This window comes from Paenibacillus sophorae (assembly GCF_018966525.1).
GTDB classification, from domain to species: Bacteria; Bacillota; Bacilli; order Paenibacillales; family Paenibacillaceae; genus Paenibacillus_AQ; species Paenibacillus_AQ sophorae.
Genome location: NZ_CP076607.1, coordinates 2,412,697 through 2,528,039, shown reverse-complemented (window position 1 = coordinate 2,528,039; position 115,343 = coordinate 2,412,697). Strand labels below are relative to the sequence as shown.

Below are 115,343 nucleotides of genomic sequence, written 5' to 3'. Positions count from 1 at the left end.
GTGACCACGACCGACTTGTTGGGCTGCACCACCGTAATGCTTGTCGCCAGCACCCCGGAAGCCACGAACAAAATAGCAGGCACTACATCATAGCCCTGGACAGCTCCGTAAATTCCACCGGCGAGGCAAATGACAATCACAGCGATAATCCAAAAACCGTTAATGGGACGAAGCATTTTTTCTTGCATAAGGCACCTCCAAAAAAGGATATGTATTTGATATTTATATGATATCACTATTGGATATTGATGTAAATTATTATTTTCCGGTACATGATGCTGTCAGAAAAAAGTCACAGATGTGTACCCGAATCTTCCTATACTATAAATCTGGTAAAGAATTCTTTGTTTAAGCGATTACATTTGCGAGGAGGTGGATAAAGCAATGAGCGTGAAGGAACAGGTGCTGGACACGATTAAATCTGCTGGCAAACCCGTCAGCGCGGGCGAGGTGGAGAAACTCTCCGGTCTGGACCGCAAGGAGATCGACAAGGCCTTTAATGAGCTTAAAAAAGAAAAAGCGATCATCTCCCCGGTCCGCTGCAAATGGGAAGCCGCCGAATAGGATCACGGAATCCGCTGGAAATCCCGGCGGGTGCCCTTTACCATTATGCACCATGGGGCATTTACCCGGTTATGACCTCGGCTCAAGGGCCGTCCCAAAAGGGCAGATCCAAGTGAGCGAATCCCATCAATATGCAAAAGAACCTTCAGAACCACTATAACAGCGGAACTGAAGGTTCTTTGTTAATCGAATATGACTCTACAGCCGCATCCATTTAATTCTGCATCACAAAATCGCGCCGAACTCCCGAGGAAGCGTCGTCGAACACTTTCAGAATATCGTACTGCGTGTTGCGCTGCGCCGGGATTTTGCCAGCCTCGCGGATAATTTGCAGGATTGACTCGATGTTGACCTTGTAGGTCGCGCCCGCCGAGGAAACGACGTTCTCCTCGATCATCGTGCTACCGAAATCGTTGCAGCCGTATTGCAGCGACAGCTTGCCCACCTCTGGCCCCATCGTTACCCAAGAGGATTGGAAGTTCTCGATATTGTCGAGCACAAGCCGGCTGATCGCCACCGTCTTAAGGTATTCTTCCGGGGTCTGGCGGTCCAGCTTCAGGTTCGTATTGTCCGGCTGGAACGTCCAAGAGATGAATGCCAGAAAGCCCTCCGAGTTATAATTCTTCGCAATGCATTCGTCCTGAGCTTCACGGATACGCAGAAGATGCAGCGCCCGCTCCTCCATGCTCTCTCCGAGTCCGATAACCATCGTCGCCGTCGTATTCATGCCGATTTGGTGCGCCGTCTGCATAACCTCCATCCAGTCACGCCACGGGCCCTTGAGCCGGCTGATTTTTTTTCGGGTACGGTTGTCCAGGATTTCCGCTCCGCCCCCAGGAAGCGAATCAAGACCCGCCGCATGAATCTGGCGCAGCGTCTCTTCCAGGGTCAGCCCGGAAATCTCCTTCATTTTCATAATCTCCGCCGGAGAGAAGGAATGCATCGTGATGCCGGGGAATCGTTCCTTGATGTTCCGCAACAGATTCGTATAATAACTGAACGGCAAATCGGGATTGGTGCCCCCTTGCATCAGTATCTCCGTTCCGTTCACGGCGATCGTCTCTCTTATTTTTTCGAAAATCGTCTCATCCGGCAGGACATAGCCTTCCTCTGAACCGGGTCTGCGGTAAAAAGCGCAAAATCGGCAGTACACATCGCATACATTCGTATAATTTATATTGCGGCCGATAACGAACGTAGTCACCGGCTCGGGATGCCATCTTTTCATAATGATATCCGCCGCAGCGCCCATTTTCTCAATCTCATTGCTCTCAAACAATCTGACCGTATCCTCAAGCCCAAGGCGTTCGCCCTGCAGCGCTTTGTTCAAAATTTGATCGATTGCGCCCATCGTTTGCAGCCTCCTTTTACAACCATGCATAATCAATCCATAAAATTTGTATGACAAAGGAATATGTCCGTTAACTCATCGTATCACAATCCGCCGCGCTTAAAAACAGTCTTTTTCATTCCCCACTCTGTAAACAGCACAAAATAACCCCGCAATGCGGGGTCAATTCGAAGCATATCTGGTACATTGCGAATTAAAAAGACGGCGCCGCCTGCGTATGGCGATGCCGTCATGTTCGATTGATGCCGCTACTGTATGGCCTTGCCCCTACAGCGAATCCGCCGATTCCCGTACCGGCTGGCCGGCCCCGGCGCTATCTGCCTCAAGCTCCGTCCGCGCCGCTTCCAGCGCTTGCTGCAAATCGACGACAAGATCGTCGATATGCTCGATGCCGACTGAGAAACGCAGCAGCCGGTCATCCACGCCGACCGCATGGCGGATTTCAGCCGGTATATCGGCATGTGTCTGCACCGCGGGGTAAGTCATCAGCGACTCGACTCCGCCGAGACTTTCGGCGAACGCAATCAGCTTGATATGACGCAGGAGGGGCTCCACATATCTCGCGTCCTTGACTTTGAAGGAGAAAATACCAGTGTTGCCGCTCGACTGGCGCTTTTGGATGTCAAACCCCGGATGCCCTTGAAGACCCGGATGGAATACTTCCGCAATCGCCGGATGTTCTTTCAGGAAATGGGCGATCGCCAGGGAGTTGCTCTCATGCCGCTCCATACGAAGCGCCAGCGTCTTCATGCCTCTCATTAACTGATAGCTGTCGCTCGGGCTGAGCACGGCGCCGATTGAGTTATGCAGGATGGCCATCTCCTCCGACAGTTCCTTGCCTTTTGTTACAATCAGCCCAGCCAGCACGTCGTTATGCCCGCCCAAATATTTGGTCGCGCTGTGGACGACAATATCCGCGCCAAGCTCCAAAGGACGCTGGAAATATGGCGTCAGCAGCGTATTGTCCACGACCGTCAGCATTCCGTAGCGGCGGGCCCAGGTACACACGGCCTCGATATCGGTAATCATCATCAGCGGGTTGGTCGGCGTCTCGATGAAGACCGCTTTCGTGTTATCCCGGCGGGCCGATTCCAGCGCGTCAAAATCATTCGTGTCCACATAGGAAGCGGAAACGCCGAATTTGGACATAATCCGTTCCAGCATCCGGTACGTGCCACCGTACAAATCCAGTGAGACGATTAGATGGTCGCCCTGCCCAAACAAGGTGAAAATGGTTTGCAGAGCGGCCATGCCGGAGCTGCACGCGAATCCGGCGTCGCCGGATTCCAGTTCAGCTGCCGCTTGTTCCAACACGGTGCGTGTCGGGTTTTTGGTCCGGATGTAGTCGAAGCCCGTGCTTTGTCCCAGCCGAGGATGCCGGAATGCGGTGGACTGGTATATCGGATAATTCACTGCGCCCGTCGCCGGGTCTTCCTGCGAGCCGATTTGGGCCAGCCTGCTTTCAATTCTGAGTTTGTCGTTCATAATTAACCCCCCAAAGTTAGTACCTATAATTTTTAATATAATATGGCTTGCCTTAAAGGTACAGCATTCATATTACAGGTCCGATATCGTATGGCGTTTCCTGGTAGACGTAATAGTTAAGCCAGTTGGTGAACAACAGATTCGCGTGGGCGCGCCATACGGCGGGCGGCGTGCGCTCCGGATCATCGTTCGGGAAGTAATGCTTCGGCAGCGCTATATCCATCCCTTTCGCGATATCGCGTTCATACTCCCCTTTCAGGGAGAACGGATCGTACTCGGAGTGTCCGGTCACAAAAATCTGCCGGCCGTCATGGGTAGCGACGATATAAACACCGGCCTCCTCCGATTCCGCCAGTATTTGCAAATCCGGCGTATTCAAGACATCCTCACGGGAGATGTCCGTATGCCGGGAGTGGGGCACATAGAACAGCTCGTCAAAGCCGCGCAGCAGCTTGGTATTCGGCGCAGTGGTCCAGTGTGGGAATACGCCGAAGCATTTCTCGGAAAGACCGACCTTACGGACGCCGTAATGATAGTTGAGTCCCGCCTGAGCCGCCCAACAGATATGCATCGTCGAGGTGACGTTATCCTTGCTCCATTCGAAAATCTCTTTCATCTCTTCCCAGTAGTTCACATCCTCAAAATCCATCTGTTCCACGGGGGCGCCCGTGACGATTAGACCGTCAAAACGGCGGTGGCTAATCTCTTCGAAGGTCTTATAGAAGCTCTCTAAATGCTCCGCCGATGTATTTTTCGAGGTATGGGAGCTCGGATGGAGCAGTGTAACATCCACTTGCAAAGGCGAGTTGCCGATCAGACGCAGTAGCTGCGTTTCGGTAGTTTCTTTAGTGGGCATCAGATTTAAGATAGCGATCCGCAGAGGGCGGATATCCTGGTGAAAGGCCTGGCTTTCATCCATAACGAAAATATTTTCCCCAGATAGGATCTCCTTGGCGGGTAGACTGTCGGGAATCTTGATCGGCATTGAAGCTCACTCCTTCTATTAATGGAACCGCACGCAGCGGTTAAAATCATGAAACAAATAAAAACCTTTCCCGAAATAAACGAGAAAGGTCATATTTATACACATATGATACTCTCTCATCTGTCAGACAACGCCCCAAAACTGCCTACAATCGGCCTGCGTCTCTGCAAGAATTAGCACCGTGCGTTTCACGCCGGTTGCCGGGTTTCATCGGGCCAGTCCCTCCACCTGCTCTTGATAAGATTTTTACATATTCAATTAAAATTCTTATTAATCACTTTAAATCATGAACCTGTCTTTCGTCAAGTCCATACACTGTTCTTAGAGTCTTTAAGATAACAACAATTTTTCTTGAAAGAGGCATTACCCGGCGTTATACTAGACAAGTGTTTCAGAGATCGCCCCACTAAGTGAAGCCTTGGCTTTCGAAACCTATCCAGCTACTTTACGGGGACCCCGAAACTATAAATCTTTATTAATAAAAGAGGTGAGATGAAGAATGGAAGGCGACCCGAGTACGCAGCACAGCGCTGATCAGGAACAACCGTACAGGATGAATATCAGCTTGCCGGCGGCGGGAGCGCTTCTTCTTCATGCCTTCGGAATATAAAGCGGCCCATTTAGTTGCAGACGCCGGTCAAGCTGATTTTTCCCTGTGCTTTCATAAGCATATCCCTGGGCAAGCTAGGGAGAGAAGGAGTGAATCAGATGAAGATCCGACTGGTTAATGCAGGCATTTTTACGCCTATAGATGATATTGAACTGACCCTTAACCCTCCGACAGAAGGGTTCTACTGGATTGACGCCGATGTGGAGGATTTGCAGCTGCTGCAGCCTTTATTCAATCTTCACGATCTGGCTGTGGAAGACTGTCTCAGCGACGAGGAGCAGCGTCCCAAAATTGAAATTTACGAGAGTCATTATTTTATTGTGGTAAACAGCATCCGTTTTGACGACGAGGAAATTTTCCTGCGTGCCCTTAATATTTTTCTCGGGCGGCACTTTATTATTACCGTCACGAAGCAGAAGATTAACGAGCTGCGCGTACTCAAGCCCATTTTGTGGGAGCAGGAGGTCGGCGCCCCTGACCGGTTCCTCTATCTCCTGATCGACCTTGTCGTGGACAATTATTTTGCCGTCGGCGACCGGATCGAGGTGCGGATCGAGAAGCTGGAAGAGGATATTCTGATGCATACCAAGAAATCGCACTTAAGTGAAATTATCGGTCTGCGAAGCGAAATTCTATGGTTGAAGAAAATGCTCGGTCCGCAGAAAGAAGTCGTCAACACTCTTAACAAAAAGGATCTCCGGCTGATCGACGACCAGCTGCAGAAATATTTCAGCGACATCTACGAGAACGCGGTCAAAATATCTGAGACATTCGATACGTACCGCGATCTGATGGGCAACTTGCGAGAAGCCTATCAATCCAGTATCGCGAACCGCGCCAATGAAATCATGCGGGTGTTTACGGCTATTACGACCATATTCATGCCGCTGACCGTGATTACAGGCATATACGGGATGAACTTTGATAATATTCCCGAAACTCATACGACATACGGCTACTATGGCGTCATTGGCGTCATGGTGACGCTTGGCTGCGGCATGCTGTACCTATTCCGCAAAAAAGAATGGCTATGACTGCAGACCAAGGTTCCCATAGACGAAGGTCTCCTTACGCGCAGGCACAGCGCCAGGGAGACCTTCATTTGTGTTACCGGGCTTAGAATTGCTTCTACGAATGTTCTACTACTGCGCCCGCGCCCGTGCTCTCTCTCCGGAAACGAATCCGGATCAGCCGGAGCCGCTCGTAATACATTTCCAGACCGCCTTCGGGAGCGGCATCTTCGCCGTATACTTTGTGCAGCACCGGCTTCAGGAATAAGTCTCCGAGCTCCCTGTAAGCGTTCCAGACCGCTTCCTGCTCGCCGGGCGGCATGTCCATAAGCTCCCGCTGAATCAGCGGATCGACAATGTAGCCGTCCTTCTCAAGCTCCTCCACAACCTCCAGAATTTCTCTGCGGGAGTATTGGCTGCGCTCTTTAAGCTCCTCCAGTCCGCAGCCGTCCGCGATCCCCTCTAGAAGCTGCCGCCGCAGACGAAGGCGGTCCAATTGCTTCTTGTATTTGATCTCCCTCTGCTTGTACAGCCAGGAGGTGAAAGACTCCTCTTCGATCTCCTTGCCAACCCATCTTAGCGGGAAGGAATGGCTGCGCTCCGCCGCGGAAGTGACGGACAATATTTCCGGACCGTACTGCTCAGCCTTGGCTTCACCTACGCCCGGAATTTGCAGCAGTTCTTCCAGCGACTGCGGCAGATAGGCGCTCAGCAGCCGCAGCAGCCGGTTGCTCGCCAGCAGATATGGCGCTTTACGCTCCGAGGACGCTCTCTTCCGTCTCCATGCGCACAGCTCTTCATATACCGCCTCATTCCCATGCTGCTCGCTGTAATACTGAAGCTTCATCTGCTCCTGGTTCCGTCCGGTCACAGCCGTCTCTTCATGAAAGACGCCATCAATCAGCGGGCGGTAGCCTTCTCCCATTTTGACCGCCAGCTCATGCCTGTATACCCCCAGCATCTCATTCCATGAGCTTCCTTCATACCAAATGGAATCAGCACTTTCCGGATTCTGGCCAAAATCGCGCCATCCCAGGTGCCAGACACCCTCCTCCTCGCCGATCCACAGCTGGGCGAAATCCCCTGCGGACTCACCTGAATTTTTGGACAATTGGTTCATGAATACGATTTGCATGTTCTTTCCCTGCCTTTTCATTTTGGTAATGTTCAGTATGCCGGCTCCAAGCTGAAGCTTCCGGGAGATTCAACGCAAAAAAAGCGCCTCTCTCACGGCTAACGTGAAAGAGGCGCTTCCTCTACCATACGGCTATACTGTTAATCCATACAATACCATATTTTAACGAACAGTCAATCCCCTTTACGCAAAAGGCAGCTTATCGGCGGAATCCCGGCGATTACTTCCCGGCAAGGGCAATGCTGGCCAAAGCGATCGAACCGGCCAGCCCGGCATTATCGCCAAGCTGCGGAGGAACAATATAGCTGTCGATATCAGCAGCCAGCGAAGCATGCTGTACATAGCCCTTAAGCAGGTCCTGCAGCTTCGTGCGAATCATCGGGAAGAGGTGGCTCTGCTTCATGACGCCGCCGCCCATGACAATTTTCTGCGGAGACAGAATCAGAACATAGCTCATCAGAGCGTGAGCCAGATAATGAGCCTCCATCTCCCATGCCAGATCATCCGGTGCAAGCTCAACCGCCGGACGGCCCCACCGGCTTCCGATGGCAGGACCTGCCGCGAGTCCTTCTAAGCAATCTCCGTGAAAAGGGCAGGTTCCCGCGAAGGTATCTTGCTCATGGCGGCGGACATAGATATGTCCCATTTCCGGATGGGACAGGCCATGAATCAGCGTGCCGCCCACAACGGCTCCGGCTCCGATTCCCGTTCCCACGGTTATGTACAGACAGCTGTCCAAGCCCTGGGCCGCACCCCATTTATACTCGCCAAGAGCCGCGCCGTTGACATCGGTATCAAAGCCGATCGGCACATCTATTTTTTCACGGACCGCACCTACCAGATTATACTGGCTCCAAAAAGGCTTCGGCGTGGTCGTAACATAACCGTATGTCGGACTTCCAATCACCGGATCAATCGGCCCGAACGAGCCAATGCCGATCGCTTCAACATTTTTACCTTCAAAATATTGGAATACTTGCGCCATCGTCTCTTCCGGATGGGTCGTAGGAAAGCTCACTCGGTCGATAATGCTTCCGTCCTCATGCCCGATTCCACATACAAACTTCGTTCCTCCCGCTTCAATCGCACCCAATAATTTCACTTGCGCGTTTCCCCCTTTATTAGTGCATACGCTTACAGTACGTAAACAATGTCCGCTACCTATTATACTTTGTCCGCCGAATGAATGACAAGCGCTTGGCATGGATAATGGTCAGCCTGCTGCCTGCCAATCCCATCCAACTAGTGGCTCTCCCTCTCTATACTATCATTACGCGCTTTATAGCGAAGGATTAGGGCTGACCCCAGACCAGCTCAAACTTCCCGATGATACGCCGTACCTGGGCACCTACTGCACATGATTGGAATATACTGGGTGAAAAACCGTTTCAGAGAGGACTTATTATGAATCCACAAATTCCGTATTACGGGTCGGAGATGCAGTGTAAGCAGGTACCCTTGACTTTCCCGCCGCAGCATCAATACAGACAGCCGGGTCTGGAATTTTTGATGGTGCCAAGGCCCATTTACGATAATCCGAACTACAAAGGCAGCGGCAAACTCCAGGGCAAGGCGGCTCTGATCAGCGGAGGAGACAGCGGCATCGGCCGCGCAGTCGCGGTAGCCTTCGCCAAAGAGGGCGCGGATGTGGCAATCGCTTATCTCTGCGAGCATCAGGACGCCGTGGAGACGAGAGAAGCCGTAAAACGGCTGGGCCGCCGCTGTCTGCTGATTCCCGGGGATTTAAGACAGAAGGAAGCCTGCCAGAGGGCCGTTAGCATGACGCTGGAATGTTATGGGCGGCTTGATATACTGGTAAACAATTTGGGTGTCCAGTTTGTCCAGGAAAATTATTTAGATATCACAGATGAGCAGCTGCATATGACGTTCGATACGAATATCATTTCTTTTTTTCATATGACAACGGCCGCTCTGCCGCATATGCCCGCAGGAAGCAGCATTGTGAACACAGCTTCAGTCAACGCCTATATTGGCAGGAAAAATCTGATCGATTACTCCTCCACCAAAGGAGCTATCGTCAGCTTCACCCGCGCCCTTGCCAATAATTTGGCGGATAAGGGCATCCGGGTCAACGCCGTTGCCCCCGGTCCGTTCTGGACGCCGCTCAATGTGGCGACGCAGCCTCCGGAGGCCGTCAAAACGCTCGGAGCCGACACACCGATGAAGCGTGCGGGACAGCCTTACGAGCTGGCTCCGGTCTATATTCTGCTCGCTTCGGACGACGGCTCCTATATTACGGGCCAGACGATCCACGTCAATGGCGGACAGATGACGACGAGTTGACCGGGCCCGACCTTATGCTCTCCCGCTCGGCCCGATGCGGGCATATGAGGCTTTGGACCGCATCAACATGTCGGCACGTCTGACTGACGTAATGTCCGAACGGTTTCCCGTCTGTCCGCCCACAGCAAAAAGACTGTTCCACGGACGCTTGCGCCCTCTGGAACAGTCTTCTTCGCTTATGAATCCGATTATGCAAACGGATCGGCTTTAATGGAGCCCGCTCCGGATCGGCTGTCCTGCCAGTCCGGCAGCTCAATCTCCACAATTCCGTCTTCCCGCTCTTCTTCCTTCGCCGCCGCTATCAGGTACATCAGGCTTCCGAACTCCAGTTCCTTGAACTTGCGGGATGCCGATTCCCGCCGCACTTCCCACAGACACTCGGCCAGGGTACAGGCCAGCGGGACGTCGCAGCGGATCTCCGCCAGCTCCCGAGACAGGTGAAGCATATCTAGATCGGCTTCGATTTTGGTCCGAACTCCCTTGGGCAGCAGGTGCAGATTTTCGATTACGCCCTCCACCGTCCGGTATTCGGCCAGCAGCTTAAGCGCCGTTTTCTCGCCGATTCCCCGGACGCCGGGATAATTGTCGCTCGTATCGCCCATAAACCCTTTCAGGTCGATGACCTGGGAAGGGGTCAGCCCTTTCTCCTCCAGCAGAGTTGCCGGATCGTACACTTTATAGTTGGACCGGCCTTTTTTCATGATAATGACACTGACCTGGTCGCCCACCAATTGAAGCATATCGTGATCTCCAGTCAAAATGCGTACCTCGGACTCCTCGCTGAAGCAGGAAGCCAGTGTGCCAATGCAGTCATCAGCCTCGTAGCCCGGAATGCCCACGTTCGGTACGCCCAGCTCCGCGACCACCTCTTTTACCAGATCGAATTGCGGAATCAGCTCCAGCGGAGGCTCTGCACGGTTCGATTTGTAGCTGCCAAATTTTTCGGTACGGAACGTACTCTTGCCCATATCCCAGCAGCATACAACATGGGAAGGCTCAAAGGTAGCGACGGCGTCGAAGAAATACTGCAAAAAGCCGTATACGGCATTGGTCGGCAGACCGGTGCTCGTCTTGCGAATATAGCCTCCGTAGGCGGTGGCGTAGTAGGCCCTGAACAGCAGCGCCATGCCATCCACAATCATCACGCGGCCTCTAGCTTCTGTACTCATGCGCGTTTACCTCCATTTCAAGAACTTACTCGGTTCCCCAGATCCGGCGGAAATCCTCTTCCTTGAATCCCACTGTAACCTTGTTTCCCGATATGACAATCGGCCGCTTGATCAGCATCCCGTTCCCGGCCAGCAACTCCAGTTGTTCGCGCTCGCTGAGGTTCGGCAGCTTCTCCTTCAGATTTTCCCGCTTGTAGACTTCGCCACTCGTATTGAAGAACTTTTTAAGCGGAAGGTCGCTAGCAGCGACCAATTCACTTAATTCATCAACCTCCGGAGTCTGCTCTACGATATGGCGCAGTTCCAGGTCATGTCCCTGATCTTTCAGCCATTTCACCGCACTCCGGCATGTTCCGCACTTCGGATAATGATATACGATCAATTGACTCATGAATCGATTCTCCTTAGATCAAGTCTGTTATTTTAAATTGGGCTTCGTCTCTTGCGACTTCTTGAGCTGCGCTTCCAGTTCTTCCATATCCGCAGGAAGCGGCGCTTCAAACGTCATTTCGCGGCGGAGTATCGGATGGGCGAAGGCCAACTGCGCCGCGTGCAGCGCCTGACGGCCGATCGCGGCGTCCAGCGCCGATACGTTCACAAGCTCCGCAGCCGCGGCGGGCCCTGCCGCATCGTATACCGGATGCCGGTACATCCGGTCCCCGATCAGGGGCGTGCCGATGGACGTCATATGCACACGGATCTGATGCGTGCGGCCGGTAAGCAGCTTCAGCTCAACCTTTGAGGCAGAAGGATACCGTTCCTTCACCTCGTACCGGGTCAGCGACGGATAACCGTCCGGCGTTACGATCCGCCGATGCGGCTCGAGCGGATCGCGGTCGATCGGGCCGTCAATGTCTCCGCGTTCCGGCACGGGAATCCCATGAACAAGCGCGATATAACGCTTGTCGACGGCACCGCTTAACATCTGCTCCGATATATGCTGATGGCTGTACGGATTTTTCGCGATAGCGAGCACGCCGGACGTTTCCTGATCCAGCCGGTGAACGGGCCGGAAGCGGTAGCGCTCTTTTTTTTGCGCCCAATAATGCACGACTCCGTTAGCCAGCGTATCGGTATAATGGCCATGGGTGGGATGAACGATCATCCCTGCCGGCTTGTTAACCACGAGCAGATGCTCGTCTTCATAGAGGATATCGAACGGGATCGGCTGCGGCAAAATATCCTCCGAAGTCTCCGTCTCCATCCGAATCTCTACGAGATCGCCGGCGCTGACATGCACACTGATATAGACTCTCTCCCCGTTCAGGGTAATTCCCCGCTCGGTCAGTTTAAGGCGGGACAGAAGCTTGCGTGACACGTCCATCCGTTTTTGCAGAATGGTCTTGAGCAGCATGCCCTCTTCTTCAGCAGGAACGGTGTAGGAGATGGGCGGATAGTACGTTGTCATCTTAAGTCCCGGAACACCTTGGCGCCGCGGATATATTCCACATCGGCTACTCCCAGCCGTGTATTGGCCGTGCGTGCGAGTGCGAAGAAATAATCTGAAAGCCTGTTCAAGTAAGCCACCGTCTCCCCGTTGATATCCGTGCTGCGGCCAAGCGATACGGTCCGGCGTTCGGCGCGGCGGCACACGGTCCGGCACACATGCAATACAGAGGCAAGTCCGCTTCCTCCCGGCAAAATAAACCGCTCAATCGGCGGATTCTCCGCCTGCAGAAGATCGATCCACCGCTCCAGCCGCTCCGCCATCCCGCCGGTTACCTTGTAATTCCCTTCGTCCTGCCTTACATAAGCCAGATCGGAGCCGCAGTCGAACAGCTCATGCTGAATCTCCAGCAGCTGCTGCCGCACATCGGCAAATTGTTCGTCATCCATCATGCTGCGCGCCTGCCCGACAAAGCCGTTCAGCTCGTCAATCGTTCCGTAGGCTTCGATCCGGAGATCATCCTTGAAGACCCGGCCGCCGATGACCGAGGTCTCGCCCCTGTCGCCCGTCCGCGTATAAATCGCCATCTGCATCCCTCCATTTTATTTCATCATCGCATTTATAACTTGAACGCTCCGCTCCACATTTCCGGCGGAAGCCGGTATGGTAACGAACAGGTCCTCCGGCGTATACCCGGCGTCCTTGAACAGCTTCAGCTTCGAGACAGGGATACCATATAAATGCGTCTCCTGCTTCAGCTCTATCTGTTTATCTCCGGATTTGCTCTCTACGCCTCCCTCAAACACCCCTTCAGGGAAATCCTCTTTATTAATATGGGCATCAAGCGGAACATTGGAGCCCTGCTTGCCGTAGTCCAGCATTTCCTGCTTGGGCAAAATAATAAGATCATTCGTTGCCCCCGCATATTCCAGCAGCAGTTTCTGACTGTTATAGATAGGCGACACATTAAATTCCACCTTCAGGTCCTGTCCCAGACTCGCTTCCAGCTTGTCCTTCAGCTTATCGGCTGTGCCATCCGGCGTCCCATTCTGGCCCATCAAAAATACCGTTACCGTATTGGCGTCTTTGCCCCCGCAGCCCGCAAGCAGCGCGACCACCACAATCAGCACCGCCAGCACGGCGTAACCTCGCATCTTCCGTCCTCCGCTCAACCAACGTCCCTCCCGGCTTCTAACATTTCATGTATTACTACTGTACCATATTCGCTTCGGCTTGTAAGGGTCGTGTTCTTTCAAGCGCTCAAGTCTATGATACTGCGGCTAAAACAAAAAGAGGGTCCAAAGGACCCTCGCGGCCGATTCCCGTTATTTATTGCGGGAACGTCTCTTCATATATTCGTTAATCTTCAAATCCAGCTTACTGCTGATCTCCACTACGTTATCCGAGGTGAGTGAATTCTCCTGCATAAACAACTGCTCCATTCGTCTCCGGAGTATGTGGATCTCCTCTTCGAGGGATAGGCTGCACGAGACAGCATCATCCCTGGCGGAAGCTTTTCCGCTTTCCGGGAAACGCTTCGCGCCAAACCACATATAGTAATCGGTACAAAGCACCAACATCCCCCCAAAAAGTTATATGGAGCGGAGCTTCACTAATATTTCCGCCCTGGCAATATCGCTCCTAAATTATATGACCCGGTTATCGAAGCTCAAAGTTATATAAATAAACTGTATTGAGAGTAATATTATACCATATGACAAAAATATTAGCTATCGTTTTCATAGATATTTTCATTGAATAGCAATATTTTCATACATTTTTTCACATAATCTGGCCTAATTTTCTCTTTCTTTCTTCAAAATCGCCACAAACGCGCCGATCCGTTCGAGCGCTTCGTTCAATTGGCTAACGGAAGTGGCGTAGGAGCAGCGCAAATAGCCTTCGCCGCCAAGTCCGAATACGCTTCCCGGTACGGCCGCCACCCTGAATTCACGGAGCAAGCGTTGGGCGAATTCGTCTGAAGTCAGTCCGGTTCCGGCGATGCTCGGAAATGCGTAGAACGCACCCTGAGGCTCATGGCATTCCAGTCCGGCCTCACGCAAGCCCTTGACGATTAGTCTGCGCCGCTGGTTGTAGGAATCAACCATTCGGTCTTTTTCCTCCATGCCGTTCGTCAACGCCTCAAGCGCCGCTACCTGGCCCATGGAAGGCGCGCACATTACGGTGTACTGGTGAATTTTGAGCATAGCCGAGATCAACTCGGGATGTCCGCAGGCATAGCCCATCCGCCAGCCCGTCATCGCGAACGCCTTGGAAAAACCGCTGACGAGAATCGTGCGGTCCATCATTCCGGGCAGAGAGGAAAAGCTTACGTGATTGCTGCCGTAGGTCAGCTCGGCATAAATTTCGTCGGATATGACGATTAGGTCATGTTTCTCGACCACCTTGGCAATAGGCTCCCAGTCTTCCCGGCTCATGATCGCTCCCGTCGGATTGCTCGGATAGCACAGGATCAGGATTTTGGACCGCGGCGTAATTTTGGCTTCCAGCCCTTCGGCCGTCAGCTTGAACCGGTCCTTGCCGAACGTCTCGATGCCGACAGGAATCCCACCGCCGATCGAGGTGATCGGTGAATAAGAAATATAGCAGGGCTCCGGAATCAGAATTTCGTCTCCCGGCGCTATCAGCGCCCGAAGCGCCAAGTCGATCGCTTCGCTGCCGCCTACGGTCGCGATAATCTGCTTCTCAGGATCATAATTCAGGTCAAAGCGGCTATCCAGATAGCTGGCAATTCCCTCGCGCAGTTCCGGCATTCCCGCGTTGGAGGTATATCCGGTAAATCCCCGTTCCAGCGAATAGACGCAGGCTTCCCTGACATGCCACGGCGTCTTAAAATCTGGCTCGCCCACCCCTAAAGAGATGATATCCTTGCTCCCTGCGGCCAAGTCGAAAAATCTGCGGATGCCCGATGGCTGAATCTGCTGAACCAGCGGGGACAGATAGGAAGACATCGATTTGCTCTGTTCCCCGGACGGTTGGGTTTTATTCGTAATCATATATTCTCATCTCTTCCTTTACGGGGAGATCATCAGACGGTTGTCTTCTTCGTGATCTTCGAAAATAATCCCGTCCTGTTTGTATTTTTTAAGGGTGAAATTCGTCTTGGTCGACAGTACGGAGTCAATGGGAGACAGCTTCTCGGAGACGAAGTTCGCGACCTCGCGCAAATTGCGGCCCTCCACTTCCACCAGCAGGTCATAGGCGCCGGACATCAGATACACCGACTTCACCTGGGGATACAGATAAATCCGTTCGGCGATGCCCTCAAATCCGCGTCCGCGCTCAGGGGTAATCTGCACCTCAATCAGAGCCGTAACCCGCTCGTCGTCCACTTTATCCCAATTGACCACGGTCGCGTATTTAACGATAACGTGATCCTTCTCCATCTGCTCGATCGCAGTCTTCACTTCTTCTTCTTCCGCTCCAAGCAGCGTCGCCAAAAGCTCCGGGGTTCTTCTGGCATCCTCTTTGAGCAGCTCCAGCACTTTTCTCTTCAGCTCATTCACTTGTTCCATGACTTCCCTCCGGGATCTTCGCCGGGAACGCGCCCTCTGCTGCCGGCGCTCCGGCGAAAGAATTGGTTTCATAAGAGTTTAATATTAATATGACATGAAAAGGTCATATCTGCAAACAAAAATAACCCCGCCAATCAGCGGGGAAGTAATGGATCAGATTTGAACCGGAGACGGACTGAACATAAGCCTCTTATCTCTAACATAGCAATAAAGCATCCGGTCATTCGCTGAAAGCCGCAAAGAATAAACGTTTTCTTCGTCAAAACGGATGGGCCTGCAGCCGCTCAACTACGCCGCTCAAACGTCGTGCGGCAAAGTTACATATAGTAAGGGTTTTGCACGTTAGCCTGATGCTGCGATACATTCGGTGCTTGGGCATAGGCGCCTTGGCCGCCGGTTTTTTGCTGAACGAACTGCTGGGATTTTTGCTGGGTCTGATGCGCGTTCTGAATCTCTTTATCCAGCTCCTGGCGCAGCGCCTTGGAAGGAGCCTGGTACATATTCAGCTGCGACATCTGCGTGAAAAGCTCGCCATGAAGACGAAGCGTATCCATGGTCAGATCATTGAAGGTGCGGCGAACGGACGGACATGCGGATTCGGTGGTGGCTGTCGTATATTCCCCGACCGTCCGTTTCAAATCTGCCAGGATTATATTCAGCAAATCCTCGTCCTGCATAAATGCATTTCCAGTTTGTGAGTACACGTCATTTGACCTCCTAAAAGTTTTGTGATGATCGGCTTTCGAGGGCAGGCTTCAGCAAAACTGGCTTCGGAAGCATATACTTAAGTTTGGTGATGATTCGCTTCGGAAGCATGTGCTTAAGTTGTGCGGAGCGGTTCCTTATTGCGGCTGGGTGGGTGCGTACTGCTGATGCTGCTGAAGCAGTTGAATCAGCGCCCCCATGTGATGGCTGTGGTTTTGAATTTGCTGCTCACAAATTTGGCGGACCGTTTGATTTTGCGTAGTTCCGGCAGTAGCCGCATACTGCTTGATCAGCAGGTCTTCGTTGGAAATGGAGTCGGAAATATACTCCAGTTCTTTACTGCTCAAAGGTTGCGTTTGCGTAGATTGCATTGTATTCATTCCTTTCTTGGAATAGTTCAACCACACTTAGTATGCCGCTTCGTTTTTCGGTTTATGTGCTAAATTTCGCAAGCGGTTCCCAAACTTCTAGTATTGATGCTTCCCTTCATGTTTGTCATAATGGAGCAAACGGTTATCCAACCAAGAAGGAGAGATTACCCTACAATGTGGAAAGAGTTCAAAAGCTTTGCGCTGAAAGGAAATGTGCTTGATCTCGCTTTCGCCGTTGTGATCGGGGCTGCCTTCGGCAAAATCGTGTCTTCGCTTGTGGACGACGTTATCATGCCGGTAGTTGGACTGCTGATCGGCGGTATTGATCTTAAAAGTCTGCAATATACATACGGAGACGCAGAGCTGAAATACGGCGTCTTCCTCCAAAGCGTTCTCGACTTTTTTATCATCGCTTTCTCGCTGTTTCTGCTCGTCAAGCTTGCCGGGAGGTTCAAACGTAAACGGGAGCAAGAGGCCAAAGCCGATCCCTCCCCGACGCGTGAGGAGCTGCTGCTAACCGAAATCCGCGACCTTTTGAAGAACAGGTAGGCACTTTAGTCTGACGTAAGCTATATAAAATTCAAACAGCCGTCTCTCCTGCCGAGTTGCCCAGGAAGACGGCTGTTCGTTCATGCTGATGAATCGGCTATGGCATTAACCGGAAGCCATCATGAACGTTCCGGCAAAGATTCCCTGCGCAGCATCCGGCGCAGAAACAGCCAGCTTCCAAGCGGCGCGGCTCCAAGGCCCAGCAGCAGCAAAGTAACGGTGCGCGGTGCGGCGCTGACCGACAGAATGCCGATAAAAATAAACGTTCCCGCCAGCCGTCCGGTCATCAGACACAGCTCGCGCAGCACAACCAGTTCGACGCGCTTGCCGGCGCTCTCCTCGCTTTCGCCCATCAGATCAAAGCTGGTGGAGACCATCGGCAGCATATACAGCGGGATGAACAGCGATGTCCCTATGCCCATAACGAGCAGCATGCCGTAATTTACCGCCCACAGCATAGGCGCTATCACCGCCACGAGTAGAAGCGCTCCGCAGAGCATACCGGCCGACCGGAATTTGGGCCTCAGCCATTTGCCGGCCGCCCAGTAGCTGACGAGCGACACCGCAGAGGTAATCAGCGTGAACTGTCCCAGCTTACTCTCCTCTCGTGCCGCTATATATACCAAGAGCCCGATCAGAAATGAAAATACACCTTCGCGCAGGCCTTGAAAAAACAGCGCAGTCCCCGTCACGCGCCAATCCCCATCTCCGGAACGCAGCTGATGCCAAGGCTCCAGCCATTCGTAGCTGCCGGAGGTTTTGCGCTTTTTCAGAAAAAAGCTCAGCACTGCCGCCGCACCATAAATACAAAGCGAAATAATAAAAACTAGCCGGTAGCCCCGGTTTCCATGCAGCGCGGAGATCAGCCAACCGGAAAGCCACGGCCCGACGATGCCGGTCAGCGAACCAAGGAGACCTACCCATCCGTTAAATGCATCGCGGTTCTCACGTTCCGTAATTTCAAAATAAACGATGTTGAAGGCCAGCCAGAATAGGCCGGAAGCAATGCCAAGTACAATGCCAAGCGGCCAGACATATTGAACCACCTTGCTCTCCAGCCACAGCACCAGAAGATAAAAAAGGCCCGAAACGGCGATGCCAAGCCGCAGGGCGTTCATTTTATTATGTTCCTTCACCCACTTGCCGCCCAGCCAAAAGCTGAGACCCAGAGCAAGCTGCTGGGCTACAGTAAACCAGCCGATCATAGCGTAATCCTGACGGCTTTTCCACAAATAGACATTCAGAAAAGTTCCCGCGAGCGCGCCCGAAAGCACGAATAACCCGTTAACCGCCAGCAGCAGCGCCGCCTGTCCCCGCAGCGAGACCTTCATGGTATTCCCCCTAACCTTTGAGACATGCTGCTGTTTAACATGCCCCAAACCGGAGGATCTTAGCGGGGGAAATTATTTATTTGCGAAGACCCCCGATATTGCGGACCCACTGCTCCCGATCCTCTTCGGCCAGGCTGTGCTGAACTTGAAAGCATGATGGGCAGACATACACATTCAGGGAGAACGGCGCGTTCAGCAGCGGTGCGCCAAGAAAGGCCGGCGCAGCCGATTTGAAATCACTTACCCCTACCGTACCGGCCAGCAGCATATATTCATGACATTGCGGACATTCCGGAACTTCGGCCTGCTCATCAAGAACAGCGGCCACGGCGCTGTCATAACGCTCCAGATCGTAAGTGTCCCGGTAAGCATCGAGCGAGTTGAATACGGGAACGACTCCGTCATGCTCGTCTTCTTCCCATAAATCATCGCCATGTTCATGCTCATGCTCGTCATCGTCTTCCTCATCTTCCAATTCGTCATTCAGGTCTTCCCTGCTGATGTTTACCGTACGGTAAGCGCTAAGTTCGTTGCCGCAATGAGGGCAGGCTTCCTCCGGTCCGAGTTCTTCGTCCCATACAATTTCCGTATGGCACCAAGGGCAGATGGTTGTATCCATTTCTTCAGTCTCCTTCGTTAATTCATCATTAAATAGATAATTCCGGCCGCCATAAACAAGACCGCCGCAACAAACAGCACACGCACCAAAATTTTCATTCGGCTTCAGCGTCTCCTTTTGCGCCGTTCGATTTTTTCGCTACAGAATAGAAGCCCCGATCACATAGGACAATGACACGGAAATCAGCATCGCCGTCAGTCCGACCGCCCGATTATCCGCAGCAATCTCCTTGTCGATCGAAAAGACGGGCGTCAGAAACTCAAACATAAAGTAAGCAATTAGCAGTAGAGCAAAGCCGATCACCGACCATTTCATGGTTTCGTAAATCGAAGCCTCGGCCTGAATACTGAAGCGCAGCACGTTGCAGATGCCGAATATTTTGCCGCCGGTCGCCATTGAAGCCGCCACGTTGCCTCTGCGAATTTCATCCCAGCAGTTGTATTTCGTTACCATTTCGAATATGGACAGAAAGACAACCAGCTCCAAAATGGCAACCGCAAAGTAGCCGAGCAGGCTTCCCAGCGGATGGCTCAGCCAAGCATCGATTACGTGTTCCATAGGTTTTCTCCTTCTTTCCGCCGGAAAAGCCCGTTATTTCAGCTCCGCAACCGTAACGCCCGCGCCGCCTTCGTTGTAGTTGCCGAGACGGTAGTTCTTGACATGCTTATGCTTACGCAAGTATTCCTGAATTCCCGAGCGCAGGACACCGGTTCCTTTGCCATGGATAATATAAATCTGGCCAAGATTGCCGAGAAACGCTTCATCGATAAAACGGTCCGTCTCCATCAGCGCCTCTTCCAGATTCGCCCCCCGCAAATCCAGCTCGCTGCGGGTATTCTCGTCCCGTGTGCGCTTCACGGTCGTGGCCTGGCGCAGCGGCTGCGGCGCAGCCGGCTTAGCGGGCGACAGCAGCTCCAGATCGTCCAGCCGCACCTTCATTTTCATGATGCCGAGCTGTACGATGGCTTCCTTGGCTCCGCTCAGCTCGACGACATGGCCTTTCTGATTCAGGCTGTGTACAGCCACTTCATCACCGGGCCCGATTTGACGCGTCTGCTTATTCGTCGCCCCTCGTGCGGGCTCTTTCTTGCGGGGCGAAGGCTGCGCTTCATCGAGCCGCCGGCGGGCCTCGATCAGCTTATGCTCCTTGACCGACGCCCCTTCCTCCAGAGCCAGACGACGAAGATCACTGATAATCTGCTCGGCCTCCTTGCGGGCCTTGTCGACAATCGAGGCGGCATCCTTCTCCGCCTTCTCAAGCCATCTGTCGCGCTGGTTCTCCAGCTTCTCTAGTTCCTGGCGCTGCTTGCCGCGCAGTTCCTCCGCCTCGCGCCGCAGATTCTCCGCCCGCTCGCGCTCATTCTCCGCGCCAAGGCGGTTCTCTTCCAGCGAAGCGATCATATGCTCGACGCGCAGATCCTCTTCCTTCACCTCGCCGCGCGCATGCTCCAGAACGGCGGCCGGCAGTCCCAGCCGCTCGGCGATCGCAAAGGCGTTGCTTCGGCCCGGAACGCCGACCAGGAGGCGGTATGTCGGCCGCAGGCTCTGTACATCGAATTCCATGCTGGCGTTGATAACACCCTTGCGTTCATAGGCATAAGCCTTAAGCTCGCTGTAATGTGTCGTTGCCACCATCCGGCATCCCGTCCGGTGGATATGCTCCAGAATGGCGATTGCCAATGCCGAGCCTTCCGCCGGGTCCGTTCCCGCTCCGACTTCGTCGAGCAGGACCAGGCTTTTGGGAGTCATACGCTTCAGAATGGAGATAATATTGGTCATATGGCTGGAAAATGTGCTCAGGCTCTGCTCAATGCTCTGTTCATCTCCGATGTCGGCATAAATAGCGTCGAACACGCACATTTGGCTGCCTTCCTCGGCCGGAATAAAAAGACCGGACATCGACATCAGGCTGAGCAGCCCGATTGTCTTCAGCGTAACGGTCTTCCCCCCCGTATTCGGGCCTGTCACGATAATGGAGCTGTACTGGTTGCCGAGTTCCACATCCAGCGGAACGACGGACTCCGCGGCAATAAGCGGATGTCTCCCTTTGCGCAGCTTCAGATAGCCGCGGTCGTTCATCCGTGGACGGGCGGCTTTCATTTCCCGCGCCAAGCGGGCCTTGGCGAATATAAAATCAAGCTGGCCCAGAATATCGACGTCATACGCCGTCTCCTCGGCAATTTCACCGACAAGTGCGGTCAGCTTCCGCAGGATGATCTCAATTTCCCGCTCTTCGCGCAGCCGTGTTTCCCGGAGCTTGTTGTTCATTGCGACAATCGATTCCGGTTCGATGAACAGCGTTGCTCCCGAACCCGACTGGTCGTGAACGATACCGCCGAAGTGGGACCGGTATTCCGCCTTTACCGGAATCACGAACCGGTCGCCGCGGATGGTGACCAGCTGATCCTGCAGCATCTTCGACACTGAAGAGGAACGAATCATCGAATCCAGCTTCTCGCGGATTCTCGTCTCGCCGTTTCTCAGCTCCCTGCGGATAGAGGACAGCTCGGCGCTGGCGGTATCGAGCACCTCCGCATTCTCGTCGATGGCAGAGCGAATGGCGTCCTCAACAGGCTTCTGCTCCGAGACCAGATCGCTTAGATCGAAGAGCATCTGAATCGGCTCTTCTTCATGCATAGCGGCCAAAAAGCGCTTGACCCGCCGTCCGCCGCCAATGGTATTTCCTACAGCCAGCAGCTCATGTGGGCCGAGCATTCCGCCGATGGAGGCCCGCTTCAACGAAGATTTGATATCGGTTATGCCGCCGAAGGACGGTACTCCTTTCAAACGGTCAACCGTCGCCGCCTCGTCCGTCGCCTGCAGCAGCAGCTTGACGCCTTCGAAATCACCGGATGGCTTCAGGTTCTCGGCCAACACCAGTCCCATCGGAGTTTGTATATATTGCATCAATTTATTTATTATCTTTTGATACTCAAGCGTATGCAAAATCTTGTCGTCCAATTACGGTCACAGCTCCCTTCATATAGAAATCATTATACCGAATGTGGCTCATTTTCGCTATTTGGGTACGTTTTACCAACATAACGGGGAATGTTTCTGTGTACAATAACCCTTGCACGTATCCTTAAGGCTAAAAGCAAAGGAGGCTTGTACAGTGAGATTTTTGGGTCATGTTGTCCGCTTCATCGTGTCCGCGCTTGTCCTTCTTGTGGTTGGCTGGATTGTTCCAAATTTCAGCGTCGGCGGCTTTTGGAGCGCCCTTATGCTTGCTCTGGTGATCGCACTGCTGGGGTGGATCGCCGAAGGCATTTTCGGCCGCAAAACAACGCCGTTCGGACGTGGTATCGTAGGGTTTCTGGTAAGCGCGCTGGTCATCTGGTTGGCACAGTTCATTGTCGCGGGCGTTAGCGTATCTATTATTGGCGCTATCCTCGCGGCTCTGGTCATCGGGATTATTGACCTGTTCCTGCCTGTGTCTACCCCGTTTGAAGCCGCTAAATAACCAGACTTACGAAACCAGAAAAGAAGCCGTCCCTGACACGATGAGTGAAAGGGCGGCTTCTTTTGTAGATCAAACCGGTACAGGCTTTTTGTCCCCAGAGGTAACGACCTGGTTTTTACCGCTGTGTTTGGCCAGATATAGGGCTTCGTCCGTTTTACGGAACAACAGTTCCTTTCCGTCGCCAGTATAATAGCGGTATAAACCGATGCTGACGGTAATCCGTCTCCCCCCCGCATAGGGATGTTCCATTCCGGCTATGTCGGACCGGAGCTCTTCGGCCAGCGCAAAGGCTTCCTCCGGATCTTTATCCGTAAAAATAATCGCGAACTCCTCTCCTCCATACCTTGCGGCAAAATCGTTCGGACCGATCATTCCGCCGATCTTCCCCGCGACCTCCTTCAGCACAATGTCTCCAATCCAATGGCCGTATGTATCGTTCACCTGCTTAAAATTGTCTATATCAAACAAGGCGAGCTGCAGCCGCAGCCCGTTCGTCTCGCACTGCTCCAGCAGCGAATCCAGATATTCGTGGAAGGTCTTGTGGTTGTAAAGTCCGGTAAGCGCATCGATCTTGAGCAGCTTGTCGGCAATTGCCCGTTCAACCAGCAGGCCCTGCTCCGATTGGGTCAGCTGCTCTAAATATTCGCTCGTTTCACGTGCACGCACGATAACCCCATGCGCCAAGACCACAAATACGATAAAAATACATTCCATCATCAAGAATTCAGACAGCGGTTTATTCAGCAGTCCCCGCTCCAACATGTAATAAATGACGGCGTATTCGAAGATGCTGAGCAATCCGAGAACGTAAAGCATTCTTCGGTCAAAATAAACAAGCGAAGTCATTGCAGGCATCATCAGCGCAATCTGCACGCCGTCGACATAGGGCACGCTAACAAAGTACAACAGGCAAGAGATGACAAACCCGCAGCCGACTACCATTTGCTTTTGAAATCTAAAGTCGGAGCGCAGCCAGATCTCCGCCACGATTACACTCAGCAAAATGAGGAGATTGCAGAAAAATAATAGATATCCGATCTGCGCTGAAATGGCGCGAAAAGGTTCCGGATTCAAGCCGATCAGCGCGCAAAAAACCTGCCCGATAAGAGCAATCGCGGCCAATGTCCAGTATACATTCAATATTCTTCGGTGCCAGACTTCGTTATTCAGTAAAACAGCTGCTCCACTAATGAGAATCCCCTACTTTTAACCTATGTATTTTGAACACTTCCGCCAACCTGTAAGGTGGGGAGTCTGAAGTGACTGAAATTTCCCTTTATAATAGCACATATGTTCGGTTTTGAACATATAAAAAGCGTTTCATCCCCCCTCCTATGGAGGTGGAAGTCTTCTTGCTAATGATGATAAAATATTCCGTAGTATATTGATTTTCATTATAATAAATTTGAATCGCTTTTGCATCCTTAAACTTAAGGAGGACAAAATGAAGAGCACGCCTTTGTTTTTGTTATCCATCGCCTTATTGCTCGTTCTTGCCGCTTGCGGCGGGAATTCGGGGAACGGCGGAAATGCGGCAGACAGCGGTAAAGAGATTTCGGTTAGCTCGGCAGCCGCGCAGGAAGAGATTGTCATCAAAGCCACCAATTTCAGCTTCGACAAAAAAGAATACCATTTGAAAAAAGGAGTTCCCGTCAAAATCGTATTTGAGAACGAGAGCGGCAATCACGGCGTACTGGTTCCCGAGCTTAATCTTCAATTAGACGGAAAAAATAACTCCCAAGTCATTGTCCCTGAACAAACAGGCACGTTTCGAATGACCTGCGCCATTTTTTGCGGGTCTGGCCACAGTCAAATGAGCGCCGACATCATCGTTGAATGATATTCACGTATTTACCCGTTTAAAAGGGCAGCCACCGGATTTCTCCGTGAGTCTGCCCTTTTATTCGCCGCCATTCAACTATCCTGTTCGATAAGTTGAATCCATTCATTATATTCATTTTGCAGCTTGGCATATTCCGCCTGCAGCTTCTGATGCTCCTGCGTAACGCGTTCCAGTTCGCTATGCCGCATTTCGAATTCGGCTTGGAGCAGCCGAAGCTGCCCCTGGACCAACTCGTAGCTTTCTCCAATCTCGCCAAGCTTCTGGAGAGCGTCGCTGCGCTCCTGGCTCAGCGAATCGCGCACCCGCTCACCCTCTTCGGCCTCCTGCTGCCACAGGTCGATTTCCTCGCGCAGCTTAGCTTCCGTCTCTGCCCAGCGCTGCTGTGCCTCTTTCAGATCTTCATAACTCGCTCTCCACGATTCGCCGTAACTCTGCGCTTCGCTCAATTGCTCCCGCTGCAGTTCTGCGGCAGCCGCGGCCTCTCTGCCCGCTTCGGACAATTCTTCCAGGCGAAGCGAGGTCTGCTCGGCTTCTTCCTCGAGCAGACGGCAGCGCTCCTGCTGCCGTTCTCCATCCTGCAGCACTTCATCGTACTGGACAATCAATTCCTCATACCGTTCACGCAAGCCGGCCAGAGCAGTTTCCAGCTCCGTTTCTTTGACCTTCAGCGCCTCTTCGGCGCTTTCGGCTTTCTGCCGGAGAACCCGTTCCCGCTCCAATGATGCCGACAGCCCTTCGGTTTCACCTCGCAGTCCGTGAAGCTCTCCTTTCACGGCTTCGAGCTTCTCCTCGGCTAACAGCAAGCTAACCTCCAGTTCGCCGATTTCCTCCTGGCGCTTGCCTGCCGCCGCCTTCCACTCAGCATGCTCAGCCGTCATCCTCGCTAGCTCGTCCAGGGTACGGGCAAGGTCTTCGGACGTCTCGCCAAAAGACTTCCGAAGCTCATCCGCCTGACTCTTCGACAGCTCGTAGACCTGCCGCAGCTCGGCCAGCTCCTGCTGCAGCAGATCGCCGAGACTTGAAGCAGCCTGCAGCTCACCTTCAAGCTGCTTTTCACGCATAAGGGCCTCACTATGCTGATTTTGCAGAGCGGACCGGGCTTCTCGTTCCGTCTTCAAGCCTGCTTCCTCAGCGCGCAGCTTCGCTTGCAGCTGGCTGATTGTGCCACGCAGCTCGCCAATCTGCTTCTCGAGCTCCTGCGTGCTTTGCTTGTGCCGATGCTCCTGGTTGCCCAAGGTCTGCCGGAGATCCTTGTTCTTCGCCAGCTCATGCTGCAGCAGTTCCCGTTCCCGGCTCAGTTCCTTGTTCAGCGCCGAAACCGCCTCTTCCCGCTCAAGGGTCATCATACTTTTCGTTTCCGAGAGTTCTCTGCTTAGCGCGGCTTTCGTCTCCTCAAGCTCCTGTTGCAGCCGCACTTTAACTTCAGTCAGTTCCGCCAGGTGTGAAGCCCGAAGTTCATCAAGCTCCAAACGGTGCGCCGCCGTCAATTCATCCACTTGCTTCAGGCGAAGCGCATCGGCCTGTCCCAGCTCCCGCAGATTGCTTTCCCGGCTCTCCGCCAGTTCGCGTTCATGTCTTTCTCGCAGATCCTGCTGCTCCAGGTCCCGCCGTTTCAGCTCTTCCTCAAGTCCCAGCCGAACCGCTGCGGCCGTCTCCTTCGCCTTCTGCAGCAGCTCTTCATGCGTCCTGCGCTCCAGCTCTTCAGCCTCCTGATGCCGCTTACGCTCCTCCTCAGCCTCGGAAATCAGCCTGCTCGATTCCTGCCGGGCCTCGGAAACCACCCTTTCCAGTTCTTCCTGATGCTGCTGCTGCGCTTCCAGCAGCCGGGCGACTTCGGTGCGCAGCGAGCTGCGCTCTCCGGTCAACACATTCAATTCATTCTTGAGATCCTGTGCCTGGATTGCCTGCTCTGCCATATGCACAGCGGCAAGCACCGCTATGCGCGGCGTATCCAGCCGGTTATGGGATTTGGAAATCGCCTGCATATGCTCGTCCACATATTGGGCGACCTGCTTCATATATTCAATACTGCTTCCAACCAGTCTATAGGAAGTACCATAAATTTCCACGGCGACACGGGTCCGGTCCATTGCCACAGTTGTGCCCTCCTTTATGTGTATGCGGATTCTAAGCTGTTTCTCTTTTCTATTGTAACTTTACCCACAAGCGTTTGGCAAAAAAGCTTCTATTCCCTGGTTCCCGCCTCAGGCCGTATTCTCAAAAAGGAAAAACCGCAGCGATTCCAGGTTTCTAAATGGATTCGCTGCGGCTTTACAAATTCCTGCTATTTTCTTAAGTTCGCGCCAAAACTTTGCTGAAGCACGGCCAGCACCTTCTCGTGAACCTCCGAGACTTCCTCGTCGGTCAACGTATGTTCCGTATGGCGGTACAGCAGCGAGATGGCGATACTCTTCTTGCCGCTCTCCAGCTTGCCGCCGGTATATACGTCAAATACCTGCGCCGATTGCAGCAGGCTTCCGCCCTGCTCGCGAATGGCATTCAGCAGCCGGCTCGCCGGAACTTCCGAATCCACGACGAGCGCAATATCCCGCTCCATGCCCGGGAAACGGGGAAGCTCGCTGTACTGCAGCGATGTCCGCGCCGCTTCATAGAGCGGCGACAGCAAAATCTCAGCCGCATACGTATCCTCCAGATCCTGCTTGCGCTGCAAGTCGGGATGAATCTGACCTATGGTGCCGAGCTTAATCCGCCCTTTTTCTCCGTTCAGATACAGGGAAGCCGAGCGGCCGGGATGATAACCTTGCGGAGAATCGCCCTCAAAAACAACGGCGTGCTCCAAACCGAGGTATGCGAATACGGATTCCAGCGCTCCCTTCAGATCGAAGAAGTCGACAGGCTCGGCAGCGACATTCCACTGCTTCGCCGCCTTGCTGCCCGTCAGCAGCAGGCCCAGCGTCTGGAACTCGCGCGGCTGGCGGGTCAGCTGTTCCTCATCGGTCACGAATACGGTGCCGATTTCGAACAGCGCCAGGTCGCTCTGCCGGCGGTTAATGTTATACTGGGCGATATCCAGCAGCTGTGGCAAAAGACTTGTCCGCAGCACGCTTCGGTCCTCGCTCATCGGCATGGCCAGCTTGACCGCAAGCCCACCCTCGGTCAATGCAGGGAACAGCGTGGTTTGCCCGGGCTGAATGAAGGAATAACCGAGCACCTCCTGATAGCCGCCGTCTGCTAGCAATTTGCGCAGTGCGCGGCGCAGCGCCTGCGGTCCGGTCAATCCTCCCGGTGTAGTCGGACCTTCAATCGGCGTAGTCGGAATGTTGTCATAACCGTACAGGCGGGCGATCTCCTCAAAGAGATCCACGTCCCGGCTGATATCGCCGCGTCTGGTAGGCACGCTAACCTCGATCATTCCCTGCTCTGCATCCCCACATGAAAAATGCAGCCGTGCAAACAGCGTCTTCACTTCCAGCAGCGAAAGGTCCGTGCCGAGACGGCGGTTCACCTTGTCAAGCGACAGCTTAATTACTCTTTCCTGCACTTCGTCGGTTCCGGCTTGAATAATTCCTTCATGCACAGAGCCTCCAGCATAAGTGCTAAGAAGCGAAGCCGCGCGGTTCAGCGCGGGAATAACAGAGCGCGGGTCCACTTCCTTCTCGAACCGCAGCGAAGCTTCCGAGCGGAGACCGAGCTGGCGTGACGTCTTGCGGATCGTTCCGCCGTCGAATCTGGCCGACTCCAGCACGATATTCACCGTCTGATCAGTCACTTCCGAATTCAGACCGCCCATCACTCCGGCGAGCCCCACCGCTTTTGCTCCATCCGCAATCACCAGCATATGCGGCTCCAGCTTGCGCTCCTGGCCGTCCAGCGTGGTCAGGGTTTCGCCTTCACGGGCAAGGCGGACGCCGAGCGTGCCCCCCTCCAGCCGGTCGGCATCGAATGCATGCAGCGGCTGGCCGTATTCCAGCATGACGTAGTTTGTAATGTCCACAATATTGTTGATTGGACGCACACCCGCCGCCATGAGTCGGTTCTGCATCCACAATGGAGAAGGAGCAGGCTTCACGCCGGCAATGTAGCGGACCGCGTAATGCTTGCAGTGCTCTTCGTTCTCAATACTGACGGATATAGCGTCCGATGCGGGAACGGCGACTTCAATAATATCCCGGCCGGGGTTCGGCAGCGACAGCTCGCGTCCCAAAATGGCGCTAGTCTCATAAGCCGCGCCGATCATGCTAAGACAGTCGGACCGGTTCGGGGTCAGATCGAATTCCAGAATTTCATCGTTCAGGCCGAGCACCTTCGTAATGTCTTGTCCGATTTCCGTGTCATCGGGCAGCACCAGAATACCTTCCTGAAGCTCCTTCGGGAGCAGTTTGTCATTCAGCCCCAGCTCTTTGGCGGAACAGATCATGCCCTGGGACAATACGCCGCGAAGCTTCGCCTTCTTGATCTCAAGACCCGGCAGCTTCGCGCCGACAAGCGCCACGGGAACCTTTTGGCCGGCGGCCACATTCTTGGCGCCGCAGACGATCTGCAGGTCCTCTTCCTGACCGGCGTCGACAATGCACACATTCAGCTTGTCCGCGTCAGGATGCTTCTCCTTGGATTTAACATATCCGGTGACGATCCCGGACAGCCCTTTATTGCGGCGCTCCACGCTGTCGATTTCAATGCCCGCGTCCGTAATTTTATCCGCCAGTTCCTCGGCGGTCACGCCCTCCAGCGTTATATAATCAGCCAACCAGCCGGTTGATACTTTCATGTCCGCTCACTTCCTTATTTAATGTTGATTTTCACGCAGGTTTATACACCTCTGAACTGCTTGACAAAGGCGATATCGTTGAAATAGAAATTACGAATGTCATCAATGCCGTATTTCAACATCGCGATCCGCTCCGCGCCCATGCCAAAGGCGAATCCGCTGTATTTTTCAGGGTCGTAACCGCCCATTTCAAGCACCTTTGGATGCACCATGCCGGCGCCCAGAATTTCCAGCCAGCCCGATTGCTTGCACAATCTGCAGCCATGTCCGCCGCATTTGAAGCAGCTCACGTCGACCTCCACACTCGGTTCGGTGAACGGGAAGAAGCTCGGACGAAGGCGAATGCCTGTGTTCGGTCCGAACATTTCCTTAACGAACTGCTGAAGCGTGCCCTTCAGATCGCTCATGCGGATGTTCGGCCCGATGACAAGTCCTTCAATTTGATGGAACTGGAAAGAGTGGGTCGCGTCGTCGTCATCGCGCCGGAATACTTTGCCCGGGCAGATGATTTTAACCGGAACCTCGCCTCCCATCGACTGCATGGTGCGGACCTGCACCGGAGATGTCTGGGTACGCATCAGCAGTTCCTCAGTCAGATAAAAAGAATCCTGCATGTCGCGTGCCGGATGGTTCTTGGGCAGATTCAGCGCCTCGAAATTATAATAATCCGTCTCCACCTCGGGACCTTCAGCCACACGGTAGCCCATGCCAATGAAGATATCCTCAATTTCCTGAATCACTCTGTTCAGCGGATGAATGCCGCCCTGAGGCAGACGGCGTCCCGGCAGCGTAACGTCTACCTTCTCCGCCTGCAGACGGTTCAGCGTTTCCTGCTCTTGAAAAGCTTCCTGCTTCGCGCCGATAATCTCCTCAATCGCGCTGCGCACCGCATTCGCCACCTGTCCGATGACCGGACGCTCCTCCGCGCTGAGTGAACCCATGCCGCGCAGAACCTCCGTAAGCTCGCCTTTTTTACCCAGATATTTTACCCGCAAGTCATTTAACGTCTGGGGATCCTGCACCTCCTGCAGCTTCGCCAACGCTTCAACCTTCAATGCCTCCAACTTTTCCTTCATTGCCTTAAGCAGCCTCCTTCACTTCAGGTATCAATGCACAAAAAAAGCCTTTTCTCCCGGTAAGGGACGAAAAGACCGTGGTACCACCCTTGTTAGGCGCTATAAGCCAGCTGCTTCCCCAACGAAACGGGACAACCGCCCTATAAACTGCCTCACTTTATACAGAAATAACGGTCTGCGGCCGGTATCCTCTACTGACTGTCCCGCCTTTAAATAGCGGGCAAAGTTCAAGGAACTGCTCCGGAGCGAACTTCGACAGCCCTGTTTCCCGGTCACGCTCTCAATCTCCGGCGTTTCCTCCCTGTGGGTCAGATGCTGTGTACTCTTCTCCATCGTTGCGTTGTTTATAATCAACAAAGTAACATTAATTTATTATAGGCAATGCGGGCGCCTTTGGCAAGCCGTAAGATTCCGGCAAGGATTCAGCTTCCGCAGGAAACATACTTGGAAATATCGGCCCTAAGCCTTACTCTGGGCAGTCTGAATCTCCGACTGAGACAAGTCCCGGTCGTATTCGATTATTGAAACGTCTGCGTCTTCGGCCAATTTGTGGGATTCACTAACAGATAAGCAACGAACAAAAGCCGGATTAGGGCCAAGAATGTATCGAATGGGCCTAAGCTGGGTAATAAGTCTCAACGGTTTGTTCCGGTATAAGTAAAAGCTCCGGCTATTACGCAATGAACTATCCATCCATAGTCTAAAAAGATTTAAGGAACATTGGACGAACATTCCGCATCCCCCCCCCTGTTGAAAGCATGATCTTTAATACATAATCAATAACGTTCTTGGTTTCATAGATTACATCTATACTTAAAATGCATAATTCCGCCCGTCTTTTGGGCAAATACATAGGCATATTTTCAATATGTTTTTGCGAGGAGAGGAAGACAGTGGCTGGGCTTACCGAAGCAAAAAAGACTCGTAAACTAATTGTATTATTCGCTGCTATAACGGTTCTCTTGATTACGATCAGTATCGGTTCCCTGCTGTATTTGAACCATACCATCAACCGGTTCTCCGATACCCTGTACAAGGACATTTACCGGAATACGAATCTCATTTTGAGAGCAGACCGCGATTTGTATCAATCTTCGCTGCTCCTTCAGAACGCCCTTAATCCTTCTTTAACCGTATTGCAGCGCTCTGATTTCCAGCAAGAGTTCAGGGACAGCTTGGCCGAAACCGAGAAGAACATTAATACCATTGCGCGAAATCTGGCCAACATGGAGTCTTATCAGAACCTCGGCAGCAGCAAGGCGGTGCTGGGCGAAATCCGGCAGGAGCTTGCCAAATTTGACGGTCCCTTTGGTAAGTGGCGGACAGCCGCGGGATTGGTACTCTCGGCAGGTTCGCTGAACGACGGCGAAATTCCAGGCTCTTCCTCTCCCGAGGTTTACAGCGAACAATTAAACGATGCGCACCGGAGTCTGGATCAGGCAGCGCAATTGATCGGCATCTATGCAGAACGGGTAACCGCCGATTTTCAAAACCAGAAAAGCACGATATTCGCACTTTACTCTCTTCTGCTGTTCATGCTTGTTCTGGTTATCATTTATCTCGTCCAAAGAATTGTTTGGCTCCAAAGCGAGATGCGGGAGGACCAGGCGCTGTACCAGCTTATCGGAGAGACCATGTCCGATTTTATTCTATTAACCGATGCGAACGGCCAGATTTTATACGCGTCTCCGTCGCATTCAACTGCGCTTGGGTACATCCCCAAGAAAGGCGATCCACTATCGTCATACATCCGAGAATCGGAAATAGCCTGGGCCAAGCTGAAGAGCGTTGTCCAAGCCACACCGCGAATGGCGGAACTGAGAATGAAAAGCGCCGACGGGCACTGGATTTGGCTTGAGACTAGGGTGTCTCCCGTAAGAGGCAACCTGTCTTTTCCAGCGCAGTTCATGCTTGTTTCCCGGGAAATAACGCAGCGCAAGCAGTATGAGGAGCGGCTTCATAAACTGGCGTTCTACGACCATTTGACGTCGATACCCAATCGTGCGCATTTTAAAATGTATATGGAAAACCTGCTCACCAATCCCGATGACCGCCGACAAAAGTTCGCTCTCGCTCTGCTGGATTGCGACAGGTTCAAGCAGCTTAACGACACATTAGGCCACCTGGCCGGTGATGAATTTCTGCAGCTGCTGTCCAGTGAGCTTCAGCAGAGCGTTAAAGGCTTAGGACAGGCATTTCGAATCGGAGGCGATGAATTCGCCGTCATCCTTCACCTTGGCTTCGCTCACGAAGTACTCGATGATATTCTGGACCGGCTGCTTCAGCTGTTCAACAAGCAATGGTCGGCAAACAATGGATCAAGCTTCTGTACGTCGGCCAGTATCGGAGTCGCGCTGCATCCCCAGCACGGAAGTACGATTAATGAACTTCTGCGCGCAGCCGATTTGGCCATGTACCGTTCCAAAAGCCATGGCGGAAATGAATTCAATCTGTATGACGAGGAAATGGATGAGGACTATCCGGAACAAGAAAACTCCAGAAATTGAAATGGATATGTAAAAAGCTGCTCGGCGCCGCGGAATAAAAGCGGACAGAGCAGCCTTTTTTATACGGTTTATTGAATCATTTAACTTGTCATCGAGAATTTCTGTGCAACGACGGTGTTGTCATCACTGTCCTTAATCAACACCTTGATCACTTCTTCATTTACCGAACAATCGATGAAGCGGTCTGTGCTTCCGTCCCTGGCCTCCCAATCATTCACCCGCAGAATATAACCAAAGGAACGCGTCTCAGGCAGCACCTCGACTGTGGCAACGGCCCGGCCGTCTTCCATATACCGAAAATCACATTGACCATCCTGTATCCCGGTACCCCATACCCATAAATTCCAGCCTCTGTAATCCCCGTCGGAACGCTCATAATGCACCTCGACCGTCTTGGCGCGCGGAGGCGGCGTTCCGCATTCGTCGTAAAGCACCATCAGCGACAGTCCTTCCAACTGGACCTCTGTACCTTCCACTTTCCGAAAAGGCGCCACTTCCGCCCGCGTATGATCGACAACCACATTCCATTGTTCCGAACAGACAGGCAGGCCCGTCGTGACCTCCCAAGGATTGGCGTTAATAAGAACGACGATATTCTTCCAGGAGTCGCCGCCGGCATGATTTTTCAGGACATAGGACACCACGCCGCCATCGCAGCGGAAAATCTCCAAGGAGCGCTCAATTTCCTGACGTCCGTGCAGCCGAAAAGCCGGGTGGTTTCTGCGCAGTGCGATCAAATTCTTATAATACTGGAACACAGGAAGGAATCTAGCCTTGTTGCTCCAACGGATCGCGTTGATGGCATCGCCGCTCCGATAGCTGTTATGATCGCCATATTTACTGCGAAGCAGCTCGTCTCCCGCATGCAAGAAAGGAATGCCCTGAGAGGTCAGCACAATCCCGACTGCCAGCAGTGATCGCCGGACCGTTTCATTTTCCAAAAGGATTTCTTCCGTAATGCCGACATACGGATCAGCGTTCGCCACAGCCTCTTCCAGGCTGCCTCCGTTTTTCAGCCTTCCATTATCCAGATCCGGAAGCCGCGCATCCTGGCGAAGACCCTGCGTCGCAAGAAGCTTATCCCATAGATTAAGGTTATCATGAGCAGTGACATAATTAACCGTCTCTGCCGGAGAATCTGTGAAATCGTGAACGGCGCCTATAATGCCTGCAGCGACCGCCCCTTCCTTGCCGAGTTCTCCCGTAACAAAGCCTCTGCCCCAGCCGTCGCTGTCCCCTTTGATGGCGGATCGGAAGTTATCGTTGAAGACGGCATAGCCTTTTCCGCGCTGAGCACCTTTCAGCGTCTTGGAAACCAGCGGAGAATCGCCGCCGGTCCATGGCTCCCCGTAAAAGATCAGGTTCGAATTGACCTCCAGGCGCAGTTCCTCGACAACTTCACGCATAGTTACCGTATCGATAAGACCCATAAGGTCAAACCGGAATCCGTCAATATGGTACTCTGCCGCCCAATGACGAAGTGAATCCTTGATGAACTTGCGCACCATTGGCCGTTCTGTAGCCAGCTCATTGCCGACGCCGGAACCGTTGGAGAGGCGGCCGGCATAATCATGTCTATAGAAGTATCCAGGCACAAATGCTTCAAAGGGTCCCCCGTCCACAGAGTACGTATGATTGTATACCACATCCATAACGACCGAAATTCCCCGCTGATGCAGCGCCTGAACCATCTCTTTAAACTCCCGGACACGTGCGGCGGGATCGGCTGCATTTGTGCTGTAAGAACCTTCTGGAGCGTTATAATGCTGAGGGTCGTACCCCCAATTATAATTGCTTTCTCCCGGGAACCCATCCTTTATCTGCAGTTCATCCACCGTCTGAAAATCAAAAACGGGCAGCAAATGGACATGTGTGATACCCAGCTCGCTTAAATGATCGATTCCAAGCGTATTGCCTTCCGAATCCCGCAGGTCGGTCTCGGTGAACGCTTTATATTTTCCTTTCCCGCTGATGCCCGAGCTTTCGTGAATCGAGAAATCGCGAACATGGAGCTCGTAGAGCACTGCATCCACAGGATGCTGCAGGGTCGGAGAAACATCCTGGTCCCAGCCATCGGGATCGGTATCCCGCATATCAATAATAGCCGAACGAAGTCCATTCGCGGAGACGGCCCTCGAATACGGATCGGCTGCTTCACGGATCATCCCATCTGCGTAAACAACCCGGTACATGTAAAATTTACCCTTCAGGTCACCCGCGACTTTCACCTGCCACACTCCTCCGTCACGGCGAAGCATATAACTCAAACGGGCATCCTCCGAGCCTTCAGCATTTCCAATCTCTTCTCCTCCGGAATTGTACAGGACAAGCGATACGGCAAATGCCGTTGGCGCCCAAACCTTGAATATGCTGCTCTCCGGCGTGTAACTTAATCCTAAATCCATGCCATTGTATATTTCCGATGCGGGTTCCGCATTTATATAGTTACTTTTCATTAAATCCACCATCCTTACGCTTCCGTACAAATGCTCCGCCGGAAGTTTTTAGATCCATATATACCCTGTTCTTAGGAGTCTTATACATTGGCAATGAACAAGGATAAGGCTCATTGCTAATATATAATATGTAACAATATGTTCACAGGCTTGGGTTTTTTTCGGTTTCACAAAACCACTTACTTATTATCGGCCGAAGATAGCTTTTCCTAAATATTAATATTCAAATTACTTTTAATTTTAAAGATTATAACCCGCATTAGCGCGTATTTCACTAACAATTATATCCAAATGACACTAATTAATGGCAAATTCATGAACATCGTCGCCATTTTGCCACGAATTTCGTCGATTAAATTAAAAAGCCGATCCTAAAAGGACCGGCCAAGTAATTTTTTTGGAAAAGTGATCAAAGATAAAACGAAGTTATTTCCCGGCAAAAAACGGGCTTAGTTGCCGATGGCGCGCACCAAAGCGACTACTTCTTCCGCCGTGCCAAGATCCAGAGCTTTTGCAGCCAGAGTCTTCATTTCTTCCGCTGACAGCTTGGAGATTTGGCTGCGAGCCGGCAAAATCGAAGTTGCGCTCATGCTGAACTCGTCAAGCCCAAGACCAAGCAGCAGCGGAATAGCTGTTGCGTCCCCGGCCATCTCACCGCACATGCCTGTCCATTTACCTTGGGCGTGGGCAGCGTCGATAACGTTCTTGATCAAGCGCAGGATAGCGGGATTGTACGGCTGATACAAATAGGATACCCGTTCATTCATTCGATCGGCAGCCATTGTATATTGAATAAGGTCATTCGTACCGATACTGAAGAAATCAACTTCTTTGGCGAACTGATCCGCAAGCACGGCCGTGGATGGAATCTCCACCATAATGCCGAGCTGGATGCTGTCCGACACTTCCTGGCCTTCCTCCTGCAGCTTGGCTTTCTCTTCAAGCAGCAGATCGCGGGCGGCGCGGAATTCCGTAAGTGTCGCGATCATTGGGAACATGATGCGCAGGTTGCCATGAACGCTTGCTCTCAGCAAAGCGCGCAGCTGCGTACGGAAAATGTCCTGGCGTTCCAAACAGAGACGAATCGCACGGAAGCCCAAGAATGGGTTCATTTCCTTCGGCAAATCCAGGTAAGGCAGTTCTTTGTCGCCGCCAATGTCCAGCGTACGGACGACGACTGGCTTGCCGTTCATATTTTCCAAAACGGTCCGGTAGGCGTTGTACTGGATTTCCTCGGAAGGCAGTTTGTCTCTGCCCATATACAGGAACTCGGTGCGGTACAGGCCGACACCTTCGCCCCCGTTCTCGATGACGCCCGTAACGTCGTTAGGCGTACCGATGTTGGCTGCCAGTTCCACATGCTTGCCGTCCACGGATACCGTCGGCTCGTCGCGAAGCTTTCTCCACTCTGCAATTTGCTTAGCGTAGGCTTCGCTCTTGGCGCTGTACTCCGCCACTTCGGCGTCGCTCGGGTTAATGAGCACGTCTCCGCTCAAGCCGTCGACAATGACGAGATCGCCCGATTTGACTTGGGTAAGCACATTCTTGGTGCCAACCACCGCCGGAATCTCCAGTGAACGGGCCATGATTGCCGAGTGGGACGTACGGCCGCCGATGTTGGTTGTAAAGCCTTTTACATACTGCCGGTTGAGCTGAGCCGTATCGGACGGAGTCAAGTCTTCTGCAATAACGACAACCTCTTCGCTGATTTCAGCAGGGCTCACATAGTGAATGCCGAGCAGATGGTTCAGCACGCGCTTGGTTACGTCGCGCATATCGGCAGCGCGCTCTTGAAGGTATGCGCTCTTCATATTCTCAAACATGGCGATGAACTGAGTCGCCACTTCATTCAATGCATAGTCTGCATTTACGACGTCCTCACGGATTTTATCCTTAACGGGACTAATCAGTTCCGGATCGTCCAAGATGAGCAAGTGAGATTCGAAAATCTCCGCTTTCTTCTCGCCGAGTTCCGCCAAAGTGCGTTCTTTAATCTTCTGCAGTTCCGCTTTCGATTTATCGAGCGCTTCTTCCAGCTTAACAACTTCCGCTTCTACATCCGTTACCGCAGTCTTCTTGATGGTGTAGTCGGGGTGTTCCAGGATAAAGGCTCGTGCTATCGCAATCCCTGCCGAAGCCGCGATTCCTGAAATTTTAGTCATTCAGTTCTCCCAGCCCTTCCTTAATCATCACGTCCTGAAGCGCGCTCAGCGCTTCGGTTTCTTCGCTGCCGTCCGTAATCAACGTCAGAGTGTCTCCAGGTTCCAGTCCCAGGGACAGAACGCCGAGGATGGATTTCAAGGTTACTTTTTTACCTTTGGCTTCTGCAAATGCTTCAGTGCCCTTGAATTTAGTTGCCGTGTTAACCAAGGCTGTAGCCGGGCGTGCGTGAATTCCGTCTTCATCGATAATTTTGAATGTTTTTTGCATAATAATCCAACTCGCTTTCTATTATTTGTAGGTTTAGTTTAACAGCTTGCGCTTCCATTTATTATAAAGGAAGCGCAGCCAGTTTGCACTTTTACTGAATGCTGACAATATCTTTGTCGCCGATGGATACCTTGCCCGGCTTCTTTAGGGTGACCGTAGAGCCTTCAGGCAGATTCGAGAAAATAACCGGCGAAATGACCGAAGGCGCATGGGCCTTCACATATTCCAGATCAACTTCCATAATCGGTTGTCCGGCGGCGACGAGATCGCCTTCTTCCACCAATACTGTGAAGCCTTGACCTTTCAGCTTAACCGTGTTGACGCCGATATGCACCAGCACTTCTTTGCCGCCGTCGGACATAATGCCGACTGCATGCTTGCTCGGGAATACATTAAATACTTTACCGTAGACCGGAGAAGCAATTTTGCCGTCGGAGGATAGGAACGCGAATCCGTCGCCCGTCATTTTTTGCGAGAATACCGCATCCGGAACCTCTGTGATATCCAGCAGTTCCCCGTTTACCGGTGATACGATATCTTCGGGAATAATCGCCTCGCCTGCTTCACCCGCCTGCTGCTCTAATTCAGGCTGCGGAGCTGCATCCACTGGAGCGGCCGCCGGAGTTCTGCCAGCGATAACGTCCTGCATTTGCGATTTGATCGTATCGGATCGGGTACCGAAAATTGCCTGTACATTATTACCCACTTCCAGTACGCCGGAAGCGCCGAGCTTCTTCAGCCGATTCTTGTCGACATTCGCTTTCTCTTTAACCTCTACCCGCAGGCGGGTAATGCAGGCGTCCAGATGAACGATGTTCTGCTGACCGCCAAGAGCGGCAAGAATATTGCGCGGAAGGTCGTCCCCTGCAGTGGATACCGCCGCCGCATTTGAGTCCGTACCATCAGCGTCATTGTCAACTACATCTTCGCGTCCCGGCGTCTTCAGATTGAACTTGCGGATAACGAAACGGAATCCGAAGTAGTAGATGACGGCCATGGCAAGACCGACCGGAATAACGAGCCACCAGGAGGTGCGGTTCGGGATGATGCCGAACAGTGTATAGTCAATGAAACCTCCGGAGAAGGTCATACCGATCTTTACACCGAGAATTTGCATGGTCATGAAGGACAGACCCGCGAAAACGACATGAACAGCGAATAGCAGCGGAGCTACGAACAGGAACGAGAATTCCAGCGGCTCGGTAATACCCGTAAGGAACGAAGTCAGAGCCGCGGATACCATCAGAGAGCCGACAACCTTCCTGTTCTCCGGTCTGGACTCATGATAGATGGCCAGAGCGGCGGCAGGCAGTCCAAACATCATGAACGGATACTTACCGGTTGTAAAGGTTCCCGCTGTAAACGGAACGCCGTCGCGAAGCTGCTGCATAAAGATGCGCTGGTCTCCCCGGACCAGATCGCCCGCCTTATCGACGTAACTGCCGAACTCGTACCAGAACGGCGAATAAAAGATATGATGCAGACCGAACGGAATCAGCGAACGCTCGATCAGGCCGAAGATGAACGCCGACAACGTCAGGTTCGTATTAATCATATTCTCGGATAAGTAGTTCAGTCCGTGCTGGATTGGAGGCCAGATCACAGTCAGAGCCAAGCCCAAAATCAGGGAAGTAACGGCTGTCATAATTGGCACAAAGCGTTTGCCGGCGAAGAAGCCAAGATAGGAAGGAAGCTCGATTTTGAAGTAGCGCTTGTACATGGACGATGCGAGTATACCGACGAGAATACCGCCGAACACCCCGGTTTGCAGCGTTGGAATCCCGAGCACGCTGGAGTAGGCGAAATCTCCCTTACTCAGCACGTAGCTGTTGATTCCGAGCACCGTTCCCATCGTCACGTTCATGACGAGAAAACCGATGATGGCCGCAAGGCCTGCAACGCCCTCGCCTCCGGCAAGCCCGATAGCTACACCTACAGCGAACAGCAGTGACAGGTTGCTGAACACGATTTGGCCCGAGTTCATCAATACGTTGGCGATGGCCTGAACCGTATCGTTCTCCAGAGCCGGAACGTATTGCAGGAAGTCCGGGTTGACCAACATGTTGCCGATACCCAGCAGCAAACCTGCTGCCGGAAGAATGGCAACCGGAAGCATTAGCGCTTTACCGACTCTTTGTAAGACGCCGAAAAGCTTTTTAAACATAAAGTTTCACTTCCTTTGGACGATTATGGACTACAAGCAAAACAGAGAACAAAAAAGGCATGAGCATATACAGCACACCCGTTGTTCTCTAACCCTAAAGTTAGATTACCCCGACTAAGGGGAATACAACCAAGATACTGTAAATCACTCATGCCTGATCGAATCAGTTACACGTAAGTATTCTGTTTTGCTTATTGACAGTTTTTATTCTAGCATCAATTATTTCATCTTGCAATATATGCCTTAAAAATGCCACATTCGGCCAAACGTGTGAAGGATGCCGGGACAGGCGCTTCCCTTAAGACTGTTCATCCGGCTTCGTCCTCTTTTTTCTGGGCAAGACGCTGTAAATGAACGGTCAGATAACTGACTTCCGCCGGATATACAGACAGGTGCATGCGCCGCTCCATCACCTTCGTCAGCTTCCAAGCGAGCGCATACATTTCCGGATATTCGCGTTTCATCAAGCTGTCAAGCGAAGAGGTCTCCTTGACCGCCTCGCCGCGGCGGAGCCGTTCAAGCACAAACCGCAGGTGAGTAACAAGCCTTGAGTAATCCAAGGAATCTCTGGGAACACGGTACTCGAGACTGATCTCGACAAGGTTGACCAAGTCTCCGATCAGTTGGGAATGCTGCTTGAGCTCCGATATACTGCTGTTGCTAAGCGCACTATGAATGTGCAGAGCGACAAACCCAATCTCGTCGACAGGCATCGTTACACCCATCGTCTTGTTAATTCTGGCGATAGCGTATTCAGCCATGGCATATTCCTCGGGATAAATCTCTTTGGTCTCATACAAAAAAGGATTATGAAGGGCTACATCCTGCTCGTACCGCCGAATGGCAAAGGAGATATGATCTGTAAGCGCAATATGGATATGCTCGTTGACCGGCTGCCGGCTCCGCTGCATAATGTACAGCACGATTTCCTGAATGATTTCAATCAGCTTCTCATCGACCTGTGGCACAAGCTCTTTATATTGTTCCTGCTCTTGTTGGTTTCTTAGAATGAACATCTTTTCCACAGCCGATAAGTCGATCTGATCGCGGCTCTTGCGATTAAACCCGATTCCCTTGCCAATAACGACCACTTCGGCATATTGGGGATGGTCGGCGATGATAACATTATTATTCAGCACCTTGGCCACAGTTATGCTGCTCACGTGTACACCTCTTTATTATCCAAATCCTTATTTCTGACAGCAGCCAAAATGGAAACGGCACGGTTAAATTATACTTGCGCCGTCCCCCAACATCAAGGAATCTATACATAAAGAGATCAAATTATGAAGCAGATGTGTCCATTCATCATCACACCCGAACACACCGGCAGGCACCCAGATTGCTTCCGTCTAAAAAACGCCGGTTTACAGCTTGTTCAAATGCTCAAAGTAAGCTTGTCCCAGCAGCTTTACGCCGCGCTTAATTTCCGATTCGCCGCAATAGCTGAAGCATAATCGGATAAAGGGAGAATTTCCTCCGGCCGCATAGAACGGGTTGCCCGGAACAACGCTGACCCCCCTGTCCTCGGCCAGCCGATGCAGCTGCCCCGCATCCGTCTCACGAGGGAAGGCCAGCCACAGGAAAAATCCGCCTTCAGGGCGCGTGTACGCAGCGGCATCTCCAAACTCCGACCGGACCGCATCCGTCATCGCGTCCCGCCGGGCTCTGTAGCGGCTGTTCAGACGCTCGATCTGCGCATCATAATCGTAATTGTACAGGAGCCACCCCAATATTTCCTGGGTGACGGGACTTGGAGGACTGTCCAGCGTCAGGCAGCGCATTCTCCGAATCACTTCATTCGGAGCGATGACGCTTCCCAGACGCAGGCCCGGTCCGAGCGTCTTCGAAAAAGTGCCGAGATAAATTACTCTTTCAGGAGCGAAAGAGTATACGGACGGCAGGTGTGCTCCTTCAAATCGAAGCTCGCCGTAGGCGTCATCCTCCAAGATAAATATATTATAATATTTCGCCAGCTCGGCCAGACGGCGTCTTCTCTCAAGCGGCATTGAAGCACCTGTAGGATTTTGAAAATTAGGCATCACATAAATGAATTTAGGCAGCGCTCCGCCGCTTTGAACCGCTTGTTTCAGCGCGCTTTCCACCCGGTCAACGTCAAGACCGTCATGATCGACGGGAAAGCCCTCAATCTCCGCTCCGGCATACCGAAACATATGAAGCGCGTTGAAATAGGTTGAAGCCTCAACCCAAACCGTCTCCCCCGGATTTAGAAGCACCCGTGCGGCAAGCTCAATACCCTGGTTAGCTCCGTAAACAGCAAGATAGCAGTCTTCGTCCGCTTCGATTCCGAACTTGCGCAGCCGCTGCAGCATCCACCTTTTCACAAGCTCGGGACCCTTGCCGCCGGTATAATGCAGAGCGTCCACGTTGTCACGGATAAGCGCAGCCGAAGCCGCATGGTTTAGAGCCTCAATGGGAAGCAGGTCCGGCGCCGGAAATCCGAAAGACAGATTAACACTATCGGGATTGGCGATCTTGGTACGTCCGACATGCTGCAAGATAATACTCTCGTTAAAAGAATAGTCCGATTTCGTTCCATTCATGATGCGCGCTCCTCCCTGTTATTATTTATGATTCTCATCTTGATCAGATAGAGTATTGGAACTCCTTCGTTTTAGGATAGACCGTATCATCCGTCACGTTCATAACGCGCTTCAAAATCACATTCTCGTAATGCGCAAACCCGGAATCTCTGAGTCTCGGACGGCCCAGCGCGATTCGCTCATCCATCGTAATCCGCCCGTCTTCAACCAGAATGACACGGTCCGCCAGCGCCACAGCTTCGCTAACATCATGCGTCACAAGCAGGACGGTAAAATGCTGTTCCGCCCATAGACGTTCGATCAGCTTCTGCATGTCCAGCCTGGTTAAAGCATCCAACGCGCCGAACGGCTCGTCCAGCAGCAGCAATCGCGGTTGGCCCGCGATCGCCCGCGCAAGAGCGACCCTTTGCTGCTGTCCGCCCGACAGCACGCCGGGCCAGTCCTGCGCGCGAGCCTCCAGCCCGACAAGCCGCAGCGCTTCCAGCGCCCTGTCCCGGTCTCTGCCCGTTGCGCCAAGCCGGACATTTTCGATAACCCTCTTCCACGGGAGCAGACGGGATTCCTGGAACAGCACCCGCGCCTGCGGGTCGATTCCGCTAACCGGCTTGCCGTCCAGCCGGGCCGTCCCGGAGGTCGGCCTTTCCAGCCCGGCAATCAGACGGAGCAGCGTACTTTTGCCGCATCCGCTTTTTCCCACAACGGCGATGAATTCACCCGGCTCCACCGTCAGCTCCATTCCTTTGAGCACGGATACGTCCCCGAACTTTTTCTCCAGCCCTTCTGTCTGCAAAGAAGCTCCTTGAACCGTTCTCTCCACGCTCCCATGCCTCCTATCCTTTTCTGGTAAAGTTCGGATGCCACCTAAGCCAGCTTTTTTCCAGCCATTTGGCCAGACTGTCCGACAGCTTTCCGAGCAGAGCGTATAACAAAATGCTGAGCACAATAATATCCATCCTCATAAATTCACGCGCATTCATCGCCATATAGCCGATTCCCGAATCCGCGGCTACGGTTTCCGCCACAATAAGCGTAAGCCACATAATGCCAAGCGACTGGCGGACACCGACCAGAATGGACGGCAGCGCTCCAGGCAAAATGACATGAAGATGCCCATCTCGACCAGCTTCGGATCAAGGGAACGGATGCCATGAAACGTATTTAAGTAAATCGGGAAGAACACCCCCAGCGATACGAGCAGCAGCTTCGTTTGTTCGCCGATTCCAAACCACAAAATGACAATGGGAATCAAGGCCAGATGGGGGATGTTGCGGATCATTTGAATCGTAGTGTCCAGCAGATGCTCCGCCTTGAACCACACACCGTTGATAAGTCCCAGCAGAAATCCGATTGACCCGCCAATCAAAAATCCGAGGACCGCTCTTTGGGTGCTGATGCCGACATTTCGCGCCAGTTCGCCGTTCTCAAGAAGATGAATGAAGGCTCGGACCACTTCAAGCGGAGGCGGCAGGATATTTCCCGCCACAATGCCGGTCGTTGTGGAAATATGCCAGAAGACAATAACCAGGACTGGCACAATCCACGGAACCGCCGCCCGCAGGCCCTGCCTCCTTTTCCTTTTGTCCATATTCGCCGCCTCCTTGACCGTTTACTTCGCAGCCAGAATGCTGGCAATATCCGAATCAAAATCATGGCTCCATACACCCGACACTTCGATTTTACCCGGCAGTTGTCCAAGGGAAGTCAGCGTATCAGCGATATCCTGCTGTGAAGCAATCGCACCTTCCGATATGGCCTCCAGAGCAAGCGGACGCTGTTTATCCCCATTGATGAGCGTACCTAGAACATCCTCTTTTTTCTGATGGGTCTTCTCTGCCGTGATTTCGGCCCACTTCTCCTGATTGGCTCGGGTCCATGCATAGTACTTGGTCAACCGCTGCAGAAAATCAGCCACCGCCGCATGTTTGGCCGGATCGTTAATCGCGTTCACATTGACATTAATCGGAAAGTTACCGGAGAGAATATCCTTCGCGCTTGCCAACGTAGTAGCTCCATTCTGGTGCGCAGCCGTAATCGAGTTGCTGTAGCTGGCGAGCGCATCCACCTTGCCTCCAACCAGCGCAGTCAATCCTTCGGCCGTTGTCAGCTTGACCGGTACGATATCCTTCCAGGTCAGCCCCGCGGATTCCAGCATTTTGGCCAAGAAATATTGAGAAGTCGTATTTTGAACGTAGGCCACCTTTTTCCCCTTCAACTCCGCCACCGATTTAATCGGCGAGTCTTTTGGAATGACCAGCTCCTGGAGCAACGTATTCCATTTTTGCACGCCAACAATTTTGAAATTGCCCTGATTAGTCGCCTGTGAAGCGAAAATCGGCGGAATTTCACTGGTTATTGCGAAGTCGAGCTGGTCGGCCGCTATGGCTTCAAGCTCCAGATTCCCGCCCTGAAACACGCTGAATTCCAGCTTATAAGGAGTTTCAAGCAGGCCTGCCGCTTTAAAGCCTTCCTCCCATTCAGGCCAGCCAACCTGACCGATTCTCAGTGTTACATTGCTCAGATCGACGGTGGAACCAGTAGCAGACGCCGTTGCCTGACTCTCTTCGGCGGTACTCTCAGCACCCGAACCGGCTGTTCCGTTATTTTCGGAAGATGCGGTATTGGAGGAGCATCCGGTCAAAGCTGCCATTAGAGCGACGATAACAAGCATAACGATAAAGAATTGACTCTTTGCATATTGGATCTTGTTCATTTTCAAGGAAACCACCTTCTATTAATATGGATAATATGGAAATAACGTCCTATCTGGCACTATCTTATTGGCGGATATTGTCCCATTGGGCAATGCCGCACGGCCTGCCGCATCCGCGGCCCAAATCGCTTGGGTCAACCTGCCGCTGTCCGTAGGAAATGCAAATCCTTCGGCGGAAGGAATAATTTGCGTCGATTCGGCCACCTTGCGGATCTTGTCATCGACATGTTCATGTACTCCAAGTTCCGCCAGCGTGGCTGGCAGATTGTAGCGCCGAAGCGCCGCAGTCAGCTCTTTGATATCGCTTCGTCCTTCAAGAATCGATTGAACAATGAGGCAAAATCCTACCTTCTCCCCGTGCAGCGTATCATGCGTATCGGGCAGATGGGTGAAGCTGTCGTGAATGGCGTGCGCCACCAGCGCGCGTCCCGCTTTCCCGTTTATCGTACCGGCCAGCCCGGTCAGCATAACAATGGCATCGGTTACTTCCCGGAATGCCTTTCCGGCTTTGCCGCTGCCCGCCTGCGAATAAGCCTCGGGGCCGAAACGCTCGATAATATCCAGCGCCAGCTTGGCGGGCGCAAGGCTAAGCAATATGTCCGGATGACCCGCCCCTTCTTTTAAATTCAGGGCAACTTCATACCATTTCGCCAGCGTGTCGCCAATTCCTGAGGCAAAATATCGCTTCGGCGCTTCGGCCAGCACATCGGAATCGGCGATGACAACAGCGGGTGAACGCGTCAGAAAAAGAGCGCCGTCAGCTCTTCCTTCATCGTCGTGCAGGATACTCAGAGCGGACCAAGCCGCGCAGGTAGCCGCTATAGTCGGTACAGCAACTACGGGAATTCCCGTACGATCCCCTACCGCTTTTACAAGGTCCAGAACCAGCCCTCCGCCCGTGGCAATCAGAACATCCGGACCGATCTCGGACGTCTTCCAGGCGTAATCTTCGATATTAAAACGGCTAACCTCCCCCTGGTTAACTTCCGTAACGGTTTCTATTCCGGCCGAATGCAAGCTGGCAAGCAGCGGGCCTTGTACTCTGCGCAGAGCGGTGTCGCCGCCAATCAGGTACGCCTTCTGTCCCAGTTCTGCGACAAGAGCTCCCGCCTTCGCCAATGCTCCCGATTCATTCATATATACGTAAGGAGCCTTTAAAGTTATCACCTTCAGGACTCCTTTCCCTGTCCGCGGCCATGCGGCTCGTTCCATACTGATAAGTCCGGGCCTTTGGGCAAAATCCGGTAGGGATTGGACCCTTCAGCAGCGATAAGAGCGGACAGATGGTAGTGCTTCTTGATCGCTTCAAAATCGGTCGTATCCCCGAACCCGGGAGTCTGATACAAATCTCTTGCATACGCCCACAAATGCGCGTAATCGGCAAGCCGCTGACGGTTGCAGCGGAATGCGGTATAGTAGGCGGCGTCAAACCGGACCAGGGTCGTATACAGCCGTACATCCGAATCCGTTAGGGCATCCCCGAACAGGTAACGCTGCGTGGAGAGATGCTTCTCCAGTTCATCAAGACGGTGAAACAGGGCGGTGTAGGCTTTTTCATACGCTTCCTGCGAGCGGGCAAAGCCAGCCTTGTATACGCCATTGTTCACTTCGTGGAAGATCGTATCGTTCAGCGTATCGATTTCCCCGCGCAAATGCTCGGGATACAGATTCGGCGCTTCTTCCTTATGCAGCGGTGCCCACGTCGTCTCCAAATGATTCGTCAACCGGAAGTAATCGTTGTTGACCACTTTCCCCGATTCAATCTCCACAATAGCCGGAACGGTGGGACGTCCCGTGTAGCCGGGATCGGCCTTCAAGTAGGCTTCGCTCAAATAGCGGATGCCAAGTACGGGATCGACGCCGCCCTCATCCAGCGTAAAAGCCCAATCCGTATGCGGCAGATTCGGACGAATCGGGTCCACAGTGCCAAGACCGATGGCGTCCTCCAGTCCGAGAAGCCGGCGAACGATTACTGCGCGATGCGCCCAGGGACAAGCGGCGGACCAGATCAGCCGGTAGCGTCCGGCCTGAACTGCAAGCTCTCCCGGACCTTCGCCGAAAACGCTGGTAAATCGGTTCTGCTGCCGGATAAAGGAACCGTCACGCACGATTTCTGCCGGATTCTCTTTCACCTGTTTCGTCATCGTATTCACCCTTTGCTTAATTTTTCCCGCCCGTGCGGGGTATTCCAGAGACGATCATCCGGTCCTTTGGGGTAAATACCGCTGGGGTTGCCAGCGAATCCCCTGAGATGCGGCGAAGCGTGATAGCTGTTCCGGATCGCGGCAAAATCCGTCGTGTCCCCAAAACCCGGAGTTTGGTACAAATCGCGGGCATAGCCCCATAAGTTCGGGAAATCGATGAGACGGTTCCGATTCGTATTGAATACAGAATAATAAGCGGCGTCGAACCGGGCGAGTGTAGTATACAAACGCACATCCGAGTCCGTAAGCCGATTGCCGAAGAGGTAACGGTTGGTCTGAAGATGCCGTTCCAGCTCGTCCAGACGGGCAAACAGCGTATCATAGGCCCGCTCGTAGGCTTCCTGGGAATGGGCAAAGCCCGCTTTGTACACTCCGCTGTTGACATCCCTGAAAATCACATCGTTCAAAGCGTCGATATCTCCGCGCGATTCCTCCGGATACAGATCCGGCGCCCCTTCCATGTGAAAATCCGACCAGACCGTTTCAAGATAATTGGTGAGTCTGAAATAGTCGCTGTTGGCACCTTGTCCGGTGATGATATCAACCACAATAGGGACCGTAGGACGGCCTTTATAATGCGGATCGGCCCGGTCGTAAATTTCCTTAATGTAGCGGATGCCCAGCACCGGATCGACGCCGCCCTCGTCCAATGAAAATTCCCACCCGTACTCCGTACGGAAATGACTTGCCGTGCCGAGACTGATCACCTTATCCAGACCGAGCAGCTTACGGACAATGACCGCCCGGTGGGCGTATGGACATGCCTTCATCCAGAGCAATCGATAGCGCCCCGCTTCCGGCCGGTGTTCGCCGGGACCATAGCCGAAAGGGACGGTGAACAGATTCGATTGAGGGACAAAAGAACCGTCGGCGCGCAGCTCATTTGCGAATACCGGATGCTTACTGATCGCGTTCATTTAATAGCCTCCTTTTTTAAAGCCACCTTTCCCAAGACTCTCTACTCGATAAACTCCATTTCCTCTTTCTTGCCCTCCTCCAGATACAGCGCCATGCCGGTTCTCATTCTCCGGAAGCCAAGATGGGTATAGAAGCTCACTTTGTCGGGATGGGTATACAAAATAACGTCGCAGTGTCCGACAGCCTTCAATAAATCCTCGATGATCTTACGTCCCAGCCCATTCCCGTGATAATCGGGGTCCACAACGATGTTATACAGAACCGCCTGTGAAACACCATCCGAGACAGCCCGTCCGAACCCGATCAAGCGCTCCTGATCATAGACAAAAGTAACGGCATAGCTGTGTTCAAAAGCTTTCTTATGGGTCTCGGGAGGAGCCTCCGATATTCCAAAATGGGCTATCAGTCCGGCAACCCTCTCCCAATCCGTATTCAGACAATGATTTTGAATGTTGTAGTTCATCCGTTTCCCAGCCTTTCCTTTTATGCCAACTGCTCGCGATTATGAGGGGTTAACCATACGGATAAATCTGGGCCTTTCGGCAGCAGCAGATAAGGATTGTTTGATATATCCCCCAGATGGTAGCCTCGCTTGATCGCCTCAAAATCCGTCGTATCCCCAAAACCGGGAGTCTGATATAAGTCGCGGGCATAGCCCCATAAATGAGGAAAGTCGACAAGCCGGTTCCGGTTCGTCCGAAAGACGGAATAATAGGCAATATCAAACCGGGCAAGCGTAACATACAGCCGAACATCAGAGTCCGTGATAAAGCTGCCAAACAGGTACCGGCTTGAAGCCAGCCGCTTCTCCAGCTCATCCAGCCGGGCGAACAAAGTGTCGTAGGCCTGTTCATAAGCTTCCTGCGTACGGGCGAAGCCCGCTTTGTATACGCCATTGTTTACCTCGTGAAAAAGAATATCGTTTAAAGCGTCGATCTCCCCGCGAAGCTTCTCTGGATATAAATCCGGGGCTCCTTCCTTATGCAAAGCCGACCAGGCGGTTTCCAGATCATTGGTCAGTCTGAAATAATCGTTGTTAACGACTTTCCGTGTCTTAATATCGACTACCGTCGGAACGGTTGCGCGGCCCTGATAGTCAGGGTCTGTCTCTTTATAAATATCAGGCAGGTAGCGGATTCCAAGTACCGGGTCCACCCCTCCCTCGTCCAGCGAGAATTCCCATCCTTGTTCCGTCCGAACCGGATTGGCGGTTCCTACGCTAATTGCTTCTTCAAGCCCCAACAGCTTTCTGACGATAATGGCGCGATGTGCCCAGGGGCAAATTGGAGCCCATAACAGGCGGTAGCGGCCGGTCTCAACCGGAAGCTTGTCCGGACCATCGCCGAAAGGTGTGACAAAACGATTGGTCTGACGAATAAAATTACCGCCGCCGCCGATCTCACGCGTAAATTCGGATGCTGTACTCTGGACCTTTGTCATATAAACCTCCCCTTAATACCAAGTAAACTCATATGTTTTACTAGATTGTATTAGGCTTATTGGCAAAATTATAGTAAAAATCAGAACAAGGAGGCGATTGTTGCCGAAAAATAGATTATTGACAACAAATAAACAAAGCGATTTAATTAAATTTATCTTATTGAAAAAGTCGGATTAATGTTGAAAGTGGTGAATTATCCATGAGCTTGACCGAACGACGCAATTTGAAGTACCGGCCACGTCAGCCTTCCTTCGAGAAGTCGCTGTCCACTTACACGGAATTTATTGAGCCGGTCCCTTCCTTTTTGAGCGGAGGCATTCAGTATTATGGATATCATCTCGATGCCTTGAATATCAACCGAATATTCGTCCTGCCAGACGGCTGCGTAGATATCGTCATCTGCTGCTACCCGAACAGACCCTCCGGAAATATATGCGGAAGTATCGTCCGAAGACGACAGGGGATATTCGTCAGATCCGATTGCGATTATTTTACGATCCGGTTTCTGCCGGGTTATGCGGAGCAATTTCTCAAATTCCCGGTCAGCGAGTTCACCGAAAACGAAATTCCCGTTCAGAACGTACTGCCTCATGCAGCCGAGCTGCTTGAAATGATTGCTTCTCAGCTCACTTTCAAGGATCGTATTCACGCTTTTGAGAACTTCTGCCGCCAGTATTACCGCGAACAGCTGGAAGTCCCGAATCTGGTTCAATATTTAACGGATAAAATCCTTGCCAGCCAGGGAACGGTGCAAATCGGCGAGCTTTCCGCGGAAACGGGATACTCCACAAGGTACATGCACAAAACCTTCGAGCGGTATGTCGGAGTCTCGCCAAAGCTGTTCAGCCGCATTATCCGGTTTCAGCATGTGCTGAAAGCTCTGGAAGATCCGAGCAAAGAGAAGACGTTCGGACGCATTCTTGAACTCGGATATTTCGATCAAAATCATTTTATTAAGGAGTTCAAGGAATTCAGCGCCGTTACGCCTAAAAAATACATTCAGCAATCCTCGGGCCAGCTGCTGTTCTGAGTCGAAGTCTGTGCTATAGAACTACTATTTGTGAATTCGTATATTCAGTAAAAAGAGCTGTTCCGGCAAGATCCAACGCGGACCTTGCGGAACAGCTCTGATATGAAATATATGAAATTGCTGCCGGCTACTCTTGCGGTTTCACTGGGGTAGGCGCGGCCTGTACAGAGACAGCCTGCTCGGGGATAGCTGCCGGCGCTCCTCCGGAGGGTTGCGCACCGGTCTTCGTCAGCCCCTTGATCAGCCCTTCCACATCAATGCCCGAGACGCTCTTCAGCATTTCCGGCGCCGTCGCCATAAGCCCGGTTACATAATTGCTGACACGGGCCGCGCCCTCGCCATTCCCCGTATCGACCACCGTCAGTTTATCAATGGACGACAGCGGCTGCGCAATGCGGCCGGCCAGCTCTGGCAGCATCTTAACGATAATGTCCAGCACAGCCGCCTCACCGAATTTCTGGAACGCCTCCGCCAGCTTCTCCTTCGCTTCCGCTTCGGCCAGACCGCGCAGACGGATAACCTCGGCATCCGCCGTACCTTTGGCGCGCTCGGCGTCCGCGACAGCCTGGCCTTCGAGCCGCTTCTGTTCCGCGGTCGCCTTGGCCTGCGTCTCGATGCTGTACTGCAGCGCATCGGCTTCCCGCATCTTCCGCGCCTTCTCGGCTTCCGCCGCCTGCTCCACCGCATAGCGGTCCGCTTCGGCTTTCTTCTTCACTTCCGCATCATACTGTTTCTCGCGGATCTGGATTTCCTTCTCCTGCAGATCAATTTCCCGCATCTTGCGGACGAGCTCGACCTTCATCTGCTCCTCCACCGCCGTCTGCTTGGCGCGGGCTTCCTGGATGTGGTAAGCCTGGTCGGCGTCTGCCTTGGCCGTGTCCTGATCCCGCTTAAACGCGGCGATCTGCAGTTGATTGTCGCGCGATGCTTCCGCGATGTTCGTGTCACGCATCAGTTCGGCTTTCTGCCCCTGCTCCTCGGCGATAGCCTTCTTGATTCTCGCATCGCGCAGCGCCTCGGCCTCGGCGATTTCCGCATCCCGCTTGACGGTGGCGATCCGCGGCTTGCCGAGCGCTTCCAGATAGCCGTGCTTGTCCCGCACATCCTTGATGGTGAATGAAACGATCTGGAGTCCCATTTTCTTCAGATCGCGCGCCGCAACGCCCTGCACCTCCTGGGCGAACCGGTCGCGGTTTCTATATACTTCCTCCACCGTCATCGTTCCCAGAATGGCGCGCAAGTGACCTTCGAGTACCTCCTGCGCCTCCGCCTTCAGCGATTCAATCGGCTTGCCCATAAACTGCTCGGCCGCCGTTGCGACATCTTCCACCGAACTGCCCACTTTGATGATGGCCACGCCGTCTGCGATTACGGGAACCCCCTGCTCCGTATAGACCTCCGGGGTCGTTACATCGAGCTTATGGGACAGCAGCGACATGAATTCGGCCTTTTGGAACACCGGTAAAATAAAAGCCCCTCCGCCGCGCACAATCTTAATTTTCCTGCCGGAGCCGTCATCGGAAATATGGTTGCTGCCCAGAAAGGAGCCGGTCACGATCATCGCTTCGTCCGGACCGACCGTTCTGTAACGCGCCCAGAAGGCCAGGCCTAGAACAATCAAGACAGCAATGACTACCACAGGAATCAATAAAAAATCAGGCAAACCAAACAATACAAATCCTCTCCTCTTCGTTATTCTAGTTCGGATACGAGCGCGACGCCTTCGCTGACCTCCACGACAACCACTTTGGTTCCGGCAGACAGCGGGCGGCGGTCAAAGCTTGCAGCCGTATGCAGGGTATTCGCGGGGCCGAATTTCACCATAACCTCGCCGAAGCCCTGCGCGGGAACGGGAACGCTGATTTCGCCTATTTTGCCGGGAAGCTCGCTCATGGAGAAGCCGGTGGACACTTCGCTTCTGTCCATCGGCTTCACAAACCCCATATACAGCAGCACGCTCATAAAGGCGGATATCAGAAGAGACAGGACGAGAACGGCCCCGTCCGCAAGCCCGCTGTACCTGGTCAGCAGAATCCCCGCTCCGCCAAAAACGGTTATTCCTCCGGCCAAAACCGAGGGGCTGAGCAAATCGAAGGACAAAAAGTCCAGCATTCCCCCAAGCGCATGCCCGATCAAATCACCTGCCAGCAAGCTGATGATGGCAAACAATATTCCCAGCGCCAGACAGCTTAAGTACAGTGTGTGCATATCCTTCTCCTCCCGCCCAGGCTAATCCTTACTAGAATAAACGTGATTAAAGGCCGTTTGGTTTCAAAAATTACCCAGTATGATGTTGTTGTACATGCTATCATTGAACAGGAAAATGTCTTGTGAGACCACCGTTATTGATTTTCTTAAGAAGGCTAAATTATAATCCCTAATATTTACACCATTTTTACAGGATACCCACTCATCCGTTTCCCAAAAAGGAGGCTCACCATGAAAACCTTATTAATCGTCGAAGATGACCGCAGCTTAAACAAAGGAATTGCGCTCACCCTTTCCCAGAATGATCTAACCATCAATCAGGCTTACGATTTAGCTACGGCCAAGCAGATGATTACCTCTTATAAAATCGATCTCATTATTCTGGACATCAACCTGCCGGACGGCAGCGGGCTGGATTTCTGCGAGGAACTCCGCAGAACGTCGCAGGTGCCTGTTATTTTCCTCACCTCCAACGATATGGAGTCCGACATTGTGACCGGCTTTGCGCTGGGTGGCGACGATTATATCACCAAGCCGTTCAGCCTGATGGTGCTGCGGGCCAGGGTGATGGCCGTTCTGAGACGGACCGATCCGTACAGGGAAGATACGGCAGCGATAGGTCCATTTTTTTTTAATTTTGGCAAAATGGAGTACTACAAACATGGCTGCCCTTTGATCCTCAGCAAAACCGAGCAAAAACTATTGAAAGTTTTGATTGCTAACGCGGGTAACATTTTGACCAGAGAGCAGTTAATAGATAAAACGTGGTCCCAGGATGCTGAATTTGTAGATGAAAATGCATTGACGGTGGCAATCAAACGGCTTCGGGCCAAACTGGAGGACGAGCTTTCTTCACCGAGATATATTAAAACGGTCTACGGACTGGGTTACATGTGGACAGAAGGACAACATCCATGACGACAATGAGACAGGCCAGGTATTTCAAACAAATCAACCTTATATTCTCAATCCTTGTTATATTTCTTGTGTTGATATATACCGGCAGAATTATGTTTCTTAAAGGAATCGACCCAGCCCTGCTGGGACTCTCTGTTCTATTCATAAGCTGCATGCTGGCACTTGGAGCCACGTGGGTATGGTTATGGAGCCGCCGCATTGCGAACTATATCCAGACATTGGATGCTGTAATTGATGCTGCGATTTCGGGCCGGGGGCCTGTCACCAATTATGACGAGACGGCTCTCTCTTCCATGGAACATAAACTCCTGCGATACATAAGCGTCTCCCAAGCAAATGAGCAAACTATTCAAATCGAGAAAAATAAAATCAAAACGCTGATTTCAGATATTTCCCATCAGGCCAAGACTCCCCTCTCCAATATCATAGTGTACAGCCAATTGCTTGAGGAAATACCAGGGCTGGACAAGGAGCCGCGGCATTATGTAAAGAACATTAAAGTACAATCGGGCAAGCTGGACTGGCTTATCCAATCTTTGATCAAGCTGTCACGGCTGGAAACCGGGATGATCTCGCTGCAGATCGAAGCAAGGCCGCTTTTGCAAACCATTACAAAGTCGCTGTCTCAAGTGTATGTCCTGGCGGAAAGCAAACAAATTGAGATTCGGATTGACTGCGCGCCGCAACTCATGGCCCGGCATGATGCCAAATGGACAACCGAAGCGCTTTTCAACTTGTTAGAGAATGCAGTGAAATACACGAAGCCAACCGGCAGTATTCAAATCACAGCTGAGAGTAATGAAATGTTCACCCGCGTGGATATCTCGGATACGGGAATCGGAATCGGTAAGGAGGAACTGCCTCATGTTTTCAAGCGGTTTTATCGGGGACAGCAGGCGCGTGAAGCCGAAGGCGTTGGAATCGGGCTGTTTCTGGCGCGGGAGATTATTACGGCACAAGGCGGTCATATCACAGTAACCTCGGAGTCCGGTAAAGGCACAGTGTTCTCACTCTTTTTCCCCCAGCTGTGAACCGAAATATGTCATTACCGTCAGATTTCAGACACGCTCCGGTCAGATTGATTTGGTACCTTTAGACGGTGAACAGATAAATCTCATTGGGGGAGAAGAGTTATGCCTATTTTACAAATTGAACATTTGAAGAAGCATTATGGAAAAGGCTCCACTTCCGTTAAGGCTCTGGACGACGTATCACTAACAGTAGAAAAGGGGGAGTTTGTCGCGATCGTCGGCACCAGCGGCAGCGGCAAAAGCACACTCCTGCATATACTTGGCGGACTGGATCGGGCCACTGAAGGCAAGGTTTACGTGGACGGGAACGATATTTTTGCGATGAGTGATGAGAAGCTGACCATTTTCCGGCGCAGATCGGTGGGTTTCGTCTTTCAGAACTACAATCTGATTCCCATTCTGAATGTGCGGGAGAATATCGTATTGCCCATTGAGCTGGACGGAGGCAAAATAGATGAAGCCTATCTTGATTTGGTCATCCGAACTTTGGGCTTGCAGGAAAAGGTGAACAATCTGCCTTCGAATCTGTCCGGCGGCCAGCAGCAGCGGGTAGCGATCGCCAGAGCTTTGGCTACCAAACCATTCATTATTCTGGCGGACGAACCGACAGGCAATCTGGACAGCAAAACAAGTCAGGAAGTGCTTATTCTGCTAAAACAGATGAGCGAAAGATTCAACCAAACCATCGTGATGATTACGCATAACGAACAAATTGCCCAGTCCGCGGACCGGATTATCCGCATTGAAGATGGCACCATCGTCTCCGGCCATCCCCGGAGCTCTGAGGTGAGCCGGCCATGATCAGAACGAACAATCGCAAGACCATCTCCCATCTCGCCAAAAAAAGCCTCAAAGCCAACCGGCCCCGTAATCTCACGATCATTTGTGCCATCGTGCTGACTACACTTTTGATTACCGCCGTATTCACCATGGCCTTAAGTATCAATAAATCGATGGAACGTGCGCGGATGCAAACGACCGGTGGTGATTATCACGGGAGCTTCAAATATTTAAACCCTGCTGAATTGGAGAAACTAAAGATACACCCCTCTATTAAGGAATATGGAGTCTCTCTTAGGGCAGGTGATATAAGCACCCCTATTTTCAAGAACAAACGCGTAGAGGTTCTACGTATTGACGATAACTACGTGAAACATTCATTTATTCATTTTATAGAAGGCGGGCTGCCTACCCGCGAGGACGAAATTGTCCTGAATACATGGGAACTCGATTTACTTGGGGCCAAACATCAGCTAGGCCAGGTTGTAAAGCTGGATATCGATATTGGGGACAATGAGGTCATTAGCCAAGACTTCAAAGTCTCAGGTTACTATGAAGCGGACAAAAATTTGGCCATGTCGGGTTTAGCGTTTGTTTCAGAGGCTTTTACAAATAAAAATATTTCCCGGATTGATCCGGATATCTCTGAGGCAAAGGGTTCTTATGTAAATACCTCCCAGTTATTGGTTCTATTCAACAATTCATTTGACATTGAAAAAAAATTAAAAGAGATTTTGACTGATACCGGATTAGATGTGGAATATGGAGTAAATCCTGCCTATACCAGTGTAACTCTTTTCGAAAATCTGATGAATATCGTTCCTTATGCAGTTGTCATTCTCATCACGATGCTCAGCGGCTATTTACTAATCAATAATATCTTTTATATTTCTGTCGTCCGGGATGTGAAGTTTTACGGGCTGCTGAAGACCATCGGTACTACACCCAGACAGTTGAAAAGGATTATCTCGATTCAGGCCCGTCGGCTCTATCTCATCTCTCTGCCCTTCGGGCTAGGGGGAGGATATTTACTGGGCTGCCTCGTTACCCCCATTGCCAATTCCTTTTCGAGTAGTTCTGCGAATACTACCTATTCCGCCAGCCCGTGGATTTTCGCAGGAGCGGCAGCGTTTTCGTACATAACAGTCTGGATAGCGTCAAGTAAACCGGGCCGGATGGCCTCGCGGATCTCGCCGGTAGAGGCCGTGAAATTTGCCGGAATTAGCAACGTCGGAAAGAAGAAATCCAAGAAATCGAAGCGTGGAGCAAAGCTTCATAATATGGCATTGTCTAACCTGTTTAGAAGCAAAAAAAAGCTGGTGTTGATGCTCTCTTCGCTTTCGCTAAGCATCGTCTTGTTCAGCACGATCTATACAGTAATCTCTTCTTTGGATGTAAATAAATATCTGGGATCTTTTATATCCGGTGATTTTGTCGTTCAAAATGAAGTATTAGTCAGTATTACAGGAACGCGCAACGGAGATCCGTATAAATTGTCGCCAGAGTTTTGCGGCAAATTGGGTGAAATTAATGGAGTAAAGAGTGTGGATCAGGTTTACTATCGACGTGAATCTTTTCCATTAAATAACAACATCCGAGCCATTCTGGAACCGTTAGCTGCCACTTCTAAACCAGATCCCTCCGTCCCCTGGACTTTAAACGAAGGAAAGATTCCTATTAAAGTCTATGGAATAGGCTCTGGTTGGTATGATCTGGTGCATAAGGATGTTGTCGAAGGACATTTTGATAAACAGAAATTCAGCTCAGGAAACTATGTGTTAATTACGGAGGCTATTACACCGGATGATTCAAATCCGGTAACCTATTATCATCCTGGAGATAAAATTTCATATCATGATTTGGGTAAAAGTTACGAAGTGATGGCGGTGTTGAAGCAATATGCTCTGTATGCCGCAACAACAAAAGGCTATCCTGTGAACGGCTACAATGCCTTCCTCCCTGCCTCCGAGTTGCAGAAGGAGTTACCTAAAGGCAGCGAACCATCCATGATCGTATCCGCCACGCTGCATGCCGATCCGGGGAAGCTGGATGCGGTGGAGCAAGCCGCCAGGACTTTGACCGATGCTACAGATGAGCTGACTTTAAAATCAAGAGAAGATTACAAAGCAGAACTCGGCGGATTCATCCGCATTTTTCAAACAATAGGCTACGGTCTTAGCATAGTCATTGCCCTCATCGGTATCCTCAATTATGTGAATACAGTGCTCACCGGGGTTATCTCGCGCAGGAATGAGATTGCCGTGCTGGAAAGCATCGGCATGACCAAAAAGCAGCTAAAACGTATGCTAATTTATGAGGGACTCTACAACGTGCTCTTTACCGTCCTCCTCACATCAACACTCGGGCTGCTGCTGACGTATAACATTTCCAAAAGCATTACGGACGTGCTGGCCTTTACAGTATTCCGAATGAGCTGGCTGCCGTTTATCCTGCCCGTTCCTGTTTTGTTAATAATCGCTTACACCGTGACGCTAAGAGCGTACAAAACGTTATCCCAGGCGACTATTGTGGAACGGCTGAGAGAAACGGAATAGCGCAGGAGTACTGATTCAAGAAGAAACGGCTTCGCCGTCCTTTTAGTAGCTTAAGCTTCCGAAGTGGCGATACGAGTATCGCTTTTAGGTACCGTTTCTCGTAGAAATATAAGACAAATTGATAAACGCTCAGCTTATAAATGCTTATATTTTCAAAAAAAGGGCGCGGCTTAGCCGCTGCCCTTAATGCTTGCTTCCTTCTGTCTTGCTTGATCTTCATATTCCGTTACAACGACATTGAGTAGATTTCAACCGCATCTTCCCGCTGAAGCTTGCGGAAGTTCCCGAACGGACCGAAGCGGATCGCCTTGTCGGCCATTGCTTCGATATGGCTTGCATCAATATCGTAATCCGCCAAGCGGCTTGGAGCGCCGATGGAATCCCAGAAGCGCCGCAGGGCCGCGATGCCTTCAAGACCAACCTCGCGGTCGCTTTTGCCGGAAGGATCTAAGCCGAACACGTTCACCGCAAGCTGACGGAACCGCTCAGGGCTTGCATCCAGGTTGTACTTCATCCACTGCGGGAACAGAATCGCCAAGCCGCCGCCATGCGGGATATCGTACACAGCCGAGACGGCATGCTCAATATTATGCGTAGCCCAGTCTCCGGCAAAGCCCATGCTCACCATACCGTTCAGAGCCATTGTGCCGCAGTATAGAATCGTCTCCCGCAGCTCGTAATTCTCAAGGTCATTTACCAGTTTAGAGCCGGCATCCATCATGGTCCGCAGCAGCGCTTCACAGAAGCCATCCTGAACAGGCGTATTGCCATCCGTGTGAAAATAATGCTCCAGGACATGCACCATCATATCCACAACGCCGTACACGGTCTGATCGCGCGGCAGAGAGAAGGTCAGCTCGGGATCGAGAATGGAGAATGCCGGGTAAGCGTAAGGGCTGCTCCATCCTATTTTTTCCATCGTTGCTTCGTTTGTGATCACCGAGTTGCTGTTCATCTCCGAGCCGGTCGCTGCGATCGTCAGAATGGTGCCGAGCGGCAGCGCCCCCTGCGGAGCCGCCTTGCGCTCCACGAAATCCCACATATCTCCTTCGTATTTCGCGCCCACGGCGATTGCCTTGGCGCAGTCCAGCACGCTGCCCCCGCCGACGGCCAGAATCAGATCGATACCGTTACTGCGGCACAGATCGACACCTTTATGTACGGTAGACAGCCGAGGATTCGGCTCTACTCCAGGTAGTTCCGTTACAATCGCTCCGATGCCTTGAAGCAGCGCGGTTACCTTATCGTATAATCCGTTGCGTTTAATGCTGCCTCCTCCATAGAGAAAGAGTACATTTTTTCCGTATTTGGGAATTTCGGTGGTCAGCGCTTCAAGCGTGCCTTTCCCGAAAATCAGCCGGGTTGGATTATAAAATTGGAAATTACGCATTAGTTATGCCTCCATAAATTAGGATGAGTGCTGAATCTCTATATTATAGCCCCCCAGCATTTACCATTCAAATAAGCGGAGAGTACGTACCTGTTTCCAAGAAAAAAGCCGGCTTCTCCTAAAGAGAAACCGGCCATTCCGAGCCTGCCTTGCTTATTCAGTCTGCGCCAAAGCTATTGATGAAGCGCCGGAAAGCTTCCCGGCCTTCGGACGAGCATTTATACACGCCCGCATGCTCCAGAATTTGTGTAAATTTGATGCCGACCTCATTCCGGACCGTCTGGACAGCCTCTTCGCGGTCCATTGCCGTGCCGAAGCGCCCGGTCAGTTCCGAGATCCAGTCCGCATGCTGGGCAAGCGGATGATCCGCGCCTCTAAGGACCGCTTCGAGCTCCGCCGTATTGCCGGCGAGAATGTCTGCGACCCCATCCAGCTCATTCTTCAGCCGTCCCGGCAAAATTGCCAATCCCATGACTTCGATCAGGCCGATATTTTCTTTCTTGATGTGGTGCATCTCCCGGTGCGGGTGGAAAATGCCCTCGGGATGCTCTTCGCTGGTCCGGTTGTTGCGCAGCACCAGATCCATCTCATAGCCGCCGCTTTCGCTGCGCCGGACAATGGGAGTAACCGTATTGTGGGGCTGCTGCTCGCCGCCTGCTTCCGTGAAGGCCAGAATATCGGCCGCAGGATCGCTGTAGCTTTTCCACGCTTCATAAAGATCGTTTGCGCATTCCAGCAGGATATCCGGCTCCTCCCCATTCAGACGGATCACCGACATCGGCCAATTAACGAGTCCCAGAGTAACTCCCGTATAGTTCGGATGCTTGAAGGTCTGCAGGGTAGGAGCCTTTTGAAGTGCAAAGGTATGGCGGCCTCCCTGAAAATGGTCATGCGTCAAAATGGAGCCACCCACAATCGGAAGATCCGCATTGGAGCCGATAAAATAGTGCGGGAACTCGCTCACGAATCCAAGCAGCCGTTTCAGCGAGTCCTTCGTCAGCTTCATCGGCACATGGTCGTGATGGAACACGATGCAGTGCTCGTTGTAATACACATATGGCGAATATTGAAAGAACCATTTCTCGTTATTCAGTTCGATTGGTATCGCCCGCAGATTCTGCCGGGCTGGGTGGTTAAGCCGTCCGGCATAACCGATATTTTCCCGGCAGAGCAGGCATTTCGGGTACACGGGCGGCGGAAGCAGCCGCGCCATGGCGATTTCCTTCGGATTTTTCTCTGGCTTGGACAGATTGATCGTCATCTCCAGATCGCCGTATGGCGAAGGCTGCAGCCAGTAGACGTTCTTCGAAATGCGGTCCATGCGGATATAGTTGGAATCAATGCTGAGCTGATAGAACCGGTCGGTCGCAGCAGCCACGCCTGTTTCGGCGCTCAGCCGGTAAAACTCCGCGTTCACTTCCGATGGACGTGCCAGAAGAAGGCCCATGATCTTGGCATCCAGCAGATCCCGGTAAGTGTCGCTGTTCTCCGGAATCAGCCCTATTTCAAAGCCGTAATCGATCAGAACATCCAACGGAGCCTGCGGGCCTTGCAATTCCGTATCATCGACTTTCCCGGTATAAGGCTCGCTGAATCTGAACTGCTCCAGCAGCATATTGCGGCTGTAATCGGTGTCAGACGGTTCGATCAGGCGCCGGCGCGATGCGAACATCACGAGCTGTTCAATGGCATGCAGCGCCAGATCGGCCCCGGAAGCCGTTGTATTTTTTTCGATAGCCATGACGTTGTTCTCCTTTATACCGGCTGTCATCTGGGTGGGCTTCATCAGGCTTCTCCGTACCCTTGCGGATGAGACGAATGCCAGTTCCAAGCGCTGCGGATGATCTCCTTCAGATCGGCGCGCGACGGATTCCAGCCCAGTACGCTGCGGGCTTTATCGGATGAGGCCACAAGCACAGCGGGATCGCCCGCGCGGCGCTCCTGAATGGCAACCGGAATGTCAAGGCCGGTCACTTCCTTGGCCGTTTCGATCACTTCCTTGACGGAGAATCCCAGGCCGTTGCCGAGGTTGAATACGCTGCTCCCGCTTCCGCCGCGCAGATAGGTTACAGCCCGGACATGGGCGTCCGCCAGATCGCTGACATGGATATAGTCGCGTATGCACGTACCGTCCTTGGTCGGGTAGTCGTCACCGAAGACGGCGATGCTCTCGCGCTGCTTCAGCGCGGTCTGAAGAACGAGCGGAATCAGATGGCTCTCTGGACGGTGATCCTCGCCGATCTTACCGCTGGCATGCGCTCCGGCGGCATTGAAGTAGCGCAGCGCCACATATTTGATCCCAAGCACCTTGTCGAACCACGACATCATCCGCTCCATCGTCAGCTTCGTTTCACCGTAGACATTGGAAGGCTGGGTACGGTCCGTCTCTTCGATCGGCACCTTCTCCGGTTCGCCGTAAGTCGCCGCGGTGGAGGAGAACACGATTTTGTTCACGCCGGCCTTCTGCATGCCTTCCAGCAGACACTGTGTGCCATACACGTTATTGTCGTAATATTTTACCGGGTCCTTCATGCTCTCTCCTACAAGGGAGCTCGCGGCAAAGTGAATGACCGCTTCAATCTCGTTCTCGGCAAACAGCTTGGCGAGCAGCTCCTTGTCCCGCAGATCGCCCACGTACAGCTTTCCTCCCAGAAGGGATTCCCGGTGTCCTGTTACCAGACTGTCCAGCACCACAACCTCTTCACCGCGGTCAAGCAGCTCTGCTACCGTGTGGGAGCCGATATATCCCGCTCCGCCCGTCACCAATATAGCCATCTCACTTCACTCCTTCCAGTTCTCTAACCCCATTGCCGATGCCGCATACGTAGAATTCTCCCGTAAGGCCCGTTCTTTCTTTATAGGCCTTGCCCACTTCGGCAATAAAGCGTTCGATATCGTCTTCATGCACCAGCGAAACGGTGCAGCCGCCGAAGCCCGCGCCCGTCATCCGCGAGCCGAGCGTGCCGGGAATGCGCTGCGCTTCCTCTACCATAATGTCCAGTTCGGTACAGCTTACCTCATACAGATCGCGCAGCGAAACGTGAGAGTCGTTCATATACTGTCCGAACTGCTTCAGATCATTATTTTTAAGCACCCGGACAGAGTCAAGCACACGCTGGTTCTCCTCGACTACATGGCGCGCGCGCCGTCTGACCGTTTCATCTGTAATTTTGTCCGCATGCCGTTCGAATTCATCCGGCTTCAATTGCGCCAGGAAACCAAGGGAAGGGACTTCTTTACGCAGCGCCGCGAGCGCCTCGTCGCACTGCTGACGGCGTTCATTGTATTTGGAATCCACCAGCCCCCGGCGCTTGTTCGTATTGCCGATAACGAGTTTATATGAACCGGTAATGAAAGGCACCAGATCATATTCCAGCGTATCGCACATAAGCAGAATGGCATGATCCTGTCTGCCATTGGCGACAGCGAACTGATCCATGATACCGGAGTTTACACCGACGTATTGATTCTCCGCCCGCTGAGACAACAGCGCGATTTCCACCGTATCGGTATCGCCGCTCTCCAGCGTCAGGAAAGCGAACGCCGTAACGACTTCGATGGAAGCCGACGATGACAGGCCCGCGCCGTTCGGGATATCTCCATGGAAGAACAGGTCGTACCCCTGCGATACGGGATGCCCTTTTTTCTTCAACTCGACCATTACGCCGATCGGATAGTCCACCCACTCGCCGGTCTTTTCTCTGCCGATGTCGGTATAATCAATGGAGAATTCATATGGAAAATTAGTTGAAGCGAACGTCACTTTGCCGTCGCCGCGCGGCCGTACAATCAGTGTCGTGCCAAATTCCAGCGCCGCAGGCAGAACATATCCCCCGTTATAATCGAGATGCTCGCCGATCAGATTGACCCGGCCCGGCGCATAGAACACTTTCTCCTCCAGGCCGCTTGTCCCGTATTTTTCAATGAATGCTGCGCTAAGTTCTTGTATACTCATCGATTCGCCCCACCCTTTCTCCGCTTATCCTGCTTGGACTGAATATTCAGATGCTTCATGCTTATAGTATAATAAAATGGTTCTTTTCCTGTAATGCAATCATGTGTGTAATGTATGGATAAATGTGACTTTACCCAAGGATCAGAGAGAAAGGGATATGTGGATGGAACAAACCTATTCCGTGGCCTCCAACCCGGTCTATTACGAAGAGCAGAGCCTTCATGTACTGTTCGCGGGAGAAAGCCAGACGCCGCCGCTGCACCAAGTCGGACCGAAAATCTACGATTATTTCCTACTGCACTGCATCGAAACGGGAGCAGGAGCATTTCGCACGGAGCAGCGCACCTATGAGCTTGGACCGGGGGACTGCTTTCTCATTCAGCCCGGCCAGCTGGTCAGCTATGTATCCGACCTTGCGCAGCCATGGAGATATAGATGGGCGGCCTTTTCCGGGACGGATGTGGACAGACTTGTACGCGAAGCCGGCTTCTCGCCCGAACAGCCGGTGGCGGCGTGCGGCGACAGTAGTGTCATTCCAGAAGCGCTTGCCGGAATCATGAAGACTTTCTACGCAGGCCGGGAGAGCGGTCACTTGACCTCGCTTGGACTGCTCTATCTGACATTGGGAGAAGCCTCCGAGATGCTGAAGGACCATTCACGCCTGCGGGGAAAGGATTCGCAGGTGAAGCGGACGGTCAAGCAGATGATTCACTATATGTCCTCCCAGTATGCCCATCCTGTCTCTATTGAACAGATGTGTGCGAGCCTCGGCTATAACCGGGCTTATCTGTCGCGCATTTTCAAAGAGGAAACGGGCCTGTCACCCGTTACCTATCTGCTCAAGCTGAGGATCGACAAGTCGCGCCAGCTGCTGCGCGAGCGGCCGGAGCTGTCGGTGGAGCAGGTAGCGGCATCGGTCGGATTGACGGACGCCCTGTACTTCTCGCGCCAGTTCAAGCGCTTCTGCGGCCAGTCGCCGACGGCTTACCGCGTCGTCACGGCGAGGCAGCGGGATCTCTAGCCGCTGCTTATCGGCTAATTGTCGTTTTCGGTCTTCAAAATAATCTCGATCCGGTCCAGCTCCTCCGCCGTGAATTCAAGATTGGACAGCGCCGCCACGTTCTCTTCAATCTGACTGATGCGGCTGGCGCCGATCAGCGCGGAGGTAACTCTGCCGCTTCGCAGCACCCAGGCCAGCGCGAACTGCGCCAGGCTCTGGCCGCGCGCCGCGGCCATCTGGTTCAGCAGCCGGACCTTCCGCAGCACCTCCGGCGTAATCCGGCTCTCGTTAAACGCGGCCGAAGGCTTGACCGCCCTGGAATCTTCCGGAATGCCGTTAAGATATTTATTCGTCAGCAAACCCTGCGCGAGCGGCGTAAAAGCGATGGTTCCGGCTCCATGCCGCTCCAGCATATCCTGCAGCCCATTCTCTATCCAGCGGTCCAGAAGCGAGTACCTTGGCTGGTGAATCAGCAGCGGGGTGCCGAGATCCCTCAGTATGGCGATTGCGGCTTCCGTCTGTTCGGCGGAGTAGTTGGATAATCCGGCATACAGGGCCTTGCCTGAGCGGACAGCCTGGTGCAGCGCCCCCATCGTCTCTTCAAGCGGCGTCTCCGGATCGGGCCGATGGGAATAAAAAATGTCCACATAATCCACTCTAAGCCGCTTCAAGCTTTGGTCCAGACTAGACAGTACATACTTCCGCGAGCCCCATTCGCCATACGGTCCCGGCCACATATAGTATCCGGCTTTGGTCGAAATCACCATTTCGTCACGGTATGGCGCCAGATCTTTGGCAAGTACCTTCCCGAACAATTCTTCGGCTGAACCTGGGGGCGGCCCGTAATTGTTGGCCAAATCGAAATGGGTGATGCCCAGATCAAACGCCCGGGTTATCATTTCCCTTCCGTTCTCATAGGAGTCAATGCCCCCGAAATTGTGCCACAGCCCAAGCGAGATGGCCGGGAGCTTTAATCCGGACTTCCCGCAACGGTTGTACCGCATCGCTTCATACCGCTCGTCGCTTGCCACATAAACCATGCGTATCCCTGCCTCTCGGTCTGGTATCCTTGCACCATTTTTTATAATGTTCGGAGCGGTCCGACTATCTATTCTTAAACTGCCGAATGTCATTATAATCACCACATGGGTGAAGAGAGGCGAAACCGTCAGCCCAGCATCTCGCTTATTCTGTCCATCGCCCACCCGATCCGATCGGTAATGATCAGGTCCGCACGCGAATCGTAAGACGTCGGTTCGCCGTTGAGCAGCGCTGTATGCTTGCCTTGAAAATATTGAATAAGACTGGCTGCGGGCTGCACGGTCAGCGAAGTTCCTCCGATGATGAGCAGATCGGCGTTTGCAATCGCCTGGACGGAATCGGTCAGCACCTTGTGGTCCAGCTCTTCCTCGTAGAGTACGACATCCGGCTTAATGATGCCGCCGCATTCCGGACAGCGGGGAACGGTCTCTTCACTGCCAGTAATCGCATCCAGTCCGTAATAACGGGAGCAGCTCATACAGTGGTTGCGGTGCACGGACCCGTGAAGCTCCAGTACGCGCCGGCTGCCCGCTTTCTGGTGAAGACCGTCGATATTCTGCGTCACGACCGCGCTTAGGCGCCCCTCCCCCTCGAGGCGGGTAAGAAGCTGGTGGGCGCCGTTCGGCTGGGCATCCGGATGAAGCATCTTGCCCCGGTAAAAATCAAAAAAAATGTCCGGCTTTGACATGAAGAAGCTGCGGCTCAGCATTTGCTCGGGCGGATATGGCGAAGACTTCTCCGACAGATAGAGCCCAGCCGCTGAACGAAAATCGGGAATGCCGCTTTCCGTGGATGTTCCGGCTCCTCCGAAAAAGACGATACGGCTGCTTTCCTGTATCCAGGAAGCTAAGGTTTGCAATGAATCCATAGCTTGTAACCATCCTTTCTCCTGTAAAGTCATACTGAAACGGTAAGCTCGGTAAAATCGCGGACGACAGTATCGGCGTCCGCCAAATGCTCCGCGGTTCCCGCCGCCGATGATATGCCGATGGCTAGGCGGAGACCCGCTCCCCTGCCCATCTGCATATCGGCGTTGCTGTCGCCGATGACGACGGTCTCTTCGGGCAGGGTTCCCAGCTCCCTGCAGGCGGCTTCCGCCATTTCCGGAGCCGGCTTGCCTTTGACCACTCTGTCCCTTGTCACCACCGCGCCGAAATAACCGGAAATGCCGAGCCATTCGAGATGCTCGGCCGTCGTATGCGATTCATCCGACGTTACCACTCCCAGTCGAAGCGAAGCCTGCGCGCACTGCGCAAGAAAGGGCAGCAGCCCGGGCAGAGGCCTAGCGGCCCGGCGCTCGCGAAGCTTGTTCATCGCATCCTTGGCAATGCCCATCACCCGCACTATCGCGTCATTCCAGGGAACGCCCGCAGCATAGAGCTGCCAGGCCAGAATGCCATAGGTCTGCTCAACCGTAGCCATCGGGAGCGGTCCGCCGGGATCATACCCGGTGATTCGGCCTTTCGCATCCCGCACGGTGCCTAGCAGCAGGTTCTTATCGCCCGTAAAGCCGGCGCCGATCAGCGCCATGTGGGTCTCCATATCCCGAAGCACGGACTCCGCCCATGTTCCCCACATTTCCATCAGATCAAGCAGCGTGCCGTCCTTGTCGAACAGGATGGCTTTGCAGGGCACCGAAATGCCGTTCACATGCAGTAGAGGCACTTTCGCTTCTCCCTTCCGTCCTTATGTATTTCAACCTTGCGTCCGTCCCGGCTGCCGCAACAGCCGCAGGAGCCGAAGCTGCCTGGCCCGCCTCGGGACTAACGCAGATTGCTCATCCAATCAAGCAGCGCCCGCACCGTTTCGGCCTGCTGCTGATCCTCGGAAATCGTCGCCTCTCCGTCTCCCTTTTGGGGTCCGTAGCTGCCGAACTGGGCGTGATTGCCTCCTTCAAGCGAATAGTACACGGTGTTGTCCGGCAGATAGGCTCTGCCCTCACGGTATTTCTCTCTGTCCAGAACTTTGTCCTCGGTGCCTAGTACCGACAGCGCCGCCAGGGTCGTCGACTTCAGACTCCCTTTTTCGTCCGGATAGGAAGCCAGAAAGAACACGCCGGCCAATTCGTTCGGGTGGCTGGCGGCAAACCGCGAAGCCATGACGCCTCCGAGCGAATGACCGCCAAGCACAAAGGACAGCTTGGGATGCACGCGGATAATATCCTCGGCCGCGTCGCTTCTGGTCACCGCGAGATTGAGCGGCATGCGGGCGATGTAGACGGGATGTCCGGCCGCTGCCAGCCGTCTGGCCAGCGGCGCATAGGCTTCGACCTCGACCAGATCGCCCGGATAAAATATGACTCCAGTCACGCTCGCATTGGAAGGCTCGAAGGAAATCCAGTTGTCATTCCGCTCCACGAGGATTCCCCTGCCGGAGACGAGGGCCGTTTCGGCCTGGCCTTCCGGGGTGTAAGGCTTCAAATAGAACCAGAGAGTCACTGCCCCAGCCGCGACAAACGCCAATAATAAAATGAGACCGCGCTTCGTACGTTTTTTAATCAAGATGTCCACTCCCAGGATACCGCATACGTCCCTTAATTCTTAAGGAAAATTATAGAGGAATCGATACACGCAAACAACCTTAAGCACTTGACGCGTCCGGCCTTATTAGTAGTACTTTCATGCGCTTGTTTGTGATAAACTTAACATCGTCCGGTAGAAAAACCCGACTCTTTATGATAAACTCTACTAATAGGAAAAACCGCTATTTTTATAGAAACGGCGTCGACCACCCTCTTTCTCATAGAGCTGGTGTTCTTTCTATAAACCGCAGCTTCGCGGCTCTTCAGAGAGCAGTGCGTTAATGCGGCAAAATATTGGAATTGCAATTGAATAAAAGGGGGAACTTTTTAGTATGGCAGCCAAGAAAATGCGTTCAGACATGATCACGAAAGGCTTCGACAGGGCTCCGCACCGCAGTCTGCTGCGTGCAGCCGGAGTTAAGGATGAGGATTTCGGCAAACCGTTTATCGCGGTATGCAACTCCTATATCGATATCGTTCCGGGTCATGTGCATCTCCAAGAATTTGGAAAAATCGTTAAGGAAGCAATCCGCGAAGCAGGCGGCGTTCCTTTCGAATTCAATACGATCGGCGTAGACGACGGCATTGCGATGGGACATATCGGCATGCGCTACTCACTGCCCAGCCGCGAGATTATCGCCGACTCCCTGGAAACGGTCGTATCCGCGCACTGGTTCGACGGCATGGTCTGCATCCCGAACTGCGACAAGATTACGCCGGGTATGATGATGGGCGCGCTGCGCGTCAACATCCCGACCATCTTCGTCAGCGGCGGACCGATGAAGGCCGGCGTTGACAGCAAGGGCCGCAAGCTGTCGCTGACTTCCGTATTTGAAGGCGTAGGCGCCCACCAAGTCGGCAAGATCGACGATGCGGAGCTGCTCGAGCTCGAACAATACGGCTGTCCGACCTGCGGTTCCTGTTCCGGCATGTTCACCGCCAATTCCATGAACTGTCTGGCCGAAGCGCTGGGCCTCGCCCTGCCGGGCAACGGCACGATTCTTGCCGTAGCGGAAGAACGCAAGGAATTTGTGCGCAAGTCCGCCACGCAGCTGATGGAGCTGATCAAGCTGGACCTGAAGCCGCGTGATATCGTGACCAGAGAGTCGATTGATAACGCATTTGCCCTGGACATGGCAATGGGCGGCTCCACCAACACGGTGCTCCATACCCTTGCACTCGCTCAGGAAGCCGATATTGAATACCCGCTGGAGCGGATCAACGAAGTGGCCAATCGCGTACCGTACCTGGCCAAGCTGGCTCCCGCTTCGGATATCTTCATCGAAGATGTGGATCGTGCGGGCGGCGTCAGCGCCGTACTGAACGAACTGCTGAAGAAGCCGGGCACACTGTTCGGCGACTGCATGACCGTTACCGGGAAAACGCTGGCCGAGAATGTCATCGGACATGAAATCCAGGATACGAGCGTTATCCACACGCTTGACAATCCTTATTCCCAGGTCGGCGGATTATCCGTCCTGTACGGCAACCTCGCTCCGGAAGGCTCCATCATCAAGGTCGGCGCGGTTGACCCTTCAGTGGGCGGCTACCATAAAGGGCCGGCAATCTGCTTCGACTCCCAGGAGCAGGCGCTGGAAGGCATCGCCGGCGGCAAGGTCAAAGAAGGCCACGTCGTCGTAATCCGCTATGAAGGTCCGAAAGGCGGACCGGGCATGCCGGAAATGCTTGCCCCGACCTCGCAGATCGTCGGCATGGGCCTCGGAGCCAAAGTCGGCCTGATTACCGACGGCCGCTTCTCGGGCGCTTCCCGCGGCATCAGCATCGGGCATATCTCGCCGGAGGCGGCGGAAGGCGGACCGATCGCTTTTGTCCGGGACGGCGACATCATCGAGCTGGATCTGAATAACCGCAAGATCGAGCTGCATGTCAGCGATGAAGAGCTGGAGGAACGCCGCAAAGACTGGAAAGAGTTCGAACCGAAGGTGAAGACAGGCTACCTGGCCCGCTACTCCAAGCTTGTAACGAACGCCAGCAAAGGCGGCGTGTTGAAAATCTAGTTCGAAGCACAGCCGAAATCAAAAATCAAAGCAATAACAGCAATAAGCCCGGAAGGCGACCGTCGATTGACGATGCCTTCCGGGCTTTTTTTATCCGCAGATCTACGCGATCAGCTCTCAACCTCGCCGGTTGCGATTACATCCTGGTACCAATAGAAGCTGTCTTTCGGCGTACGGGCAAGCGTATCGTAATCCACATGAACCAGACCGAACCGCATGCTGTACCCATAGGCCCATTCGAAATTGTCTAGCAGCGACCAGGCAAAATACCCTTTAACCGGAATGCCATTCGAGATGCAGCGGTGAAGCTGGAGCAGATGCTTGTGCAGATAACCGACCCGTTTCGGGTCCGCTACGATTCCGTTGTCCGGCCCGTCGTTGTAGCAGGCCCCGTTCTCGGTGATGTAGATTGGAATGTCGCCGTACCGATTGTTAATATAGCTTAGCACTTTGTAAAAGCCTTCCGGATAAATCGGCCAGCCGATATCCGTCCGGTCATCCCCCATTTCCACCGGCTCGCACGCCGTTAGACCTGCGCTTTCTTCGTATTTTGCCAATGATCCGGAATAATAGTTGATGCCCAGGATATCGATCTTCTCATGGATGAGCTCCATATCCCCTTTCAGGATCGGCACCTCCGCTCCCTTCTCACGGAACCATTTTACCAGGAAAGACGGATACTCGCCCTTAAATACCGGGTCCATGAACCACTCCACATAACAGCCGTTCTCCCGTTTGCAGGCTTCGACATCCTTCTTTCGGCTGCTGTACGGCTCCATCCAGGTTACATTGGGCGCATAACCGATCTCTCCCGGAAGCTCCAATTCCCGAAATTTCCGTACCGCGCTGCCATGGGCAAGCAGCAAATGGTGAGCAACGGTAACGGCAGTCTGCAAATCCTTATTTCCTGGCGCATGTATTCCCTGGTAGTTGGAAAGAAACGACACACACCAAGGCTCGTTGATCGTTAACCATTTCTTGATTTTTCCTCCCAGGCTGCGGAACAGCGTTTCGGCATAAGCGGCAAAAGCACCCACCGTATCCCTGTTCTCCCATCCCCCCGAATCCTGGAGAGATTGCGGCAGGTCCCAATGATACAGCGTGCATACAGGCTCGATTCCATGCCCAAGCAGAGCGTCAACGAAAGCATGATAGAACTCAAGTCCTTTGGCGTTAACCTCTCCCGTGCCTTCCGGAAAAATACGCGGCCATGCGATGGAGAACCGGTATGATGTGATTCCGAGTTCCTTCATCAGGGCGATATCCTCTAGGTACAGATGATAACTGTCGCAGGCGACATCCCCATTGTCCATGTTTTCAACCTTGCCTGGAATGCGGGAAAACGTATCCCAAATCGACATCCCTCTGCCGTCTTCATTGTAAGCCCCTTCAATTTGATATGCAGCGGTTGCCGCGCCCCAGACAAAATCCTGTGGAAACTGTACGGTTCTCATTGGTATGACCTCCTATTGTAATTAGGCTGACAAATAATACTCCAACACTTCTATTTTACATTTTTGGAGAGTCGATGAGAATGATATTTATTTGTTTTTTGAAACATGTCTGTGAATCGGCCGTACAAAAACATTAAAATAGCAGCGGACACAGCTTTATCGGGACAAAAGAAGGCCCTCCTCCGGCAAAGCGCCGCCTGTTCCGCCGCAGCGGACCGGATCAACGTCTGCAAGAAAAGGGCCTGTTGTGGCGAAAATGGAATTAATGGGCGTGAGCGCCGGGAAATTCCTCTGCCGCCATATCATTCTCAAGTACCGCAGCGGCATCCTGCTGCTTGCGCAGCTTCGTCCCGGTACACTTTTGTCCATAGTTATCAAGCAATTGAGACACCGGCATCAGGATCATCTTGGGGACGAGCGCCTCGCTTCGTTCTTTCAGCCTCGCTCCGCCGGCCGGATGAATAACGCCCAGAAGGATGCTGAGGTAGAACTTCGTAAGCCGGGCAAACAGGCCCTCCGGCAGATCCTTGACGGTAAAACCGAATTTCTCCGGCCCCCGGTTAATCATGGTGACACCGTACAATGCCTTCGCTCCCGCGAGCGACTCGTCGCCGGCAATAATCTCGGCGAGAACCGGCATATCCTTATCCATCCGCCGGATCATCCGGATTGCGAGCTGAGCTGCGGAACGGGACTGTATGCCGAGCTCAAAGAGCTGCCGGTTGTCGACATGAATCTCAATGATGCTGTCACCCTTGGTCAGCGTCATTCCGCGGTCCAGCGAGATCGTCTGGCCCTGGTATTCGCGAAGACGGTAATGCAAAAACGGCAGAGTTGGCGTTACGGTCCGCAGACGGAACATGAGCCGGAAGCACCGCTCCCAAGTTAGCCATATCCCGACGAGCAGCCGCTTGCCGAAGGACATCCGGGACAGCGGCGAGTTCTCGGCAGCCTTAATCATCTCGTCGATCCGGATGCTGCGCAGCCCACGGCTCTTGGCTTCTTCCAGAGTGCGTTCCAGTGCGGACAGCATATACTCCGGCGCTTCGGGATCGGCTCCCATCGTCAAGCCGCAGTCATGCAGCAGCATGACTTCGCCGGGATTCAGGCGGGCCAGCATTTTTTCCGTCAGCCGATCCGTTCCAAGATTCTTGCGCCAATCGCCGAACATCGCCGACCATAGTACGATTTTGACATGATGGCGCTTCGAGAAATCGAACAAATTGACGATACCCCAAGGCGGACGGTAGTACGTGCTGCGCTCGCCGGTAACCCCGTATATAATATCGTTGGTGCGCTGAATTTGCTTGCGGACGGTGCTGGGACGCATCAGCCAGTTGCTCTTGTGGACGTAGTTATGAATACCGATGAGATGGCCTTCGTCATGCATGCGGCGAATCAGCTCAGGATGCCTCTCGGCATGGGAACCGACCACAAAAAAAGTAGCCTTGGCTCCATGCTTGCTGAGCAGATCAAGCAGTCTTGGCGTATACTTTGGGTCGGGCCCGTCATCGAATGTGAGGGCAAACTCCTGTACCCCGGTTCCTTTTCGGAAGACGCGGTAACCGAAGAGCCGGCTGATAATGCCGGGAATAAAAGCATAAAATGTCGAGATGTAGAACAACCAGAGCAGCAAAGTCTCCATTTTTCTTCCCCGCTTTTCTCCAGAGTTGACTTTAGAGCCGCTCTTACGTCTGCCAGCTGCCAGGCGGAATGCGGCCAAAGTGAGATCTTCCGCCTAAGTGCGGACGTGAAATCAAAAACATTACCCCCTATTTTACCACAGCTGTCAAAGAAAAAGACGGTTTTTTGGTAAAATCGTGTACAATGGAATACAGGTCTGTGAAAGAATGAATTCAAACTGTAAAGGAGTCGTTAAATCCATGCTGCCACTGTACAAAAAATATTGGCGTACCTTTTTCGATATCGGGCTGCTCGTGCTAACCGTCTACCTGGTCATGCTCGCCTTCAGCAAGCTGTACCAGCTGGCCGCTCCCGTGTTCCTCTCCTTCTTCGTGTTCATGCTGATCGAGCCGCTGGCGCGCTTCTTGAACCGCAAGGGGCTGCCCAAGTCATTCGCCTCCGCTATCTCCGTGCTGCTGTTCCTGATCCTGCTGCTCGGGACGCTGTTCGGCGCGGGGCTGCTGATCGCATCGCAGGCGCTGCAGTTTCAGGATAACCTGCCCCATTATACATATGTAGTGCAGCAGCATTTTATGGAGCTCACCACCTGGCTTCAGCAGAAAATCGAGAATCTCCCGCCCGATATGACCGAGAAGCTGAACGGCTATTTCAAAAGCGCCACTAATCTTCTGTCGGGCTGGCTTATTGTTTTCTTCAAATATATGATCGGCGTTCTTGGTACGTTCTCTTCGTTCATGGCCAATTTCGGGGTTGCCATCATTCTCGCATTCTTTCTCAGCATGGAGATCAAGGATTGGCGGCGGATCGCGCATGACAAAATGCCGAAGACGTTCAAGACGGCCTACCATTTCCTGCAGGGCAACGTCTTTAAAGCCATCGGCTCCTATTTAAAAGCGCAGCTGATTCTGATTTCGATTACGTTCGTCATTGTACTTGTCGGCCTGTTCATCCTACAGTCCGGAAACGAACTCACGATGGCGCTCGTCTGCGCGGTGTTCGACGTGCTGCCTCTGCTGGGCGTGTCAACGATTCTGATCCCCTGGATCGTCTATCTGTTCATCGTCGGGAACACCCCGCTTGCGATCGGGCTTATCATCCTGCTGGCCGTCGTTCTGATCGTCCGCCAGCTGCTGGAGCCGAAAATTACCGGCAACTCCATCGGCGTCTCTTCGGCGTTCCTCATGCTGTCCTTTGTCATCCTGTCGACTTCGGCCTTCGGTGTGGCGGGACTGATTCTGTCACCCATCCTGTTGATTCTGCTCAAAGAGCTGCTGCAGCAGGGCTATCTCCAGCAGTGGATTTCCCTCCCGCAGGAGGAATTCATCGTGTCTCCGTTCGCTTATAGCGACGGGAACGGAACTGCGGAAGACGTTTCTGCCGCGGAACGCGACGCCGGTATCAGGCATGAGGGGACCCGGCCAGAAGGTCCATGACCTCGCCGAACAATCGGGTCGCGGTGTGGGGGCTTCCCGGAGCCGCGTTCTTGACCAGCACCGCAACCGCATATTTGGGCTGCACAGCCGGACCGAAGCCGATGAACCATTGATTGTTGCGCGAAGCGCCCTTGACCATAGTCTGCGCCGTGCCGGACTTGCCCGCAAGCGCCCAGCGCGCGCCGCGCAGCGACTGTCCGGTGCCTTCCGTCACCACCCGGCGCATCCAGGACCGCAGCAGCTTCGCGGTCCGCTCCGAGATGCGCCCTTCGGCAGCGGGCGCCAGATGAGGGGGCAGGTCCATCAGCTTCTGCCCATTGGCGAAATCTACTTCGCGCAGGATTCGCGGCGCGCGAACCTCGCCGCCATGCAGCAGCGTGACGACCAGGTTCGCGGCCTGCAGCGGCGTCACCCTGGAATCACGCTGGCCGATGGCCGTCTGCACCCGGACTCCCCCGTCATCGGGAAGCAGCGTCCGAAAGACGGTCCCGCGCTGCTCCCCGGAGAGCGGCTGCAGCATCGCCAGGCCGAGAACCTGCTCCTGCCGCCAACCGATGTCCCTGCCGATGCCCAGCGAGAGCGCCGCCGTCTGGAGCTGACTCGCGGTCAGCCGCTCCGCAAGCGAGGCGAACACGGTATTGCAAGACAAGGCGAAGCCCTCTTCCAGCGTCAGTGCGCCATGCCCGTCCTCTTTATGGCAGGATAGTCCGTATCTGCCGTAGGCTCCGTAGCAGTGGAACACCTGTCCTGGCGAAGTCAGGCCGGCTTCCAGCGCGGTGGCGGCGGTGACGATTTTAAAGATCGAGCCGGGCTCCGCCGCTTGCAGCGCCCGGTTGTTCCATTCTCCGCCTTGCGGAGAAATGTCCTTCGGATCGTAGAATGGCAGCGACACCATCGCCGTTACATCGGCGGATTCCGCGTCTAGCACCACGACTGCGCCTTCCTTGAGCCCGTCCTCCTGCGCCAGCTGTTCGATGCCTTCCTGAAGACGGCTGTCGATGGTCGTGTGAATCGACAGCGGATAATACGGATTGGACGGCGTCCGCACCGTCAGCCCGCTGCCTGGCAGACGCTTCCCCTGCGCATCGACCCTGGCATATACTTCGGTATGTCCGATCCCGCGCAGCAGGGGCTCCAGCGTCTTCTCAAGCCCAGTTGTTCCTTCCAGCGGCACCCGGAGATCCGAGGGGTTATTCTTTTGGACGAATGCTTCCTTATCGCCTTTCTCTCGCGTCTCTTTATTTGGTACGGCTTCGGACAAATGGCCGAGCCACTGCCGCCCCGTAAGGCTGCCGCCCGGCCTGCGGGCAAACGGCATAACCCGAACGCCGTCAATGTCAAGCCTGCTGATTTCGTCTGCCTGCTCCTTTGTGAGCGCAAGCGGTCCTTTGCCTGACTTTGCGGGCCACAGGAAGGGCTGCACCAGCTTCTCTCTTTTTTCTTGAAGCTGCTCATAAGATACGCCGAGGACCCCTGCCAGCCGGCGTAGAGAAGCGGAATCCCCGCCGCCGTCCGTCGCAGGCTTTCCAGCCTCCTCCGGGAACAAAGCCGCCGTCCAGACCGTTTCTCCGGCCAGCGGCAGACCATGGCGGTCGTACAGCCGCCCCCGCCCGGTATCGAGCACAATCTCCCGTTCGCTCTGGATCTGCGACATTTTGGCCAGAGGGTACTGCCCTCCCGGAACCTGGCGCCCGCTGATAACGAACTGCAGCCAGGCGAGGCGCAGCGCAATCAGAGTAAATGCGGCGGCTAGAAAATAGATGGCGGCATACATTCGCTTGTTTCGTTGATGACGTTTGTTCTGCATCTTACTGCCTCCGGACCGAAATTTTTCCTATTATACCCAGTGTGTGCAATAAGATGCGCAATTTGCGAATTATATGCGCAAAGAGCCTTTCGCGGCGGCGAAAGGCTCTTCCTGATAGATCATTTATATCTTGAACAGCGCCAGCTTATCCTTCAGATTTCCGGAAACGCTTTCCAGGTTGGTCGACAGCGTTACAAGCTGATCACTTACGTTCTGCTGCTCGCTGCTGAGTGAAGCCACCTCTTCCGAAGTCGCGGATGATTCCTCCGCTACGGCGCTGACATTGCCCATCGCCTCCGACAGCTCGATCTGCGCATCCTTCAGGCTGCCGATCGACTCTGTGACCGATTGCAGACTGGACACAAAGCTGTCCATCTGCCCGCGAACCGATACAAAAATATCTCCGGTACTCTTGACGGAGCTCATCTGCTCGGCGAACAGTGGCGTCACCTCGGAAAGCACGTTCACCGTCTCATTCATTTCGTTCATAATCTTATCGGTGATGCCCGCTACCAAAGCAATGGATTCCCTGGTCTGATCCGCCAGTCCGCGAATCTCGTCAGCTACCACCATGAAGCCCCGTCCGGCCTCTCCCGCCCGCGCCGCTTCAATCGTTGCGTTTAGCGATAAAATATTCGTCTGCTGTGTAATATTTTTCATGACATCGAGCACCTTTAACACGGACATAGCCGTTTCTTTCAGATTGTCCACTTTCTCCACGAGCGCTTTGGTCATTTCGCCGGTGCGGCCGGTCTGCTTCATCAACTCTTCAAGCTGCTCCGCGCCCCTGCTGCTCGACTCACCCACGATCCGCGCCGCTTTATCCATTTCCTTGTTGGCAAGGACGACGTGCTCCATCTGGCGGGATAATACGGCGGTGAGATCATTGCCTTTTTCAGCTTCTATTGCCAAGCTGCCGGCGCCTCCCGCGATTTCTTCGGTAGCGGTCGCAATGTCCCTGGCGGAATCCGCCGTCTTGCGGGATGCTTCCCCGAGCTCGCCAGCCGTCTCCAGCACATCATGGGCCGTTTCCGTCGTCTGGGAGACCAGTTCCGTAATGCGTTCCATCATCAAATTAAATGAAGCCGACAACTGTCCGATCTCATCCGAGGAAGTATATGGTGTGCGAACCGTCAAATCTCCCTTGGCGCCTACACCCATCAGATCCTTAAGCCGTGCGAGCGGGCGGGCAATCATGCGCACCATCCATACGCCAAGCAGCAGCGCCAGCAGAGCGGCCGCACCGGCGGCGAGATAAGTGGTGATGAGAATCGGCTTCGCGTCCTTCACAAGCTCGTTGGTCGGGATGATGCCCGCAAGCTTCCAGTCGGCTTTCGTAAGCGGACTGAAGACGGCCAACAGGCCATGGCTGCCGGCGTCACTGGCCTCTATGCTTTTGTTATTGGCTTTGCTGTCCTTAATAAATGCATACTGTGACGCTTTTCCGTCCTCCTCTTTGACCGAGGAAGCAATAACGGTCCCTTCCGGAGAAACAAGCTGAACATGCGAGCCGTCTCCCAGCTTTACGCTTTGGAAAGCGTCTTCAAATAAATCCTTTTTAAGCTCGATCAGAATAACGTAACCCGCCTGGCCATTCATATCCTTGATTCTTCGGACGACAGCGACATTGGTGCTGTCCTTCACGCCGACATTCATCGGGAACCAGTAAAATTGCTGACTGGCGGATTCTTTGGCAAACCACGGTTGATAGCTGTCGGTATTGGCAACCGCTTGCTTATACCAGTCCCCATCCCGTATGTCGTTCTTGACCAGATCTCGATTTCCGCTTGAGATAATCTGCAGTTTTTCGTTATCCGGAATCAGGGAAAAGCTTACAATATTAGAATCCGAGGTCGTCTGGTTGCTCAGCTTTTTGCCTATATCATCGATTGCCACAAACTGCTCATAATTAGATGAAGCGTTTTCAAGATTGGCAAGCTGCTCCTGAATTTGCGGATCGAAGAACACCTGCAATGCCAGCGTCTCATACTGGTTCAAAATAATATCAAGCTTCTCGGCATTTTGGATAATCGTCTGGCGGTTGGCTTCGGAAACGTTATCCTTAATGGTGTTCCTGGCCTTGGTATAAGACATTAGTCCCAGACCCAGCACCACGACGACGATGGACGATAAAAAAATTAGAAACAGCTTTACCCCGACCGACTTGGCGGGATTTGCCTTTCTGAATTGCTGTGCAGTTCTTTTCAGCCATTGTTTCAAATCTGTCTTCGCTGACTCCGTCCTGTGCCGCACGGATTCGCTGCTGACCGTCTGACCTGCTTTTAACCGTTCTTTACGCCCATTTCTCTTTCTCTCCCGTTGAGGAGCTCCCATTCAGATCACCTGCCTGATGAATTTGCAAACCGTTATGTAAGCGATATCTTTTATATCGGCAGGCTGGCGGAAATATCTTATACCTGTTCCAATTTTTTTATGTCTTTAGTCCTAATGCTCATAGGGCGGCAAAAAAAACGGGCGGTGCCCCTGATTCCAGGAACACGCCCGATTCACCCGTATAAACGCGGCCAAAGCTTATTTCTTTTTCCGCATCATATCAAAATAAGCCACCGGCTGTTCAACCTTCATCCGAATATGCTGCAAGGGATGGCGCGCTGCATCGAGTCGAACGCCCTGCTCATCCTGAAGCTCGCCCACAATCTGCTTGAACGGAAGGCGGTCCGGTCCGAAGAACTCTACCTCCTGGCCGGGTTTGAAGTGATTGCGCTGCTGAATCAGCGCCATACCCGTCTCCGCGTCATAGTCCAGCACGAGGCCGGCAAAATCATACGGCGCGGCTTTTTCTTCCGGCTCGTAAATATGATCCTCATGATCCGGCGTATCGTAGAAAAATCCCGTGTTCAGCGGACGGTTGGCCGCTTTGTTCAGCTCGTCCAGCCACTCCTGCTTCAGCTCGTAATGCTCGGGATCGGCCATGTAGGCGTCGATTGCCTTGCGGTAAGCATTGACCACAGTAGCAACATAGTGGATCGACTTCATCCGTCCCTCAATTTTAAAACTATCTATGCCGGCCTCGATCAAGTCGGGAATGCTCTCCAGCATGCAGAGATCCTTGGCGCCCATCGAGAACGGATTGTCCTCCGGCTGATGCAGCGGAAGCTGTGTAACGCCGAGCTGCAGACGCTGCGGAGACTCTCCGGCACGTTGCTCCTCGGAGAACCAGACTTCCCCTGGACGGGCATCCTCGAACAAATCATACTTCCATCGGCATGACTGGCAGCATCCCCCCCGGTTCGAATCGCGATCCGTAAAGTGGTTGGACAGCACGCAGCGGCCGGAATACGAAGAGCACATCGCTCCATGGATAAAAGCTTCGATTTCGATATCAACATGCTCCTTGATCTCCGCTATCTCCTGAAGGCTCGTTTCGCGGCCCAATACGACGCGCGGCAGCCCCTCTTCCTTCCAGAAGGATACGGCCTGCCAGTTCAGCGTCGACTGCTGGGTGCTGAGGTGCACCTCAAGACCCGGGACAGTCCGCAGGGCGATGTCCACAATCGCAGGGTCCGCCACAATAATCGCGGCGATGCCGACCTCGTACAAATTGCGCAGGTACTCCTCGATCCCGGCGATATCTTCATTATGGGCGTAAATATTGGTTGCCACAAATACTTTGGCGCCGTATTTCTTGGCGAATTCCACGCCTTCGCGCATTTCCTCAAAGCTGAAGTTGTCCGCATTTGAGCGCAGGCCGTATTTCTGCCCGCCGATATATACCGCATCCGCGCCATAATGCACGGCGAATTTCAATTTTTCCAAATTTCCAGCTGGAGCCAGGAGCTCCGGTTTGTCCAAGCGATAACGCTTGCCTTTATATTGCGGCTTGGCCACAGTGTTCATACCTCTTCTCCCCTCCTCTTCATTCTAAGAAAGAATTTCTTCCAAGTTAATAAACCTGCTCTTTATAAAAGAAACCGAAGGTCAGCTCCCGCTCCGGGTCCTGCAGCGCCCGTACGGTATCCAGCCACTCCTCTTGAAACGCGTAACCCGCAGGGTCAGCGGCATACGCGTCGATCGCCTGTCGGTAAGCCTTGACTGCCGCAACGTTGTAAGCGGTCGGCTTGAGCAGCCCTTCAATTTTGAAGCTGTGAACCCCCGCCTCCATCAGTATATGCAGATCTTCCAGAATGCAAAGATCATCCGAGCTCATGATATGGGTGCCGTTCACGTCTTCATAGATCGGGAATTTCTCATCGGGACGCTCCGCCTCGACGAGAAACAAGCCGCGTTCTTTGCCCAGGCTTCCGTCACTGATCGGACGCCCCTGATGAGCCATATAGCTCTCCACCAGCTTACGCTTGGAGTGATAAATATTAGTCATCCCATGTACTTGAACCTGGGCCTCCACTTCAAGCTTCGGCACCATTTCCGTGATCTCGTCCATATTCAGTTCCCGGGCCAGAACGACGCGGGAAGCGCCTTTGCGCCCCCAATAATTGGCCGTCGCGAAATTGGTGGACGTCATCTCCGCGTTCCAGTGAAGCTTAAGGCCGGGCGCTTCACTCCGCGCCGCGGCCAGTACGGCCGGATCGCCGAACTCGGCGGCATCCACGCCGATCTCCGCAATGGCCTTGATATAGGCCGGAAGCTCATCCAGCAGCCGGTTCGGCATCAGTCCTCCGAGCCCGGCATATACTTTGCGGCCGCGTTCATGGGCCATTGCCACTACCGCCGCCGTATTCTCCAGACTGAAATGTCCGGCCAGCCGCATGCCGAACCGGTCGTCGCCGATCAATAGCGCATCGGCTCCGGCATCCAGCAGCGCGGCCGCTTCCGTAAGGGAAGCAGCCGTCGCCAGCAGCTCCGGTTTGCTCTTCATCATGTACCCTCCTGTGGGCGCATCCGGCACAATCAGGTACCGGACGGCATCTTAATTATAACGAATGACTGCACCATTTTTTCTAAAATAAGAAAGGATAAGGACGGCTTATTTCGCTGCTTCTTGGCTTTTTTTGATATTGGCTAAATGCTCCTTGTACGTCTTGGCGAATAAATGGGCCTGGCTTCCGTCCTTCTTCGTAACGTAATAATAATAATCCGAGGCCTCCGGCTCAAGCGCCGCCTTAATGGAGGCTAGACCCGGGCTGCAGATCGGTCCCGGCGGCAGGCCGGTATTCCGGTACGTATTGTAAGGGCTCTTGATTTCGAGATCCTTATACAGCAGTCTTTCCTTAGGCTGGGCAAACAGATACTGGACGGTAGCGTCAATCTCAAGCTTTTGTCCTTTATTGAGCCTGTTGTAGATGACTCCGGCCACAAGCGGACGCTCGCTGTCCACAACGACTTCACGCTCCACCAGGGAAGCAACGGTCAGCAGTTCATGCAGGGTTAGTCCGCGCGCTTTAAGACGAGTCTGCCAATCAGGGATGCTGTCCAGCTTCTTTTGCAGCTCCTCCATCATCTTCTCGACAATTTGCTGCGGCGTGCTGTCTTTGACCAGCTCATACGTCTCCGGAAACATATAGCCCTCCAGCCGGTGACGGATATCTTTTTCCTGCGGAATGCTTAAGATGTCTGTCTCCTTCAGTTCCGCCCCCGTATCCATCAGCGACAAAAAAAGAGAGGCGTCCTTGCCCCAAGCCTGAGCCAGCCTGTCCGCAATCTGCTTCGCCGTATACCCTTCAGGAATGGTAAAGACGACGGTTTCCTTCTTCACTACATCTCCCGCATTCAAGCGGGTGATCAGATTGTCATAAGTTGCGCCGGGAGCGGCGCTGTAAGTTCCTGCCTTGAACTGTGATCCTTCGTTCGTCCACTTCAAATAGCCTTTAAACAAAAGAGCGCTGCGGATAATCCCCTTACTCTCCAAAAGGTCGGCAATTTCCGAGCTGCCCATGCCTTTTTCAATGGTAATGTTTACTGCGGGCCCTGACGGTTCCACCGGTTTCATACCATTCCATATATACCAAATTCCTGCACCCGCCATAGCGATAAGCAGCAGCAGGACAATCAACAGATTGCGGATGACGGACTTCAAACATTCTCCTCACTTTCCGACTATAAATATAAAATTGTATTCATTTAAATTCAATAGATATTTTGAAAATCACTTATTTTTTCAAGCAAAAAGAGCGCGGAATGCTCCGCCCTCCCCTGCTTGTGGCTGCGTTCAACCGGCCCGAGGGCCGAAAGCGGCTAGCCGTATATGCTTACACTTCGTCGTCCGGAAAGGTCAGCTCATCATACAGCTCCGAGATATCTTCCCATTCGTCGTCGTCTTCAATACTCTCCAGCTCTGGCGGACCGTCCGGGGAAATAACGATGCGCAGGATTTCCCGCTCCCCGTCCTTCTCCGAATCTTGCAGTACCGCGTAGCTGCGGCCCTGCACTTCAAATTCGGCGATGATTTCGTACACGGAAGCCTTACCGTTCTCGTCTTCCAGTTCCACGGCTTCTCCATAGGCGTCTTTCAGCCTGGAGGTCCATACCGCTTGGCCGGCAGAAAACTCAGTCATTCCCCGCTCCTCCGTCCAGCTCGTCAACCAGAGTGTTAAAGGTCTCTTCGACAATCGCCCACTCTTCATCATCTTCGATCATGAACAGCTGCAGATCGTCTCCGTCCTCTTCATAGCGGAATGCGTATACCTCGTCGGCTTCTTCGTCCTCGGAATCGAGCGGCACCACCATCATATACTTGGAATCGGAGCCGTCGACCTCAAACTTCATGATAACCTCGAATTCCTCTTCGTTGCCTTCATCATCGGGAATATAAATAATCTCCGGTTCCTCATCCATGCCGATCTGCTCGTTTGCCATGTGTGCGCACCCCTCACCTTTTACTGTTAGCATCCAAAAAATTTTGCAAAATCAGAACCGCGGCCATTTTATCCACAATTCCTTTGCGTTTCTTGCGGCTGACATCGCCTTCAATCAGCACCCGCTCAGCGGATACCGTCGTCAGGCGTTCATCCCAAAGGTGTACGGGCAAACTCAGCGTCTCCCGCAGCTGGTCTGCAAATTCAATGCAAATCTCGCCGCGGGGGCCCACTGTGCCGTTCATATTCTTGGGCAGGCCGACTACAATCTCGGATACTTCGTATTCCTCGATCAAGCGACGGATTCGCTCCATCTCACTCCCGTCCCGGCGGCGCTCGATGGTCTCCAGTCCTTGAGCGGTCCAGCCAAAAGCATCGCTTACGGCTGCGCCGATCCGGCGATCCCCGTAATCCAGACCGAGTTTCCTCATTTGACCTTATCCGCCGGCTGATTGGCAAGGTAGAACCGGACCAGTTCCTCAATCAGCTCGTCACGTTCTTTCCTCCGGACCAAACTTCTCGCATTGTTGTGGCGCGGGATGTAAGCCGGATCACCGGAAAGAAGATAACCTACAATCTGGTTGATCGGATTATAATCCTTCTCCACCAGGGCGTTGTGAACGGTAAGCAGGATCTCGCGGGGAGATGCCTCTTTCTCGTCGCCCTTCACATTGAATTTGACCGTTTTGTCCATGGAGTCCATCTGTGACACCTTCCTTCTGCGCAGTCGATGCTTGACGGGGCCTTCGCAAAGTTGCTGCATTACTATATTTGTATCTCACCCCATCATAACATATTCACGGTCAAACAAGAAAATCCTGCCGGAATATAGCGCTTTTTTTGGGATTATGCTCATGATAAAACAAAACCAAAGGATAGTGTGCAGAGAAGGCGCGAAAAAGCGCAGGGCCTGTCCGCTTAAGGGCGGCAAAGTCCCAGGGTAACCCCTTGCACAGCCGATTGAGCCACGGATTGGAGCGCCACATGCAAGCTGCTCCGATCCATGGCTCACGGCAGGAGCCTTGGCTGTTGCCTGCCGGAACCCAAGCGGCGGCCTGCTGCTGGCTAAGCGCTCGCGAGAGATATTCTCCTTCGCGGCGGATTCCAGGCTGAAATTACTGAGGGACCGCTCTGCTTAACCGGCTGATCAGCCCTGGGCTGCTACCAGCTCTTCCGCCTTCGCCAGCGCGGCCTGAAGCTTGGAGGCATCCTTGCCGCCGGCCTGCGCCATATCTGGGCGGCCGCCCCCGCCGCCGCCGCATACCGCGGCGACTTCCTTCACCAGCTTGCCGGCATGATAGCCCTGCTTCACCAGCGCCTGTGGAACCGCGACGACAAAGTTCACTTTGTCGTCCGTGGCAGCGCCCAGCACGATGACCGCCTCCGGCAGCTTCGCCTTCAGCTCGTCGGCCATCGACCGCAGCGCATCCATGCTGCCGGCCTGTACGGAAGCCGTCAGCACTTGCACGCCGCTGCCGACCGTCTTCACGCTGCTCGTCAGCTCGGCCGCGGCCGTAGCGCTGAGTTTGGACTGCAGCGACTCATTCTCGCGCGCAAGCTCGCGAACCTGGCCGCTCAAAGCCTCGATGCGCTTCGGCACGTCCGGAAGCGATGATTTCAGCAGCGCCGCCGCCTGCTTCAGCACGTCGAGCTGGCTCTCCGTGTACTGGTAAGCGTAACGGCCGGTCACCGCTTCGATCCGGCGCACGCCGGAGCCGATGCCGCTCTCGCTGACCAGCTTGAAAATGCCGATCTGCGAAGTATTGCTTACATGGCAGCCGCCGCACAGCTCAAGGCTGTAATCGCCTATCTGCACAACGCGGACGATATCGCCGTACTTCTCACCGAAGAGCGCCATCGCGCCCATCGCTTTGGCTTCATCGATCGGTTTGTTTTCGATTACAACGTCTAGTCCGCGCCAGATCTGCTCATTGACCTTATGCTCAATTTCCGTCAGCTCTTCCGGCGTAATCGCGCCGAAATGCGAGAAGTCGAAGCGCAGACGCTGCCCTTCCACAAGCGACCCCGCCTGGTTGACGTGGCTGCCAAGTACTTCCTTCAATGCTTTGTGCAGCAGGTGGGTTGCCGTGTGGTTCTTCACGACATCCTCGCGTTCCGAACGGTTCACTTCCGCGCGGACCGTATCGCCCACTTTCAGCTCACCGGATTCAACTGTCACCAGATGAACATGCTGGCCGCGCGGCGCCTTGAAGAGTCCGTTCACCTTGGCTGTAACCGAACCGCTAGTCAGTACACCATGATCGCTTACTTGGCCGCCGCTTTCGGCATAGAATGGCGTCGACTCCAGAATAACCTGCGCTTCAGCGCCTTCGCGGGCGATGTCCACCAGCTCGTCGCCGACGACAATCGCGGCGATTTTCGTTTCGGCTACGAGGTCATTATATCCAACAAACTGGCTTTTAACCGTCAATTCGGACAACGCGCCGCCCTGCACCTTCATGCTGCCGCTGTCGTGGCGGGCCGCTCTTGCCCGGTCTCGCTGCTCCTGCATCGCCGCGTCGAACCCTTCGCGGTCGACTTTCAGCCCCTGCTCGGCAGCGTAGTCTTCCGTCAGGTCGAATGGGAAGCCATAGGTGTCATACAACTTGAACGCATCCGCTCCGCTGATCACGTCCACACCGTCCGCCTTCGCCCGGTCGCTGATTTCGCCGAGGATCGCCAGGCCGTCGGACAGCGTTTCATGGAAGCGTTCTTCCTCCGTACGAATGATTTTGGCAATATATTCGCGGTTCTCCACCACAGTCGGATAGTAGACGCCCATAATGTCGCCCACAACGGTCGTCAGCTCATACATGAACGGACGGTCCAGACCCAGCGTCTTGCCGTAGCGCACCGCGCGGCGCAGCAGACGGCGGATAATATAGCCGCGTCCTTCATTGGAAGGCAGCACGCCGTCGCCTACCGCGAAAGTTACGGTACGGATATGGTCGGCGATGACTTTCAGCGCAATATCCTGCTCCAGGTTATCCTTGTAGTTTACGCCTGCAAGCTTGGCGGTCGTTTGAATGATCGGCTGGAACAGGTCGGTGTCGAAGTTCGAATCCACGTCCTGGAGGATCGAAGCGAAACGCTCAAGACCCGCGCCGGTATCGATGTTCTTGTTCGGAAGCGGCGTATAGCTGCCGTCCTTGTTATGATTGAACTGCGAGAAGACCAGATTCCACACTTCAAGGTAGCGTTCGTTCTCGCCGCCCGGATACATTTCCGGGTCCGACATGTCGCTGCCATAGGCTTCGCCGCGGTCGTAGAAAATTTCCGTACAAGGTCCGCAAGGCCCTTCGCCGATATCCCAGAAGTTGTCTTCCAGCTTGATGATGCGCTCTGCAGGCAGTCCGATTTTTTCATTCCAGAACTTGAACGCTTCTTCATCCTCGGGATAGACGGTAACCGCCAGCCGGTCCGGATCGAAGCCGATCCATTCCTTGCCCGTCAGGAATTCCCAGGCCCAAGTAATCGCTTCTTCCTTGAAGTAGTCGCCGATGGAGAAATTGCCCAGCATTTCAAAAAACGTATGGTGCCGGCGAGTCTTGCCGACGTTCTCAATGTCGTTCGTGCGGATACATTTCTGCGAGTTGGCGAGACGCGGATTCTCCGGCTTCACGCGTCCGTCGAAATAAGCTTTAAGCGGCGCCATGCCCGCATTGATCCACAAGAGCGAGGGGTCGTTATGAGGGACGAGCGAAGCGCTGGGCTCGATTTTATGGCCTTTGCCTGCAAAAAACTCCAGCCATTTGGAACGGATTTCACTTGCTTTCATCTAAATACAGCTCCCGTCAATTTAAAATAGAACAAAAAAACGCCCCTGAATAATTCAGGGACGATTGATATCGCGGTACCACCCTGGTTATCGCCCATTAGCGTCTTTGGCATCTTGTAAAGATGCTTCAGACACGCTGATAGCGAGCGATCGCCTTGTTACGGTCGTTAACGGAACCATCCGGCGGGCTTGTACCCGCACTCCGAAATCAGCTTTCCGCCGGCCCGTCTTCCGGATTCTCGCAGCCGCTTGCGTCACTCGCAAGGGAATCCGTTCTCTGGTGAAGCCTAGTTTCCGGCGTACTTCATTTCATCACTGTATTCATAGCTATGAGGTTAACGCATTTTAACATCATAAGTATATCTATGCCATTCGTTCCTGTCAATTGCCTTGTTACAGCACCGCTGAAGAACCTCCGTCGATATTTACGGACGTTCCGGTAACGTAGGACGCCGCATCGGATACCAGGAACGCAATTACATTAGCCGCTTCTTCCGCATCGCCGATTCTCCCCAGAGGAATGCCGTGGAGCGGATCGGCCGAGAACTCCTCCCAACTCAGATCAGGAGCGGCCTGCTTCCATTTCCGCTCAATCTGGTCGCTTCGGATGAGACCGATGCATACCGCATTGACGCGAATGCCCGCTCCGGCCAAATCCTTGCTCATCGCCTTAGTTAGCGCAAGGCCTGCTGCCCGGCTTACGGACGTTGGCAGGGAAGCGGCGGACGGAGCCTTGCCCTTAACGGCAGTGACGTTGACGACGGCTCCACCGCCCGCCTTCCGCATATACGGTATCGCCGCCCGCGCGCAGTGCACCGCGCCTAGCAGCTTCAGATCGAGGTCGGCATCCCATGACTCCGCAGTCACTTCCTCGAACGGCTTGGCGGCGGAGGTTCCGGCATTATTGATCAGAATATCGACTCCTCCGAAATGCTCGCCAGCCGTCTCGACCGCCCGCCGGGCACCCTCCTCCGATGAGATATCCGCCTGAATGACCAGCGGCTTCTTGCCTGTCACTTCATATATATGGCGAGCGGCTGCCTGAAGGGGCTCTGGCGTTCGGGCGATAATCGCCACTTCCGCACCTTCACCGGCCAGAACGATTGCCGTAGCCAGGCCGATTCCTTTGCTGCCGCCGGTTATAATCGCCTTTTTCCCTTTCAAACCCAGATCCATAGTATAACTCCTCCCTAAGCGGCGGTTCGGTACCGTCCTGCTAAAATTTCTCATATGTACATTATACATATTCATAGCCTATATACATACTGCGGCTGACAGTCTGACCCCACTTCACATTCTTAAAACATATCTTTACATTAATCGCAAACAGGCGTATAATCTCTAATTGTTCGAGCAAAACATTCCCTATAAAATCCATTAACGAGACGTGGCTCAGCTTGGTAGAGCGCTTGCTTCGGGAGCAAGAGGTCGCAGGTTCAAATCCTGTCGTCTCGACCATACAAAAATGATGAAACCCTTGATAATCAAGGGTTTTTTTGTTTGGGGATTTTTGAGGTCTCACTAATTTGATGAATATCTAATATGGCCTTTAAATGGAATTTATATAAATTTTAAAACCAGGACAAATTAATTTCGATTTCAAATCGTGATCAGGAGGCTTGAAAATGTCAAATGGATATTCATTACACATCGGTTTAAATGCTGTAGATCCCACACACTATGCAGGATGGGATGGTAAATTAAAGGGTTGCGAAAATGATGCAAAAGCTATGATGGCTATTGCTCAATATAGAAATTACAACAACTCGACTTTGCTATTAACCCAACAAGCAACCATACAGAATGTAACAAATGAAATTAAAAAAGCGGCAGAAAAATTAAAGAGTGGTGATGTCTTTTTCCTATCTTACTCCGGACATGGGGGAAGCGTGGCAGACACAAATAATGATGAATTAGATAAGAAAGATGAAACATGGTGCCTGTATGATGGACAATTCCTGGACGATGAACTTTACGATTTGTGGTTTCAATTCAAAGAAAATGTCAAAATAATTGTTTTATCAGATTCTTGTCATAGTGGAACAGTTTTAAGAGCTCGTTTTTACGGACTTAGTTCCACATCAAATCAAAACAACAAAACCTACAGATTTATGCCACTCGAAATTGTTGATAAAGTGTTTGCACAAAATCGAGAATTTTATATGAATAAAAAGCGTAAAAATAATGAGCATGATTTATCAGGCTTAAAAAGCTCTATAAAATTAATTTCTGGATGTCAGGATAATCAGTATTCACAAGACGGTGAAGTTAATGGATTGTTTACAGAGAAATTATTAAAAGTATGGAATGATGGTCAATTCAGTGGAAATTACTTGAGTTTCTACAAGTCAATTACCCTTCAAATGCCGCCTGACCAAACGCCTAATTACTATAACATTGGTGTGACAAATGACGTATTCGACAATCAGTCTCCATTTTCAATCAATAATATACGTTCAAACGAAGAACATAAAAAGGAAATAAGTTTCGTTTAACTATAAATACAGGGGGACCGCTATCCGTCCCCCTGTTCCAGCCTTATAGTTTTTTTTCGTCAACCAGTTCTTCTAACGCCCCTGCTCACTCTTCATAATAATTTATTCCACAATCAAGTCCGTAACCTCGCGTCTCATGCTGAGCGGGGTATCTTGTGTCGGCTTGCCTACGCGGATCAGGAACTGGATCGTTTCACCTGCCGGAGCATACTCCTTGTGAATTTTACTATAGGGCTCCCGCATTTCAGGATACTCCTCTAATACCTGGCTCAGCGGCTGCATCACAAGTCCTTCCTCATGCGCGGTAAGTATGAGCCGGCTGTATAACATGCCCGCCTTGACCTGGCTCGTTCGGCTGTTGTCCTTGCTGAAGACCAAGACATATGCCGGAGTATGGTCGACCGCGGTCTGGGTTGCTTGGACAGCCAGCTTGGTCGCTGCCTCCTCATTATTAAAAGATGGAATAATCGTGATCATTCCTTGCAGCAGATGCTTTTTCAATCCGGTGGTTCCTTGGCCTTCAAAAGAAAATCCATAGCGATATTTATTCTTCTGATATTCATTGGCACGGAAGATGCCGGCTGACTCGTCATTCATTCGCTTCAGACCGGTTTCAATGTCCGTGCCCTCTACACCATAGGCTCCCAGCTTCTCGATATTTACCTTGTCGTTCAGAACGGTTAAGGTCAGACCTTCCCAGGTGTTGGTCTTTTGCAGCCCCAGGATTTGCTCTGGAGTCAAAGCATCCGGCTGATAGGCCATTCTGTTCGTATCTGGTAAAAACATGAATTCGTATAGCGGGTTTGCTTGCGGCTGAACCTTCGATAACGTAATTTGCGCCACCGGCTTCTGGTCCATGCTCTCGCTTAACTTCTGTTCATCATACTCCCCGTCCGGAAAAAGCTTGATCTCCGTCTCATACCCCAGGTGTTCTCCGGCAACCCGCATGTATTCCAAAAAGGTACCTTGAGAGACCAGCGTTTGCCGGGCCAAGGGGTCCGATTCCAACGCCAGCCGCTCGTTGTCGGTGTAAAGATACAGCATCAGCGGATTTTGCTTATCTAGGCGGATCTTCCATGGCTGCATGTTATGCCCGTTCGCGGCCAATAAGCCATGAGCAACCAATTGCACCCGCGGGTCCTCAATTTGTTCCGCATAATCCCGTTTCCAAGGGTCCAAATACTTGGCCTTCTTCAACGCGCCGCTGGCTGTGAACAAGGCCCCGGCAAGTACGGCGAGCAGAACAACTACAGATAGGATAACAATCTTTGTTATTTTGTAACGCTTGCTCATATCCTCTTCCTTTTATACCTCTATTTTTTTGAGCCCCGCCTTAACTGCCGGTTCCTTATGCGGAGCGATAACCGTTTTAAACGCCTCGACCTCTTCCTCAAATGACACCTTATAGGTCTCATTGGCGAACGGGTATGTCGGCAAAAGGATTTTTCTCTCATGGGAACTAAACAGTCCAGCCGGGTCAAAAGGAACTCCTAGAACATACAGCTTGGCCATCCCCCGCAGCATGTTCTCCACTGCATCTACATCCATAGAGAGGTTAACGGCTTGGACTTCATTGCTATTGCTAATAGGCAGGTTAATAAAGTGGCTTCCGGGGTAGAGCAGCACATCTCCCGCACTCAAAGCTTCTTTATAGTCCTTTTCCTCCAATTTGCGGCCAAAAGCTTCCGTAACAAACGGCCACAGTCCGCCCGTGAGATGCCGGTTAATTGCCCCTGAAGGTGTGATAACAGGACACTTCACAAGCTCTTCGCCACCGGATGGAGTCTCACTTGGCTGCTCTTTTCCGTCCCGGATGAATAATGCGGCCTGCCGCAGTGAAAGTTGACCCGTTAGGACTAGTGCCGCGAGGATGCCCGTACCTTCAGCCAGGATACCCGCAGGACGAATACCTAAATCTATCAGCAGGCTGCCAACCGCATATTGCACGGCAAAGCGTTCAATCCCCTCGCCTCCATCACCCGATTCTTGCTTCGCCTTCCGATAGGCAGAGCCAAAGCCTGGGAAACGTGCACTGAGCGCTTCCAGTTCTATGCCGCTCACTGTCTTCTTGCCGTCCAGCATGAGATGGACCGGGGTAGACCTGTTCGGGTTGGAGCGTCCTCTGCTGATCTCCGTGAAGGTCTCACCGTTCTCCACTGCGGAGAGAATGCTGGCCAAATGCTCTTTGGATTTAATGACTGCCGCCGCTTTAAAGGACAGCTCTTTCTGTGAGAGATTCATAGTATGGCAGACAGATGCGGCGCTAAGATCGGTCTGCTCCGCAAGATGCGCTCTGAGCTCTCCCGCAACTTGTCTGATGCCCTGTTCATTTCTGCCTGTAAGCAGCAGCAGGTGCGGCCCGTTGTCCGACGAGGCCGGGACAGATACCGGAACCGGCGGCGCCTGCTCCAGAATGACATGGGCATTGGTTCCTCCAAATCCGAAGGCATTCACACTGGCCCGGAGCGGAGCGGTTCCTTCCGCCTTCCATGGTCTTGGGTGCTTATCGACAACATAGAACGGGGAATGCTCAAAATCAATATTCGGATTTGGCTGCTCATAATTCACCGTATGCGGCAGAGTCTCATTCTTCAAAGCAAGAACTACCTTGATCAAACTCGTCACACCCGCGGCGGAGAGCATATGCCCAACGGAGGATTTGACCGAGCCGATTCCGCAGAATTGTTTCTTGGCCGTAAAGGTGTTGAACGCCTGGGTCATTCCCTCAATTTCAATGGGATCACCCAGCGGAGTGGCTGTGCCGTGCGTCTCAATATAGGAAATCGTTTCAGGATGAATTCCCGTACGGAGAAAAGCTTCCCGGATCACCTCGGCCTGGCCTTGCGGCCTTGGCGCCGTAATTCCCTGGGAGCGGCCGTCATTGTTAATGGCCGAGCCCTTTATCACCGCATGGATGTGATCGCCATCCCTTAGCGCTGCTTTAAGCGGCTTCAGCAGCACAGCGCCCGCCCCTTCACCCAGTACCATCCCATTTGCCCTTTTGTCGAACGGATAGCAAACTCCAGTCGGCGACAGCGCGGTTACCCGGCTTAGGGAAACGAACGGCGTCGGGCTTAAGTTCAGATTCACGCCGCCGGCAATCGCCATTTCCGATTGGCCGGTCCGCAGGCTCTCGCAGGCCATGTGGATCGCCACCAGAGAAGAGGAGCAGGCGGAATTCACAATCAGGCTGGGGCCTGTAAGATTCAAGCAGTGGCTTACCCGTGCCGCAACCTCATTAAGGCCATTGCCGGCAACGGCATCGGGGACTAGACGGGCCGGCTCCAGCACACCGGATATTCCGGCGAGAATCTCCCGGCGATCATCGGGATGCATCCGGCTGAAGGCCGGGCTGTCCGCCAAGCGGTTTTTAATCAGCATATAGGAGCGGTAATTGGCAAAGTGCTCCATGTAGGTGTTCTGCTCGCAGCCTACAAATACCCCTATTTTACGGGTGCGGTATTTTCCGCCATACCCCCCCTGCTGCAAGGCTTCCCAGGCAATCTGCAGGAAGATTCTTTGCTGGGGATCGGCGGCTTCCGCTTCCTTGGGCGACATTCCAAAAAATAACGGATCAAAGTCATAAGGAGCATCAATAAAGCCTCCCAGACTGGAATAAGTAGTGTGAAGCATATTCCCGTCCGTATTTACATGCTCATCATTGGACCATCTTCCGGCAGCCACTTCGCGAATAGCGCTTCTGCCGGTACTCAGCAGCTCCCAATATTCCTCCTGGTTATTCGCTCCCGGTATGCGCAGGCCCATTCCGATGATAGCGATATCTTGCAGCTCTTCTTCCTTCCAGCTTTCCTTAGCTTCGCTGGCCCCTTCCTGAACAGTCACTTCCGCAGGGTCCATCGTCAGTATCTCTTCAATGTGCGCAGATAGGGCTTCCGGCGTCTGATATTCAAAAATAAGCGTCGGATACAGCTCAGTGTTCAATCTGCTGCCAAGCTCGGCAATAACCTTGGTCGCTCCTACAGAATCAAGTCCAAGCTCCATGAAATTCATGCCTACCTCCAAGCTGCGGACCGAAATCTGCAACTGCTCGGCAATGGCTTGGTACACGATCTCTCTGATTTCTCTCGCTGAACGATAGACGGAAGCCTGGCGGCGAGGACCGGCCGCTACCGAAGTCCGCTCCGTTTTCGGCGCTGTGAAAGGCTTCTTCTCTTCGGCCTTCAGCAGATCCAGAATATGAATGATATCAGGCCCGTTAGAAGCCAGGGCTCTCAGGAATGCGGCGGCGGCTTCCTCATGGGCAAGCGGCTTTAACCCCTGTGCCCTGAGTGTAAGCTGAACGAGATCTCCAAACTCCGTTCCCGCTCCCGTATCTTTCCAGAGGGAGTAGTTGATCGATAAGGAACGCCCCGGAGCATTGTCATTCGCCCGATAGTAGCTATAACCGTTTAAGAACGCGTTGGCCGCAGCATAATCTCCAAGTCCGGAGGCCCATGCTTTGCGGGAGGCCGAAACGGAAGACAATGTCACGAAGAAGCGCAGCGGCTCATGCCGGGTTACCAGATCGGTAATGACCGTACCGTTTAATTTCGGAGCCAGCATTTTGTCAATATCGCTAAGACTTCGGGTCAAAAGCTTATGCGGAGCGTATTCCAGCTGACCTGCAGCATGGATAACGCCGTGCAGGGAACCATAGACGGCATGGATTTTGCCCAGCAGATCCTCCATTTGCGCTTGATCGGTTACATCAACGGCCGCATACATCACCTTTGCTCCCAGCTCTTCCAGCCCCTGAATGAGCTCGTGGTCCGGCGGAAGCTGCCTTCTGCCGGTAAGCACCACATTTATCCGCGCCTGCCGGGCAAGCGCTGCGGCAATCCGGCTACCGACCAGCCCTGTGCCTCCGGTAATCAGATAGGTTTCGCCATCGTGCAGTTCAATGCTCTCTCTGTCCGCTTGTGCGGACATTTTCTCCAAGGCGCGCACATAGCGTACTCCGCCGCGGATAGCAGCGATTGACTCCGTATCCGCCTGCTGTTTCATCGCATTCGATAAGGCTGCTGCAAAATCCCGGTCTAACGGATATTCATCCCCGTCCATGTCAATCACCGAGACGCGGATTCCTTCATTCTCAAGATCAATCACCTGGCCCAGCGTTACGGCTGCCGCTTGTACTGGATTGCCCGCTCCCTGATCCTCTTCCAGCATAAAAGCTTTGTTGGTTACCATCACAAGCTGTACATTGCTCAGCTCATGGCGGACAATCGCTTGGCTCAAGTGAAACAGGCTATAGAAACTTTCGTTCAAGACGCTGCTGTCATTTAAAAGCGCGCTGGCTGGATGCTTGTCCTGTGAATAGTTCGATAAATGGACCACAGCCGCTAAGGTTCCCGGAACTTGCTGCAGCAAAGCGCTATAATCCTCCGCCTCGTCCACCCGGACTGTAAAGCTGCGCTCTCCATCGTAATGCAGCTTATCGCCGAAGCTCAGATAGTAGACAGGGTTTCGTTCAGGGTCCAGCAAGCGCTCCAGTTCCCTGCCGATGTCCGGGCTAACATTCCATACCAGCACTGCCCCTTCAGGCAGTCGGTAGTCATCGGCGAGGGTTTCGGGCTTCCACACCCATTCATGGAGCAAACTGCGGCCGTATGCAGCATGCGAGTGTCCGGACGATTCTCCGAAATCAGGCTTGAACGTTTTACGCTCAAAAGGATAGGCCGGCAGCGCCACTTTATGGTAGGGATTGCCTTGCTCCATAGCCGTCCAATTTATCTTGGCTCCGAGGGAATACAATTGACCGAGCATGCCAAGCCAAGTGTCCCAGTTATCTTTCTTGCGGCTAAGCGTATGGAGCACCTGCGGTTTGCCAGGGTGCCGCAATCCCCCGGCCATCCCTGCAAGGATGGCGTCCGGTCCGCATTCGACCAGAATCGAGACATCCTGATTTAGAGCATAAGTGATGCTTTGCTCAAATTTGACGGCATCCAGAATATGCTGCATCCAATACTCCGCAGTAAGCGGCCCTTCGATCACTTCGGCGGTCACATTGGAAATGACCGGAATCAGCGGAGCGTGGAATTCCGTTATCTCCAGTTCCTTCTTGAACGCCTCCAGCATCGGCTTCATCAGCGGAGTGTGGAAGGCCTGGGAAACGTTCAGCTTTTTCGCCCCGATTCCCTGCTGCTGCAGCACGGATAAAAATTCTTCGAGCGCCTCCACTGTTCCCGATACAACTTGATGTGTGACATTGTAACCGGCAATCCACAAGGACTCTGCGAATGGTTGCAGCAAGGCTTCAAGCGCTGCGCCGGAAGTAAATACAGCGGCCATCGCTCCTGCTGCCGGCAGTTCGCTCATTAATCTGCCTCTGGCGGATACTAGCCTTGCCGCATCTGCAAGACTTACAATCCCCGCCAGGCAAGCGGCTGCCCATTCCCCGATACTATGTCCGAGCAAGTAAGCGGGCTGTATGCCCAAATCCAGCAGCAGCCTGCCAAATGAATAGTCCATTGTAAAGACTGCCGGCTGAGTGATGTTGGTCTGGGCAAGAGAGTTGCCATCGGCATCCTCGCCATAAATCAGGTCTGTCAGCTTCACGCCCAGATGCGGATAAAACGCGTCAGAGCATTCATCCACATGTTTCCGGAAGGCGGGAAGCTGATCGTACAAAGCTCGGCCCATACCCGCATACTGCGACCCTTGTCCAGTAAACATCAGGGCAATTTTGGGCGAGATTAAAGCGCGTGCCGATTCCGGCTCGCTGGTTCTCAGTTTCTTGGTAAGATCCTGGGCCGAGTCCGTTACGGCATAGAAGCGGTGCTGCAGCGCGGTACGCGTAACATTTTCCGTATAGCAAATGTCTCCGAGCGAGTACTCCCCTTGCTGTTCAAGGAATGCTGCCAGATCAGCCATTTTATGCTCTAGTGCAGCATGGGTATGAGCGGACAGCCCAATGACATGCTTCGGCCGTTCCGGATGGGACTCGCTGCTTGACGGACCGCTCTGCGGCGCTTCCTCGACAACCATATGGCTGTTGGTTCCGCCAAATCCGAACGAATTGATCGCCGCCCGTCTGGCTGCACCTTCGCTTACCTGCCATTCTTTGGCTTCAGAGAGCAGGTAGAACGGCGTCTTCTCGAATTTCAGCATCGGATTCGGAGTGGACACATTCATCTGCGGAGGCATGGTCTTGTTGCGCAGCGCCATGACGATTTTGATAAAGCTGGCGATACCGGCCGCGCCCAGAAGATGACCGATATTGGACTTTACCGAGCCAATGGCAATCGATTGCTTCGGCAGCCCCCAACGCTTGAAGGCATTGTCGAGCGCTCTAACTTCACTGGGATCACCGATTTTCGTGCCCGTTCCGTGAGCTTCCACATACTGAATATCCCCGGGACTGAGCTCATGCCGGACGTAGAGGGATTCGATTAATTCCCTTTGCCCATCAGGGTTCGGTGCCATCACGCCGATCGAGTGCCCGTCATTATTGATTCCGCTGGCTCTCAGCACCGCCAGCACCGGATCGCCGTCCTTGAGCGCTTGTTCAAGGGGCTTAAGCATTACCAGCCCGCCCCCTTCACCCGGCACAAAACCGTCCGCATCGGCATCAAAGACGCTGATGCGTCCGCTGGTGGATAAAGCGCCCGCGCTGCTGAAGTATTGATAAGAGGTAGGCGTCAGTAAGAGACTGATCCCCCCGGCAATAGCGGATTCACATTCCCCTCTGCGGATGGAATCGGCGGCCAGATGCAGCGTTACCAGCGACGAGGAGCAAGCGGTATCCACAGCCATGCTCGGACCTTTGAAGTTGAATTCCTGGGAGGTTCGGGCCGGAATCATGTTGATGATATTATCAACCAGAATGTTGGGATGCGCTTCTGTGAATCCCAGCTTCCGCTTCCATTCTTCCATGATTTGCTCCTGCTGCTCGGTACTGAGCATGGAGAAGCTGTCAAAGCTCTGCAGGTTCATTCGATTCAACGTATTCAGATGATATTCGAAGTAAGAGTTTCCTCCAGCGCCGACAAATAATCCGACGTTCTTCCCGCTCATCTGCTGCCGGGAATACCCTGCCCGTTCAATCAGCTCATATACAAGCTCCATCACCATTCGCTGCTGCGGGTCCATTACTGCCGCTTCTTCTTCAGAGATGCCAAACAGGCTGGCGTCGAAGCCATAGGGATTGTCAAGGAAACCTCCGGTACGGCAATAGGTCTTGCCGAATTCAGGGGCAGGACTGTAATAATCATCAATGTTCCAGTGATGCCGCGGTACTTCGCCGATGGAACTCTCTCCCCGCACCAGGTTATGCCAGAATTCTTCCGGACTTGAAGCCCCCGGGAATCGGCAGGCCATGGCAATCACGGCAATATCCCCATCACCCTCCTTCCCCTGCCCTGAAGAAGGCTGTGCCTTCTGTGCTTGGGATGGGCTGCCATTGGTATTAACCCAGTTTACAAGGTACTCATCCATCTCAAGGACGGTGCGGCACTTGATCAGCAGATCGTGGGTCAGCTCAATCTTAAGCTCATCCTCAAGGGCCCCTAGAATTTGCATCGCCTTAAGCGAGGTACCGCCTAAAGACAAGAAGGATTGATCGTAAGGTACAGTTTCAGCCGATCTTTCCAGAACGGCGGCCCATATCTCTCTAATCTTCTCCAGATACGTCCCGAAAGCGGCTGTGGGAACCGGCGTTCGCAGGGGCTCTACCGTTTTCTCTTCAGCCGAGAAATAAGCGGCAGGATAGGTTTTATCCTGAAATTCACCCTTTTTGAAGGATTCCACAAGCATGAACCGCTGCACTTTGCCGCTTGTGGTCTTGGGTATAGAACGTATGGACGATACATAGTCGACGGGAATGCCGATAACCTCGTTGATATGGCGCAAAAGTTTGGAATAGAGCGGCTTCGCGTCCTTCTCCTTCAGGCGCAGCGTCGAGAACAGCCCGACCTTTTCTTTTCCCTCATGTTCATCATGCCAGCCGCAGACGGCGATTTTTCCGGGTTCGATCTCATCCAGCTCTTCGATCACCGCTTCAATATCATGGGCGAAAAAGTTCTGGCCATTGACGAAAATAATGTCCTTGATTCTTCCGCTGACCGTTAATCGTCCGTTCAAAATAAAGCCGGTATCTCCGGTCTTGAGCCAACCGTCTTGAAATGACTTGGCCGTAGCCTCCGGGTTGTTGATATATCCGGAAGTGACATTCCGCCCGCGAATCTGAATTTCGCCCACCGTCCCTTCGGGAACGACAGCGCCGGATTCTTCCTCCACAATCCTGATTTCCATGCCAGTTACAGGGTAACCTTCATCAGCCATTAAAGAGGCCCGCTTTTCGGTTTCGGCGATTTCTTCAATCAACGATTCACTTACCAGCTTCTCACGGTTGACGGAATGGACTAGCGGCTCTTCGCCGACTTCGGGGAAACTTACCGCCAGGCAGGCTTCCGCCATTCCGTATACCGGATACATCGCATTTTTGCGCAGCCCGCTTTGCGCGAATTTGTCTATGAATTCCCGCATCGTCTTGACCGATATGGGCTCGGCGCCATTATAGAGCAGGCGCAGAGAGCTTAAATCCCAAGACTTTAGCTGCTCCTCCTTCACTCTGCCGTGAACCAGTCTAAGTCCGAAATTGGGGCATCCGGTAAAGGTGATCCGGTGCTTGTCAATCATATCGAGCCACATGGTTGGCCTTTTAACGAATTTCATGGGCGTCATATTGAACTGGTTAATTCCGCAAACCAAAGTGGAGAGGTGGAAGCCGATCAGCCCCATATCGTGGTGGTACGGCATCCAGCCGAGGGAACGGTCTTCATCCGTCATCCCCATGCTGGATATAATGGCTTCTAAATTTGTCAACAGGTTGTCATGGGTCAGAATGGTCCCCTTCGGTATATTGGTGCTTCCTGAGCTGAATTGGATAAGTGCGGGGGTATGAGCATCGGCCAACATAATAGTTCCAGCTTGTTGAACCAAATCCAGACTGGAGGCCTCGAGAATCTGCATGCCGCTGATGCCGAGCGTGGTTTCCATTTCTTCACGCGCCTCTACCAAACTGTGATCCGAGATGATCCGCGGACGCTCCAGCACTTCCCAAATCGCCTGCAGCTTGCTAAGCGAGGTATTGATCACCTTGGAAGAGGCCGGATAGGAAGCCGGAACAGGGATGATCCCCCCCAGGATACATGCCCAGAAGGTAAGAATGAACTCCCTGCTGTTCTCAAGCAAAATCAACGCAAACTGGCCCGGCTTAAAGCCTTCTTCCTGCAAGCCGCCCAGACGGCGGGTTGCCCCTTCAAGGAGCTCCAAATAGGAAAGAAAGACTTCCGAATTATCATTTTGCACAAATGTAATCCCTCTGTCCGGTTTGCCTGTCACTTGAGCCAGCGCATTGGCCAGATTGCCGAGTTCGGTATATTTGCCGGTTATGGACTTTCCTTTAATGATAGAAAGGTTGATTTCTTGCTTCTTCCTTTTAGAGCTGCTCACAATATTTCCTCCTTGGTTAGCCGTATTTTCGAACCTTTTCTTGTCATTGCCATATAGGTAAGGAATAAGCAGAACATCAGCAGACTGGCAGTGAATATATGCCCATTGCCCCATACATTCATGGCTACGGAGGAGAAGAACGGACCCGCCGCTGAACCGAAGCCGTAGAAGGTAGTAAATAAGGCATTTCCCGAAGACCTTTCGCCTGCCGATAAATCCTGAACCGCAAGCGCCATCGAGAGAGGATATAAGGGGCCGATCATGAACCCTGCGGCAAAGGAGAGCAGCAATTTAAGAGACATGCTGGCAGCGGTCACTATTCCCAAAACAGCAAATATTGAGATAAACACACATAAGGCCATACATTTCTTCCGTCCGATCCGGTCAGCCAGATAGGTTAGAGGAAGCAAGCCGATGATGCTGCCGACTGCAAAGATACTTAATCCATAGCCCGTCTGGGATACGGCGACATGCTCCCTGATCAAGTAGAGGGGATACAAGGAAACCACTATCGTTTCACTGAAGCCGTACACGAAAGCGCCGAACAGAGGCAGTGTAATTTTGGATATAACCTTTTCCCTGGCGCGTTCGGGAATGACCAATACATCTGCCAGTTTGAAATGAATAATTCCCGAGGCAAGAGCCAGGCATAGACTGCTGAATGCAAACGGCAGCCATGTCACATAACCATACACCTGCGGGGCCACCGCCGCACTGGCGATTAGTCCGAGGGCATAACATAAGCTGTAAATTCCGCTGACCATCCCCAGGCTTTTCTCATTGGAAAGATTATGAAGCGCCGTCTGAAGACCCACCATATTGCAGCTGATGCCGATCCCCATTAATGACATGAGCAGCAGCCAGGCCGCATTCACAGTAAATAGGGGAAAAAGGGCTGAGCATACCGCGGTCAGCAGCAGACCGGCCGTAATGACCGTCTTCACATTGCTCCCTCTCATCGTTCTGTCCACAAATACGGAGCCCAGAGCCATAAAGAAAAAATACGAGGAGGAAATGACTCCAATCCATATTTCCCCCCCATGGTTCGTAGTCATGTGCGTGGTAGATAGCGGGTTAATAACGCCCATGGAAGTGCCCACCAAGAGTGCAATGCCGTAAATAATGGCTCTCCCGTTGCCAAACAGGTCATGAAATTTGCCCGTCTTTTGCTCCATGTTCGCTATGCCCCTTAATTACAGAATAGTCCGATCCCTTTCAATGGGGGCGTTATGACTGCTTGCGCATGACGGCCTGCAGCATCTGCATCTGCTGTGCCCCGAACCAGTGCATATCTTGTTTGCCGTAAATTTGTACAGCCTCGCCGGTAATATAATCCGAACGGGAAGAAGCCAGGAACACCGCCGAGTCCGCAATCCCTGATGGAGGGATTGCCCGTCCCTTGAACGCCGCCGGCGCCATATCGGTGTCCACGAGTGCCGGACACAGCGCGTTCACTTGGATATTGCTGTTTTTCAGTTCTTCCGACAGCGCCCGGGTCAGCCCGAGAACCCCATGCTTCGATGCCGCATAGGCGCTCATCATCGGATAACCGATAAACGAGGAATCTGATCCAATATTGATGATTTTGCCCCGCTTCTGCTTAATCAGATGCGGGATGACCGCATAGCAGAAGTGATACGTTCCCATCAGATTCACCTGAACGATCGACTCCCACGTCCCGGGATTCATGTCCGTCATCGCGGCCATCCCGGTAATTCCGGCACTGTTGACGAGAATATCAATATGTCCGAAGCGCTCCATCACCTGATCAACCGCCTTCTGAACGCCAGGTCCGTCACTGACATCCATCGATATCGCCAGAACCTCAGCGCCCAGCCTGCGGATTTCATCGGCCGTCTCCTGAAGCTGCTTCACGGATCTGGATACCAGGACAATATCGGCCCCCTCCCGGGCCATGGACAGCGCAATGCTCCGGCCGATGCCTTTGCTGCCGCCGGTGACAATTGCCACCTGTTTGGATAGCTGTCCTTCTCTTAGACTAAGAGGCTGTGCCGGTGTTTCCTGAATGGACGAAATAAGCTTAAGCATATTTTCCGTGTAATGTTCAGCCAGGCGATTGATTGTGTCGGCAGCATGAAGATTCGCTGAGTACTCTATTTCGACTGCCAGCCTTCCCTCCTCAATAGAGAAGAAGAATTCGATCACCGATATTCTTTTTTGCCGCGGCAGCGAGAATCTGCGGTCCATCCCTTGCTTGGAGAACTCAAAGCCCGGCAGTTGAGGCAGATCTCTATTGCCAAGATAATTGGCTCTAATTGGAGTCAGCTTTACGTCCGGGTACATATAGAGCGGCAAATTCTCAGAAACCAGATCATAGCTCGCTCCGCCAAGCGGAACGTCCTCCAGACCCTGGCGAATGCTGCGGATGAGCTCCTGCCAGCCGCTGTTCTCCCCTGCCCTTATGCCCATTGGGAAATTAATGGCAAAGTTGCCCGGCGTCTGCATAAAGCTCTTGCCGCCCAGTTCTCTTCCGTGTACCCGGTGGCTGACGATGACCTTTGATTGCTGGAAGAGATCGCCCAGCATCCGGTAAAGAGGGGCCAGGAGAATCGGATACACATTGCTGCCAAAGTGCTTTTTAGCCTTAATCAAGATCGACGACGTGTTCTCTTGGTCAAAGACGAAGCGTTTAACCACTGCGGACTGCTCGTCATTCGGCCCGTTAATAAAATCGGCGGGAAGCTTGAACACAGAGTCCGGCGGGAACTGTGTAGACCAATAATTTACATAATCTTTGATATGGTTTCTTTTCTCTTCCTGGGCCGCCCGTACAAAATCGGCAAACGGCTTAGGCTTCAGAAGCTGTACTTGGACGGCCCCTGATCCGAGCCCGGCGTAAATCTGCCAAATCTCCTGTAGTAACAGCTGATTCGTAATGACATCCGATATAAGGTGGTGGCCAACCGCCGCGATATCGTACACCGACTCCGATACCTGAACTACGATAATTCTCCATAAAGGCCATTGATCAACCTTGAATCCCTGTATCGCTTCCGTCAGGATCGCTTGAATCTCTTCATTTCTGTGGGCTTCCTCCATGTGGCTGCCATCGTAGAAGTCCACATTGCTTGCCATATCCTCCTCTAGGAAACGCTGTTCCCATCCGGAGTCTCTCTGCACCAGAACGCTTCTCAGCGCGTCATGTCGCTGATTCAGCAGAGCGGCGGCTTTCTTGAATTGCTGCAAATCCAGCGGCTGCTTGTATAGAAACCGGGTATAGCCCGCCCAGCAGTATGGATATTCAAAATAATTCATCAGCCAGCTTTGAGCCGGAGCAAGCGGAAGTGTGATCTCCCCGGTCAAAGGGCGATTCACTGAAGGCTCTTCCGCTCGTGGCTGTTCATCCGCTGGACCTGTTCCGCTGAACATAACGCGCAGCGCTTTGCGGTCCAGCTTGCCGTTCGGATTCTTGGGCAGCCGCGGCAGCCATTCCAGCCGATGCGGAATCATGTAGTATGGAAGCTTCCGGCCAATGAAGTCTTTGATTTCTTTGTCTTCAGTCTGTTTCCCTGACAGGCAGGCGAGCAGTATTTGTTGTCCGGGAGCGGGCTCGATTACGATAACAGCCGCCTCATCAATCTTGGCATGAGCGCCAAGCACAGCCTCAATTTCACCCAATTCCACCCGGAAGCCGCGAATCTTCACTTGATTGTCAATACGGCCATGATATTCGTAGCTGCCATCCGCCCTTTTCGCCGTTAAATCACCCGTTCGGTAGATGAACTCTCCAGGGATTTCCGCGAATGGATTAGGATGAAAAGCTTCACGGGTCTTCTCCGGATTGTGCAAATACCCTTTGGCAAGCTGGATACCGCCAATCCACAATTCGCCGATCTCGCCCTCGGGTAATTCCCGCATATGCTCATCCAGATTCTTGATAAACACCCCTGGGATGGGCTTTCCGATGGGAATGCTCAGCTCGCCAGCCGAACCCGGTCTTTCGGAAATAATGTGATAAGTGACATCTATAGAAGCTTCTGTGGGACCATACAGATTGGCAATCCCCGTAGAAGTCCCATGACGGTCCATCCACTTCTGAACAGGCGAGAGAGGCAGACCTTCTCCGCTGAAAATCAACCAGCGCAAATCAGGGAATGTATAGGCCTCGTCTTCAAGTGAATTAACAAATTCACCAAACAATGAAGGCACAAAATGCATGACATTGATTCGGGTATCCGCCATCCACTGGGCCAAACTCCATGGATTCTTGACTATCTCCTGCCTTGCGGGACATACGGTCCCGCCGTACATTAGCGGCCACAGCAGTTCCCACACTGAGATATCGAAGCAGCAGGAGGTCTTCTGGGCTACCCGCTCGCCGGGCTGCAAACGGAAGGTCTGCTGATGCCATTCCAACCGGTTCATATAGCCCTGGTGATTCAGCATAACCCCCTTGGGATTTCCGGTTGAACCCGAGGTATACAAGACCACCATTAAATCATGAGGCGAACTGTCAACCTTAGGATCACTGCCGGAGTAACCCCTCCACTGCTCTGGACCAGCCTGTTCAATCGAGCCGTGCTTTTTATATCCTTCATCCAGATACACGACTTTCCGGATAGACGAGCTCTGCCGGACTATAAGGTCCGCTTGCTCTTGCAGTGACTGCTCCGTCAACAGGAAATTAATTTGGGCATGATTGGTGATATATTCAATCCGGTCAGCCGGATACATCGGATCAAGGGGCACATAAGCGGCACCTGCCTTCAGAATTCCCAGGATTCCTATCAGCATGAGATGACCGGGAAGCGTTATAATCCCAACCAGGGATTGCGATCTCACTCCCTGAGACTGCAGATAATGCGCAAGCCGGTTGGAGAGCTCATCCAGCTCACGGTAAGTGACGCTCCGCTTTCTGTCCAAAACAGCAACGGCATCAGGTGTGGCTTTGCACTGTTCGGAGATTTTCATATAAGGAATTTCCAGAACAGCCGCTTTGTCATCCGCAGGATACCCATTTTCCCCATGTACGAACTGGGATATCATTTCGTTCAAGGTCCGGCACTCGAACAAAGTCGCCCTATCGGTATTCTTGAATGTTTTGCCTAATTGTGTAATGAGCCGGATACGCTGCAAGGAATCCATACCCAGTTCAGCTTCCAAATCCCTGGATAAGTCTTCGGTATGAAGGACTCTTGAGCAGATATCTTCAACGATCCTGCGCAGCTGCGGTTCAATTCCCCCATAAAGCTGTGCTCCTGCTGCGACGGTCAAAGGATGTGATTCAGCAGGCTCCAACTCAAAGGCAGCGAGCTGCTTGATATTGTCGATGAATCTGCCCATGTGTTCCTCAATATACGCATCATCAAAAAAGGAACTGTCATAATTCGACGTTATCATCAGCCTTCCTTGAAACAATTCAACCAGGTTGTCTATCGTTCCCGGATTGGTGCCTGTATAGGCTTCATAATCATGGACTTCATAATCTCCGTACTGCTTGTTAATGGATGTATTTCCTACGAAGGAGAGGTAAAGGTTCGACTTCAAAGTAGAACGGATCATGGAAGCTACCGCATCCGGTATGCTGCCGTTCTGCAACTGGATAGTGTCTTTGGTATAGTGTGCAGCCCTGTAGGTCTGCGCTCTGTCGATTCCTGAGGATAATTTGCTATTGATTTCTTCACTTGTTCTGCCGACCAGCGATTTCCAGCCTTCGCCGACGTCCTCGCAAGTAAAGCTGAGTGCGAGATTTTGGGCAAATGCGCTGAGAACCTCAGTTGCATCCGTATTGGGGTACAGCTTACCGCTTGTCGGCAGATTAAGAATAATCCGGCTTTGCTTCTCCCCCTGCTGCTTGATCGTCTTAATATACGCGCTGACCAGAAGCACGAACAGCGAGGTGCGCCATGTTTTCGTACGGTTAATCAACATTGCCGTTGTTCGCTCATCGATCCAGTATTTCCGGGTATGTATCACAGCTCCGGATGAGCGTTCTGCGGTTAGGGTACGGGAAGGTCCATAGGGGTTGAAAAAATAGGTTCCCCTGCCCTGCTGCTGTGCATATTCATCCAGAGCCTGAATCTCTTCTGGAGCATTCCACGCGTTTAGTTCCGATACGATGCTGTTATAATCCTTGGCTGGCAGCGCAGGCCTCAGTTTGGCCACTCTCTCTTGTGACCTCGCGCCATAAATCTCTAAAATCTCTCTCAGAATCTGCTGGTTGCCCAGACCGTCCGAGATCATATGGTTGATGTCCAATATAAGCTCATACTCATCATCAGCCGTACGGATAACGGAGAAGAAATGCAGCGGCCACCGGGTTATATCAAATTTTTTATTCAGCGAGGCTTCAAATCTCCGGGAGATCACTTGGCGCTGTGCCTGTTCGTCCAGATGCCTGATATCCTCTACAGAAATTTCCGGCGGGGCAACATCCTTTAACAGCTTCAGACGGTAGCCCTTCAGACTGCTGGTCTCCTGTTCTATTGTAAATACGGCCCGCAATGCCGGATGGCGATATATAAGCTCTCTCCAAGACTCCCACAGACTTCCGGTATTCAGTTCCCCTCTCACCTTTACTCCCGAGCTGATGGAGAGGTTAGCTACAGATAAATAAGTAACGAGAAATAAATATTGTGCATGCAGCATTTCAAGAAATTCAGGATCATTTTCAGAAGATTCCGCCAACAACTCCATAATATCTCCTACTGTCTGCAACGCCATCAGTGAAGTAATGGGATTCCTTTTGGTAAAGTCATCCACCTGCTCAGCAGGGATCAGCTTGATCATTTCGCTCATTAACGAAATCATTTTGATTGAATCCAATCCCAAATCGCCTTCCAGATACATATCCGCATGCAAATCCTCCGCCTTATGTCCGGTGATCCCGGAGATGAGCCTGCAGACATCCGCTGTCAGCCGGTCCTGCAAACCTTCCAATACGGATGAAGCATTGGCGGTAACTGCAATTTCGGGAGTGTTGCCGCTGTAGACTTGAACCGCTGGGTTGTTAATCTGAACATCCGCTGCATGCCTTTGAGAGTCTTCCCACTCCTCAAAAAGTTGCACAAGCTCGCCGACGGTTTGCAAACCTAGCAATGATGTCACCGGATGGGCGGCAGTAAATTCATCCAGTTGTTCCGGCGGGATAATTCCGATCATTTCATTCATCAGTGAAATCATCTTGATCGAATCCAGTCCCAGATCACCTTCCAAGTACATTTCATCATCAAGATCTTCAATCTTATGACCAGTCACACTGGAAACAAGTTGATAAACTACTTGCTTTGCACTGCTGCCGTTGAATGGATGAACAGATATTTGGCTCACTCAGCTACCCCCCAAATAAAATAAAATCGCATTTTACCCGCATCAGAAATACAACCTCTCACTCCCATTAAATGGAAGATTACGAAAGGGTAAAAAAGTAAAAGATATTAAATTTGATATTATTGATCTTATATATGTATGTACCTTGTATTGGGATTTCATGTCAATGAGTATTTTCCTAAAATTTCATTTTTTATAAAATTTAACTCTCAATTTACAAAATTGCGCAAAGTTTAAAGAGAATCTCGGTATAGCGGAGGTCAATGAATGGGAAGCTTTCGAGGTTTTTGAATCGCCGTTACCGGTCTAACAAGTTTTTCAACTTGTCAAGCAGCTGCGGACTCAGATCAAGAATGCGGCTGTATATGTCTTTGGGGGATTCAAGCGATACCGTCTGGACTCCGGAAGGACCGATAATGAGAAACGCGACGGGAGTCACGGACACGCCCCCACCTATACCTCCTCCAAACGGCAGCACCGAAGAAGCGGAGCTTGAGTATTCGGAACCTCCGGTCACAAATCCAAAGTTTGTTCGGCAAATCGGAATTACGACGGTACCGTCCGGTGTCTGGATCGGTTCTCCGATGACGGACTCAGCATTGATAATGCCTTTCAGATTATGCAATGCGGTTTCCAGCAACTGATGAATATGCTCGGACATGTTGCACCTCTTCTCTTGTTTCAGTGCTAACTAGTCTTGACAACATAGTTACCCTTCAAACGGTCAAAAAAAGAAAGGCGGGGTCGCAACCCCGCCTTTCTTGTTACTGAATCGCCTCTTTAACCGGCTCTACAACCTTGTTAACCAGCGGATTCTGGCTTATCATATTGCCCGCCTGCCCGCCTACAATCCGGCCCACCCGGTCACCCAGTACGCCGCCAAGCACCGCCCCAACCACGGTACCTACGCCGGGCAACACTGTACTTCCGAGAACCGCTCCGTACTCCACTCCAGCCATTACGCCGACAGCCCCGGTTACGTTCTCCACCGTGTGCGCCGTATACTCCTTCTTGCCCAACTGCCCTTGCTGCAAGCTCTTCGTGTCCTGAAGCTGCGACATGCCTCCGGCAAGAAGGCCTGCCCATAGCGATCCGCCTTGGAACATAGGAAAGCCCTCCATTCATCTAAATAACCGCATCTTGCGGTCTTATGAGATTGTGCCCCATTTGCTTACTAGTTATCGGCTGTGTTCTTGGAAATTGTCTCCTCATTATGAGTGGATAGTGACTGCAGCTTGCTTTGTGCCGCGGCACCCGCATCCTTCGCCATTTCGGTTAAATCGAGCACGGTCTCCGTTCCTTTGACCGCCCATCTCCTCATGGTTTTTCTAGCTTCCGGCGACAATGCTAACAATAAAGCCGCTGCGCCCAATATCAAACCCACACGTGATTTTATCATGAGAACCCTCCAAAAAATGGATTAACTTAAGTAGATAAGATTATCCCTCAATGCACGGAGTTTTATGCGTAAAGCTCCTTCAAATCCGGTGCATAACGTAGTTCAAATTGCAAATAATACTTTTCGCGTAAAAAAATGCAGTAAATCCCCCTAAAAGGAGCAATTTCATGTCGATTACCGCTCATAGCAGCAGGGTTATCCGCTTTTTGCCGGGGCGTATTCGGCTGGAATTTGCGGGTCTGCTGCACAGCAAGCCAACAGAACTGTCTTTGCGTCTTGATCTGGCGCTCCTGGCGGGTGTTACTAAAGCCGAAGCATCCGCGATAACCGGCCGAATTCTCGTTGTATATGACGAACGGCAAACTACAGAGCGCCAGCTGCTGCATCAACTGGAGCTGCTGGAGAGCAAGTACAACGGTCATGATAAAGAAGGCACAAACATCCAACCAGGCCAGGGTGCGCCTGAAAATGCAGCTGCCAAGCGTGAGGCATACGCCGAAGCGGCCGCCTCATTGGAAACGCCAGAGCTGCCGCCGCAACCTTCTGGACATGCGAATTCCTTACAGAATTCGAGAGCTATGTCCAAAACGCCGAGCACGACGCCGACCCCGGTCTATCCGCGATCCGCTTCGCCGCCAGGCGTTCCCCTTCCGCTTGCGTTTGCTATGGGCGGACTTCTAGTGCTTGGAACCAAGCAGTTGATTTTCGGCAAGTCTGCATTGGCGGTCAGTCCGGTTCCCTTTTACATGTCCGGGCTGGTCGCCGCCGTTACCGGATACCCTTTTCTGCGCAGGGGCTTTAACCGACTTACCAAGCAGGGTAAGCTCAGTCCCGACCTGATTCTGGGCACCGCTGCGTTAGGACTTGCGCTCGTCCGGGAAAATCTCGTTGTATTGGGTACTTTAAGCATTCTTCAGTATGTCAATTGGAAACGCAGCCGGATCGGGCCGGCCGATACGGATGCCCCGCCGCTTTCACCTGAAATTCAAGCCTACAGCGAGCGTGCCGGACGCCTAGGCATGGCCGCCGCGGCAGCCACCTGGCTGTTCACCCGCAGCCCTCTGCGGGCCATTGCGGTGCTGCTGGCCGCCAATCCACGGCCGGCGACAATTCCGGTTAAGACGGCTTGGCAGCAAGCGGAGCTTTACTCCAAAGAAGTGCAGCCGAGTCTTCCCCAAGGAGCATCGCTTTCGCATTTGGCCCAAACCGGCACGCTGCTGCTGGAAGACACATCTCTGCTTATGCAGACGAATATTCAGGAGACGGAATGTGTGTCACATGAGGAAGACCCGGACAAGATCATTTGCCTGACCGCAGGTTTGATGAAAAAAACCACGCATCCGTGGAAAGAGGAAGTGCTGCAGAAGGCAAAACTAACATGCCGTACGTTACGCTCGGCCTTTCACGTCGCCGAAGAGGAGGACGGAATTAGCGGCCTGATCAGCAATACTTCATATTGCGTCGGCAATCTCGCTTATTGCAAGCGGCACGGAGTTTCCTTCGAGCGGTATTACCTTGAAGCTAAACGGATCGAAAGCAAAGGCTGCGAGGTGCTATACCTGGCGAAGAAAATCGGCGGGAATTGGATAAGCCAAGGGCTGATCTACCGCAGTCAGCAGCTCGATTCCGGGCGGAGGGCGCTGCTCGCGAGAGCTGGCCAACAGGGCATTCAGGCCGCCGTGCTGGAGGATAGCCCCGGCATCGGCCGGGAAGCGCTAGCCCGGCTCGGCCTGCAAACGGATTGGCTGGACACTCCTATCAATGAAGCGGTGGAGCGCATCGCCAAGCTTCATGAACAAGGAAACCGCGTGCTCCTCGTGAGCGAGTCTTCCGGCGAGTACAGCCGCTATCTAAAGGAAGCCGGCGTCGCCGGCGTCTCGTTCGAACAGCTAGAGCAGGTGCTGGACACTAAACAATCTGCTCAAAAGATTGAGAGCACGATAAATGAGCACTTTCAAATCACCAAAAAGTGGAATTTCATTGGATCACTGCTTGCCGCCTTCGGCGTGCTCAGCGCTCCAATTGCGAATTTAGCCAGCGACGCCCTGTCACTGATCTTTCTTACCCGCTCGCAAAAGCTGGCTCAGCAAGCATTTCCCGCTGACGCAGCCTATGCCGCCGGGGCCCACAACGAGGTTGCGGCGACGGCAGAAGCCGCCATGTGGCACGGTTTGCCCTGGGAATCTGTCACGCAGCAGCTTCAGGTTAACGTACAGCACGGCTTAACGGCGGCTCAAGTGAACGAATTGCGCAGCCGGTACGGAATGAATCGGCTGGCCGAAAAGGAGCATACCCCCTGGATCGTCTCGTATGCTAGCCAGTTCAAAGAATTTACAACGCTGATTTTGCTGGGCACCTCGGTGCTCGCCCTGTTTACGGGCGGACTGTTCGACGGTCTCGCCATGGGCGCCGTGCTGCTCGCCAATGCAGCGATCGGCACATTCCAGGAGCGGAAAGCCGAGCGCATTGTTGAGAGCTTGAATCAGTTTCAGCCTCCGGCCAGCAAGGTCATCCGTGATGGTGCGGAACAAAACATAAGCGCCATCGACCTGGTGCCGGGCGACATCGTATGCCTCGAGCCAGGCGACCGGGTGCCTGCCGATATTCGCCTGATTCGCGCGTGGAACCTTGAGGTGAACGAATCGGCGCTAACCGGCGAATCGGTCCCCGTCGTGAAACAGGAGACCGAGGCCGAAGGAGATTGCCCGCTGTCTGAGCGCAGCTGCATGCTGTATATGGGCACGGATATCTCCCGCGGAAAAGCCTTGGGTGTCGTCGTCCAAACCGGTATGAATACGGAATTCGGCCACCTGATGTCGCTGCTCAAAACCAATGAGAAAACAACCACCCCGCTTCAGGAAAAGGTTACGTCCATTAGTAAAAAATTTATCAAATGGGCGTTTATCGCCGGAAGTATCGTATTTATTTCCGGGCTTCTGCGCGGCGTTCCGTTTCCTCAGTTGGTGAGCACCTCGATCACGCTCGTCGCCTCGGCGATTCCCGAAGGGCTTCCGGTTACTATTACGATCGCGCTGAGTGCAGGAATCTACCGCATGTCCAAGAAAAATGCGCTCGTCCGCAAGCTGTCCGCACTCGAGACACTGGGCCATGCGACGATCATCTGTACGGACAAAACCGGCACGCTGACGAAAAATGAAATGACGGTTAGGCAAGTAACCGCCATCGGCCGCACCTGGGAGGTATCCGGCAACGGATACGGCCCGGAGGGCGGTTTCCGGGAAAAGAGCCGGGCAGAGGGCGGCTTCGACTTGCCGGATTCCACGGCGTATGAAAGCTCCGCCGCGCAGCCGGAGCTGCAGCGAATCCTGCAGATTGCCTGCTTGTGCAATAACAGCAAATTGGTCAAGCAAGGAGACGTCTGGTCGATGCAAGGAGACCCGACCGAGGGCGCACTGCTTGCCATGGCCTATAAAGGCGGGGTCAAGCCGGAGCAGCTGACCCATTGGCATCGCGGCGCGGAGGTGCCTTTTGACTCCGGCACGGGAAAAATGAGCGTTGTATGCAAGGACACCTCGTCCGGGCATGCTTGTTACATTTTCTCCAAGGGTTCCGTAGAATCGATTCTCCGCCGCTGCAGCAGATATCAGCAGAACGGCGAAATGTACCCCGTCACCGAGCAGCTTCGAGCGGATATCCTGAAGGAAAGCGAACGGCTCGCTTCCAGCGCTCTGCGTGTGCTTGGCTTCGCCTACCGTCCGCTGGAAGCGGATGAGCATGACCAGCAGGCAGACCTCGACGAGCGGGATATGATCTACGTCGGCATGGCCGGCATGATCGACCCCCCGAAGGCTGATGTGCGAAAAAGCATCGAAGAAGCGCTTTCCCTTGGCGTGAAGCCTGTCATGATTACCGGAGATCATCCGATCACGGCAATCGCCATCGCCGAGCAGATCGGAATTACTGACGGCAACCGGCCGGGTCAAGTGCTCACAGGCCACGAGCTTGACCGGATGAGCGACGAGGAACTCGAGCAGTCTGTCGACCGGGTGTCCATCTTTGCCCGAATGACGCCGGAGCATAAGCTGCGTATCGTCAGCATGCTGCGCAAAAAAGGGCATATCGTCGCCATGACCGGGGATGGCGTGAATGACAGCCCAGCGATCAAGCGGGCTGACGTCGGGATCGCGATGGGCCAGGCCGGCACGGAGGTCAGCAAAGCCACCGCCGATATCGTGCTGAAAGAAGACCACTTCGGCTCGATCGTAGAGGGGGTCAAGGAAGGCCGTACAATTATCGGCAATATCCGTAAGGCGCTTGGCTGTCTGCTCACAGGCAATCTCGCGGAAATTCTGGTGACGAGTGTTGCGGTTATTGCCGGTATGCCGATTCCGCTTGTGCCCATTCAAATTTTGCTGATGAACATGCTGACGGACGCGCTGCCAGCCATGGTTCTGGCCGTCAACCCAGGCAGCAAAGCAAAGCGCACGAAACGGGCGAACATCGTGGACAAGCCGCTGTATCGCAAGGTCATCACGCGCGGAGTACTGCTTGGCACTGGATCGCTCGGTCTGTTTGGTCTGGCTCTGGCCTCCGGGCAGCCCGTGGCTGTGGCGCAAAGCGTCGCTTTCGCGACGCTGGTGGCAGGCCAGCTGATCCAAACGTTCTCCTGGCGCCAGGAAGGCACCGAGCAAACGGTGGGCGATTGGAGTAAAGACCGCTTCCTCGTTGGCGCATTGAGCATCTCCTGGCTCGCCCTGCTGGGCGCGCTGTATGTACCTCCGCTCAACCATTTTTTCCATACCGCGCCAATTCCCCTGCAGCTCTGGGGGCCAATCCTGCTCGTCGCAGGTTCGATTTCCTGGCTCTCGAGGCCGATTCTGTCCTTCCTCGAAAGAAAGGACGATAAGACGGGCACGGCGGCCCTCTCCTATTCCGCGGCCTAGCTGCGGGATAGGCTTTTCATATCATTTCCATATCAACTTTAGGGAGGTTACCGAACATGCTGGAAAGAAACGCGGACAGACTTATCGTGGGCACTGCACTCGCATTTGCAGCCTCCACGCTTTGGCCAATTATGAAAAACACCTTAAAGCCGCTTGCAGCAACCGGGATGCAAGGTGCCGCAGGTTTGACGGACCGTATCCAATACGCCATGCAAATCACTCGCGATGAAATTGAAGACATTGTCGCCGAAGCCCAGTTCGAACGGATGAGAAAGAAGCTCGATCAGGACATTTCCGCGGAATCCGCTACATTCGAAGAGACTGGAGGCACATTGCATGCAGAATCAAACGATTGATCAGCATCTTCAGGAAGCGCTGGCGCATTTGGAGGAAGCCATCAATCAAAGCATACATACCGTGATGGAAAATCAAACCTCCAGCAAAGAGATCGGCGGCAAGTGGGAGCAGTTTTTAGGGCAGTTCTACGGTATGGTCAAGGATAAGGGGAAAAAATCGCGGATCAACCTGCTGAGTTGGATCTCTTTTTCCAGAATCCGTTGATATACCGTCCCTGTTGTATTCCGCCATCCAGCGTTATTACATGCTTCGCTAAAACCCTTGTGAACCAAGGGTTTTTATTTTTGTATTACAAGCGAAACATGTAATAAAAAATAACGTGCAAATAAAAACGTCCGCGGGCGTACTTCCAAGGAAGACAGACCGCGTCTTATAACGGTAGTTTTTCTGACATTTTAATTTCCCTTAATCTTCAATAATTACCTATTCCCCCTCCTTTTTTTTATGCAAAGTGAATAATTTTCTGATTTTCTTTTGTTAAGTTTAAATAATGAATAAATGACCCTCTACCGGGGAATGGAAAAAATAGCTGGGCTGAATAAAGTTCTGGCGCTTCATGCAGAAAGTGAGGCAATCACCCAAGAATTGACCCGGGAAAAATGTTCCAACGGGCAAGTAACGGTCCGCGATTATGTGGAATCCCGCCCCCCGCTTGCCGAGATGGAAGCGGTCAGCCGCGCCTTGCTATATGCTGAAGAGACGGGTTGTCCGCTGCATTTTGTCCATATCAGCCATCCGAAGACCGTGGAAATGATTGAACGCGCGAAGCAAAGCGGATTGGACGTGACGCTTGAAACCTGTCCGCATTACCTGTTGTTCACAGAAGATGATTTTGAACGGATTGGCCCTTCCGCCAAATGCGCCCCGCCGCTCCGAAACGATCAAGCCAAGGAACAATTGTGGGAACAGCTCCGGAATGGAAAGATCGATATGATTACCTCGGATCACTCTCCTTGTCCTTCCTTTATGAAATTTGATCATCCGGATAATATGTTTGAAGTTTGGGGCGGGATTTCCGGAGGCCAGTTCTCATTGGAGGCCATAGTGACCGAAGCTCATCTGAACCAAAATATGCCACTGCCGCAAATTGCCAAATATCTATCAACGAATCCGGCTATGCGGTTTGGGTTACATCCTTATAAGGGGGCTATATCTACCGGTTTTGACGCCGATTTGGTCTTGTTGGATAGGAATATGGAACGAACCGTTGAACAGGAAGATCTGCTGTCCAAGCATCCGCATAGTCTTTATATTGGGCATACACTGAAATGCGCCGTGCAAATGACCCTAAGCCGTGGAAAAGTCGTTTACGACCGCAAACACGGCATTCAAGGAGAATGCTCCGGGCAATGGGTTCGGTAGCTATTTGTGTGAAATTTAGTTGGAACATTCAGGCGGTACAAGCTTCTCCTCTTTAGCCGACAAATTGTCGGCTTTTTTGCTTTATCAATAATTGGAGAAAAGACCCCTTCCTCTACTGCCAAGAAGATG

88 protein-coding genes, 1 tRNA gene, 1 pseudogene and 1 riboswitch (1 of these 91 running past the window's edge) are annotated in these 115,343 nt (G+C 52.9%); of the genes and pseudogenes, 21 read left to right on the top strand and 69 right to left on the bottom strand.

Translation table 11 applies throughout. From position 1 onward, the window contains the following. Window positions 1-188 carry the 5' end (the start) of an SPFH domain-containing protein gene (locus tag KP014_RS11890; protein ID WP_036590520.1) on the bottom strand. The gene continues 655 nt to the left of window position 1, outside the view, so only the first 188 of its 843 coding nucleotides appear in the window; its start codon is at window positions 186-188; its stop codon lies off the left edge, out of view. Window positions 189-384: 196 nt separating this feature from the next. Here KP014_RS11890 and KP014_RS11885 point away from each other — a divergent pair, with 196 nt between their 5' ends. After that, entirely contained in the window at window positions 385-564 is a 180-nt protein-coding gene (locus tag KP014_RS11885; RefSeq protein WP_036590517.1) for a transcriptional regulator, read from the top strand. Window positions 565-778: 214 nt separating this feature from the next. On the opposite strand, the gene mqnC is transcribed toward KP014_RS11885, so the two are convergent. The 3 genes from mqnC to metA all read right to left on the bottom strand — a co-directional run bounded on the left by mqnC (window position 779) and on the right by metA (window position 4,385). Next, the gene (gene mqnC / locus KP014_RS11880) at window positions 779-1,915 is read right to left on the bottom strand and encodes a cyclic dehypoxanthinyl futalosine synthase (RefSeq protein ID WP_036590514.1); all 1,137 of its coding nucleotides are present in this window, start codon (window positions 1,913-1,915) and stop codon (window positions 779-781) included. A 267-nt stretch (window positions 1,916-2,182) separates the two neighbouring features. After that, window positions 2,183-3,400, bottom strand: coding sequence for an aminotransferase class I/II-fold pyridoxal phosphate-dependent enzyme (locus KP014_RS11875; protein WP_051499541.1), 1,218 nt, complete (start codon window positions 3,398-3,400; stop codon window positions 2,183-2,185). A gap of 67 nt (window positions 3,401-3,467) precedes the next feature. After that, a complete protein-coding gene (metA, locus tag KP014_RS11870) occupies window positions 3,468-4,385 on the bottom strand; it encodes a homoserine O-acetyltransferase MetA (protein ID WP_036590511.1) in 918 nt (305 codons plus the stop codon). A 113-nt stretch (window positions 4,386-4,498) separates the two neighbouring features. Next, window positions 4,499-4,629, bottom strand: a riboswitch (SAM riboswitch). Window positions 4,630-5,093: 464 nt separating this feature from the next. On the opposite strand from metA, the gene corA reads away from it, so the two are divergent. Then, complete coding sequence (gene corA, locus KP014_RS11865; RefSeq protein WP_036590509.1) at window positions 5,094-6,029, top strand: magnesium/cobalt transporter CorA; 936 nt, start codon at window positions 5,094-5,096, stop codon at window positions 6,027-6,029. A 94-nt stretch (window positions 6,030-6,123) separates the two neighbouring features. Here the strand turns inward: corA and KP014_RS11860 are convergent, their stop codons facing one another. Both KP014_RS11860 and KP014_RS11855 read right to left on the bottom strand, forming a co-directional pair. After that, window positions 6,124-7,140, bottom strand: a complete 1,017-nt coding sequence (locus tag KP014_RS11860) for an HRDC domain-containing protein (protein ID WP_036590507.1) — start codon at window positions 7,138-7,140, stop codon at window positions 6,124-6,126. A 220-nt stretch (window positions 7,141-7,360) separates the two neighbouring features. Beyond that, the gene (locus KP014_RS11855) at window positions 7,361-8,242 is read right to left on the bottom strand and encodes an ROK family protein (RefSeq protein ID WP_246590708.1); all 882 of its coding nucleotides are present in this window, start codon (window positions 8,240-8,242) and stop codon (window positions 7,361-7,363) included. 302 nt (window positions 8,243-8,544) lie between these two features. Between KP014_RS11855 and KP014_RS11850 the strand changes: the two genes are divergently transcribed. Beyond that, a complete protein-coding gene (locus KP014_RS11850; protein ID WP_090834090.1) occupies window positions 8,545-9,444 on the top strand; it encodes an SDR family oxidoreductase in 900 nt (299 codons plus the stop codon). Window positions 9,445-9,632: 188 nt separating this feature from the next. Here the strand turns inward: KP014_RS11850 and KP014_RS11845 are convergent, their stop codons facing one another. From KP014_RS11845 to KP014_RS11800, 10 genes are all read right to left on the bottom strand, one after another. Further along, window positions 9,633-10,613, bottom strand: a complete 981-nt coding sequence (locus KP014_RS11845; protein ID WP_090834089.1) for a 5'-3' exonuclease — start codon at window positions 10,611-10,613, stop codon at window positions 9,633-9,635. A 25-nt stretch (window positions 10,614-10,638) separates the two neighbouring features. Further along, window positions 10,639-11,004 (bottom strand): arsenate reductase family protein, encoded by a 366-nt coding sequence (locus tag KP014_RS11840; protein WP_036595842.1) that lies wholly within the window; start codon window positions 11,002-11,004, stop codon window positions 10,639-10,641. 27 nt (window positions 11,005-11,031) lie between these two features. Continuing rightward, window positions 11,032-12,021 carry an RluA family pseudouridine synthase gene (locus KP014_RS11835; RefSeq protein WP_090834088.1) on the bottom strand — a complete coding sequence of 330 codons (990 nt, stop codon included), beginning with the start codon at window positions 12,019-12,021 and terminating at the stop codon, window positions 11,032-11,034. Continuing rightward, window positions 12,018-12,587, bottom strand: a complete 570-nt coding sequence (locus KP014_RS11830; protein WP_036590669.1) for a cob(I)yrinic acid a,c-diamide adenosyltransferase — start codon at window positions 12,585-12,587, stop codon at window positions 12,018-12,020. Before KP014_RS11830 ends, KP014_RS11835 begins: the two co-directional genes overlap by 4 nt. A gap of 15 nt (window positions 12,588-12,602) precedes the next feature. Further along, window positions 12,603-13,172: a type 2 periplasmic-binding domain-containing protein gene (locus tag KP014_RS11825; protein WP_090834087.1), complete on the bottom strand. Its 570-nt coding sequence runs from the start codon at window positions 13,170-13,172 to the stop codon at window positions 12,603-12,605. A 153-nt stretch (window positions 13,173-13,325) separates the two neighbouring features. Further along, entirely contained in the window at window positions 13,326-13,580 is a 255-nt protein-coding gene (locus KP014_RS11820; RefSeq protein WP_090834086.1) for an aspartyl-phosphate phosphatase Spo0E family protein, read from the bottom strand. Window positions 13,581-13,796: 216 nt separating this feature from the next. Further along, window positions 13,797-15,017, bottom strand: coding sequence for an aminotransferase class I/II-fold pyridoxal phosphate-dependent enzyme (locus tag KP014_RS11815; RefSeq protein WP_036590666.1), 1,221 nt, complete (start codon window positions 15,015-15,017; stop codon window positions 13,797-13,799). Window positions 15,018-15,035: 18 nt separating this feature from the next. After that, a complete protein-coding gene (locus KP014_RS11810; RefSeq protein ID WP_025691884.1) occupies window positions 15,036-15,536 on the bottom strand; it encodes an Lrp/AsnC family transcriptional regulator in 501 nt (166 codons plus the stop codon). Window positions 15,537-15,853: 317 nt separating this feature from the next. Further along, window positions 15,854-16,240: a spore coat protein gene (locus KP014_RS11805; protein ID WP_036590665.1), complete on the bottom strand. Its 387-nt coding sequence runs from the start codon at window positions 16,238-16,240 to the stop codon at window positions 15,854-15,856. A gap of 138 nt (window positions 16,241-16,378) precedes the next feature. Continuing rightward, complete coding sequence (locus KP014_RS11800) at window positions 16,379-16,612, bottom strand: hypothetical protein (RefSeq protein ID WP_036590663.1); 234 nt, start codon at window positions 16,610-16,612, stop codon at window positions 16,379-16,381. Between the two features lie 174 nt (window positions 16,613-16,786). Here KP014_RS11800 and mscL point away from each other — a divergent pair, with 174 nt between their 5' ends. After that, window positions 16,787-17,161 carry a large conductance mechanosensitive channel protein MscL gene (mscL, locus tag KP014_RS11795; protein WP_036590662.1) on the top strand — a complete coding sequence of 125 codons (375 nt, stop codon included), beginning with the start codon at window positions 16,787-16,789 and terminating at the stop codon, window positions 17,159-17,161. A 119-nt stretch (window positions 17,162-17,280) separates the two neighbouring features. Here mscL and KP014_RS11790 read toward each other — a convergent pair whose 3' ends face one another. The 4 genes from KP014_RS11790 to KP014_RS11775 form a co-directional block, all read right to left on the bottom strand. Next, on the bottom strand, window positions 17,281-18,492 hold the full coding sequence (locus tag KP014_RS11790; protein ID WP_036590659.1) for an MFS transporter: 1,212 nt from the start codon (window positions 18,490-18,492) through the stop codon (window positions 17,281-17,283). Between the two features lie 76 nt (window positions 18,493-18,568). Next, entirely contained in the window at window positions 18,569-19,111 is a 543-nt protein-coding gene (locus KP014_RS11785) for a hypothetical protein (RefSeq protein WP_036590656.1), read from the bottom strand. Between the two features lie 138 nt (window positions 19,112-19,249). Beyond that, on the bottom strand, window positions 19,250-19,669 hold the full coding sequence (locus tag KP014_RS11780) for a DUF350 domain-containing protein (RefSeq protein ID WP_036590653.1): 420 nt from the start codon (window positions 19,667-19,669) through the stop codon (window positions 19,250-19,252). Between the two features lie 33 nt (window positions 19,670-19,702). Further along, window positions 19,703-22,072, bottom strand: a complete 2,370-nt coding sequence (locus tag KP014_RS11775) for an endonuclease MutS2 (protein ID WP_090834085.1) — start codon at window positions 22,070-22,072, stop codon at window positions 19,703-19,705. Window positions 22,073-22,226: 154 nt separating this feature from the next. Between KP014_RS11775 and KP014_RS11770 the strand changes: the two genes are divergently transcribed. Beyond that, window positions 22,227-22,574, top strand: a complete 348-nt coding sequence (locus KP014_RS11770) for a phage holin family protein (RefSeq protein WP_036587859.1) — start codon at window positions 22,227-22,229, stop codon at window positions 22,572-22,574. Between the two features lie 69 nt (window positions 22,575-22,643). Here KP014_RS11770 and KP014_RS11765 read toward each other — a convergent pair whose 3' ends face one another. Then, window positions 22,644-23,696, bottom strand: a complete 1,053-nt coding sequence (locus KP014_RS11765; RefSeq protein WP_051499266.1) for a GGDEF domain-containing protein — start codon at window positions 23,694-23,696, stop codon at window positions 22,644-22,646. A 322-nt stretch (window positions 23,697-24,018) separates the two neighbouring features. Between KP014_RS11765 and KP014_RS11760 the strand changes: the two genes are divergently transcribed. Beyond that, entirely contained in the window at window positions 24,019-24,414 is a 396-nt protein-coding gene (locus tag KP014_RS11760; RefSeq protein ID WP_036587856.1) for a cupredoxin domain-containing protein, read from the top strand. 74 nt (window positions 24,415-24,488) lie between these two features. Here KP014_RS11760 and KP014_RS11755 read toward each other — a convergent pair whose 3' ends face one another. The 4 genes from KP014_RS11755 to KP014_RS11740 form a co-directional block, all read right to left on the bottom strand. Continuing rightward, a complete protein-coding gene (locus tag KP014_RS11755) occupies window positions 24,489-26,513 on the bottom strand; it encodes a cell division protein ZapA (RefSeq protein WP_036587854.1) in 2,025 nt (674 codons plus the stop codon). 188 nt (window positions 26,514-26,701) lie between these two features. After that, the gene (pheT, locus tag KP014_RS11750; protein ID WP_090834084.1) at window positions 26,702-29,146 is read right to left on the bottom strand and encodes a phenylalanine--tRNA ligase subunit beta; all 2,445 of its coding nucleotides are present in this window, start codon (window positions 29,144-29,146) and stop codon (window positions 26,702-26,704) included. A 41-nt stretch (window positions 29,147-29,187) separates the two neighbouring features. Then, window positions 29,188-30,222, bottom strand: coding sequence for a phenylalanine--tRNA ligase subunit alpha (gene pheS, locus KP014_RS11745; RefSeq protein WP_036598356.1), 1,035 nt, complete (start codon window positions 30,220-30,222; stop codon window positions 29,188-29,190). A 99-nt stretch (window positions 30,223-30,321) separates the two neighbouring features. After that, window positions 30,322-30,576 (bottom strand): hypothetical protein, encoded by a 255-nt coding sequence (locus tag KP014_RS11740; RefSeq protein WP_139210585.1) that lies wholly within the window; start codon window positions 30,574-30,576, stop codon window positions 30,322-30,324. Window positions 30,577-31,115: 539 nt separating this feature from the next. Here KP014_RS11740 and KP014_RS11735 point away from each other — a divergent pair. After that, complete coding sequence (locus KP014_RS11735) at window positions 31,116-32,729, top strand: sensor domain-containing diguanylate cyclase (RefSeq protein WP_036598355.1); 1,614 nt, start codon at window positions 31,116-31,118, stop codon at window positions 32,727-32,729. Between the two features lie 80 nt (window positions 32,730-32,809). Here the strand turns inward: KP014_RS11735 and pulA are convergent, their stop codons facing one another. From pulA to KP014_RS11665, 14 genes and pseudogenes are all read right to left on the bottom strand, one after another. Beyond that, a complete protein-coding gene (gene pulA, locus KP014_RS11730) occupies window positions 32,810-35,185 on the bottom strand; it encodes a type I pullulanase (RefSeq protein WP_051500315.1) in 2,376 nt (791 codons plus the stop codon). Window positions 35,186-35,634: 449 nt separating this feature from the next. Next, window positions 35,635-37,347: a phosphoenolpyruvate--protein phosphotransferase gene (gene ptsP, locus KP014_RS11725; protein ID WP_036598354.1), complete on the bottom strand. Its 1,713-nt coding sequence runs from the start codon at window positions 37,345-37,347 to the stop codon at window positions 35,635-35,637. Further along, a complete protein-coding gene (locus KP014_RS11720) occupies window positions 37,340-37,615 on the bottom strand; it encodes an HPr family phosphocarrier protein (protein WP_036598353.1) in 276 nt (91 codons plus the stop codon). Before KP014_RS11720 ends, ptsP begins: the two co-directional genes overlap by 8 nt. A 91-nt stretch (window positions 37,616-37,706) precedes the next feature. After that, a complete protein-coding gene (gene ptsG / locus KP014_RS11715; protein WP_036598352.1) occupies window positions 37,707-39,779 on the bottom strand; it encodes a glucose-specific PTS transporter subunit IIBC in 2,073 nt (690 codons plus the stop codon). Window positions 39,780-40,087: 308 nt separating this feature from the next. Further along, window positions 40,088-40,942, bottom strand: a complete 855-nt coding sequence (glcT, locus tag KP014_RS11710) for a glucose PTS transporter transcription antiterminator GlcT (protein WP_036598351.1) — start codon at window positions 40,940-40,942, stop codon at window positions 40,088-40,090. Between the two features lie 204 nt (window positions 40,943-41,146). Then, the gene (locus tag KP014_RS11705) at window positions 41,147-42,343 is read right to left on the bottom strand and encodes an aminotransferase-like domain-containing protein (protein ID WP_036598350.1); all 1,197 of its coding nucleotides are present in this window, start codon (window positions 42,341-42,343) and stop codon (window positions 41,147-41,149) included. A gap of 43 nt (window positions 42,344-42,386) precedes the next feature. Next, the gene (locus KP014_RS11700) at window positions 42,387-43,160 is read right to left on the bottom strand and encodes an ATP-binding cassette domain-containing protein (RefSeq protein WP_036598349.1); all 774 of its coding nucleotides are present in this window, start codon (window positions 43,158-43,160) and stop codon (window positions 42,387-42,389) included. Between the two features lie 13 nt (window positions 43,161-43,173). After that, window positions 43,174-43,928 (bottom strand): annotated as a pseudogene (locus KP014_RS11695) (ABC transporter permease subunit). A 21-nt stretch (window positions 43,929-43,949) separates the two neighbouring features. Beyond that, window positions 43,950-45,053 (bottom strand): ABC transporter substrate-binding protein, encoded by a 1,104-nt coding sequence (locus KP014_RS11690; RefSeq protein ID WP_036603645.1) that lies wholly within the window; start codon window positions 45,051-45,053, stop codon window positions 43,950-43,952. 21 nt (window positions 45,054-45,074) lie between these two features. Next, window positions 45,075-46,220 carry an iron-containing alcohol dehydrogenase family protein gene (locus tag KP014_RS11685; RefSeq protein ID WP_051500614.1) on the bottom strand — a complete coding sequence of 382 codons (1,146 nt, stop codon included), beginning with the start codon at window positions 46,218-46,220 and terminating at the stop codon, window positions 45,075-45,077. A gap of 2 nt (window positions 46,221-46,222) precedes the next feature. Further along, entirely contained in the window at window positions 46,223-47,197 is a 975-nt protein-coding gene (locus KP014_RS11680; protein ID WP_036603644.1) for a glutathione S-transferase family protein, read from the bottom strand. 5 nt (window positions 47,198-47,202) lie between these two features. Beyond that, the gene (locus KP014_RS11675; protein ID WP_036603641.1) at window positions 47,203-48,174 is read right to left on the bottom strand and encodes a glutathione S-transferase family protein; all 972 of its coding nucleotides are present in this window, start codon (window positions 48,172-48,174) and stop codon (window positions 47,203-47,205) included. 41 nt (window positions 48,175-48,215) lie between these two features. Continuing rightward, window positions 48,216-48,638: a GNAT family N-acetyltransferase gene (locus tag KP014_RS11670; RefSeq protein ID WP_036603639.1), complete on the bottom strand. Its 423-nt coding sequence runs from the start codon at window positions 48,636-48,638 to the stop codon at window positions 48,216-48,218. Window positions 48,639-48,658: 20 nt separating this feature from the next. After that, window positions 48,659-49,615 carry a glutathione S-transferase family protein gene (locus tag KP014_RS11665; RefSeq protein ID WP_090834080.1) on the bottom strand — a complete coding sequence of 319 codons (957 nt, stop codon included), beginning with the start codon at window positions 49,613-49,615 and terminating at the stop codon, window positions 48,659-48,661. A gap of 200 nt (window positions 49,616-49,815) precedes the next feature. Between KP014_RS11665 and KP014_RS11660 the strand changes: the two genes are divergently transcribed. Further along, window positions 49,816-50,646 carry a helix-turn-helix domain-containing protein gene (locus KP014_RS11660; protein WP_036595548.1) on the top strand — a complete coding sequence of 277 codons (831 nt, stop codon included), beginning with the start codon at window positions 49,816-49,818 and terminating at the stop codon, window positions 50,644-50,646. Between the two features lie 127 nt (window positions 50,647-50,773). On the opposite strand, the gene floT is transcribed toward KP014_RS11660, so the two are convergent. Together floT and KP014_RS11650 are read right to left on the bottom strand one after the other, a co-directional pair. Beyond that, window positions 50,774-52,309, bottom strand: coding sequence for a flotillin lipid rafts scaffold protein FloT (gene floT / locus KP014_RS11655; RefSeq protein ID WP_090834131.1), 1,536 nt, complete (start codon window positions 52,307-52,309; stop codon window positions 50,774-50,776). 29 nt (window positions 52,310-52,338) lie between these two features. Further along, window positions 52,339-52,854, bottom strand: a complete 516-nt coding sequence (locus tag KP014_RS11650; RefSeq protein WP_036605279.1) for an NfeD family membrane protein — start codon at window positions 52,852-52,854, stop codon at window positions 52,339-52,341. A gap of 231 nt (window positions 52,855-53,085) precedes the next feature. Here KP014_RS11650 and KP014_RS11645 point away from each other — a divergent pair, with 231 nt between their 5' ends. From KP014_RS11645 to KP014_RS11630, 4 genes are all read left to right on the top strand, one after another. Next, complete coding sequence (locus KP014_RS11645) at window positions 53,086-53,772, top strand: response regulator transcription factor (RefSeq protein WP_036605278.1); 687 nt, start codon at window positions 53,086-53,088, stop codon at window positions 53,770-53,772. Between the two features lie 152 nt (window positions 53,773-53,924). After that, complete coding sequence (locus tag KP014_RS11640) at window positions 53,925-54,803, top strand: sensor histidine kinase (RefSeq protein WP_246590707.1); 879 nt, start codon at window positions 53,925-53,927, stop codon at window positions 54,801-54,803. A 102-nt stretch (window positions 54,804-54,905) separates the two neighbouring features. Then, entirely contained in the window at window positions 54,906-55,604 is a 699-nt protein-coding gene (locus tag KP014_RS11635; protein ID WP_036605277.1) for an ABC transporter ATP-binding protein, read from the top strand. Then, window positions 55,601-58,138, top strand: coding sequence for an ABC transporter permease (locus KP014_RS11630; protein ID WP_036605275.1), 2,538 nt, complete (start codon window positions 55,601-55,603; stop codon window positions 58,136-58,138). The genes KP014_RS11635 and KP014_RS11630 overlap by 4 nt, the downstream gene beginning before the upstream one ends. Window positions 58,139-58,364: 226 nt before the next feature. Here the strand turns inward: KP014_RS11630 and KP014_RS11625 are convergent, their stop codons facing one another. The 4 genes from KP014_RS11625 to KP014_RS11610 form a co-directional block, all read right to left on the bottom strand. Then, a complete protein-coding gene (locus KP014_RS11625) occupies window positions 58,365-59,528 on the bottom strand; it encodes an iron-containing alcohol dehydrogenase (RefSeq protein ID WP_036605273.1) in 1,164 nt (387 codons plus the stop codon). Between the two features lie 157 nt (window positions 59,529-59,685). Further along, window positions 59,686-61,269 (bottom strand): UDP-glucose--hexose-1-phosphate uridylyltransferase, encoded by a 1,584-nt coding sequence (locus tag KP014_RS11620; protein WP_090834130.1) that lies wholly within the window; start codon window positions 61,267-61,269, stop codon window positions 59,686-59,688. 44 nt (window positions 61,270-61,313) lie between these two features. Further along, entirely contained in the window at window positions 61,314-62,303 is a 990-nt protein-coding gene (gene galE, locus KP014_RS11615; protein WP_036605271.1) for a UDP-glucose 4-epimerase GalE, read from the bottom strand. A 1-nt stretch (window position 62,304) separates the two neighbouring features. Next, window positions 62,305-63,483 carry a galactokinase gene (locus tag KP014_RS11610; protein WP_036605269.1) on the bottom strand — a complete coding sequence of 393 codons (1,179 nt, stop codon included), beginning with the start codon at window positions 63,481-63,483 and terminating at the stop codon, window positions 62,305-62,307. A gap of 163 nt (window positions 63,484-63,646) precedes the next feature. Between KP014_RS11610 and KP014_RS11605 the strand changes: the two genes are divergently transcribed. Beyond that, window positions 63,647-64,504, top strand: coding sequence for an AraC family transcriptional regulator (locus KP014_RS11605; protein ID WP_090834129.1), 858 nt, complete (start codon window positions 63,647-63,649; stop codon window positions 64,502-64,504). 14 nt (window positions 64,505-64,518) lie between these two features. On the opposite strand, the gene mgrA is transcribed toward KP014_RS11605, so the two are convergent. The 4 genes from mgrA to KP014_RS11585 all read right to left on the bottom strand — a co-directional run bounded on the left by mgrA (window position 64,519) and on the right by KP014_RS11585 (window position 68,034). Continuing rightward, the gene (gene mgrA, locus KP014_RS11600) at window positions 64,519-65,523 is read right to left on the bottom strand and encodes an L-glyceraldehyde 3-phosphate reductase (RefSeq protein ID WP_036597134.1); all 1,005 of its coding nucleotides are present in this window, start codon (window positions 65,521-65,523) and stop codon (window positions 64,519-64,521) included. A 128-nt stretch (window positions 65,524-65,651) separates the two neighbouring features. Continuing rightward, window positions 65,652-66,392, bottom strand: coding sequence for an NAD-dependent protein deacylase (locus KP014_RS11595; RefSeq protein ID WP_036597133.1), 741 nt, complete (start codon window positions 66,390-66,392; stop codon window positions 65,652-65,654). 29 nt (window positions 66,393-66,421) lie between these two features. Continuing rightward, entirely contained in the window at window positions 66,422-67,189 is a 768-nt protein-coding gene (locus tag KP014_RS11590; RefSeq protein ID WP_036597135.1) for an HAD family hydrolase, read from the bottom strand. A 98-nt stretch (window positions 67,190-67,287) separates the two neighbouring features. Beyond that, window positions 67,288-68,034, bottom strand: coding sequence for an alpha/beta hydrolase (locus KP014_RS11585; protein ID WP_246590706.1), 747 nt, complete (start codon window positions 68,032-68,034; stop codon window positions 67,288-67,290). Between the two features lie 343 nt (window positions 68,035-68,377). On the opposite strand from KP014_RS11585, the gene ilvD reads away from it, so the two are divergent. Next, window positions 68,378-70,063: a dihydroxy-acid dehydratase gene (gene ilvD / locus KP014_RS11580; RefSeq protein WP_036596903.1), complete on the top strand. Its 1,686-nt coding sequence runs from the start codon at window positions 68,378-68,380 to the stop codon at window positions 70,061-70,063. A gap of 110 nt (window positions 70,064-70,173) precedes the next feature. On the opposite strand, the gene KP014_RS11575 is transcribed toward ilvD, so the two are convergent. Then, on the bottom strand, window positions 70,174-71,517 hold the full coding sequence (locus tag KP014_RS11575) for a GH1 family beta-glucosidase (RefSeq protein ID WP_036596901.1): 1,344 nt from the start codon (window positions 71,515-71,517) through the stop codon (window positions 70,174-70,176). Between the two features lie 262 nt (window positions 71,518-71,779). Next, window positions 71,780-73,162, bottom strand: coding sequence for a polysaccharide deacetylase family protein (locus tag KP014_RS11570; protein ID WP_036596910.1), 1,383 nt, complete (start codon window positions 73,160-73,162; stop codon window positions 71,780-71,782). Window positions 73,163-73,400: 238 nt separating this feature from the next. Here KP014_RS11570 and KP014_RS11565 point away from each other — a divergent pair, with 238 nt between their 5' ends. Next, entirely contained in the window at window positions 73,401-74,594 is a 1,194-nt protein-coding gene (locus KP014_RS11565) for an AI-2E family transporter (protein WP_090834079.1), read from the top strand. Here KP014_RS11565 and KP014_RS11560 read toward each other — a convergent pair. From KP014_RS11560 to KP014_RS11510, 11 genes are all read right to left on the bottom strand, one after another. Next, a complete protein-coding gene (locus KP014_RS11560; protein ID WP_036596899.1) occupies window positions 74,560-76,401 on the bottom strand; it encodes a peptidoglycan D,D-transpeptidase FtsI family protein in 1,842 nt (613 codons plus the stop codon). The two genes, KP014_RS11565 and KP014_RS11560, sit on opposite strands and share 35 nt — an antisense overlap. 123 nt (window positions 76,402-76,524) lie before the next feature. After that, entirely contained in the window at window positions 76,525-78,735 is a 2,211-nt protein-coding gene (locus KP014_RS11555) for a methyl-accepting chemotaxis protein (protein ID WP_036596898.1), read from the bottom strand. A gap of 198 nt (window positions 78,736-78,933) precedes the next feature. Beyond that, on the bottom strand, window positions 78,934-80,259 hold the full coding sequence (locus KP014_RS11550) for a peptidase U32 family protein (protein ID WP_036596897.1): 1,326 nt from the start codon (window positions 80,257-80,259) through the stop codon (window positions 78,934-78,936). A gap of 46 nt (window positions 80,260-80,305) precedes the next feature. Next, window positions 80,306-81,238 (bottom strand): peptidase U32 family protein, encoded by a 933-nt coding sequence (locus tag KP014_RS11545; protein WP_036596896.1) that lies wholly within the window; start codon window positions 81,236-81,238, stop codon window positions 80,306-80,308. Between the two features lie 108 nt (window positions 81,239-81,346). Further along, window positions 81,347-82,396: an endolytic transglycosylase MltG gene (gene mltG / locus KP014_RS11540; protein WP_246590705.1), complete on the bottom strand. Its 1,050-nt coding sequence runs from the start codon at window positions 82,394-82,396 to the stop codon at window positions 81,347-81,349. 172 nt (window positions 82,397-82,568) lie between these two features. Further along, window positions 82,569-82,874: a DUF1292 domain-containing protein gene (locus KP014_RS11535; protein WP_036596895.1), complete on the bottom strand. Its 306-nt coding sequence runs from the start codon at window positions 82,872-82,874 to the stop codon at window positions 82,569-82,571. Further along, window positions 82,867-83,175: a DUF1292 domain-containing protein gene (locus KP014_RS11530; RefSeq protein WP_036596894.1), complete on the bottom strand. Its 309-nt coding sequence runs from the start codon at window positions 83,173-83,175 to the stop codon at window positions 82,867-82,869. Before KP014_RS11530 ends, KP014_RS11535 begins: the two co-directional genes overlap by 8 nt. A 13-nt stretch (window positions 83,176-83,188) precedes the next feature. Continuing rightward, complete coding sequence (gene ruvX / locus KP014_RS11525; RefSeq protein WP_036596893.1) at window positions 83,189-83,605, bottom strand: Holliday junction resolvase RuvX; 417 nt, start codon at window positions 83,603-83,605, stop codon at window positions 83,189-83,191. Continuing rightward, a complete protein-coding gene (locus KP014_RS11520; RefSeq protein ID WP_025688687.1) occupies window positions 83,602-83,877 on the bottom strand; it encodes an IreB family regulatory phosphoprotein in 276 nt (91 codons plus the stop codon). Before KP014_RS11520 ends, ruvX begins: the two co-directional genes overlap by 4 nt. A gap of 444 nt (window positions 83,878-84,321) precedes the next feature. After that, window positions 84,322-86,952 (bottom strand): alanine--tRNA ligase, encoded by a 2,631-nt coding sequence (gene alaS / locus KP014_RS11515; RefSeq protein ID WP_090834078.1) that lies wholly within the window; start codon window positions 86,950-86,952, stop codon window positions 84,322-84,324. 393 nt (window positions 86,953-87,345) lie between these two features. Beyond that, on the bottom strand, window positions 87,346-88,128 hold the full coding sequence (locus KP014_RS11510) for an SDR family NAD(P)-dependent oxidoreductase (RefSeq protein ID WP_036592063.1): 783 nt from the start codon (window positions 88,126-88,128) through the stop codon (window positions 87,346-87,348). Between the two features lie 205 nt (window positions 88,129-88,333). Between KP014_RS11510 and KP014_RS11505 the strand changes: the two genes are divergently transcribed. Then, a tRNA-Pro gene (locus tag KP014_RS11505) sits at window positions 88,334-88,410 on the top strand. 167 nt (window positions 88,411-88,577) lie between these two features. Further along, window positions 88,578-89,447 carry a caspase family protein gene (locus tag KP014_RS11500; RefSeq protein WP_051499669.1) on the top strand — a complete coding sequence of 290 codons (870 nt, stop codon included), beginning with the start codon at window positions 88,578-88,580 and terminating at the stop codon, window positions 89,445-89,447. Between the two features lie 102 nt (window positions 89,448-89,549). Here the strand turns inward: KP014_RS11500 and KP014_RS11495 are convergent, their stop codons facing one another. The 7 genes from KP014_RS11495 to KP014_RS11465 form a co-directional block, all read right to left on the bottom strand. After that, window positions 89,550-90,740: an Acg family FMN-binding oxidoreductase gene (locus KP014_RS11495; RefSeq protein WP_036592061.1), complete on the bottom strand. Its 1,191-nt coding sequence runs from the start codon at window positions 90,738-90,740 to the stop codon at window positions 89,550-89,552. 12 nt (window positions 90,741-90,752) lie between these two features. Continuing rightward, window positions 90,753-99,902 carry a type I polyketide synthase gene (locus tag KP014_RS11490; RefSeq protein WP_036592059.1) on the bottom strand — a complete coding sequence of 3,050 codons (9,150 nt, stop codon included), beginning with the start codon at window positions 99,900-99,902 and terminating at the stop codon, window positions 90,753-90,755. After that, window positions 99,899-101,077 carry an MFS transporter gene (locus KP014_RS11485; RefSeq protein WP_036592057.1) on the bottom strand — a complete coding sequence of 393 codons (1,179 nt, stop codon included), beginning with the start codon at window positions 101,075-101,077 and terminating at the stop codon, window positions 99,899-99,901. The genes KP014_RS11490 and KP014_RS11485 overlap by 4 nt, the downstream gene beginning before the upstream one ends. Before the next feature lie 52 nt (window positions 101,078-101,129). After that, window positions 101,130-107,192, bottom strand: a complete 6,063-nt coding sequence (locus KP014_RS11480; RefSeq protein WP_246590704.1) for a non-ribosomal peptide synthetase — start codon at window positions 107,190-107,192, stop codon at window positions 101,130-101,132. A 298-nt stretch (window positions 107,193-107,490) separates the two neighbouring features. Continuing rightward, the gene (gene ytfJ / locus KP014_RS11475) at window positions 107,491-107,853 is read right to left on the bottom strand and encodes a GerW family sporulation protein (RefSeq protein WP_036592055.1); all 363 of its coding nucleotides are present in this window, start codon (window positions 107,851-107,853) and stop codon (window positions 107,491-107,493) included. Between the two features lie 103 nt (window positions 107,854-107,956). Beyond that, window positions 107,957-108,298 (bottom strand): hypothetical protein, encoded by a 342-nt coding sequence (locus KP014_RS11470; RefSeq protein WP_036592053.1) that lies wholly within the window; start codon window positions 108,296-108,298, stop codon window positions 107,957-107,959. A 68-nt stretch (window positions 108,299-108,366) separates the two neighbouring features. Next, the gene (locus KP014_RS11465) at window positions 108,367-108,591 is read right to left on the bottom strand and encodes a hypothetical protein (RefSeq protein WP_036592050.1); all 225 of its coding nucleotides are present in this window, start codon (window positions 108,589-108,591) and stop codon (window positions 108,367-108,369) included. Between the two features lie 167 nt (window positions 108,592-108,758). Here KP014_RS11465 and KP014_RS11460 point away from each other — a divergent pair, with 167 nt between their 5' ends. The 4 genes from KP014_RS11460 to KP014_RS11445 all read left to right on the top strand — a co-directional run bounded on the left by KP014_RS11460 (window position 108,759) and on the right by KP014_RS11445 (window position 115,214). Beyond that, window positions 108,759-113,495, top strand: coding sequence for an HAD-IC family P-type ATPase (locus KP014_RS11460; RefSeq protein ID WP_090834076.1), 4,737 nt, complete (start codon window positions 108,759-108,761; stop codon window positions 113,493-113,495). A gap of 56 nt (window positions 113,496-113,551) precedes the next feature. Further along, window positions 113,552-113,851 carry a hypothetical protein gene (locus KP014_RS11455; RefSeq protein WP_051500358.1) on the top strand — a complete coding sequence of 100 codons (300 nt, stop codon included), beginning with the start codon at window positions 113,552-113,554 and terminating at the stop codon, window positions 113,849-113,851. Continuing rightward, window positions 113,832-114,056: a hypothetical protein gene (locus KP014_RS11450; RefSeq protein ID WP_036599128.1), complete on the top strand. Its 225-nt coding sequence runs from the start codon at window positions 113,832-113,834 to the stop codon at window positions 114,054-114,056. Before KP014_RS11455 ends, KP014_RS11450 begins: the two co-directional genes overlap by 20 nt. Window positions 114,057-114,368: 312 nt before the next feature. After that, a complete protein-coding gene (locus KP014_RS11445; RefSeq protein ID WP_051500357.1) occupies window positions 114,369-115,214 on the top strand; it encodes an amidohydrolase family protein in 846 nt (281 codons plus the stop codon). Window positions 115,215-115,343 lie beyond the last annotated feature (129 nt).

What these genes read in the sequence shown, in the direction of transcription:
- KP014_RS11785 (WP_036590656.1), bottom strand. Translation starts at nt 19,111, where the DNA reads ATGGATACAACCATCTGCCCTTGGTGCCATACGGAAATTGTATGGGAC.
- KP014_RS11780 (WP_036590653.1), bottom strand. Translation starts at nt 19,669, where the DNA reads ATGGAACACGTAATCGATGCTTGGCTGAGCCATCCGCTGGGAAGCCTG.
- KP014_RS11535 (WP_036596895.1), bottom strand. Translation starts at nt 82,874, where the DNA reads ATGACTGAGTTTTCTGCCGGCCAAGCGGTATGGACCTCCAGGCTGAAA.
- KP014_RS11840 (WP_036595842.1), bottom strand. Translation starts at nt 11,004, where the DNA reads ATGAGTCAATTGATCGTATATCATTATCCGAAGTGCGGAACATGCCGG.
- KP014_RS11555 (WP_036596898.1), bottom strand. Translation starts at nt 78,735, where the DNA reads ATGGGAGCTCCTCAACGGGAGAGAAAGAGAAATGGGCGTAAAGAACGG.
- KP014_RS11790 (WP_036590659.1), bottom strand. Translation starts at nt 18,492, where the DNA reads ATGAAGGTCTCGCTGCGGGGACAGGCGGCGCTGCTGCTGGCGGTTAAC.
- KP014_RS11650 (WP_036605279.1), bottom strand. Translation starts at nt 52,854, where the DNA reads ATGCACACACTGTACTTAAGCTGTCTGGCGCTGGGAATATTGTTTGCC.
- KP014_RS11595 (WP_036597133.1), bottom strand. Translation starts at nt 66,392, where the DNA reads ATGGATTCATTGCAAACCTTAGCTTCCTGGATACAGGAAAGCAGCCGT.
- KP014_RS11570 (WP_036596910.1), bottom strand. Translation starts at nt 73,162, where the DNA reads ATGGAGACTTTGCTGCTCTGGTTGTTCTACATCTCGACATTTTATGCT.
- KP014_RS11665 (WP_090834080.1), bottom strand. Translation starts at nt 49,615, where the DNA reads ATGACAAAGGTCCAGAGTACAGCATCCGAATTTACGCGTGAGATCGGC.
- KP014_RS11845 (WP_090834089.1), bottom strand. Translation starts at nt 10,613, where the DNA reads ATGAGTACAGAAGCTAGAGGCCGCGTGATGATTGTGGATGGCATGGCG.
- KP014_RS11565 (WP_090834079.1), top strand. Translation starts at nt 73,401, where the DNA reads ATGCTGCCACTGTACAAAAAATATTGGCGTACCTTTTTCGATATCGGG.
- KP014_RS11860 (WP_036590507.1), bottom strand. Translation starts at nt 7,140, where the DNA reads ATGCAAATCGTATTCATGAACCAATTGTCCAAAAATTCAGGTGAGTCC.
- KP014_RS11670 (WP_036603639.1), bottom strand. Translation starts at nt 48,638, where the DNA reads ATGAACTACAACATTCAAAATCATTGTCTGAATACGGATTGGGAGAGG.
- KP014_RS11875 (WP_051499541.1), bottom strand. Translation starts at nt 3,400, where the DNA reads ATGAACGACAAACTCAGAATTGAAAGCAGGCTGGCCCAAATCGGCTCG.
- ruvX (WP_036596893.1), bottom strand. Translation starts at nt 83,605, where the DNA reads ATGAGGAAACTCGGTCTGGATTACGGGGATCGCCGGATCGGCGCAGCC.
- KP014_RS11820 (WP_090834086.1), bottom strand. Translation starts at nt 13,580, where the DNA reads ATGTTGGTGCTTTGTACCGATTACTATATGTGGTTTGGCGCGAAGCGT.
- pulA (WP_051500315.1), bottom strand. Translation starts at nt 35,185, where the DNA reads ATGAAAAGTAACTATATAAATGCGGAACCCGCATCGGAAATATACAAT.
- KP014_RS11720 (WP_036598353.1), bottom strand. Translation starts at nt 37,615, where the DNA reads ATGCAAAAAACATTCAAAATTATCGATGAAGACGGAATTCACGCACGC.
- KP014_RS11605 (WP_090834129.1), top strand. Translation starts at nt 63,647, where the DNA reads ATGGAACAAACCTATTCCGTGGCCTCCAACCCGGTCTATTACGAAGAG.
- KP014_RS11510 (WP_036592063.1), bottom strand. Translation starts at nt 88,128, where the DNA reads ATGGATCTGGGTTTGAAAGGGAAAAAGGCGATTATAACCGGCGGCAGC.
- KP014_RS11705 (WP_036598350.1), bottom strand. Translation starts at nt 42,343, where the DNA reads ATGAATGGAACGAAATCGGACTATTCTTTTAACGAGAGTATTATCTTG.
- ptsG (WP_036598352.1), bottom strand. Translation starts at nt 39,779, where the DNA reads ATGTTTAAAAAGCTTTTCGGCGTCTTACAAAGAGTCGGTAAAGCGCTA.
- KP014_RS11610 (WP_036605269.1), bottom strand. Translation starts at nt 63,483, where the DNA reads ATGAGTATACAAGAACTTAGCGCAGCATTCATTGAAAAATACGGGACA.
- KP014_RS11635 (WP_036605277.1), top strand. Translation starts at nt 54,906, where the DNA reads ATGCCTATTTTACAAATTGAACATTTGAAGAAGCATTATGGAAAAGGC.
- KP014_RS11815 (WP_036590666.1), bottom strand. Translation starts at nt 15,017, where the DNA reads ATGATTACGAATAAAACCCAACCGTCCGGGGAACAGAGCAAATCGATG.
- KP014_RS11470 (WP_036592053.1), bottom strand. Translation starts at nt 108,298, where the DNA reads ATGTTCCAAGGCGGATCGCTATGGGCAGGCCTTCTTGCCGGAGGCATG.
- ptsP (WP_036598354.1), bottom strand. Translation starts at nt 37,347, where the DNA reads ATGACTAAAATTTCAGGAATCGCGGCTTCGGCAGGGATTGCGATAGCA.
- KP014_RS11885 (WP_036590517.1), top strand. Translation starts at nt 385, where the DNA reads ATGAGCGTGAAGGAACAGGTGCTGGACACGATTAAATCTGCTGGCAAA.
- KP014_RS11640 (WP_246590707.1), top strand. Translation starts at nt 53,925, where the DNA reads ATGCTGGCACTTGGAGCCACGTGGGTATGGTTATGGAGCCGCCGCATT.
- KP014_RS11645 (WP_036605278.1), top strand. Translation starts at nt 53,086, where the DNA reads ATGAAAACCTTATTAATCGTCGAAGATGACCGCAGCTTAAACAAAGGA.
- KP014_RS11500 (WP_051499669.1), top strand. Translation starts at nt 88,578, where the DNA reads ATGTCAAATGGATATTCATTACACATCGGTTTAAATGCTGTAGATCCC.
- mqnC (WP_036590514.1), bottom strand. Translation starts at nt 1,915, where the DNA reads ATGGGCGCAATCGATCAAATTTTGAACAAAGCGCTGCAGGGCGAACGC.
- KP014_RS11465 (WP_036592050.1), bottom strand. Translation starts at nt 108,591, where the DNA reads ATGATAAAATCACGTGTGGGTTTGATATTGGGCGCAGCGGCTTTATTG.
- pheS (WP_036598356.1), bottom strand. Translation starts at nt 30,222, where the DNA reads ATGAAGGAAAAGTTGGAGGCATTGAAGGTTGAAGCGTTGGCGAAGCTG.
- KP014_RS11850 (WP_090834090.1), top strand. Translation starts at nt 8,545, where the DNA reads ATGAATCCACAAATTCCGTATTACGGGTCGGAGATGCAGTGTAAGCAG.
- KP014_RS11680 (WP_036603644.1), bottom strand. Translation starts at nt 47,197, where the DNA reads ATGACGAAACAGGTGAAAGAGAATCCGGCAGAAATCGTGCGTGACGGT.
- KP014_RS11485 (WP_036592057.1), bottom strand. Translation starts at nt 101,077, where the DNA reads ATGGAGCAAAAGACGGGCAAATTTCATGACCTGTTTGGCAACGGGAGA.
- KP014_RS11625 (WP_036605273.1), bottom strand. Translation starts at nt 59,528, where the DNA reads ATGCGTAATTTCCAATTTTATAATCCAACCCGGCTGATTTTCGGGAAA.
- KP014_RS11690 (WP_036603645.1), bottom strand. Translation starts at nt 45,053, where the DNA reads ATGAACAAGATCCAATATGCAAAGAGTCAATTCTTTATCGTTATGCTT.
- metA (WP_036590511.1), bottom strand. Translation starts at nt 4,385, where the DNA reads ATGCCGATCAAGATTCCCGACAGTCTACCCGCCAAGGAGATCCTATCT.
- KP014_RS11620 (WP_090834130.1), bottom strand. Translation starts at nt 61,269, where the DNA reads ATGGCTATCGAAAAAAATACAACGGCTTCCGGGGCCGATCTGGCGCTG.
- KP014_RS11445 (WP_051500357.1), top strand. Translation starts at nt 114,369, where the DNA reads ATGGAAAAAATAGCTGGGCTGAATAAAGTTCTGGCGCTTCATGCAGAA.
- KP014_RS11675 (WP_036603641.1), bottom strand. Translation starts at nt 48,174, where the DNA reads ATGAACGCGATCAGTAAGCATCCGGTATTCGCAAATGAGCTGCGCGCC.
- KP014_RS11835 (WP_090834088.1), bottom strand. Translation starts at nt 12,021, where the DNA reads ATGACAACGTACTATCCGCCCATCTCCTACACCGTTCCTGCTGAAGAA.
- KP014_RS11530 (WP_036596894.1), bottom strand. Translation starts at nt 83,175, where the DNA reads ATGGCAAACGAGCAGATCGGCATGGATGAGGAACCGGAGATTATTTAT.
- mgrA (WP_036597134.1), bottom strand. Translation starts at nt 65,523, where the DNA reads ATGGTTTATGTGGCAAGCGACGAGCGGTATGAAGCGATGCGGTACAAC.
- KP014_RS11760 (WP_036587856.1), top strand. Translation starts at nt 24,019, where the DNA reads ATGAAGAGCACGCCTTTGTTTTTGTTATCCATCGCCTTATTGCTCGTT.
- mscL (WP_036590662.1), top strand. Translation starts at nt 16,787, where the DNA reads ATGTGGAAAGAGTTCAAAAGCTTTGCGCTGAAAGGAAATGTGCTTGAT.
- KP014_RS11455 (WP_051500358.1), top strand. Translation starts at nt 113,552, where the DNA reads ATGCTGGAAAGAAACGCGGACAGACTTATCGTGGGCACTGCACTCGCA.
- KP014_RS11560 (WP_036596899.1), bottom strand. Translation starts at nt 76,401, where the DNA reads ATGCAGAACAAACGTCATCAACGAAACAAGCGAATGTATGCCGCCATC.
- KP014_RS11660 (WP_036595548.1), top strand. Translation starts at nt 49,816, where the DNA reads ATGAGCTTGACCGAACGACGCAATTTGAAGTACCGGCCACGTCAGCCT.
- KP014_RS11810 (WP_025691884.1), bottom strand. Translation starts at nt 15,536, where the DNA reads ATGGAACAAGTGAATGAGCTGAAGAGAAAAGTGCTGGAGCTGCTCAAA.
- KP014_RS11800 (WP_036590663.1), bottom strand. Translation starts at nt 16,612, where the DNA reads ATGCAATCTACGCAAACGCAACCTTTGAGCAGTAAAGAACTGGAGTAT.
- corA (WP_036590509.1), top strand. Translation starts at nt 5,094, where the DNA reads ATGAAGATCCGACTGGTTAATGCAGGCATTTTTACGCCTATAGATGAT.
- KP014_RS11450 (WP_036599128.1), top strand. Translation starts at nt 113,832, where the DNA reads ATGCAGAATCAAACGATTGATCAGCATCTTCAGGAAGCGCTGGCGCAT.
- alaS (WP_090834078.1), bottom strand. Translation starts at nt 86,952, where the DNA reads ATGAAAGCAAGTGAAATCCGTTCCAAATGGCTGGAGTTTTTTGCAGGC.
- KP014_RS11460 (WP_090834076.1), top strand. Translation starts at nt 108,759, where the DNA reads ATGTCGATTACCGCTCATAGCAGCAGGGTTATCCGCTTTTTGCCGGGG.
- KP014_RS11550 (WP_036596897.1), bottom strand. Translation starts at nt 80,259, where the DNA reads ATGAACACTGTGGCCAAGCCGCAATATAAAGGCAAGCGTTATCGCTTG.
- KP014_RS11495 (WP_036592061.1), bottom strand. Translation starts at nt 90,740, where the DNA reads ATGAGCAAGCGTTACAAAATAACAAAGATTGTTATCCTATCTGTAGTT.
- KP014_RS11830 (WP_036590669.1), bottom strand. Translation starts at nt 12,587, where the DNA reads ATGGCGATTTATACGCGGACGGGCGACAGGGGCGAGACCTCGGTCATC.
- KP014_RS11630 (WP_036605275.1), top strand. Translation starts at nt 55,601, where the DNA reads ATGATCAGAACGAACAATCGCAAGACCATCTCCCATCTCGCCAAAAAA.
- ilvD (WP_036596903.1), top strand. Translation starts at nt 68,378, where the DNA reads ATGGCAGCCAAGAAAATGCGTTCAGACATGATCACGAAAGGCTTCGAC.
- galE (WP_036605271.1), bottom strand. Translation starts at nt 62,303, where the DNA reads ATGGCTATATTGGTGACGGGCGGAGCGGGATATATCGGCTCCCACACG.
- pheT (WP_090834084.1), bottom strand. Translation starts at nt 29,146, where the DNA reads ATGAAAGTATCAACCGGCTGGTTGGCTGATTATATAACGCTGGAGGGC.
- KP014_RS11575 (WP_036596901.1), bottom strand. Translation starts at nt 71,517, where the DNA reads ATGAGAACCGTACAGTTTCCACAGGATTTTGTCTGGGGCGCGGCAACC.
- KP014_RS11520 (WP_025688687.1), bottom strand. Translation starts at nt 83,877, where the DNA reads ATGGACTCCATGGACAAAACGGTCAAATTCAATGTGAAGGGCGACGAG.
- ytfJ (WP_036592055.1), bottom strand. Translation starts at nt 107,853, where the DNA reads ATGTCCGAGCATATTCATCAGTTGCTGGAAACCGCATTGCATAATCTG.
- KP014_RS11545 (WP_036596896.1), bottom strand. Translation starts at nt 81,238, where the DNA reads ATGAAGAGCAAACCGGAGCTGCTGGCGACGGCTGCTTCCCTTACGGAA.